Origin of the sequence: Nonomuraea solani (genome assembly GCF_900108335.1) — a bacterium.
In the GTDB taxonomy this organism is placed as follows: domain Bacteria; phylum Actinomycetota; class Actinomycetes; order Streptosporangiales; family Streptosporangiaceae; genus Nonomuraea; species Nonomuraea solani.
In genome coordinates, this window is record NZ_FNVT01000003.1 from 172,133 (window position 1) to 283,303 (window position 111,171).

Sequence of the window (111,171 nt, forward strand, 5' to 3'; positions counted from 1 at the left end):
CCCGCCGCGCCCGTCCTTGAGGTCGGGTTCGAGGAGGAAGGCCAGCTCACCGCTGACCTGGGCGCGCTTGTCGGCCGCGTCACGCAGCTCGCCGAGCCTGCGCCGGGAGTCGGCGCGCCACTCGGCCAGCACCGCCTCCCTGGCCTTCCTGGTCAGCTCGGGGTCGCCGGCCACGTGCCTGGCCTGGATGAGGCCGAGCACGGCCTTCAGATCCTGCCTGGCGACCGACACCGCCTCGTCCACCGTGCGGACGGAGTGGTCGAGGTTGACCGCCGAATCCCAGATCGGATACCAGATCCGGTCGGCGATCCTGGCCACGTCGGCCCGGCCGTTGTGCAGCAGCACCAGGTCGAGGTCGCTGCCGGGGGCCAGCTCGCCCCTGCCGAGACTTCCGACGGCCACCAGCGAGACGTGGTCGCCGTCACTCGCCGTACGGAAGAGATCCTTGAGCCAGCGGTCGGTGTCGGCCGCGCGCTCCTTGCGGGCCGCGGCGTACGAACGGGCCTCTCCCCTCACTGCTGCGCCCCCTTGCCGAGCTCCGCCCGGACCCCGTTGTCCGGGCTTCGCCGCGGATCCGTCGTGAGAACCCTGTAGTGCTCCACCCGGACGCCGTTGTCCGGGTTTCGCCGCGAAGACCTCCAGCGTCTGATGGCCTCGCTCCGCGAGGCGGTCCTGCGATGGAGGTCCTCGCTTCGCCGCGGATCCATCACAGGGCTTCCGGACCCCGTTCTCCTGTGCGCACCCGGATGACGGTGTCGACGGGCACGGACCAGACCTTGCCGTCGCCGATCTTGCCGGTGTGCGCCGCCTTGACGATGACGTCGATCACGTCCTCGGAGTCGTCCTCTTCGGCGAGAACTTCGAGCCGGACCTTGGGCACCAGGTCCACCTGGTATTCGGCGCCGCGGTAGACCTCGGTGTGACCGCGCTGCCGGCCGTAGCCGCTGGCCTCGCTGACGGTCATGCCCTTGATGCCGAACTGTTCGAGCGCGGCCTTCACGTCATCCAGCTTGAAGGGCTTGATGATCGCCGTAATGAGCCTCATGCGTCCACCTTCTTGGGAGCGGGAGCGGCGGGACCGTTGGCGGAGTTCACGCCGGAGGCGTAAACGGTGCCGAGGTCGTAACCGGTCTCGGCGTGCGTGGAGACGTCGATGCCGGTGACCTCGGACTCCTCGGCGATCCGGAAGCCCATCGTCTTGTCGATGATCTTACCGATGACCCAGGAGAGCACGAAGGAGTAGCCGCCGACCGCGACCGGGCCGAGCACCTGGAGGCCGAGCTGGCTGAGCTGCCCGCCCTCGATCAGGATGCCCTTGTTCTGGCCGGGCAGGAACGGGTAGGCCGCCACGAAGCCCAGCGCGATGGCGCCGATCACGCCGCCGACGAGGTGTACGCCGACCACGTCGAGAGAGTCGTCGTAGCCCAGCTTGTACTTCAGGCCCACGGCGTAGGCGCAGCCCACACCGGCGAGCAGGCCGATGACCACGGCCGCCCACGGGTCGACGAAACCACAGGCGGGCGTGATGGCGACCAGACCGGCCACCGCGCCGGAGGCGACGCCGAGCGTGGTCGCGTGACCGTCGCGCAGCTTCTCCACGATGAGCCAGGCGCCCGCGGCCACGGCGGTGGCGACCTGGGTGTTCATGAACGCCAGGCCGGCGGTCTGGTCGGGGGCGAGCTCGGAGCCGGCGTTGAAACCGAACCAGCCGAACCACAGCAGACCGGTGCCGAGCAGGACCAGGGTCAGGTTGTGCGGCCGCATGGGCTCCTTGCGCCAGCCCTGGCGCTTGCCCAGGACGAGTGCGAGCGCGAGCGCCGCGGCACCGGCGTTGATGTGCACGACCGTACCGCCGGCGAAGTCCTCAATGCCGAGCTGGGTGAGCCAGCCACCGCCCCAGACCCAGTGGGCGACGGGGAAATAGACCACCGTGGCCCACACCAAGGAGAAGACCACCCAGGCGCCGAACTTGGCCCGGTCGGCGATCGCGCCGCTGATCAGCGCCACCGTGATGATGGCGAAGGTCAGCTGGAAGGCGGAGAACACCATCAGCGGGAAGTTGTCCGCCGCGGCCGCCTCGGGCGTCACGTTGCCGCCCGCGACGATGAGGTTCTCGTAGACCGCGTTGAAGACCCCGCTCAGGCCGACGAAGTCAAGTCCTCCGACGATCTTGTTAATGAAGCCGGTTCCGTCACCGGCGGTGTCGAACGCCAGGGAGTAGCCGTACAGCACCCAGGCGACCGTCACGACGATGATGCTCACGAACGACATCATCATCATGTTCAGGACGCTCTTGGCCCTGGTCATGCCCCCGTAGAAGAACGCGAGGCCCGGAGTCATCAACAGCACCAGGGCGGTGCATACGAGCATCCAGGCGGTAGTGCCGCTGTCGATCATCGAAGCGACCCTCCTTACATGTGACGTGTGGCCACAGCGTGTTCTCCTGGGGTTTCATGGCTCGACCAGGTGTGTTTCACATTCGTGAATCTCGCCGCGCTGGTGTTTCACCGGCGTTTCGGGCTTCTCACACGTACGATTTCGGCAACGCTATATCGGGCATGAGATAATTTAGGGTTGCCTTACCTAAGAGATCAAGGAATGCCCATGCGCCTCCGCCTGGCCACTGCCGCCATGCTCCCCGTTCTCGCCCTCGCCGCCTGTGGCACCTCCACCACCTCACAGGACACGGGCCCCACCCGTACCGTGAAGCACGCCATGGGTGAGACCAAGGTGCCGATGACCCCGAAACGGGTCGTCGTGCTCGACACGGACAAGCTCGACACGATGGTCTCGCTCGGCCTCTCGCCCGTCGGCGCGGCGCAGGCCCAGGGCAACCAGGCCTGGCCGAAATACCTGGGCTCCGCCCTGTCCGGCACCAAGGCCGTCGGGACACTGCAGCAGCTCAACATCGAGGCGATCATGGCGCTCAAGCCGGACCTGATCCTCGGCACCAAGTTCCGGCAGCAGGCCTTCTACGACAAGCTCAGCAAGATCGCCCCGACCGTGTTCACGGAGAAGGTCGGCGTCACCTGGAAGGAGAACTTCCTGCTCGACGCCGAGGCCCTGGGCAAGAAGGACCAGGCCCAGCAGCTCCTGACCGGCTACGAGACGCGGGCCAAGGAGGTGGGCGCCAAGTTCTCGAAGGTGCAGGTCAGCATCGTGCGCTTCATGCCGACCGAGATCCGCATGTACGGTCCCGAGTCGTTCAGCGGCATCGTGGTGGGCGACGCGGGCATCCCCAGGCCCGAGGTGCAGCAACTGGCCGCCCAGGCCGACAAGCGCTTCGGCAAGCTGAGCCAGGAGAACATCGCCCAGGCCGACGCGGACGCCGTCTTCTACACCGCGTACGGGGAGGCGGCCGCCAAGTCGCAGGCCACGGTGACCGGCGGGCCGCTGTGGAAGAACCTGAAGGCGGTCGAGTCGGGCAACGCGCACAACGTGGACGACGAGATCTGGATGCTCGGCATCGGCGTGACGGCCGCCGGCAAGATCCTCGACGACCTGGACAAGTACCTCACCCCACTAGCGTGACCTGATCGCCCTTTCTGATCCGGCCGGGCCGCAGGACTCGCGCGTAGACCCCCGCGCACGCCTGCGGCCCCATGTCGAACACCGGCACCCGGTTGTGCCGGGCCACCGTGCGCAGCGCCTCGGTGTCGCGCTCCAGCGCACCGTGCGCCAGCGTCGGCACCGCGCAGCGCGGGCTGGCCACGATGACGTGCAGCGCCACCTCGTCGCCGACGCGCAGCTCACGCCCTGCCCAGTCGTTCTCCGCGAAGCCTTCCGTCTCGGTCGCGATCACCAGGTTCGGCCGGTAGCGGAGGGCTTCGACCCGCCCGCGCGGGCTGAGCGCGCCGATCCGCTCGATGGTGGAGGTGGAGATCAGGTGGAGCGGCGCGAAGTCGAAGAACGTACCCGCCGGGGAGCCCGTGCCGATGGTGGTCATGGTGTGCGGAACCTCGGCCTCGATCCCCTCGGCCAGCACCCGCTCCGGCACCGACCGTTCCAGCTGGGCGCCCTCCGGCGGCACGTCGATCAGCCGGACCTCGCGCCCGAACAGCTCCGACAGCTCCGCGTCACCGGGCGGCGCGGCGCCCTCGATGGTCAGCAGGTCGCGCCACAGCCGGGGGTTCTTCGCGCTGGCGATCCTGCCGGTCGCGACGTCGAGCACCGCCCGCGCCCGGTCTCCGCCGAGCCCGCGTTCGGTCACCTCGCTCTCGGCGACCTCCTCCCCCAGCATCGACTTGACGGGGTAGCGGCGAAGAACATCGAGACGCATGAAACGAATCTTAGGACTGTGCCGTCTCTTGGGCCCAGAAGCGGCGTAGGTGCGGCACCAGCTCGGCCGCCCGCTCGTCCGGGAAGAACAACCGCCCACCTTCGATCTCCACGATCTCCTTCACGCCCGGGATCGTGTCGCGCAGCCAGCGGGCCCAGCTCAGGTCGAAGAACGGGTCGTCCGTGCCCCACACCACGAGCGTCGGCACCGTCAGCACGGTGAGCAGCGGCTCGATGGCGATCAGGTCCTTGGCGTCGATGGAGGTCAGCAGGCGCTCGAAGGCGCACCCCCCGTCCGGCTTGGCGAAGATCGGCCGCAGGTACGCCTCCACCAGCGCCGCCGGATCGTCGATCCGCTGGTAGCCGTCGCCGTAGGCGGTCCTGGCCACCAGCTCGGGCTGGTCGAGCACCGAGGCGATGAGCGGCGCCAGCTCGCCCCTGGCCGCGAGGTCGACGGTGGGCTTGAACGCCTCGGGCGGCGTGTTGGTGTGCACGTCGCAGTTGGTCAGGGTGAGCGTACGCAGGCGGTCGCGATGACGTACCGCGAAGACCTGGGCCACCGCGCCGCCGGTGTCGTTGGCGACGAGGTCCACGTCGCTGAGACCGAGGTGCTCGCAGAGCTCCTCGACGGCCTCGGCGAGCGCGGGGATCGACAGGTCGTCGCGTACGGCGCTGCCGCCGTGCAGCGGCAGGTCGATGGCCACGCAGCGGCGCTCGCCGCGGAGCTCGGCGACGACGTCGCGCCACAGGTACGAGCTGGTGCCGACGCCGTGCACGAACAGGGCCACCGGGCCTTGTCCCACGTCCACGTAGCTGATGCCGTCCATGGTGATCCCCCCGGATTACAAACCGACTGTCGGTCTACGAAATTACCGACTGACAGTCGGTTTGTCTATGGTGGGTCCATGAACCTCAAGGCGGAGCGCGGCGCGGCCACTCGTGACAAGGTCCTGGCGATCGCCACGCGGCTGTTCGCCGAGCGCGGCTACGACGACACCTCGATCGAGACGGTGCTCCAGGAGTCGGGGCTGAGCAGGGGCGCGCTCTACCACCATTACGCGGGCAAGGAGGCGCTGTTCGAGGCGGTGCTGGAGGCCACGGAGTCGGCCGTCGGCGTCAAGCTCGTGCAGGCGGTCAGGGGCATCAAGGACCCGGCGACGGCGCTGCGGACGGGCGTACTGACCTGGATCAGGCTCGCGGGCGATCCGGTGGTCAAGCGCATCGTGCTCATCGACGCGCCCTCGGTGCTGGGGTGGGAACGGTGGCGCGCGCTGGAGGAGCGCCACTCGTTCGGCATGCTGAAAACAGCGCTGGGGGCGACGGGCGCGGTGCCGGCCGAACACCTCGACCTGCACGCGCACATGCTGCTGGCCGCCGTCAACGAGAGCGCCCTGCTGGTGGCCAGAGGCGGCGACCACGCCGGCGCGGAGGCGGCCGTAGAGGAATTCCTCCGCCGCCTCCTACGCCAGGACTGACCCACCAGGCCGCGCCACGCGGCGCCCGGCCACCGCAGTGGTCAAGCGCCGGGCGCGGGTCAGGCGGCGGCGGTGGCCATTTTGCGGAGGCGGGCCAGGGCGTCGCGTTCGATGCGGCGGGCGCGGTCGCGGCCGATGCCGTAGCGCTCGCCGACCTCGGTCAGCGTGTGCTCGCGGCCGTCCACCAGCCCGTAGCGCCAGCGCAGCATCTCGCTGGTGTCGCCCTCAAGCCCGGTCAGCCACTGATCCAGCCGCTCGCGCTCCAGGATGTCGATGGCCTGCTGCTCGGGGTCGGCCCAGGTCTCGTCGGCGATCATGTCGCCGAGCTCGGTCTCGTCCTCGTCGCCCACGCCGAGCTGGAGCGACACGGGGTCGGAGGCCCACCGTCGCAGCTCGCGCACCCGCTCGATCGGCAGGTCGAGGATGCCGGCGAGATCGTGGTCGGTCGGCTCGGCGTCGAACTCCGCCAGCATGTCGCGCCGGACCCGCATCAACCGGGTCATCTGCTCTCCGGCGTGCGTCGGCAGACGCACCGGCCGGGCCTGCTCGTGAATGGCCCGCCCCACCGACTGCCGGATCCACCACGTCGCGTAGGTGGAGAACTTGTATCCCCGCCGGTAGTCGAACTTCTCCACCGCTCGGACCAGGCCCAGGTTCCCCTCCTGCACCAGGTCGATCAGCGGCATCCCCCGCCCGGAGTATTTCCGGGCCACCGCCACCACCAGGCGCAGGTTGGCCTGGATGAACTCGTCTTTGGCCCGCTGACCCGAAATGGCCAGCCGCTCCAGCTCCTCGTCGGCCGCGTCCCCGATGCGCGGCTCCGAGCCCCCGCTGTCGAGCAGCTGCTCGGCGAAAAGCCCCGCCTCGATCCGCTTGGCGAGCTCCACCTCTTCCTCCGCCGTGAGCAGCGGGACCCGGCCGATTTCGGCCAGATAGGTCCCGAGCAGATCGCGCTCGGCGACCTGCTGCTCCTGCGTGCGACTCCCCGTAGGCCTTGCCATCCCCAGGCACCTCGTTCCGCAGCTGCGTTCTATACCCGGCCAACGTCCGGCCAGGAGCAAAGATTCCCTAAAGCACTACGTCCGAGGGAGGGTTCTGGATGTCCTCCTAAAGGAGGAGACCACCCTGAAACACCTGGTGAACAAGGGGAACGCCGGGACGGTAGGCCAGGTGAACGTATGAGGGGGCGTCGAGGACGACGAGGTCGGCGCGGGCTCCGCGCCGCAGCCAGCCTACGTCCGTACGGCGCAGCGCGCGCGCCCCTCCGTACGTCGCCGCCCTGATCGCCTCCAGCGGCGTCATCCGCATCTCGCGTACGGCCAGCGCCACGCAGAACGCCATCGACGACGTGAACGACGAGCCCGGGTTGCAGTCGGTCGCCAGCGCCACCGTCGCGCCCGCGTCGATCAGCCGCCGCGCGTCCGGGTACGGCGACCGCGTCGAGAACTCCGCCCCCGGCAGCAGCGTCGCCACCGTCTCCGACGAGGCCAGCGCGTCCACGTCGGCCGCCGTCAGGTGCGTGCAGTGGTCGGCCGAGGCGGCGCCCAGCTCGCACGCGATCCGCACGCCGGGCCCTTCGGTGAGCTGGTTGGCGTGCACCCGCACACCGAGCCCGGCCTTCTGCCCGGCCGTCAGGATCTCCCTGGTCTGGTCTCCGTCGAACGCGCCCCGCTCGCAGAACACGTCCACCCACTTGGCGAACGGCGCGCACTCCTGGAGCATCTCGCCGGCGACCAGCCGCACGTAGGAGTCGGTGTCCACGCCGGCGGGCACGACGTGGGCGCCCAGGAACGTGGTCTCGTCGGTCAGGGCGGTGGCGATCTCCAGTGAGCGGCGCTCGTCCTCGGCGGACAGGCCGTAGCCGCTCTTGATCTCCACGGTGGTGGTGCCCTGGGCCAGCATCTCGTTCACCAGGGAGAGCGCGTGGGTGGCCAGCTCGGCGTCGCCGGCCTCGCGGGTGGCGGCGACCGTGGTCCTGATGCCGCCGCCGGTGTAGGGCTCGCCGGACATGCGGGCCTGGAACTCGGCCGTCCGGTCGCCCGCGAAGATCAGGTGGGCGTGGCTGTCCACGAAGCCGGGGATGACGGCGCGGCCTCCCGCGTCCATCCGCTCGTCGGCGTCGGGCGCCGCCCCGGCGGGACCGGCCCAGGCCACCAGCCCGTCCTCCAGGACGAGCGCCGCGTCCGCGATCTCCTCCCGCTCCGGATCACCGGTGTAGAGCAGGCCGATGTGGTCGATCAAGGTCGTGGTCATCGCAGAGGATCTCCCGTCGTCATCCCAGCTCCCCAATCGCCTCTGCCAGCAGGCGGCCGATGTCGCCGAGGTGGTGGTGGCCGTCGGTGACGACGCGGCGGCCGCCGGAGACGACCGAGTGGACGTCGGCGGCGGTGGCCGCGTAAACGATGGCCTCCGGCCCGTTCGTGCCCGCCGTGCGCACCGAGTCGAGCCGTACCGACACCAGGTCCGCCCAGGCGCCGGGCGCCAGCAGGCCCGCGTCGGGGAAGCCGAGCGAGGTGTGGCCCGCGCCCGTGGCGGCGGTGAGCAGGTCGGCGGCGCGCCAGTGGCCGCGCTCCTGGCTGGCCAGGCGCTCGTTCAGCTCCACCGCCCTGGCCTCCTCGAACAGGTCGATCACGGCATGGCTGTCGGAGCCGAGCGTGATCTGCGCGCCCTTGTCGGCCACCGTCCTGGCCGGGCCGATGCCGTCGGCCAGGTCGCGTTCGGTGGTGGGGCACATGCAGACGTACGTGCCGGAGTGCCCGAGCAGTTCGACGTCCACGTCGGTCAGGTGCGTGGCGTGCACCGCGGTCGAGCGCGGCCCGAGGACCCCGCGTTCGTGCAGGACCTGGACGGGCGTGGCGGCGTACATCTCCACACAGGCCGCGTTCTCCGCCCGCTGCTCGGAGACGTGCGCGTGCAGCGGCGCCGCGTGGCGGTGGGAGAACTCGGCCACGACCGGCATCTGCTCGGGCGGCACCGCGCGCACCGAGTGGATGGCGGCGCCGATCTCGACGTCGTGCCGTCCCTCGTAGGCCGCCGCCAGGTCCTCGGCGCGGACGGCCCAGCGTTCGGCGGTCCCGTCGCCGAAGCGCACCTGCGTGCCGGACAGGGGCGCGTCGACGCCGCCCGCCAGGTAGCAGGTGTCGAGCAGCGCGATGCGCAGGCCGGCGTCCCTGGCGGCCTGGATGAGGGCGTGGCCCATCGTGTTGGGGTCGGCGTAGGGCCGGCCGTCGCGGTCGTGGTGCAGGTAGTGGAACTCGCCCACGCAGGTCACCCCGGCCAGCGCCATCTCGGCGTAGACGGCCGTGGCCAGGCGCAGGTAGGTGTCGGGGTCGAGGCGGGCGGCGATCTCGTACATGCGCTCTCGCCACGTCCAGAAGTCGCCCTTGCCCTCCTGCGCGACGCCGCGCAGCGCGCGGTGGAAGGCGTGGGAGTGGGCGTTGGCCAGGCCGGGGATCGTCAGCCCCGGGAGCCGTTCGGCCGCGCCGGGCGGGCCCTGCTCGATCCGGGTGATCCGGGGGCCGTCGATCTCGACGAGCACGTCGCGGGCCACCCCGTCGGGCAGCCAGGCCTGCTCGCACCAGTAGGTCAGCGACACAGATCCTCCAGCACGTCCGCCAGTGCCACGACTCCCGCCTCGCAGTCTGCCCGTTCGGCGTGCTCGTCGGGGGAATGGGACACGCCGGTGGGGTTCCTGACGAACAGCATGGCGCTCGGTATGCCCGCCGTGGCCAGGATTCCCGCGTCGTGGCCCGCTCCCGTGGGCAGGATCGGCGCGGGCGTGTCGCCGCCGGCCACCCGGGCCAGCCGGTCGCGCAGCCCGGCGTCGAAGCCGACCACCGGTGTCCAGGACTCCTCGCTCGTCTCGGTCGCCAGGCCCGCGAGCTCGGCGACCAGCTCGCGGACGGCCCGCTCCGAGGCCCCGCGCACGTCGAGCCAGGCCGACACCAGGCCCGGAATGGCGTTGGCGTTGCCCGGCGAGACGCGCGTCTTGCCCACCGTGGCGACCACGCCGAGCCGCTCGGCGGCCTGCCTGGCGGCCAGGGTCATGCGGGCGAACGGCAGCATCGGGTCGTCCCGGTCGGCCAGCCGCGTGGTGCCCGCGTGGTCGGCCCGGCCGCGGAAGTCGAGCCGCCAGCGCCCGTGCGGCCAGATCGCGCTCGCCACGCCCACCGCCCGGTCCTCGGTCACGAGGCCGCGGCCCTGTTCGACGTGGAGCTCCACGAACGTGCCGACGGCGGCCAGCGTCTCGTCGTCGCGCCCGATGGCGGCCGGGTCGCGGCCCGTCCTCTTCATGACGTCGGCCAGGGTGTCGCCGGAGTCGTCGGTCAGCCCGCGCGCCCTGTCCGGGGACAGCGCGCCGGTGAGCAGCCGCGATCCCATGCAGGGGACGCCGAACCTGGCGCCCTCCTCGTCGGTGAAGCAGGCGACACCGATCGGGACAGATGGCGATATGTCACGATCTTTGAGGAGGTCGAGGGCGGCGAAGGCCGACACCACCCCGAGCGGCCCGTCGTACGCCCCGCCCTGCCGCACCGAGTCGAGATGGCTGCCCGTCACCACCCCGGGACGGCCCGGCGACGGGTCGCCCCACCACGCCCAGAGGTTGCCGTTGCGGTCTTCGCGCAGGCCGAGACCCCGCCGCCCGGCCTCGCCCGCGAACCACTCGCGCAGCTCCAGATCGGCGGCCGACCAGGCGTCCCGCAGATATCCACCGGTCTTCGGATCTCGGCCTATGTGCGCGAGTGGCTCAAGCATTCCCCCACTGTAGTGAATGGGTCCATTCAGTTGACCGGGCCACCCCGGGGCCGGACGGTCAGCTCGGTCAGGTGGGCGTCGGGCCCGGCGGTGAGAGCGGCCACCAGGGCCCGCGCCACGGTCTCCGGCTTGAGGTATTTGTCGGGCTCGAACGCACCCCCCTCGTACGCGCGCACCCCCCGCTGCATGTCGGTCGCCGTCCGCCCCGGGTAGACGGTCGTGACCCGGAGCGCGGGCTCCTCCAGCCGCAGCGCGTCCGCGAACGCCTTCAGCGCGAACTTGCTGGCCGCGTACGAGCCCCAGTCGGGGTTGGCCCGCTGCCCAGAACCCGAGTTGACGCAGAAGACATGCCCACCGGCGGCCCTGAGCGCGGGCAGCAGCAGCCTGGTCAGCTCCGCGACCGCGACGACGTTGACCTCCATGGTGCGGCGCCACACCTCGGCGGGCTGGTCGGCGATCCGGCCGAGCTCGCCGATCCCGGCGCTGTGCACCAGCACGTCGAGCCGGTCGACGCCCTCGACGTCGGCCGGCGTGACCCGCGTCAGCTCCACCGGCCAGGGCCGCGCGCCGGGCAGCCGGGCGGCGAGAGCGGCCAGCGCCTCCTCGTCCCGGCCACCGAGAAGGACGTCGTGCGTCGGCGCCAGCGCCTGGGCGACGGCCGCGCCGACACCCCGGGAAGCGCCCGTGACCAGCGCCAAAGGTCGTTCACTCATGAGGGGCAGCTTATTGAGCTTGACGGTTATACAAATTTGCATACAAACTTGAACACATGTCTTCGACACGCATCCTGATCCTCGGCGCCCTGCTCGACGGCCCCATGAACGGCTACGGCGTCCGCCGGCGCCTGGAGGTCATGGGCATCGAAAGCTGGACCAACGTGGCCTTCGGCTCGATCTACCACGGCCTCGGCAAGATGGCCGACGAGGGCCTGCTGGAGGTCGTCGAGGCGGGCAAGGGCGGCAAGGTCGTCTACGGGCTCACCGAGCTCGGCCGGGCCGAGTTCCACCGGCTGCTGCTGGGCGCCTGGCACGAGCTCAAGCCCATCGTGGACCCGTTCCAGGTGGCGATGACGTTCATGGACCGGCTGGAAAAGCAGGAGATATTGGACGCCCTGCGTGGCAGGATGGCCCAGCTCAGAATGTGCGTCGAGACCATGGGGCACATCACCGGCGTCAAGCACGCCCACGGCGCCCCCCAGCACGTCAACGAGAATCTCGGCCTGCAGCGGGCCATGTTCCAGGCCCAGCTCGACTGGGTGGAGCAGGCGATACCGCGCTTCGAGGCCGACCAGTTGCCGTAAGGAGCTGAACCCCCCGATGATCATCCAGGCACATGGCCTGCGCAAGACGTTCACCACCAGGAGCAGGAAGGGCACCCAGACCGTCGAGGCCGTGCGCGGCGTGGATCTCGAGGTCGAGAAGGGCGAGATCTTCGGCGTCCTGGGGCCGAACGGCGCGGGCAAGACGACCACCATCAGAATGCTCGCCACGCTGATCGTCCCCGACGCGGGCACGGCCACCATCGCGGGCCACGACCTGCGCAAGGAGGCCGCCGGCGTCCGCCGCAACCTCGGCTATGTCAGCCAGGCCGGCGGGGTGGAGGACACCACGAGCGCCAGGGCCCAGATCATGATGGCCGCCAAGATCCACGCCGTCGCCGACCCGAAGCGGGCGACCGCCGACGTGCTCGAACGGTTCGACCTCACCGAGATCGCCGACCGCCCAGGCCGTACGCTGTCGGGCGGCCAGAAGCGGCGCGTGGCCATCGCGATCGGGCTGGTGCACAACCCGCCGCTGCTCTTCCTCGACGAGCCCACCACCGGCCTCGACCCACAGAACCGGGCCAACCTGTGGGACCGCATCAGGCAGTTACGCGAGGCGGGCACGAGCGTGCTGCTCAGCACCCACTACCTCGACGAGGCCGACGTGCTGTGCGACCGGCTGATGATCGTGGACCACGGTCTCGTCGTGGCCGAGGGCACCCCCGGCGACCTCAAGCGGGAGGTCTCCGGCGACGTGATCTCGCTGCGGGTCGACGATCCCGAGCGGGCGGCCGACACGCTCAAGCCGCTGGCCCGCGAGACCCGCGTGGACGACGACCTGCTGCGCGTCTACGCCGACGACGGCGAGCACACCCTGCCCGCCCTGCTGCGGGCGCTGGAGGAGCAGAAGCTGCACCTCAGCTCGATCGCGCTCGACCGTTCCACGCTCGACGACGTCTTCCTGGCCAAGACCGGCCGCACCCTCCGCGACGCGGGAGCCGACGCATGATCCGCCACACCGCCCTGTTCACCGGCTACGAGCTGAAGAAGCAGTTCAGCAACCCGATCTGGCCGCTGTTCGGCATCCTGCAGCCGGTTCTCTACCTGGTGATGTTCGCGCCGCTGCTGAAGTCGATGACGCCGGGCGGCACCACGGTGGACGCCCTGCGCATGTTCACGCCCGCGGCGATGATGATGATCGCGGTGTTCGGGTCGATGTTCTCGGGGTTCGGCCTGATCGCCGAGCTGCGCAACGGCTCGCTCGAACGCTACGCCGTCAGCCCCGCCTGGCGCCCCGCCATCGTGCTCGGCCGGGTGGCCAGGGACATGGTCACGCTGGTCGTCCAGGCGGTCCTGGTGCTGGTCGTGGCCATCGCCATGGGCGTGCGGATCGGGGCGCTCGAACTGCTGCTGGTGCTGCTGCTCATGGCCGCGACCGGCCTGTTCGCCTCCGGGCTCTCCCAGGGGCTGGCGCTGACCATTCGCGACGAGAACGGCATGTCGCAGACGCTCAACCTGTTCCTGCTGCCGATCATGTTGCTGGCCGGGCTCTTCGTGCCGATCTCGTTCGCGCCCGACTGGATGAAGCTCCTGGCGCCGTTCAACCCGCTCTACCACGCGGTCGAGGCGGGGCGGGCGTTGTTCCACGGGCAACTGACGGACTCGTCGATCCCGATCGCGTTCGCCGTGTTCGTCGTGCTGGCGCTGCTCACGACCTTCTGGTCGATGCGGTCGCTAAGGAAGATCGCCGGCTAGGAACGTACCGGTCTCGTCGGTCATCCGCTCATATTCCTCCAGCCGGGCCTGAGTGCGCAGCGGCGCCGCGTCGGCCATGGCCTCCACCAGGGCCATGGCCAGCGCGAGCGGCGCCGCGTGCGAGTCGAACACCAGCCGGTCGCCCACCGGCGCGTCGAGCACCACCTCGGCGGGAAAGTCGGCCTTGTCGGTGATGGCGGCGACCCGCAGGCCGATCTTCTCCGCGTATTCGAGGGCGTGCACGACCTCCGCGGGATAGCGGGGCAGCACCACGGCCACCACCCACTCGGCCCCGGCCCGGCGCGCCGCGTGCAGCCCGTCGGCCAGCTCGGAGCCGCCGTGCGTGAGCAGCCGCACGTCGGGATGGATGCGCCGGGCGTAGTAGGCGAAGGTGGTGGCCAGGCCGCAGGACACGCGCAGCCCGAGCACGCACAGCGGCTCGGTCGCGGCCAGTTGCTCGCCGAGCTCCTTCAGCGGGAACACCGCCAGCCGCTCCCTGACCAGGCCCAGGTTGCGGATCTCGCAGTCGATGGCCCCGCGCAGCAGGTCTTCCGCCGGCGCCTCGGCCTGACCGCCCAGCACGAGCGGCCGCAGCGCCTGCCGCAGCTCGGGATAGCCGGCGAAGCCCAGCACCATCGCGAACCTGGTCACCGACGGCTGGCTCACCCCCGCCCGCTCGGCCAGCTCCACGCTCGACAGGAAGATCGCCTCGTCCAGGTGCTCACCGAGATAGTGCGCGATCCGCCGCTGTACGGGCGACAGCCTGCGGCCGTCGAGCAGTGCGTCGAGTCCACCGTGATATCCGTCCGCCACGCCACCTCCAACACCGCCCACCCGGCATTCTCATCCCTCTCATACGTAACAAAGGAGGTCAGGACTCCCGCATCGGTACGCGTACCCCCCGGGCGGCGGCCACCTCGGCGGCCTCGTCGTAGCCCGCGTCGACGTGCCGCATCACCCCGGTGCCCGGGTCGTTGGTGAGCACCCGGTTGAGCTTCTCCCGCGCCAGCGCGGTGCCGTCGGCCACCGTCACCTGGCCGGCGTGGATGGAGCGCCCGATGCCGACCCCACCGCCGTGGTGGATGGAGACCCAGGCGGCCCCCGAGGCCGTGTTGAGCATGGCGTTGAGCAGCGGCCAGTCGGCGATCGCGTCGGAGCCGTCGGCCATGGCCTCCGTCTCGCGGTAGGGAGAGGCGACCGAGCCGCTGTCGAGGTGGTCGCGGCCGATGACGACGGGCGCCTGGAGCTCACCGGAGGCCACCATGTCGTTGAAGCGCTCGCCCGCGACGTCGCGCTCCCCGTAGCCCAGCCAGCAGATGCGCGCGGGCAGCCCCTGGAAGTGCACCTTCTCCCCGGCCTTCCTGATCCACCTGGCCAGGGCCTCGTTCTCGGGGAACAGCTCCAGGATGGCCCGGTCGGTGGCGGCGATGTCAGCGGGGTCGCCGCTCAGCGCGGCCCACCGGAACGGGCCCTTGCCCTCGCAGAACAGCGGCCTGATGTAGGCCGGCACGAACCCGGGGAAGTCGAAGGCCCGCGCGTAGCCGGCCAGCTTGGCCTCGCCCCTGATGGAGTTGCCGTAGTCGAACACCTCCGCCCCGGCGTCCTTGAAGCCCACCATGGCCTCGACGTGCCGGGCCATCGACGTGCGCGCCCGCTCGGTGAACCCGGCCGGGTCCTTGTCGCGCTCGGTGGCCATGTCGTCGAAGGCGACGCCCAGCGGCAGGTACATCAGCGGGTCGTGGGCCGAGGTCTGGTCGGTGACGATGTCGATCTCGGCGCCGCGGGCCAGCAGGTCGGGCACGGCCTCGGCGGCGTTGCCGACGACGCCGATCGACAGCGGCCTGCGGGCGTCGCGCGCCTCGTAGGCCAGCCGCAGCGCCTCGTCGAGCGAGCCGGCCGCCACGTCGAGGTAGCGGTGCTCGATGCGGCGGGTGACCGAGCGCGGGTCGCAGTCGACGCAGATGGCCACGCCGCCGTTCATGGTGATGGCCAGGGGCTGGGCGCCGCCCATGCCGCCGAGCCCGGCGGTGAGCGTGATCGTGCCGGCCAGCGAGCCGCCGAACCTCTTGTCGGCCACGGCGGCGAACGTCTCGTAGGTGCCCTGCAGGATGCCCTGGGTGCCGATGTAGATCCACGAGCCCGCGGTCATCTGCCCGTACATGGTGAGCCCGGCCGCCTCCAGCCGCCGGAACTCCTCCCAGTTGGCCCAGTCGGGCACCAGGTTGGAGTTGGCGATCAGCACGCGGGGCGCCCACTCGTGGGTGCGGAACACACCCACGGGGCGCCCCGACTGCACCAGGAGGGTCTCGTCGCCCTCCAGCGTGGTCAGCGTCCTGACCAGCGCGTCGAAGGAGGGCCAGTCACGCGCCGCCCGGCCCGAGCCGCCGTAGACGACCAGGTGCTCGGGATGCTCGGCGACCTCCGGGTCCAGGTTGTTCTGGAGCATGCGGAGCGCGGCCTCCTGCGGCCACCCCTTGGCGGTGATCGTCGTGCCTCGCGGCGCGCGGACAGTCCTGCTCATGGCGCTCCCTTCGTGAATGGACCCATTCACAAAGAGACTAGCCGTTGATCAGCTCACCAGGAACTGGGTGGCGGCCAACTCCCGGTAGAGCTCGTCCGCCCCGACCAGCTCGGCGTGCGTGCCCACCGCCCGCACGCCGCCCCCTTCCATGACCACGATCCGGTCGGCGTTGGTCACGGTGGACAGGCGGTGCGCGATGACCAGCACGGTCGTCTCGGCGGCGACCTCGGCGATGACCTCGCGCAGCCGCAGCTCGTTGACCGCGTCGAGCTGCGAGGTGGCCTCGTCGAGCAGCAGCAGCCTGGGCTTGCGCAGCAGCGCCCTGGCGATGGCGACGCGCTGCCGCTCACCGCCCGACAGCAGCACGCCGCGGTGCCCGACCGCCGTGTCCAGCCCTTCGGGCAGCCTGGCCACCAGGTCGTCCAGCCGGGTACGGGCGATCGCCCGGTTCAGCTCGTCCTCCGTGGCCTCCTGGGCGGCGAAGAGCAGGTTCTCCCGCAGCGTGCCGGCCAGCACGGGAGCGTCCTGCTCGACGTACCCGAGGGTGGAGCGCAGCTCGGACAGCGGCCAGTCGCGGATGTCCCGCCCGCCGATCGTGATCAGCCCGGCCTGGTGCTCGTAGAAGCGTTCGAGCAGCGCGAACACCGTCGACTTGCCCGCCCCCGAAGGCCCCACCAGCGCGGTCAGCCCGCCCGGCGGCACCTCGAAGCTCACGCCGTCGTGCACGACCGGGCGGTCGTCGCCGTACCGGAAGACCACGTCGTCGAACGTGACCCCGACCGGCTCGTCGCTCCCGGCGGGCGCGGCGCCGACCGGCTCGGCGGGCAGGTCCTCGATCTCCTTGATGCGCTTCATCGCGGCCAGCCCCTGCTGGAGCTGCACGCCGCCCTGGATGAGCTGCCCGATGGGCATGACCAGGTAGAACAGGTAGAGCAGGAACGCGATCAGCGACGAGATCTCCAGCGTGCCCGCCGCGACCCGGGCGCCGCCCACGCCCAGCACGGCCAGGAACGCGATCTGCACCGCCACCGACGTCGCCACTCCCGCGAGCGACGTCCATCCGGCGACCTGCAGCCCGCGGTCGCGGGCCTGCACCGCGGCCTCGCCGACCACGGCGATCTCCCGCTCCTCGGCGCCGCTGGCCTTGACGGTCCTGTACGCCTGCAGCGCCCGGTCCAGCACCGCGCCCATCTCGCCCACGGACTCCTGGGCCTGCGTCTGCGCCCGCTGGATCTTCGGCATGACCGAGGCGACCAGCCCGCCGATCACCACCAGCACGAGCAGGGTGACCAGCAGCAGCACGCCGTCCATGGCCACCATCATGACGATGGCCCCCACCAGCATGAACGTCGCGCTGATCGACTCCACGATCCCGTTGGTGAGCACGGCCCGCAGCAACGTGGTGTCACCGGTCACCCGCGACAGCAGGTCGCCGGGCTTGAGCCGGTCCACGTCGGCCACCTTCAGCCGCAGCATGCGGTCCACGAGCCGGCGCCGGGCGCCGAGCACGATGCCCTCGCCCGTGCGTTCCATCAGGTAGTTGCCCACGGCCGCGACGACCGCGCCGACCACCACCACCAGGGTCAGCCATAACAGCGGCCCGGCCATCGACCGATCCTGGCCGAACGCGTCCACGACGAACTTGGCCAGCAACGGCATCGCGAGACCCGCGGCCGAGCCGACCAGGCCCAGCAGACCGCCCAGGACCAGGACCTTCCGGTGCGGGCGGACGTAAGCGAGCAGCTCTTTGAGCACCGCATCTCCTTTCACGACATTTCTCAACTTGCTCCAACGAACGGGGTCGCGCGTTCCGCACCACCCGACAGGGTCAACCTAAATTGACGACCTAAGTATGTCAACTTTGGTTGACCCTCATTCTCAAGGAGGAGACGACATCCGGAAGCGGCCCACGGACGAATAGGCCGTCGAGGAATCCGGCCGGAACCCTCGAACGTCACGATCAGCCCTTCCGAAAGGACCGAACATGGAGCTCCGGATCAACCGGCGCGCTCTAGTCGGGCTTGGCCTCGCCGCTGCGGTCGCCGCGTCGTCCCTGGCCGTGCTCCGCACAGACTCCGGCATCGCTTCCTCACACCGCGAGGCCCCCGCGATCTCGAACGACCCGCAGCATGACAACACCGACGTGTACGCGTTCGTCAGCCCTGACAAGCCAGACACCGTGACCCTGCTGTCGAACTGGATCCCGTTCGAGGAGCCCAATGGAGGCCCGAACTTCTACCCGTTCGCCACCAAGTCGCGGCACAACATAAAGATCGACAACGACGGTGACAGCAAGACCGACATCACGTACGAGTGGACGTTCCGCAACGAGGACAAGCGCGGCAACACCACGTTCCTGTACAACAACGGCCCCGTCACCTCGCTGGACGACCCGAACCTGCTGTTCCGCCAGCGCTACACGCTCAAGCGGATCACGCCCGGCGGCTCGAAGACCCTGGTCAGCGACGGCATCGTCGCGCCCAGCAACGTCGGCGCCGCCTCCATGCCCAACTACGCGACCCTGCGCAACCAGGCCATCAAGAGCCTTCCCGGCGGCGGCAAGACCTACTCCGGGCAGGCGGACGAGGCCTTCTTCCTCGACCTGCGCGTGTTCGACCTGCTCTACGGCGGCGACCTGTCCGAGGTCGGCCAGGACACCCTCAAGGGCTACAACGTCAACACCGTGGCCATCCAGGTGCCCCAGTCCGACCTGGCGCTCAAGGGCGACGCCAAGCGCAACCCCGTGATCGGCGTCTGCTCCACCACCGACAAGTTCAACGGCAGCAAGTTCGTGCAGGTCTCCCGCCTGTGCAACCCGCTGGTGAACGAGCTGGTGGCGGCCGCCGGGATGAAGGACGCGTTCAACGCCCTCGACCCGTCGCAGGACGCGGACATCAAGGCGCTGGTCAACCGGGTCACCGACCCCGAGGTGGCCAGGCTCCTCGAAGCCCTCTACGGCATCAAGGCGCCCGCGACCCCGCGCAACGACCTGGTCCAGATCTTCCTGACCGGTGTCGCCAAGAACAACGGCCCCATCAAGGCCGACCTGAACTCGCAGTCGCTCAACAAGGACGCCGGCAAGCAGCGCGGCTCCGAGCAACTGCGGCTCAACATGTCGATCCCGCCCACCAAGGACCCGAACAGGCTCGGCGTCCTGGGCGGTGACCTGCAGGGCTTCCCGAACGGCCGCCGGCTCGCCGACGACGTCGTGGACATCGAGCTGCAGGCCGTGGCCGGTGCCGCGCAGAGCGGCAAGCTCATCCCCGGGCTGACCGACAAGGTGGACGCGAACGACAAGACCTTCGACAACACGTTCCCGTACATCCCGCTGCCGAGCAACGTGGCAGTGAACCAGCGCTAACCCACCTGGCCGGCCGGTTCCCTCTCCAAACCGGCCGGTCCACCCCGGCGGCAGACTCCCGTCTCCCATCGTCTGCCGCCAAAGAGAGGGCCGGCCGGCCGTGCTCCCCGTAGCGGCCGGCCGGCCCCGCAACCAGCTCTGGAACCTTGGACGGACATGCGTGCCTTCGCGATATTCGCCGGAGTGGCCCTCATCGGGGCCATGCTCTTCACCATCTTCTCCTTCACGGCGACGCCCGCGGCGCCCTCGCCCGCGGCGGAGCAGCCGTCGCGCGAGACGCTGCAGGAACGGCTCAAGCGGGTGCCCGGCGACCACCGCGGCTGGGCCGAGCTCGCCTCCCAATATGTGGACCAGGCCCGCGTCACCGGCGACCCGTCGTTCTATGGCAAGGCCGAGGGCGCGCTCGCCACGGCGGCCAAGCTGAACGCCGGTGACGACGCGGTCCTCACCAGCCAGGCGGCGCTCGCCGCCGGCCGGCACGAGTTCACCGAGGCGGCGCGGCTGGCCGGCCGCGCCATCGACGCCAACCCGTACGGCGCCGCCGCCTACGGCGTGCTCGCCGACGCCAAGACGCAGCTCGGCGACCTGCGCGGGGCGCAGCGGGCCGTGGACGAGATGCTGGGCCTGCGCCCGGGGGTCGCGGCCTTCGCCCGCGCCTCGTACGCGGCCGAGCTGCGCGGCGACACGGACAAGGCCCGCGAATACCTTGAGTACGCCCACAACGACGCCTTCACCCCCGCCGACCAGGCCTATGCCCGCTACTACCTGGGCGAGCTGGCCCTGCACGCGGGCGACCTGAAGACGGCGGCCGACTGGTACGCCAAGGCGCTGCGGGCCTACCCCGCGTACACGCCCGCGCTGGCGGGCCAGGCCAGGACGGCCGCGCTCGGCGGCGACCTGAACGAGGCGCTCGACCTCTACGACACCGTGGTGAAGCGGCTCCCGCTCCCCCAATACCTCATCGAGCAGGGCGAGACCCGGATCAAGGCCGGTCAGCCCGCCGACTGGACGCTGCTCCAGGCGCAGCGCAAGCTGTTCGCGGCCGCCGGCGTACGCGACGACCTGACGTGGGCCGAGTTCGAGGCCGACCACGGCGACCCGGCGGCGGCCGTCCGGCACGCCAGGGCCGAGTACGACCGCAACCGGAGCCTCGTCGCCGCCGACGCCCTGGCCTGGGCGCTGCTGAAGGCGGGCAAGCCGGCCGAGGCGCTGCCCTACGCCAAGGAGGCCACCGCGACCGGCTGGCGCAACCCGCTGCTCTCCTACCACCGCGCCGTCATCGAGCAGGCACTCGGCCGCCCGGCGCGGGTGGATCCCACCTTCGACCCCACGCTCCCGGCTCTGGCGAGGTTCTCATGAGACTGGTGCGGCTCGCCCTGCTGTCCCTCGCGACGGGCCTGCTGCTGGCGCTGTGCGCGAGCGTCGCACCGGCCTCCGCCGCGCAGGCGGCTCACCCGCTGGGGCGGTTCACCGTCAACCACTACAACGGCCTGCGGGTCTCGGTCTCCGACGTGCGCAACCTCGCCGTCGTGGACCTGGCCGAGCTGCCGACCCTGCAGGCCGAGCCGGAGGTGAACCCCACGTACGCGGCCCGTCGCTGCACCGCCCTGGCCGCCGCCCAGCGGCTGAAGGTGGCGGGCCGTGCCGTGCCGTGGCGGGTGGCCGGCTCGGAGTTCGCCTACGCCCCCGGCGAGGGCGGTCTGCGGACCAGCCGGTTGACGTGCCGGCTCGTCGCCGAAATCCGCGCCTCGGGGGCCGTGGAGTTCACCGACGGGTTCGAGCAGGACCGGATCGGCTGGCGCGAGATCACCGCCGCCGGGGACGGGGTCCGGCTGACCCGCTCGTCCGTGCCCGCGACGAGCGCGAGCCGCGAGCTGCGAGCCTACCCCGACGACCTGCTGACCGACCCCCTCGACCAGCGCACCGCGACCTTCACCGTCGGCGGCCCAGCGCTCACCCGGCCGGCTCCCTCGGGCACCGGTGGCCCGATTCCCACCGGCCTCGACTTCGGCGGCCCGGTCGGCGACGCGCTGGCGGCCCTGGACCGGCTCTTCACCGGCCTGATCGGGGCGGACTCGCTGACGGTGCCGCTCGGTCTGCTGGCGGTCGGCCTGGCCGTGGTGCTGGGGGCGGGGCACGCGCTCATTCCCGGGCACGGCAAGACCATCATGGCCGCCTATCTGGCGGGCCGCCGCGGCCGTCCTCGCGACGCCCTCGTCGTGGGGGCGACGGTGACGGCCACGCACACGGCCGGCGTGCTGGTGGTCGGCCTGCTGCTGACCGTCTTCACGACGCTGGCCGGGGAGTCGGTGCTGGCCTGGCTGGGCATCGCCAGCGGCGCCCTGATCGCCCTCATCGGCCTCCGCCTCCTCCTGAACACCCGCCGCCCGGGCCACGGGCACGGTCACGGACATGGGCACGGACATGGGCACGGCCACGGGCATGGGCACGATCATGAGCACCCGACCAAGCGCTCGGGCCTCATCGGCCTCGGCGTGGCCGGTGGCCTGGTGCCCAGTCCTTCGGCCCTGATCGTCCTCCTCGGGGCGATCGCGCTCGGCCGTACCTGGTTCGGCGTGGCGCTGGTCACCGCCTACGGCATCGGCATGGCCGCCACCCTCACCGTCACGGGCCTGCTCCTGGTCAAGCTCGTGGACCGCCTGGAAGCGCGCGCGTCGGCCGGCCGCCGCCTGGCCGCCCGCCTGTCGAACCTGGCCCCCCTGGGCACGGCCGCCATGGTCGTCCTCCTGGGAGCCGGCCTGGCCCTCCGGTCGGTCGCGGCTCTATAGTCATCGTCATGACTAATAAGGTCCATGACTAACGAATGGCCCTCAAGCACGCGGTGCTGGCAGCGCTCCTGAACGGTGAATACAGCGGCTACCAGCTCACCAAGATCTTCGACGTCGGCGTCGCCGACTTCTGGTACGCCGCCCCCCAGCAGCTCTACGCCGAGCTCACCAAGCTGGAGGCGGAGGGCCTGGTGACGGGCCGCGAGGTGGTTCAGCGGGGCCGCCCCAACAAGCGCGTGTTCAAAGTCACCGACGACGGCCTCGACGAGCTGACGGCCTTCGCGGCGGCCCCCGCCAAGCCCCTGCTCCTCCGCGACGAGCTGACCGTCAAGGTGCACGCCGTGGACCTGCTCGACCCCGCCCCCGTGATCGAGCAGCTCCACGAGCGGGCGCGGGAGGCCGCCGCCAAGCTGGAGCTCTTCGAGCAGATGCTCGTGCGCCTGCGCGGCGACCAGGACGAGGAGACGTTCCTGCGCCAGAGCCCTCACGTGGGGCCCTACCTCTCCTGCCTCGCGGGATGCAGGCTGGAACGCGGGATGCGCGACTGGTGCCTGCACACCGCGCGGACGCTGACCGAGCGCTCCGCCAACCCCCGACGTGCTGGAAGGAAGACGACATGACGACCTACACCCGCTTCGTCGCCCTCGGCGACAGCCAGACCGAGGGACTCGGCGACGGCGACGACGTCATCGGCCTGCGCGGCTGGGCCGACCGGCTCGCCGAGCACCTGGCCAAGAACAGCCCGGAGCTGCGCTACGCCAACCTCGCGGTACGCGGCCGTCTGGCGGCCCAGATCCACGCCGAGCAGTTGCCCGTCGCGCTGGCGCTGCGCCCCGACCTGGCCACGGTCATGGCCGGGATGAACGACCTGATCCGGCCGAGCTTCGACGCCGCCCAGGTGGCGAGCGTCATCGAGGACATGATCGCCGAGCTGACGGCCGCCGGGGCGCGGGTGGTCACTGTGACATTTCCGGATATTGGCAAGATCGCGCCGCTGGCTCGCCGGCTCCGTCCCCGAGTGCTCGACCTCAACGCCCGCGTCCGCGAGGCCGCCGCCCGCCACGGAGCCCTGCTGGTGGACACGTTCCCGCTGGAATACGTCACCGACGCCCGGATGTGGAGCCACGACCGCCTGCACGCCAGCCCGGCGGGCCACGAACGTTTCGCCGCCGCCGTCGCCCACATCCTGGAGCTGCCCGGCAGCGACGACACCTGGATGGCGCCGCTCCCCCCGCTGCCGCCGGCGAAGGCCTGGCGGATGGCGACGACCGAGATGCGATGGATCGCCACGTTCGCGGGCCCCTGGATCGGCCGCCGCATCCGGGGCCGCTCCTCAGGGGACGGCCGCACCGCCAAACGCCCCGACCTCATCCCGTGGATCGGCTGACGGTCAGAGGTGGCGGCGGCCACGCCGGGTGGAGGGCAGGTCGTGACGTCCGGAGAGGAACTCCTGGAAGGCGATCTTGACCTTGATCACCGGTCGCCGCCACCGTTCCTCCCGGTGGATGGCCCTGGCCATCTTGCGCGGCGACCGCTTGGCGAAGAACAGGTGCGCCCACGGCGAGCCGGGCCTGGCCAGCCGGAGCGCGCCGACCACCAGCATCGGCGGCACGAACAGCCCGGCCATCCCCGTCCAGATCTTGCCCTTCAGCAGCGTGACGACGGCGAGCACCAGGTTGCCCACGATCAGCGCGGCCGGATTGACCGGCGTGCCGTAGTCCCAGGTGAGCGGCCGTAGCCCGATGAGGAGCAGCCCCGTCACGGCCACCGCGATGAAGACCGCGTCGACCGAGGTGCGCCCCTCCTCTTCCCAGTAGACGTCGTGCAGGTGCAGGATCAGCGCGAACTCGTCCAGCACCAGCGCAGACCCGACGCCGAACACCGACGCCGCGACGGCCATGCCGATCTGCGACCCGGGCGAGACGATGAGCCCGGCGACCCCGCCGACCAGCATCAGGATCACGCCGAACACGACGTGGTGGATGTGCATCTCGCCCACGTTGACGTTGCGGAACCACCCGATCTTCGCCCTGATCAGGCGCACGTTGATGCGGACCGCGATGAAGGCGGCGATGAGCATGACGAAGTAGCAGAACAGCGGCAGCCGTCCCGTGGCGATGATGCTCTGCTGAAACCAGTTCCCCATGACCCTGAATTCGATGGTACGAGCCGCCTGTACCTCTTATGCGCGCTCGCAAAGAAGATCACGATCTTCGGCGGTCAGGACAGGAACGCCCGCAGCAGCGCCGCCGTACCCTCCAGATGCTCCGCCACCGCCCGCCGGGCCGCGTCCGGGTCCTGGTCGAGGATGGCGTCCACGATGGCCCGGTGCTGCACGGCGGCGTGGTCGAGGTTGACCTGGAGCATCGGGATGGCGTTCAGCAGATCGCTCACCCGCGATCGCGCGTCCGCGCATGTCGTCGCGAGCAGGGTCGAGCCGGTCAGCTCCGCGATGGACAGGTGGAAGGCCGTGTCGAGGCGGCGGTAGTCCTCCAGGCCGGCGCCGTTGAGGTCGGACAGGCGGCGGACGAGCACCGCCCGCTTGTCCTGCGGCAGCTCGGTGCCGGCCAGGATCTGCGCCGCGCCGCACTCCACCGCCAGCCGGAACGTCAGCGCGTCCGACAGCTCGGCCATGCCCATCTCCTTGACGGCCTGGCGCAGCTCGCCGGCGTCGGGCTTGGGCGGGACATAGGTGACGAACGCGCCTCCGTAGCGGCCACGGCGCACGTCGAGGTAGCCCGCGTCCGACAGCGCGCGGATCGCCTCACGCAACGTCACCCGGCTGATGCCGAGCCGGACCGCTAACTCGCGCTCGGGAGGGAGCTTGTCACCCGGCGCGACCACGCCCAGTTTGATGGCCTGGAGCAGCCGCTCCACGGTCTCCTCGAAGGCGTTACCCGCCCTGACCGGGCGCAACACCGTCATCAAGCGCGCCGACTCGTCCAACGTGTCCTCAGGTCTTGACAATCGCTCCCGCCATGCACATCAATGGTCTGAGACTAGCCCAATTAACGGGAAAGCGCGTCAGGCCAGATCGGAGCGACGTAGCGTGAGCGAGCGAGCGGGCACCGGCTTCCTTTCCATCGGCGACCTGCGCGACGAGGTGGCGGCCGGCCGGATCGACACCGTGCTCCTCGCGATCGCCGACATGCAGGGCAGGCTGCAGGGCAAGAGACTGTCCGCGCGCTACTTCCTGGACGAGGTGCTGAGCCACGGCTCCGAGGGCTGCAACTACCTGCTCGCCGTCGACGTGGACATGAACACCGTGGCCGGATACGAGATGTCGTCCTGGGAGCGGGGTTACGGCGACTTCGTGATGAAGCCCGACCTCGAAACCCTGCGCAGGGTGCCGTGGCACGAGGGGACCGCGCTGCTGATGGCCGATCTGGCCTGGGAGGGCGGCGGCGACGTGACCGCCTCGCCCCGCCAGATCCTGCGCCGGCAGCTGGCCCGCCTGGCCGACCGGGGGCTGGCCGCGTACGTGGGCACCGAGCTGGAGTTCGTCGTCTACGACGACAGCTACGAGGACGCCTGGAAGCGCGCCTACCGCGACCTGTCGCCGGCCAACCTCTACAACGTCGACTACTCGCTGCTCGGCACCGCGCGCATCGAGCCGCTGCTGCGGCGGATCAGGCGCGAGATGGAGGGCGCCGGCCTGTACGTCGAGTCCGCCAAGGGCGAGTGCAACCTCGGCCAGCACGAGATCGCCTTCCGCTTCGACGAGGCGCTGCGGACCTGCGACAACCACTCCATCTACAAGACCGGCGCCAAGGAGATCGCCGCCCAGGAGGGCAAGTCGATCACCTTCATGGCCAAGCCGAACCAGCGCGAGGGCAACTCCTGCCACATCCACATCTCGCTGCGCAGCCAGGAGGGCGACCCGGTGATGGCGGGCGACGGCCCCTACGGCCTCTCGCCGCTCGGGGCGCGGTTCATCGCGGGCCAGCTCGCCCTCATGCGGGAGCTCACCCTCATGTACGCCCCCAACATCAACTCCTACAAACGCTACGTCCCCGGCAGCTTCGCGCCCACGGCCGTCAAGTGGGGCGTCGACAACCGCACCTGCTCGCTCAGGCTCGTCGGCCACGGCCTGTCGCTGCGGATCGAGAACCGGGTTCCGGGCGGCGACGTGAACCCCTACCTGGCGGTGTCGGCGCTGATCGCGGCCGGGCTGCACGGGATAGACGCCGAGCTGCCACTGGAGGACGCCTTCGAGGGCAACGCCTACGACTCCGGCGCCGAGACCGTGCCGCACACGCTGCGCGACGCGCTGGCGCTGTTCGAGGGGTCGAAACCGGCCCGCGAGACGTTCGGCGGCGACGTGGTCGAGCACTACGCGAACAACGCGCGGGTGGAGCTGGCCGCGTTCGACGCGGCGGTGACGGATTGGGAGCTGTTCCGTGGTTTCGAGCGGATGTGACGCATGAAGATCGTTAATCCGGCGACCGAAGACGTCCTGGCCGACGTCGAGCTCGCCGACGCGGCCGAGGTCGATCGGGCCGTGGAGCGTGCCAGGAAGGCCTACCAGGGGTGGCGCGACGTGGCCCCGGGCGACCGGGCGCGGCTGCTGCGCAGGTTCGCCGGCCTGGTGGACGCGCACGGCGACGAGCTGGCCCGGCTGGAGGTGGCGAACGCCGGGCACACCATCGGCAACGGGCGGTGGGAGGCCGGCAACGTACGCGACGTGCTGCACTTCTACGCCGGCGCCCCCGAGCGCAACCACGGCAAGCAGATCCCGGTGCCCGGCGGCGTGGACATCACGTTCCAGGAGCCCTTGGGCGTGGTCGGGATCATCGTCCCGTGGAACTTCCCGATGGTCATCATGACGTGGGGCCTCGCCCCGGCGCTGGCGGCCGGTAACACCGTGATCGTCAAGCCGGCCGAGTGGACTCCGCTGACCGCGCTGAGGCTGGCCGAGCTGGCCCTGGCGGCGGGCCTCCCCGAGGGGGTGCTCCAGGTCCTGCCTGGGGCAGGGGAGGTCGCGGGAGCCAGGCTGGTCGAGCATCCCGGCGTGGCCAAGATCGTGTTCACCGGATCGACCGAGGTGGGCAAGGAGATCGCGGCCAAGGCGGCGGCGCAGGTCAAGCGGGTCACGCTGGAGCTGGGCGGCAAGTCCGCAAATATCGTCTTCGCCGACGCCGATCTCGAAAAAGCGGCAAAAACCGCTCCTTATGCCGTCTTCGACAACGCCGGCCAGGACTGCTGCGCCCGCTCCAGGATCCTCGTCCAGTCCTCCGTGTACGACGACTTCATGGCCCGCCTCGCGGAGGCCGTACGCGGGGTCAAGGTCGGCGACCCGCTCGACGAGAGCACCGAGATGGGCCCGCTGATCAGCGCCGAGCACCTCGACCGGGTGCGGGGCTTCCTCACCGGCACCCCCTACCTCCAGGGCTCGTGCCCGGAGGGCAAGGGCTACTGGTTCCCGCCGACCGTGCTGACCCCCGGCGTCACGGACCGGGCGTTCACCGAGGAGATCTTCGGGCCGGTCGTGTCGGTGGCGCGGTTCGAGGACGAGGCGGAGGCCGTACAGATCGCCAATGACACCCCCTACGGTCTCAGCGGCTCCATCTGGACCCGCGACGTCGGGCGGGCGCTCCGCGTGGCCAGGGCGGTCGAGTCGGGGGCCCTGTCGGTGAACTCCCACTCCTCCGTCCGCTACTGGACCCCGTTCGGCGGCTTCAAGCAGTCCGGCCTCGGCCGGGAACTCGGCCCGGACGCCCTGGCGGCGTTCACCGAGACCAAGAACGTCTTCATCTCATCGGAGTGACACAGATGCAGCGGTTGCAGGATCGGGTGGCGGTCATCACCGGCGCGGGCAGCGGGATCGGGCTGGCCACGGCGCGCCGGTTCGCCGACGAGGGCGCCAAGGTGGTCTGCGCGGACGTCGACGAGGAGGCGGGCGTCAAGGCGGCGAACGAGGTGGGCGGCCTCTTCGTCCGGGCCGACGTCACCAGCGAGGACGACGTCGTCGCGATGTTCGAGACGGCGCACGAGACGTACGGCAGCGTGGACATCGCCTTCAACAACGCCGGCATCTCGCCTCCCGACGACGACTCGATCCTGGAGACCGGCATCGACGCCTGGCGGCGCGTCCAGGAGGTCAACCTGACCAGCGTCTACCTGTGCTGCAAGCACGTGATCCCCTACATGCGGCGCCAGGGCAAGGGCTCGATCATCAACACGGCGTCGTTCGTGGCGGTGATGGGGTCGGCGACCTCGCAGATCTCCTACACCGCGTCCAAGGGCGGGGTGCTGGCGATGTCGCGGGAGCTCGGCGTGCAGTTCGCCAGGGAGGGCATCCGGGTGAACGCGCTGTGCCCCGGCCCGGTGAACACGCCGCTGCTGCGGGAGCTGTTCGCCAAGGATCCGGAGCGGGCGCAGCGGCGGCTGGTGCACGTACCGATCGGGCGTTTCGCTGAGGCGACCGAGATCGCGGCGGCGGTGGCGTTCCTGGCCAGCGACGACGCCTCGTTCATCACGGGCAGCGAGTTCCTGGTGGACGGCGGCATCTCCGGCGCCTACGTGACGCCGTTCTAGATCATGGCGCCTCTCATCGGCATCACCTGCTACGTCGAGCCGGCCACGTTCACGGTGTGGCCGGACACTCGCGCGGCGCTGCTGCCCTATATGTACGTGGAACAGGTCGTCCGCGCCGGTGGCCAGCCCGTCCTGCTGCCACCGGCCGGCCGGCCCGCCGACGCGCTGCGTGGGCTCGACGGGCTCATCCTGGCCGGAGGCGGCGACATCGACCCGGCGCGGTACGGCCAGGATGCGGGTCAGCACACCGGCTATGTCCGTAAATTTCGGGATGAGGCCGAGTTCGAGCTGCTCACCGCCGCCCTCGACCGTGGCGTCCCGTACCTGGGCGTGTGCCGCGGCCTCCAGGTGCTCAACGTGGCCCTGGGCGGCAGCCTGCACCAGCACCTGCCCGACGTGGTCGGCCACGCCGGCCACGGCCCCGCGCCGGGACTCTTCGGGCACCTGCCGGTGCGCCCCACGCCCGGCAGCCGGCTGGCCAAGGTGCTCGGGTCGGACCCGGTGACGGTCCCGCACTACCACCACCAGGCCATCGACCGCCTCGCCGAGGGTCTCACGGTGACGGCCACGGCCGAGGACGGCACGATCGAGGCCGTGGAGCTGAACGCGAAGGCGTTCGCGGTGCAGTGGCACCCGGAGGCCGCCGACGACCACGCCCTCTTCGAGGCGCTGGTCAGGACCTGCTGACCGGTTCGAGGACGCCACTGACCAGCACGGCGTCCTTCCCGTACGTGTCCTCCAGCCTGCGGCGCAGGTCCTCGGTGGCCACCCACACGCCCACCCGCACCAGGCCCCGCATGGTGTCCGGCGAGGAGGAGATGAACTCGCCGCCCAGCTCTTCGTCGATCTCCCGCTGGATCGCGTGCAGCTCGGCCTCGGTGCGCTGGGCCCCGCTGACGCACAACGCCCCGCCCCAGACCTCGCGGATCCACGCCTCCCGGCCGGCCAGATCGCCGGTGAACTTGAGGTTGACCACGTATCGCAGCGCGTCTGTGTGCTCCTCCTTTTCCGGCTGAGGTCCGATCCGGTCGATCCAGGCCCCCGCGAACTCCTTGGCCGTCCTGGCCCGGTCCATCGCCTTCTGCATGGTCCGCTCGGTCGTCCTGCCCGGGTCGACGGGCCGCCAGCCGCCCTGAGGCTCGGGGCACGCGCTCGCGAACTGGTCCGCGTCGTCGGGGTCGGCCGGCTTGACGGGCTCGCCCGGCGGCTCGGTGAGGGTCAGCCTGGCGCCGTCCCATGTGCCCACCACCCGATAGGAGCCCCATTTCACGCCGTTCAGCGACTCGTGATCCACCTTGTCCCAGTCCCAGCCCACGACGTCGGGCCCGCCGCACTGCGGCGGGAGCGACTCCTGGACCATGTCGCACAACTGCGGCCCATGCCCGCCACCTTCGAGCACGGTGAGACTGGCCTGGTAGCGCGTGGGCGTGGGCGCCGCAGCCTGCTGGGAACCGCAGGAGACCAGTGCCAGGATCGCGATGAGACCAATGAGCCGCTGCACGCCCTATAGACGTCACCGGCCCCAGGGCGGTTCACGGAATATCAGAACGCGACAACACCCCCATGACGGCACTAGGCTGACGAACATCACCGGCGAAACCGTGCGGGAGAGCACCCTGACAGCCGGTCAGGGTCCCTGAAGGAGCAAGCCCTCCCCGCAAACCTCTCAAGGCAAAGGACCGCACGGCCGCCTAGTAAGAAACCTGCAAGAAGGGGCCGCCGCCCACTCTCGTGCCCAGCACGACCGTAGCGGCGGTCAACACGGCAGATTTCTCACTAGGAGGTGTCCTCTGGAAAGCAGGCCTGCGTGGCCTCGCCGAAGGTGAAAGTCCGGCAAAGGTCGGGCGAAGCTCTCAGGCATCGATGACAGAGGGGGAGGATGCTGGCATCCAACCCTGTCCTGAGGTGCGACAAATGTCCCGACCGACACCGCTACGAGACGTTCACGAGAGCCTCGGCGCCACGCTCACCGACTTCGCCGGGTGGCTCATGCCGCTCCGGTACGGGAGCGAGTCCGCGGAGCACAAGGCCGTACGCGAGGCGGCCGGGCTGTTCGACCTCTCGCACATGGGTGAGATCTTCCTGACCGGCCCGCAGGCCGGGCAGGCGCTGGACTACGCGCTGGTCGGCCACCTGTCGGCGCTGGCGCCCGGGCGAGCCAGATACACCATGATCGTCAACGAGCGCGGCGGGGTGCTGGACGACCTCATCGTCTACCGGCTGGCGGACGAGGAGTTCATGGTCGTGGCGAACGCCTCGAACTACGAAAAAGTCGCCGGTGAGCTGAAAAATCGTGCGAAGGCGTACGACGTGGTGGTCGAGGATCGCTCCGACCAGTACGCCCTGATCGCCGTCCAGGGCCCCCGCTCCCAGGAGATCCTGGCCACGCTCACCGACGCCGACCTCGACGGCCTCAAGTATTACGCCGGCCTGCCCGGCCTGGTCGACGGTCGTCAGGCGCTGATCGCCCGTACCGGCTACACCGGCGAGGACGGGTTCGAGCTGTTCGTCGCCAACCAGGACGCGGTGCCGCTCTGGCACGCCCTCATGGCGGCGGGCGAGCCGCACGGTCTCAAGCCCGCCGGTCTGTCCAGCCGCGACACGCTCAGGCTGGAGGCCGGCATGCCGCTGTACGGCAACGAACTGGGCGTGGAGCTCACCCCGTTCGACGCGGGGCTGGGCAGGGTGGTGAAATTCGACAAGCCGGGCGACTTCGTCGGCAGGTCTGCGCTGGAGGCGGTCAAGGACGACCCGCCCAGGCGCCGGCTCGTCGGCCTGGTCGCGCGGACCCGCCGGGTGCCGCGCCACGGTTACCCGGTCACCAAGGACGGCGTGGTCGTCGGCGAGGTCACCAGCGGTGCGCCCTCCCAGACTCTGGGAAAACCCATCGCGATGGCCTACGTGGACACCGATGCCGAAACAGGCCTGGCCGTGGACATCCGGGGCAGCCATGAACCTATGGACCTGGTCGAGCTGCCCTTTTACAGGAGGAAAAAGTGAGCAACATCCCTGACGAGCTGAGCTACACCAAGGAGCACGAGTGGGTGGCCGGCCTCGACGACGGTCTCACCGTGACCGTCGGCATCACGGCCTTCGCCGCCGAGGCCCTTGGTGATGTCGTCTTCGTGCAGCTTCCCGAGGTCGGAGCGACCGTCGAAGCGGGCGACTCGGTCGGCGAGGTGGAGTCCACCAAGTCGGTTAACGAGATCTACTCCCCCGTCAACGGTGAGATCACCGAGGTGAACCAGGCCATCGTGGACGACCCGAGCCTGGCCAACAGCGACCCGTACGGCGAGGGCTGGATGTTCAAGGTGCGCCGCGAGGGTGACCCTGAGGACCTGCTGTCGGCCGAGGAGTACACCGCGCTCACAGCGAGCGGCGACTCCTGACCCACTCGCCGGGGCCCGCGCGGGCCCCGGCCCTCCATGAAGGGCGCACATCAATGGCGATCAGCGTCTTCGACCTTTTCAAGATCGGCATCGGCCCGTCCAGCTCCCACACGGGAGGCCCGATGGCGGCCGCTCACAAGTTCGCCCGCGGCCTGCACGACGACGACCTGCTCACGCGGGTGGCGCGGGTCGAGGTCATCCTGTACGGCTCGCTCGGCCTGACCGGCAAGGGCCACGGCAGCGACAAGGCGGTCCTGCTCGGCCTGTCCGGCGAGAAGCCCGAGCTGGTGGACGTGGACAGTATCGACGGCCGGCTGGCCGAGATGCGCGAGTCGGGCAAGGTCCGGCTCTACGGTACGCACGAGATCGACTTCGTCGTGGGCGAGCACCTCGTCTTCGAACGCAAGATCTCGCTCCCCGAGCACCCGAACGGCATGCGCTTCACCGCGTACACGGACTCAGGCGACCCGCTCAGGGAGAAGGTCTACTTCTCGGTCGGCGGCGGCTTCGTCGTGGACGAGAACGCCGCCGGCGCCGACCGCATCAAGCCGGACGACACTGTCCTGCCCTACCCCTTCACCACCGGCGAAGAGCTGCTCAAGCACTGCTCGAACACCGGCCTGTCGATCTCCGCCCTCATGCTGGAGAACGAGCGGGCCTTCGGCCGTACCGAGGCGGAGATCCGCTCGGGCCTGCTGCGGCTGTGGCAGGTCATGTCGGAGTGCGTGACCCGCGGCATCGCGAAGGAGGGCGTGCTGCCCGGCGGCCTCAAGGTCAGGCGCCGCGCCAACCAGCTCCACCGCCGCCTGCAGGCGGAGTGGGGCGAGAAGGACCCGCTGCAGGCCATGGACTGGGTGGCGCTGTTCGCGCTGGCGGTCAACGAGGAGAACGCCGCCGGCGGTCGCATCGTCACCGCCCCCACCAACGGCGCCGCCGGCATCATCCCGGCCGTTCTGACCTACTACACCCGCTTCGTCCCGCACGCCGACGACGAGGGCGTGGTCCGCTTCCTGCTGACGGCCGGGGCGATCGGCGTGCTGTTCAAGGAGAACGCCTCGATCTCGGGCGCCGAGGTGGGTTGCCAGGGCGAGGTCGGCTCGGCCTGCTCCATGGCCTCCGCGGGCCTGACCGAGGTCATGGGCGGCACCCCTGAGCAGGTGGAGAACGCGGCGGAGATCGGCATCGAACACAACCTGGGCCTGACCTGCGACCCGATCGGCGGCCTGGTCCAGATCCCGTGCATCGAACGCAACGCGGTGGCCTCCAACAAGGCCATCACCGCCGCCAGAATCGCCCTGCGCGGCGACGGCCGCCACTACGTGGCCCTCGACAAGGCCATCAAGACGATGCGGGACACGGGCCGGGACATGTTGGACAAGTACAAGGAGACCTCACGCGGCGGCCTGGCCGTCAACGTGATCGAGTGCTGACCGGCCTTTCGAGTGGTACCATAATGTTGTACCACTCGAAAGGAGTTGGTCGTGTCCATCACCGCCAGCGAGGCTCGCCGTCGTCTGTTCCCGCTCATCGAAGAGGTCAACAACGACCACATCGCCGTGGAAATCGTCTCCAAGAGCGGTAATGCCTACCTCGTGGCCGCGGAGGAATACGAAGCCCTCCTGGAGACGGCCTATCTGCTCCGCTCCCCCGTCAACGCACGCCGGTTGATCGAGTCCTACCAGGAGGCGGTCGAAGGGCGTCATGAGCGGCACGAGTTGCAGGGCGACGAGGATGCTCGATGAAAGTCGCGTTCACCAGTCAGGGCTGGGAGGACTACGTCCACTGGCAGACAGCCGACCGGCAGATCCTCAAGCGCGTCAACCGGCTCATCGAGGAAACCCTGCGTGATCCTTACGAGGGCATCGGCAAGCCCGAGCCGCTCAAATACGCATTGGCGGGTGCGTGGTCGCGGCGCATCACTGATGAGCATCGCCTGGTGTACCTTGCCGTGAACGACGAGATCATCATCTTGCAGGCCCGCTACCACTACGAGTAGACAGCGGACCTCAGTGTGAGCCGCATGGTCAACGTGATCTAGTGCTGATCGGGCGGCGTACGTGCAGGTGGACGACGGCCGGGGTCTCGTCGTCGCGGACCTCGCGGCGGATCCGGCCCACGATGTCACCGTCCAGTTTCGTCACCACCGCCCCCACGTCCGCCGCCGCCGGGCACGTCAGGCCGATGTGCAGCCCGTCCTCCGCCACCCGGACCCCCGTCCTGCTGAGCCCGTCCACGCCCTTGAGGCCCACGAAGAGCATCGCGGTGCCCGTGCCGGTGTGGGTGCCGCGGCGGCCCCAGCCCAGGCCGAGCAGGAGCCAGCGCAGGGCGACCAGGGCCAGCAGCATCAGCCCCAGGGCCAGGAACCACAGCGGCCAGGGCTCGTCGGCCAGGGTGCGATGGGTCTGCGCGGGCAGGACCTTGGCCTGCGGCGGGAGGTCGAAGTAGCGGTCGTGGGCGCGGAGCCACGCGTACGTGCCGAGGCCCAGCAGGATCGCGCCGACGACGGCCAGCCCGACGCGGTTGCCCGTGTACTGGCGCATCAGACGGCCTTCCTGCGCAGCCGGACCACGACCTCGCAGGTGCTCAGCGTGCCGACGCCCGCCAGGCGGTCGCCCACGCCGGTCCCGACCTGTCTGAGCATCGTGCCCGAGCTCTCCGCCCTCGTCACGACGGTGACCTCGATGGTACGGCGGCGCAGGCGCACCCGGGCCTTGTCCACGCCCGCCACCTGCTGGGCGGCCGCGCACAGCGTACGGCGCAGGCCCGAACGGGTGATGCCGATGACGATCAGCGGGTCGGACGTCTCGACCGGCACCAGCCGGGAGCGGCCCGGCACGATCGCCAGCAGCAGCATGACCGCGCCCGCCGCCGCCATGAGGAGGGCCAGGGTGGACGTCTCCGGCCACGCGGTCGTGCTCGCCAGTTCCACCAGCTCGTTCACGGGGATCCAGCCGAGCGGCTTGCCGAGCAGCCCCGACACCACCTCTGCCGAGGTCGCCCCCAGCCCGGCGGCGAGCGTGGTCGCGACGATGACGCCCGGGACGGTACGCGCCGGCCTGAGCGCCAGGTTCGCCCTGCGCAGCCCCGTGTGCCGCGGGGTGACGGCGGCGCCGGGCAGTTTCTGCTGAAGCGTGGTCATCACAACGTCAGACGTACAGGGCGCCCGCATCGCCTGAACCGCGCCCTCGCCGCCGATTTGCCCGAACATTACGGGGGCGGCAACTAATGTGAACCTGGCTCATATTCATTCGCCCGATATGCCGTTACCCTGCTGGTATGGATGACCGGCAGCGGTACGACCGCGTCACAGCGGCCCTCGAACCGCCGTTCGCGATCCTCGATCTGGCAGCCATGCGCGCCAACGCGGCAGACCTCGTACGACGGGCGGCGGGCAAACCGATCCGGGTCGCCAGCAAGTCCGTCCGCAGCCGCCCGCTGCTCGAACGCGTCCTGGCCATGGACGGTTTCCAGGGCATCATGTCCTTCACCCTGCCCGAGGCCCTGTGGCTGGCCGGGCACGGTTTCACCGACCTCCTCGTGGCCTATCCCACGGCCGACCGGCAGGCGCTCGCCGCCCTGGCCGCCGACGCGCGAGCCGCCAGGGAGATCACGCTCACCGTCGACTCGACCGCCCACCTGGACTTCATCGAGGCGGCCGTCTCCGGAGTGCACCCGCGCGCCGAGATCAGGACCTGCATCGAGATGGACACCGCCTACGTCACCCTCGGCGGCCGGTTCAGGGCGGGAGTGCTCCGCTCCCCCATCCGCGAGCCGGCGGAGGCCGCCGACCTGGCCGCCGCGATCGCCAAGCGGCCGGGGTTCCGGGTGGCGGGGCTGCTGGCGTACGAGGCCCAGATCGCCGGAGTCGCCGACGCCCCGCGGGGCAACGCCCTCTACACCCGCGCCATCCGCGTCATGCAGGCCCGGTCGGCCAGGGACCTCATCGTCCGCCGCGGCCGCGTCGTGAACGCCGTCAGCCAGGTCGCCGACCTCGAATTCGTCAACGGCGGCGGCACCGGCTCCGTCGAGCGCACCGTACGCGAGAAGGCCATCACCGAGGTGGCCGCGGGCTCCGGGCTGTTCCATCCCCGGCTGTTCGACTTCTACCGCGGCTTCACCGGCCACCCGGCCGCCCTGTTCGCCCTGCCCGTGGTGCGCCGCCCGGCCCTCGGCACGGTGACGGTGCTCGGCGGCGGCTACCCGGCCTCGGGCGCCGCCGGACCGGGCCGCCTACCCCAGCCGTATCTCCCGGCCGGGCTGAGCTACGCCCCCGACGAGGGCGCGGGCGAGGTGCAGACCCCGCTGCGCGGCCAGGCGGCCGAAGACCTGCGGATCGGCGACCGGGTGTGGTTCAGGCACGCCAAGGCGGGCGAGATGTGCGAACGCTTCGACGCGCTGCACCTCATCGACGGCGACACCCTGGTGGAGTCGATCCCCACGTACCGCGGCGAGGGCCGCACCTTCCTGTAAGGCGCGGGCCGCGCCTCACCTGTAAACGATCAGCGGCGCCGGCGGCGACGCCAGAGCACGATGGCCGCCCCCACGACCAGCACCGCCCCGACCCCGATCAGCAACGGCCCCAGGTCGGGCCGCTCCTCGTCCCACACCCAATCGGGATCGTCACCGATCTCGACCGGTCTCGGGGTCACCCCCAGGGCATCGCCCACGGACGCCACCAGATGCCCGGCCCTGCTCTTGACGTCGGCCACCGTGCGCTCGGCGACCCGCTTGGGGCTCACCCGGTCGGCAATGGCGTCGACCGTGTGCGCCAACTCCTTGCGCGTCTGCGCGATCCGCCGCTCCAACTCGTCGGGATCGGTGTCAGCCATGGCTCTCCTTTCGACCGTACGCGTGGCCGCGCCCGCTCCGCGTGCCGTGCGGGCTCCGTCCGTTCTGGTCGTGATCAGTCTGTCAGGTCGGCACGCCGTACGGCACGGCGGCCAGGCCGGTAGGTTGGCGGGAGGAACTCAGGAGGGCCCTTTGACCGAAACCAAGCTCGCGCCCGGCGACGCCGCGCCCGAGTTCACGCTACCGACCGCCGACGGCGGCACCGTCTCCCTTGACACCTACCGCGGCAAGCGGGTGATCCTCTATTTCTACCCTGCCGCGATGACCCCTGGCTGCACCAAGCAGGCGTGCGATTTCCGCGACAACCTCGCCCAGCTCACCGCCGAAGGGTTCGTCGTCCTCGGCGTGTCGAAGGACAAGCCGGAGAAGCTGGCCAAGTTCGTCGAGCGCGACTCCCTGACCTTCCCCCTCCTCTCAGACCCCGACCTGGCCGTCCACCAGGCTTTCGGCGCCTACGGCCCCAAGAAGCTGTACGGCAAGGAGGTCGTGGGCGTGATCCGCTCGACGTTCGTCATCGACGGAGACGGAAAGGTGGAGCAGGCGCTCTACAACGTGAAGGCGACGGGCCACGTGGCCTCACTCAAGAAGAAGCTCGGCCTGGCCTGAGGAGCGAAGCGGGCTTCTCCATCGGAGGGCCCGCTCCTCGAAAGCGGCGATTAAAGCAGCGCGCCTCGCTAATCAACCACAAATGGCGCGGCGTTTTCCCGGGCTCACGTCATGGCGGCCCGCATCGGATATTCACCGGAGCCGCTCGCTCCGTCTCGAAGCGTCACCGTTCTGCCGGCCCGGCCGGGGTTCATGCGCGCCGACGTCCGCACCATCCTCCCTACCAGGGAGTTCTCGCGCCGACGGCGCCAGGCCCTGGGCCGCGCTTTGTGGGAGACGGGGTCCCGGACACGTGTGCAGGCTGTAAGATTGGCCGCACGTGGCAGGGAAGGCCGCTGGATAATCTTCCCGTGTCCAAATTGCCATTCCCGGGCCGAGCAACTCAGGGAATAGCAAAAGGGGTCGTAGCCCAATGGCAGAGGCGCAGTCTTTAGGTGGCTGTTAGTGTGGGTTCGAATCCCACCGGCCCTACAATCCAGCCGGTCATTCCGGCGTCGGCTCGTCCTCCTGGACCGGTGCTTCGGGAGCCTGGACCGGCTCGTCGGGGGCCGGGACCAGCACGTGCATCCCGGGCGCGCAGTAGGCGCCGTCCTCCGTCCGATAGCAGGCCGGCTCTCCCAGCTCCGGGCCCCCGTGCCTGTGCTCCATCCACATCCCGTGCCGCTCGTGGCGATCACCGAGACCGTCGAAGGCGGCGACCACGGTGCCGCCGAGCATGGCGCCGATGACGAGGCCGAGCACGCCGGCCGTGGTCACCTGGGTGCGTCTGCGGTGCAGGAAGTCCCTGAAGGTGGAGTCGTGGCCCGAATCGGCCGGCAGCGGGGTGGTGGGAGGGATCCGCGCGTAGGGCTGATCCGCCTGTTCCCCGTACTTCAGGCCGGGCTCGTGGAGTTCCTGGGTCGGGTCGCGCGGCGCTTCCTCTTCGCCGCGCGACCCGTCGTCGCGATCATGATCCGCCATCACGATCTCCCTTTACTCGCCCCGCTTGGGGGCGCTCCCAATAAAGATGATGCCCAACCCACCGTAAGCCTGGCGTAAGGCACACGCCATGTCAGACCTGGGTCGTAGGCGGACTTCCGCCTCCAGGCGGACCTATGTCTCTCTGGCCGTACATATCGTGATGATGTGTTCGGCAAGGTACGGGCGTGGTCCAGACACCACGAGAAGCTGGCGGGCGCCCTCCGGGTGTCCCCCCTGGCGGCGGTGTGCGCGCTGCTGGCGATCCCCTATGCGACGATCACGCCGCCCTCCGGCGCCCACTACCCCAGCGTGGCCGGCTATCTGGCTCTGTCGGCGCTGCTGCTGGCGCCGCTGGTGTGGCGCGATCGGCCGCTGGCCGTGTTCGCCGCGGTCTCGCTGGTCAGCTTCGGGCAGTGGCTGGCGAACATCGATCCGCTGCCGGCCAACCTCGCCGTGCTGATCGCGCTCTGGGCGGTGGTCTACCAGTGCTCGATCGGCTGGGCGCTGGCGGCGGGGCTGGTGGCGGAGCTGGGCGTGCTGCTGGCGCTGGTCGACTGGTCCGTGCTCACGTACGGCATGTTCTTCAGCGGCTCGATCTTCGTGATCGCCATCTGGCTGTCCGGCCTGTACGCCAACACGCGCAGACGCTACCTGGAGAGCCTTGAGGAACGCGCCGAGCGGGCGGAACGCGAGCGCGACCAGCAGGCCAGGATGGCGGCCGCGGCCGAGCGGGCCAGGATCGCCAGGGAGCTGCACGACGTCGTGGCCCACAACGTCAGCGTCATGGTGGTGCAGGCCGACGGCGCCGGCTATGCCCTGGACAGCGATCTCGACCAGGCCCGCCTGGCCGTCAAGAACATCTCCAAGACCGGCCGCGCCGCCCTCGCCGAGATGCGCCGGCTGGTCGGCGTCCTGCGCGAGAACGAGGCCGAGGGCACCGACTACACCCCACAGCCCGGTCTGGGCCAGTTGGAGGATCTGGTGCGCGGCTCGGCCGTGCCCGCCCGGTTGCGGGTCGGCGGCCTGCCGGCCGAGCTGCCGGAGGGCCAGCAGCTCGCGATCTACCGCATCGTCCAGGAGGCCCTGACGAACGCGCTCAAACACGGCGGCCCCGGCGTCCGGGCGACCGTGGAGATCGACTACGGCGACCCTGAGCTGGTCGTGCGCGTGACCGACGACGGCCGGGGCGCGCAGGCTCCGAAGAGCGACGACGGCCACGGCCTGATCGGGATGCGCGAGCGGGTCGGCATGTACGGCGGCGCCGTGTCGGCCGGCCCGAAGCAGGGCGGCGGCTTCGAGGTGCTGGCCAGGTTGCCCGTGGTCAGAGCGGCGTAGAGGAGGCTGCCGGGTGATTCGCGTGATGCTGGTCGATGACCAGGAGTTGTTGCGGGCCGGGTTCAAGATGGTGCTCGGGGCGCAGCCGGACATCGAGGTGGTGGCCGAGGCCGCCGACGGGGCCGCCGCGCTGGAGATCCTGAACACGACGGACGTGGAGGTGGACGTCGTGCTCATGGACGTGCGCATGCCCCGCATGGACGGCGTGGAGGCCACCCGGCGCATCGAGGGGCCGAAGGTGCTCATCCTGACCACGTTCGACCTCGACGAGTACGCGTTCTCGGCGATCAAGGCGGGCGCGGCCGGGTTCCTGCTGAAGGACGTGCCGCCGGCCGACCTGGTGCAGGCCATCAGGGTCGTGCACGAGGGCGAGGCCGTGGTGTCGCCGAGCACGCTGCGGCGCATGCTGGACCGCTTCGCCGCGCAGCTCCCGTCCCAGGAGCCGCCGCCCGCCGACGAGCTGACGCCGCGCGAGCGCGAGGTGCTGCTCATGGTGGCGCGCGGCCTGTCCAACATGGAGATCGCCGCCGGGCTGGAGGTGGCGGAGGCGACGGTCAAGACGCATCTGGGGCGGGTTCTGGCCAAACTGGGGCTGCGGGATCGTGCTCAGGTGGTGGTGTACGCGTACGAGGCCGGTCTGATCGTGCCCTCCCATCGACCGAAAGTCTGACGCGGGTCAGCTGCGGGCGCAGAACAAGTCCATCCTCAAGACCCACGAATCCCGAAAAATCCACTCCTAGCGTTGGTCGCGTTGAAATTTCGTGACCCATGAGGAGTGAACGTGACGCTCACCGAGACCCGGCGTCAAGCCCCGCCCGCCGTGGTGGCCACCGACCTGACCAAGGTGTACGGCCAGGGCGACGCCCAGGTCCACGCCCTTCGCGGGGTGAACGTGTCCTTCGCCACCGGCGCGTTCACCGCCATCATGGGCCCGTCGGGCTCCGGCAAGTCCACGCTGATGCACTGCCTGGCCGGCCTCGACGCCGCCACCTCCGGCACCGTGCACATCGGCGACGTGGAGCTGACCGGCCTGAGCGACAAGCGCCTCACGATGCTGCGCCGCGAGCGGATCGGCTTCGTCTTCCAGGCGTTCAACCTGCTGCCCACGCTGACCGCCGAGCAGAACATCCGCCTGCCGCTGGAGATCTCCGCCCGCCAGGCCGACCAGCCGCTGTTCGACCGGGTCATCGACACCGTCGGGCTCAGGGACCGGCTCTCGCACCGGCCCACGGAGCTGTCCGGCGGCCAGCAGCAGCGGGTGGCGGTGGCCAGGGCGCTGATCAGCAAGCCGCAGGTCATCTTCGCCGACGAGCCGACCGGGAACCTGGACTCCCGCAGCGGCGCCGAGGTCCTGTCCTTTCTGCGCACCTCGGTACGCGAGCTCGGCCAGACCATCGTCATGGTCACGCACGACCCGGTGGCGGCCTCGTACGCCGACCGCGTGGTGTTCCTGCGCGACGGTGAGCTGGTCACCGAGATCACCGCGCCGACGCCGCAGTCCGTGCTGGACACCCTCGTCCGGCTGGAGGCGTGAAGTGCTGAAGACCGCACTGGCCGGGCTGCGCGCGCACCGGCTGCGACTCCTGCTGACCTCACTGGCGATCATGCTGGGCGTGGGCTTCATCGCGGGCACGTTCGTCCTGAACGACACCATCGACGCGGGTTTCTCCCAGCGGGTCACGGCCGACGCGGGCAAGGTGGACGTGGCCGTCCTGACCAAGAAGGCCGGCGACGAGCTGCCCGAGGAGGTGCTCGAACGCATCCGCGCGCTCCCCGGCGTGACCGAGGCCCAGGGCCTGATCAGGGGTCCCGCGCCGGTGCTCGGCAAGGACGGCAAGACCATCGGGTACGCCCCCACGACCGCCCTGTCGATCACCCCGGGCCCGCTGGACCGTGCCGACATCGTCTCGGGCACCGGCCCCGGCACCGACGACCAGGCCGCCGTGCTCGACAAGAACACCGCCAAGGCCGAGGGCTTCCGGCTCGGCGACACGATCACCGTGCTCGACGCCGAGCAGGCGCGGCACCGGTTCAGGCTCGTCGGCCTCCTCGACCCCGGCGTGGACCAGGAGCTCTCCTTCACCGGCGCGGTCGGCTTCACCTCGGCCACGGCGCGGCGGATGACCGGCGAGAAGGGCTACCGCGAGATCGACGTCGCCGGTCCGGCCGCCGGGCTGAAGCAGGCCGTCGCGGCGGCCGCCGGCGGCGCGTACACGGTCAAGACCGGCGACGAGCTGGCCGGCGACCTGGCCAAGGCGGCCGGGGCCGACACTCAGATGCTGACGCTGGGCCTGCTCCTGTTCGGCGTCGTGGCGATGATGGTCGCCGCGCTCGTCATCTACAACACCTTCAACATCCTGGTCGCCCAGCGCACGAGGGAGATGGCGCTGCTGCGCTGCATCGGCGCCACGCGCGGGCAGGTGTTCGGCTCGATCCTGCTGGAGTCCGCCGTCGTCGGCCTGCTGGCCTCCGCGCTCGGCCTGGTCATCGGGTACGGCCTGGCATCGCTCACCCTGACGGTCCTCGGCGCGGTCGAAGCCCCGCTGCCCACGGACGCGACCGTCGCGCTCACGCCGGTCACCATCGCGATCGGCCTGGCCGTCGGCCTGGTGGTCACCGTGTGCGCCGCCCTGCTGCCGGCCAGGTCGGCCACCCGCGTCCCGCCGATCGCGGCCCTGCGCAGCCAGGTCGAGGAGCAGACGTTCCGCACGGGCCTGGTGCGGATCGGCTTCACCACGCTCTTCCTGGTGGCGGGGATCGCGACGACCTGCGTGGGCGTGTTCGCCCTGACGCCGGGCCAGGAGATCTCGCTGTTCGTCGTGATGGCCGGGGGCGTGCTGACGTTCCTGGCGGTGCTGATCCTGGGCCCGGTGCTGGTCAAGCCGCTGAGCGCGCTGGCCGGCTGGATCCCGCGCCGGCTGTTCGGGGTGCCGGGGCGCCTGGCGGTGGACAACTCGGGACGCAACCCGAAGCGGGCCGCGACCACCACGGTGGCGCTGACGATCGGGGTGACGCTGATGACGCTGATCTCCGTGGTTACCGCCTCCACGCGGCTGACGATGACGTCCAAGCTGGACGACCAGTTCCCGATCGACTACATGCTCTCCAGCCAGGAACGCGACTCCGTCATCCCCAGGTCCGTGGCCGAGGAGCTGCGCGGACGTCCTGAGCTGGCCTCCGTAGCGCAGATGCGCGAGGTCAAGGCCAAGGTCGGGGACGAGCGTCTGGACGTCGGCACGTACAGCGGCGCCATCGAGCCGTACATCTCCACCGGCTCCATGACCGCCTTCGGTCCCGGCCAGGTCGCGCTGGACGAGTTCGTGGCCGCACGACTCGGCGTGCGGGTCGGCGACACGGTGCCGCTCGCCACGAAGCGCGAGGGGACCGTTTCGCTGAAGGTGGTGGCGCTGCTCGACGGCACGCAGTCGTCGCTGCCGCCGGTCACGATCGCCGAGCAGCCGTTCGAGAGCTACTTCGGCGCGGTGCCGGACTCCCGCGTGCTGGTCAACATCAAGGACGGCGTGCCGCCGGAGCGGGCCAGGAAGGTGGTGGACGCGGCCGCGGCGCCGTACCCGGTCGTGCAGGTGGCCAGTTCGACCGATGTACGCGGGCAGTTCGACGAGACGCTCGACATGGTGCTGATGATCATCACTGGGCTGCTCGGGCTGGCGATCCTGATCTCGCTGCTGGGCATCGCGAACACGCTCTCCCTGTCGGTCCACGAGCGGACCAGGGAGTCGGCCCTGCTGCGGGCCCTGGGCCTGACCCGGCCGCAGCTACGCCGGATGTTGTCCCTCGAAGCGCTGGTCCTCGGGCTGATCGGGGCGCTGGTGGGGGTGGTGCTCGGCGTGGTCTTCGGATGGGCGGCGATGATGGCGATGCTGGACGGGGCGATCTTCGTGGCGCCCGTGTGGCAGATCGCGCTGTTCGTGGTGCTTTCGGGGGTGGCGGGCGTGGTGGCCGCCGTGCTTCCGGCCCGCCGCGCGGCGCGCGCCTCGATCGTCGGGTCTCTCGCCGCCGGTTGACCCGGACGAATAGCCCCTAAATCGCATAAATCCGAAAAAGTAGGATAGAGGGAATGGGCAGGTCGGGCGTCTTATGGGGGCGGCGCCCGGCCTTCACTGTTCCGGTTCAGCGCGGTGTACGGCCCGGCCAGAGCTCGGCCACCGTCTCGGGATCGAGCAGCGGCCGGGCCACCACCTCACCCGTCGCCCGGTCGATCACGACACACCCACCTCCGACCGTCTCCGGCAACTCGGCCGGGTCATCGGGATCCAGCTCGCGCACCCAGCCGACATAACCCCCGTCGAACCCGAACACCCCCACCGGCACCGCCTCCTCCGGCGGCCTGACCCCGTTGAAGTACTCCTCCGCCAGCGCCCTGGCCTGGTTCAGGTTCATCGGGGCCGCCCCTGACGGTCGAGTATCACGCAGAACACCCCGGTCACCGTCCGGTACGGCGGCTCGACGGACATGTGCCCCCGCTGGGCGTCGATCCAGATCACCTCACCGTTCGCGTTGACCGCGTTCCAGGCGTGGGAGCCGCCGCCCGGCCAGCGCACCACGATGACGGCGCCCGCCCCGTGACCGGCGTCGAGCAGCCGCCGCGCGATCAGCGGGTAGGCGTGCCGTCCCTGGCCCGCGTACTGCAGGCGCTGCCCCACCCACCCCTCGATCCTGGCCACACTCCCCTGCTCCCCGGTCAGCACGGGCCGGCCGATCCGGTCGTATTCGGGCATCCTCGGCGCGGCCGCCGCCGGCTCGCCGTGCCAGGTGGACATCACGGCCAGGGCGCAGTCGGCGGCGTTCGTGGCCCGGAACGGGTCGTCGGCGGGCCCGCCACCGTTCACCAGCCGCACCCAGGTGCCGCGCGGATCGGGAAAACGCACCCCGGGCCGCAGCGCCTCGGCGAGATCCCGCTCCACCTGCGGATCCGGCTTGGCCAGCCCGCCCGGCACGCCGTACGGACGGCTGTCGGCGAGCCTGGGCGGCCGCTGCTCCCGGTCGAACCAGTCGGCCCGCTCTAAAGCGACCGCCGCACCCACCAACCCATCGAACAGGCCACCCCCCAGCTCACGGTACGAGTCGTCGCGCGGATCATCCCGCGAGCCCTCACGGGAATCGCCGTGCGGCTCACCCTTTGAGCCCTCGCGGGAATCGCCCTGCGGCTCACCCTGTGGGCCCTCGTGGGAGTCGTCGTGTGGTTCGGTCTGCGTGTCCTCGCGCGTGGGGTCGGCGGCCCGCTCGTAGTCGAGCCACCGCACCCCGTCCGCCACCACGGGGTTGTACTGCCCCTCTGGAAGCACCCATCGGACACTCGGCTTGCGCTCGTGGAACACGGCCTGCCTCCTGTCATACCTGACAATCGATCGTAGAGGCGGCACCGTGACCTGGAGGCGAAGTCGGCGAGATTCTCCGCCACAACTACCCGCCTTACCTGCACAAACAGGTCGAACTCAGGCGACCTTCACCGTGATCGAGTGCCAGCCGGTGGCACCGTCGGGCGCGGGCGGCGCGGCCTGCTCGGTCTGGGTACGCCCGGCCGCGTCGGTGGCCCGTACCTCGATCGTGTGCTCGCCCGGCGTGAGATCCCAGTCGATCGACCACTGCCGCCAGGTGTCAGGACCGGGCACGGTGGCGAGCGTCACCTCCCGCCACTGCCCGCGATCCACGCGCACCTCCACGGCGTCCACCCCAGTGTGCTGCGCCCACGCCACGCCCGCGATCGTGGTCCGCCCGGCCTTGAGCGAGTCGCCCGCCTTGGGCAGGTCGATGCGTGACTGGGTCTTGATGGGGCCCTTGGCCGACCAGCCGCGCGGCGTCCAGTACGCCTCGTCCGTGTCGAACCTGGTCACCTTGAGGTCCACCACCCACTTGGTGGCCGACACGTACCCGTAGAGGCCCGGCACCACCTGGCGCACGGGGAAACCGTGGTCGACCGGGAGTGCCTCGCCGTTCATGGCGACGGCGAACAGCGCGTCCCTGCCGTCCATGACCACGTCGACCGGGGTGCCGCAGGTGAAGCCGTCGGCGGAGGTGGACAGGAGCATGTCGGCGTTCGACCGCAGCCCTGCCTGGCGCAGCACGTCGGCCATGCGCACGCCGAGCCAGCGGGCGTTGCCGGCGTACGGGCCGCCGACCTCGTTGGAGACGCAGGTGAGCGTGATGTCGGCCTCGGTGAGGGGCATCTTCAGCAGGTCGGCGTAGGTGAACTCGACGGGCCGGTCGACCAGGCCGTGGATGCGCAGCGTCCAGTCGGTCGGATCGACCTGGGGGACGACGATGGCGGTGTCGACGCGGTAGAAGTCGTTGTTCGGCGTGATGAACGGCGACAGGCCCTTGAGACGCAGGTCGGCGCCCGCCGGGATGGGCTTGGCCGGCGTCGCGGGCTTGGGCAGGGCCACCCCGACCCGCGCCGCGTCCACCGCCTGCCGCCCGCCGAGCTGCCGCCCGAGCACGGTGGCCACCCCGGCGACCACCACCCCACCGGCCACCCCGGTCAGCAACCGCCGCCGATCGAACGCCCGCAACTCCTCCCCGGCCCGCATCACCCCCGGCCGCTCGGCCCCGTCCGCCACGTTGTCGCCGGTGGTGCCGAACGTCCCGGGGGTCCCGATCGAGCCCTCAGCGGAGTCGCCGGCGGTGCCGGAGGCGCCGGACACGGTCGTGGGCGCCGCGGTCGTCGCTGTGGTCGCGGGCGCCGCAGTGGTCGCGGGCGCCGCAGTGGTCGCGGGCGCCGCAGTGGTCGCTGTGTTCGAAGGGGTCGCTGTGTTCGAAGGGGTCGCGGTCGGCGGGGCATGGTCCGTCGCGGCCGGGGCGCTACCCGTGCCGCCCGCTCGTCGTACCAGCCAGGACAGCACCCAGGCCCCGGCGCCCACTCCGAGCACGGTCGGGAGCACGTTCAGGGGCCCTGCGTCCGGCCGGGTCAGCACCGCGAGCGCGCCGACCGCCCCGAACGCCGCCAGCCCCGCGAAGCCGTAGGCGAGCCGGTGGCGGGACAGCACGCCGATCAGCGCCGCCACCCCGGCGAGCACCACCAGCACGCCCCCGATGAGAACGGCCTTGTCGTTCTCGCCGAACGTCGCGATCGCGAAGTCCTTCACCGGGGCGGGCGTCAGATCGACGGTGGCGTCGCCGACGGCCACCACGGGAAACGCCCCGGGCCCGACGACACCGGCCGCGAGCTGCGCGATCCCGAGGGCCACGGCCCCGGACACCAATCCCGCCAAGGCCCCCGCCCAAGCGGGCACCACATATTTCCTGCGCACAATCCGAAGGTACGCCGCCCCGCCCACGGCGGTTCTTACGCGGTGGTTACGAGATCACGCACGATCGGCGCCAGCGCCCGGAAGGCCCGACCCCGGTGGCTGATCGCGTCTTTCTCCTCGGGCGTCATCTCGGCCGTCGTGCGATCCTCGCCGTCGGGCACGAGGATCGGGTCGTAGCCGAACCCGTTGCTCCCCCGCGGCGTCGTCACCAGGCGCCCCGGCAGCGTGCCCTCGACCACCCGGTATTCACCGGACGGCAGCGCCAGCGCGGCGGCGCAGGCGAAGTGGGCGGTCAGCTTGTCGGCGGGCACGTCGGAGATCTGGGCCAGCAGCAGGCTGAGGTTGGCACCGTCGTCGCCGTGCCGCCCCGACCAGCGGGCCGAGAAAACACCCGGCATGCCGTTGAGCACGTCGACGCAGAGCCCGGAGTCGTCGGCCACCGCGGGCAGGCCGGAGCCCTGGGCCACGGCGTGCGCCTTGAGCAGGGCGTTCTCCTCGAAGGTGACGCCGGTCTCGGCGACCTCGCCGATCGAGGGGAACTCCTCCAGCCCGACGATGTCGAACCCGGACAGGATGCGCCGCAGCTCCGCGATCTTGCCCGCGTTGCGGGTGGCCAGCACGATCTTCATGACGCCAGGGCCTCCTGCTGGATCAGGGTGAGCTCTTCGCAGCCGGCCACGGCCAGGCCGAGCAGCCGGTCGAGCGCGGCGCGGTCGAACGGCGCGCCCTCGGCGGTGCCCTGCACCTCGACGAAGCTGCCCTCGCCGGTCATCACGACGTTCATGTCGGTCTCGGCGGCGACGTCTTCGGTGTAGCAGAGGTCGAGCATCGGCACGGTGCCGACCACGCCGACGGACACGGCGGAGACGGAGCCGATGAGCGGGTCGCCCGGGCACATCCGGCGCTCGCGCATCCAGGCGACCGCGTCGGCCAGCGCCACGTAGGCGCCGGTGATCGCGGCGGTCCTGGTGCCGCCGTCGGCCTGCAGGACGTCGCAGTCGAGCACAATGGAGTTTTCGCCCAACGCTTTGTAATCGACGCAAGCGCGTAGAGAACGCCCGATCAAGCGTGAAATCTCATGAGTCCGGCCACCGATTTTGCCGCGGACCGATTCACGATCGTTACGCGTATTGGTCGCCCGCGGCAACATCGCGTATTCGGCCGTAACCCAGCCCTGCCCGCTGCCTCTGCGCCAGCGCGGCACGCTGTCCTGGACCGAAGCCGCGCACAACACCCGGGTGCCGCCGAATTCGACCAGGACCGATCCTTCGGCATGAGAGAGCCATTGCCTGGTGATGGTAATGGGACGGAGCTGGTCAGGGTTGCGGCCATCCTGTCGGGACATGCAGATCACCCTATCTCCGCGCCACAACACTCTTGACCAAATGTGTCCGACACATGGATCCTTACGCAATGACAACGGGGGTGTTGCGAAACCCTGACTTCCTCCGGTTCCTCAGTTCGCATGTCGCGAACGAGCTCGGGGCGAATATCTCGCGCGTGGCCCTCCCGCTCGTAGCCGTACTCGTGCTGAACGCCGGGCCCGCGGAGGTCGGGCTGCTTTCGGCGTTACAGACGACCGCGTTCCTGCTCATCGGCCTTCCCGCGGGGGTGTGGGTCGACAGGATGCGCAAGCGCCGCGTGATGATGGTCTCCGACCTGGCCAGATTCGCGCTGCTCGGGAGCATTCCGGTCGCGGCCGAGCTGGGGCTGCTGTCGATCGGGATGCTGTTCGCGGTCGCGCTACTGGCGGGGGCGACGCAGGTGTTCAACGACGTGGCCGATCAGACGTACCTGCCCGACCTGGTCAACACCAAGCAGCTCAGCGACGGCAACTCCAAGCTGGAGGTCGTGCGCTCGGGAGCCTTCCTGGCCGGTCCCGGCCTGGGTGGCGTGCTGGTGCAACTGCTGGGGGCGCCGCGCACGCTGGTCGCCACCGCGGCCGGCGCGCTGGCCTCGGTGCTCTTCCTGAGGTCGGTGAAGGTGCCCGACAGACCGCCCGCCGACACCGAGCGGGGGCCGCTGCTGCGCGGCATTCGCGAGGGGCTGGCGTACGTGCTACGGGACCGGCTGATGCGCATGTTCGTGGCCTCGTCCGCGACCGTGAACCTGTCCGTCAGCGCCGTGGTCGGCCTGTCGGTGCTGTTCCTGGCGGAGGAGGTCAAGCTGGCGCCTGGCATCATCGGGCTGCTGCTGATGTCCGGTGGGATCGGCGGCGTGCTCGGCAGCCTGAGCAGCGCCCGGCTGGCCAAGAGGTTCGGCACCGCCAGGATGACCTGGCTGGCCACCGCGGTGGGCGCCCCGTTCGGCCTGCTGATGCCGCTGACGCAGGCCGACTGGCGGGTGGCGTTCTTCGCGATCACCTCGATGGCGCTCTCGTGGAGCGCCGCGGTGGCGAACGTGGGCCAGATCACCTACCGCCAGACCGTGGCGCCCGAGCACATGCTCGGCCGGATCACCGCGTCGGTCCGCTTCATGGTGTGGGGGATGATGCCGCTGGGCGCGCTCCTCGGCGGCCTCGTCGCCCAGCAGATCGGGGTGCGGCAGGCGTTGTGGCTGTTCATGTCGGTCAGGTTGCTGGCGGTCGTCCCGCTGCTGTTCTCGCCGCTGCCGCGCATGCGGGAGTTCACCGAGGTTCAGGCCAGGTCGTAGACCGCTCCACTGCGGGCCAGCTCGACCGGGCCGTCGTAGCCGCCGCCCGAGGCCTCGTCGAGGACGGTGGCCTGGTCGTTCCACGGCACGAGGTGGGTGAGCACGAGCCGGCCCACGTCGGCCTTGGCCGCGTGCTCGGCCGCCTGGCGGCCGGTCAGGTGCAGGTCGGGCGGCAGGTCGGGGCCCTCCACGAACGACGCCTCGCACAGCAGCAGGTCGGCGCCCGCGGCCAGCTTGACCAGCTCGTCGCACTGGCCGGTGTCGCCGGAGTAGGCGACGGAGGCGGTGCCGTCGGTGACGCGGAAGCCGTACGCCTCGACGGGGTGGTTGACCAGGCCGGCGGTGAGGACGAAGGGCCCGATCTCGTACGAGCCCGCCGTCAGGGGCACGAACTCGAACGCCGTCTCCAGGCCCGGCTCCTCCGGCATGCCGTACGCGGCCGCCAGCCGGGCGGGGGCGTCGGCGGGGGCGTAGACGGGCACGGTGGGGTAGGGCGCCTCCGGGCCGTAGGTGCGGGCCACGTGGTAGCCGCAGATGTCGAGGCAATGGTCGGCGTGCAGATGCGACAGGCAGATCGCGTCCACGTCGTACAGGCCGATATGGCGTTGCAGCGCGCCCAGCGAGCCGCTGCCGAAGTCGAGCAGCATCCTGAATCCGTCCGCTTCGACGAGGTAGCAGGACGCGGGGCTGTCAGGCCCGGGATAGCTGCCCGAGCATCCGACGATGGTCACCTTCATGTGGGCCTCCCGTTAAAGGTAGTACCCCCCACTGGTGCGACTTCGACCACATCGATCTCCGGGCCCAGGAAACGTCGCCCGAGCCGGGCGAAGAGCAGGGAATCGCCGGTGGCCAGGAAGCGATGCCGGGGGGTGACCTCGCCTCCCGCCGCCAGACCGCGGTCGTGCAGGATCCGATAGACGTCCTTGGCCGTCTCGTCGGCGCTGGAAACCAGCGTGACCCCGTCACCGGTGACGTAGGAAAGGGCGCCGGTGAGCAGCGGGTAGTGGGTGCAGCCGAGGATGAGAGTGTCGCACCCGGCGGCCCTGATGGGCGCCAGGTAGTCGCGCACGACCTCGATGAGCTGGTCGCTCATCGTCTCTCCTCGTTCGACGTACTCCACCAGGCGTGGGGCGGCCACGCCGGTGAGCTCTACGTCGGGTGCCGCGGTGAAGGCGTCGTGATAGGCCATGGAGTCGATCGTGGCCCTGGTCGCGATCACGCCCACTCTGCCGTTGCGGGTGGCCCGTACCGCGCGCCTGGTGGCCGGCTGGATCACCTCGACGACCGGGACGTCGTAACGCTCACGCGCGTCGCGCAGCACGGCGGAGCTGGCGCTGTTGCACGCGATCACGAGCATCTTGACGTCCTGCTCGACGAGGTGGTCCATCACCTCCAGGGCGTAGGCGCGAAGCTCCGCGATGCGCTTCGGCCCGTACGGCTGATGGGCCGTGTCGGCCACGTAAGTGATCGATTCGTGGGGTAGCTGGTCGATGATCGCCCGGGCGACCGTCAAACCGCCGACCCCGCTGTCGAAGATCCCAATACTCGCGTCCGGCACGCTCTAGAGGGTAGGCGACCTGCGCGATCAACACTGCGTAAGAATGCTCACAGGTGCGACACGTGAGCTTGATGCGATGTTGTCTTGGTCACACCCGGCCCTGTCAGCCCCTCCCGACGCGCGCCAGCTGGCGTGCCTGGGCCACCAGCCGGCCGGTCGAGTCGCGCACCTCGACCTCCTCGTCGAACCAGCCGTCGGAGACCAGGCGGCCGCTGCCGAGCAGCGTGAGCCAGCCGGGCGCGGGCAGGGCGCGCAGGTGCCAGGTGAGGTCCACGGTGGGCGCCCAGCCGCGCGCGCCGGCCGAGAACACCACGGGCGGCAGCGCGTCCACGGCCAGGGCCAGCACGTACGGGTCGGGGTCCTGGGGCTCGGTCATCCTGAAGTACGCCCGCGACTCGGGCCGGCCGGTGGGCTCGCCCTTCAGCCAGCCGATCGTGGGCGGGTCGAAGCGCAGGTCCATCTGGGCGTTCAGGGTCATGCCGGACTCGGGCTTGGGGTCGGGCAGCTTGACGCAGTCGTCGAGCCCCGGCATCTCATAAGCCGATTTTTCGGCATAAATTGGCTCGACCTCCTGCAGCGTGGCGGTCGTCACCAGCCCCTCGATCTTCGCCACACCGTCCTGCACCAGCGTGACCCTCGCGAACGCGGCCGTCCTGCCCGCCTTCAGCGGCTCCACCCGCACCTGCGCGGGCCCGGCCACCGGCGCCTTCAGGAACTGCGAGGTCTGGCTCACCGGGTGCTCGAACGGCGACGCGTCCACCGCCGCGCGCAGGATCACGGCCATCAGATAGCCGCCGTTGAGCGGCCCGCCGATCGCGTAACCGGGATCGAGACAAACGTCATAGGTGTGCTCATCGACCCTGATCGCCTGCGTCGCCTCGTCGAACTTCGTCATCCGTGCCTATCCCATCTCCGGAACCATATTCTAGAGGCACTCTAGAGCATTCGCCCATCAGCGTGCCTACCTGCGAAAACGTGATTCGCCTGAGAAAGTTCGATCATGGCAAGTGTCACCGAACTCATCGGTCAGTCCCTTTGGGACTCCAACGGGGTGTGGGTCGGTTTCGTGGTGGACATCCGGGTAGTCAGGCACCGGGGCGAGCTCCAGCAGAGCCACACCGTCTACGGGCTGGTCGTCTCCAGCCGGCGCGCCCCGCTCCTGCTGGGCCTCCTGCGCGACGCTCAGGGCCGCTCGACGTGGCTCTCGCGGGCGCTGGCGCGCCTGGTCTACGCAGGGTGCACATTCGTGCCGTGGGAGAACGTCGCCGACTACGGCGATGGCGAGGTCCACATCGATGTGCTCAGGAAGGAGCTCAATAGGGTCTGAAACCGACTTCAGCACATTGCAAGCGCTCGTCTAGCAACATCAGCTACCTTCTCTGTGGTCAAAAGTCCACATTGTGAGTTGAGTGATGTCTGCGAATAATCCCCCCTATGGCCAGGATCCAGACCGGACCACGGCGTACAACTGGAACCAGGGGCAGCAGCCGGAGAACCCGCCGACGGCGCAGTATCCGGGGCAGCCCTATCCGCCGCAGCAGCAGCCGTACCAGCAGCAGCAGCCTTACGGCCAGCAGTCGTACGACCAGCAGTCCGCGTACGGGCAGGGAGGGCAGCAGGCGTCCTACGGCGGCCAGCAGCCCAATTACGGTGCCCAGCCTGGACAGCAGCCTTCTTATGACCCCCAGTACGGCCAGCAGAGCCAGCAGAATTGGCAGCAGGCCCAGGGCGGCTGGCAACAGCAACAGCAGCCCCAGCAAGGTTGGCAGCAGCAGGACCAGTACGCCCAAGGCGGCGGCTGGCAGCAGCAGGGCCCCGAGGGTTTCGGCCCGGCCGAGCCCGCCAAGAAGGGCCGCAAGAACTGGGTGATCGCCATCGCGGCGGCGCTCGCCGTGGTCGTCCTCGGCGGCGGCGCGGTGTGGGCCGTGGGCGCCTTCGGCGGCGGCGGCACGCAGCCGAACGACGTCCTGCCCGCCAACTCGATCGCCTACGCCCGGATCGACCTCGACCCGGCCGCGAACCAGAAGCTGGCGCTGTTCCAGCTCGCCAGGAAGTTCACGGTCACCAAGGACTCCTTCTCCGGCGAGGACCCGCGCCAGGCGCTGTTCAACCAGCTCAACGATGGCGACGACAAGGTCGACTTCGCCAAGGACGTCGACCCGTGGCTGGGCAGCCGCATCGGCTTCGCCGCCGTTCCCTCCGGCAAGGAGGAGCCCGACTTCGCGGTGGCCGTCCAGGTCAAGGACCAGGAGCTGGCCAAGGCCGGTCTCGCCAAGCTCATGAAGGGCGAGAAGTACGGCGTCGCCTTCCGTGAGGACTACGCGCTGCTGAGCTCCACGCAGGAGCTGGCGACTAAGTTCGCGCAGGGCGAGGGCAGCCTGTCCGACAACAGTGAGTTCAGCGACGACATGGGCGCCGTCGGCGAGCAGGGCGTGCTGTCGTTCTGGGCTGACATGGGCGGTCTGCTCGACCTGGCCAAGAAGACCGTCTCCACCGAGCAGCAGGCGGCCCTCGACAAGGTCAAGGACGCCCGGTTCGCCGGCGCGCTGCGCTTCGACAGCGCGTACGTGGAGCTGGCCGGTGTCGTGAGGGGCGCCCAGGGCATGGCTCCCGAGGGCGACCTGCCCGTCGCCAACCTCGGCACCCTGCCGGCCAGCACGGCCGGCGCCCTGTCGGTCTCGGGCCTCGACCAGGTCGTCACCAAGCAGTGGGCCGAGATCGAGAAGCAGGCCAAGGCCTCCGGCAGCACCGAGATCACGCAGCTCTTCGAGCAGGCCAAGACCCAGTTCGGCCTGAACCTGCCGGGTGACCTGGCCACGTTCCTCGGCCAGAACTTCACGGTCGCCGTGGACAGCGAGGGCCTGGACAGCGACCAGGTCAAGGGTGGCGTGCGTATCGCGACCGACCCGGCCAAGGCGCAGGCCATCCTCGACAAGGTCACCAAGGCGCTGAGCCAGGGTGGCGCCGCCCCGCAGATCGCCAAGCAGTCCGGCGACGGCGTCTTCACGGTGGCGACGACCGACGAGTACGCCAAGAAGCTGGCCGAGGAGGGCACGCTCGGCGACTCGGAGACGTTCCAGACGGCGATCCCCAACGCGGGTGAGGCCAACTACGCGCTCTTCGTGGACCTGGACAAGGTCGAGAAGCTCTACCTGCAGTCCATGCAGGGCGACGACAAGGCCAACGCCCAGGTGCTGCGGGCCGTCGGGCTCAGCGGCACGCAGAGCGACACCGAGGCGGCGTTCTCACTCCGCCTGCTGTTCAACTAGTAGCTCACGCAAAAGGGGCGGCCGGTCGCATCGACCGGCCGCCCCTTTCGTGGCTCAGGCCCAGAGCTGGCCTTCGAGACGCTCTTCCGCCTCTTCCAGGGTGCCCTCGTAGGCGCCCGTGGACAGGTATTTCCAGCCGCCGTCGGCCACCACGAACGCGACGTCGGCCCGCTCGCCCGCCTTGGCCGCCTTCCTGGCCACGCCCAGCGCGGCGTGCAGCGCGGCCCCGGTCGAGACCCCGGCGAAGATGCCCTCGGTCTCCAGCAGCTCGCGGGTGCGCCGCAGCGCGTCGGCAGAGCCCACCGAGAAGCGGGTGGTCAGCACCGACTCGTCGTAGAGCTCGGGGATGAACCCCTCGTCCACGTTGCGCAGCCCGTAGACCAGCTCGCCGTAGCGCGGCTCGGCCGCGACGATCTGGATGCCCGGCACCCGCTCGCGCAGGAACCGCCCGACCCCCATCAGCGTGCCCGTCGTGCCGAGCCCGGCCACGAAGTGGGTGACGGTGGGCAGGTCTTCCAGGATCTCCGGACCGGTGGTCTCGTAGTGGGAGCGCCAGTTGGCCGGGTTGCCGTACTGGTAGAGCATCACCCACGACGGGTTCTGCGCGGCCAGTTCCTTGGCCACCCGCACGGCCTCGTTGGAGCCGCCCGCGGCGGGCGAGGAGATGATCTCCGCGCCCCACATGCGCAGGAGCTGGCGGCGCTCCTCCGAGGTGTTCTCCGGCATCACGCAGATCAGCTTGTAGCCCTTGAGCTTGGCCGACATCGCGAGTGAGATGCCGGTGTTGCCGCTGGTGGGCTCCAGGATCGTGCAGCCCGGCGTGAGCCGCCCGTCCTTCTCGGCCTCCTGGATCATCCAGAGCGCCGGTCTGTCCTTGATCGACCCGGTCGGGTTACGGTCCTCCAGCTTGGCCCACACCCGCACGTCGGCGGAGGGCGACAACCTCGGGAGCCCGACCAGGGGCGTGCGGCCGACCGAGTCGATCAGCGAGTCGAAACGCATGTCACCCGCCGGCGACGGCGGGGAGCACGGTCACCGTGTCACCGTCGGACAGCGGCGTGCCAAGGCCGCCCAGGAAGCGCACGTCCTCGTCGTTGAGGTAGACGTTGACGAATCGGCGCAGGGCTCCCTGGTCGACCAGGCGGTCCTTGATGCCGGGGTGGCTGGACTCGAGATCGCTGATCAGCTCTTCGAGGGTGGCGCCCTCGGCGCTGACGGCCTTGGCGCCGTCGGTGTAGTTACGCAGGATGGTCGGAATGCGAACCTCGATGGCCATCGCGCTCAGTCTCCTCAGTCAGGTCGTCGTCCCATCGGGGGCAACACCGATGGGTTGATACGGATTCCGAGTCACGGACAGTCGTACACGACGACAGCCGGAGTATGCGCAAAGAGATAGCTCTGCACCGGCCTGACCATCATGGGAGAAACCTTACCTCTTCCTCGGTGATCTCCCCATCGAGGATCCGGTACGAGCGGAACTCCACCTCGGCCTCGTCCCGCGTGGAGACCAGGACGTAGTGGGCCTCGGGCTCGGAGGCGTAGGACACGTCGGTGCGCGACGGGTACGCCTCGGTGGCCGTGTGGGAGTGGTAGATCACGACGGGCTCCTCGTCGCGGTCGTCCATCTCACGCCAGACCCGGAACTGCTCCATCGAGTCGAAGCGGTAGAAGGTCGGGGAACGCTCGGCGTTCTCCATCGGGACGAACCGCTCGGGAACCCCGTTCTTACCCGCGATAACGCCGCACGCCTCATCGGGGTGATCCGCCCGGGCATGGGCGACGATCTTGTCCACCAGTTCCTGCGAGATCGACAGCATGCCCGGAAATTACCAGAGGGCGCGAACCAGGCTGTCCTGCAGGTAGGTCAGCCAGTCGTAGGTGACGTAGGCCGGGTATCGCGGGTCGTCCTCGGACATCATCGCGATCTCGTCGTGGATCTCCTCGGTCACGTCGAGCTTGGTGCCGAGCGTGAGCCGCAGGTCGTTGAACGCGCGCAGCCACGCCTGCGCCTGCTCGGCCGTCAGCTCCGCGCGCCCCGACCTGGCGGTGTCGTGGACGGTCTGCGCGTCGGCCCTCTTGCCGTCGCGCAGCGTGGCCTCGGTGTAGCGGCGGAACTCGGCCGCCTCCTTCTCGTCCTGGTAGGCCGACGGGAACAACCTGGCCAGCACCGGATCCGACGGCACCACGCTGTCGCCGATGCCCAGCGCCCGCTCCAGCGGGTCGTCGCTGGTCTGCCCAGGGGACACCAGGCCGAGCATCATGGAGACGAGCGAGCGCAGCAGCGAGACCTCCGCGGCCTCGAACTCCGCGATGACGCCGCCGTTCTTGCCCCGCGAGAACCCCGAACTCACCGGCGCCGCCTCACTCGTCTGCTCGACCTTCTCGATCTGCTCATTTGACTGAATCCGGTTGTACCGTCGCCCACAAGCCGTAGGAGTGGAGAATCTGCACATCGCGTTCCATCTCTTCGCGCGTGCCACTGGACACGACCGCTTTGCCCTTGTGATGTACGTCCATCATGAGCTTCTCGGCCTTCTCTTTCGTGTAACCGAAGACCGTTTGGAAGACATAGGTCACGTAGGACATGAGGTTGACCGGGTCGTTCCAGACGATGGTCACCCACGGCAGATCGGGCCGGACGTCCGATGACGGACGCTCAACGGCGATTGGAGCGGTGCTACCCACATCCCCGAGTCTGCCCTATCTGGGCCGTAGTCTTCGAGTCGTGAGAATGACCATGAGCACTGCGTTGCTCACAGATCACTATGAGCTGACGATGCTGCAGGCCGCTCTCCGGAGCGGCGCGGCGCACCGGCGCGCGGTCTTCGAGGTGTTCGCCAGGCACCTTCCTGGGGGTCGCCGATACGGTGTCGTCGCTGGTACGGGACGTGTCCTGGACGCCGTCGAACGCTTCCGGTTCGGTGACGAGGAACTCACCTTTCTGCGCGAGCACCACGTCGTGGACGAGGCCACTCTGGCGTTTCTGGCCGATTACCGGTTTTCCGGAAACATCTGCGGCTATCGCGAGGGCGACGTCTACTTCCCCGCCTCCCCGATCATGGTGGTGGAGGGCACGTTCGCGGAGGCCGTCCTGCTGGAGACGGTCGTGCTGTCGATCCTGAACCACGACTGCGCCATCGCCTCGGCGGCCTCGCGGATGACGAACGCGGCGGGTAAACGGCCGCTCATCGAGATGGGCTCGCGCCGGACGCACGAGAGCTCCGCCGTGGCCGCCGCGCGGGCCGCGTACATCGCGGGGTTCGCCTCGACCTCCAACCTCATGGCCGGGCACGCGTACGGGGTGCCCACGGCCGGCACGGCGGCGCACGCGTTCACGCTGCTGCACGACTCGGAGCGGGAGGCGTTCGAGACCCAGATCGCCTCGTTCGGGCCGGAGACGACGTTGCTGGTGGACACGTACGACGTGGCCGAGGCGGTCCGCACGGCCGTGGAGCTGGCCGGGCCCAAGCTGGGCGCGGTCCGCATCGACTCGGGCGACCTGGCGGCGGCCGCCCAGGAGGTGCGCGAGCAGCTCGACGCGCTCGGCGCCTTCAACACCCGCATCCTGGTCACCTCCGATCTCGACGAGTACGCCATCGCCGCGCTCGCCGCCGCCCCCGTGGACGGTTACGGCGTGGGCACGTCCCTGGTGACCGGTTCCGGCGTGCCGACGGCGGCCCTGGTGTACAAGCTGGTGGCGCGGGAGACGGCGACCGGCAAGCTGGAGCCCGTGGCCAAGCGCTCGGTGGGCAAGCCGTCGCGCGGGGGCCGTAAGGAGGCGTACCGGCTGCTGGACGAGACGGGCCACTATGACACCGAGCTGATCACCACCGGCGGCCTCGCGCCCGAGGGCGGCGTCCCGCTGCTGCACGAGCTGGTGCGCGACGGCGAGGTGGTCGGCCGGGAGCCCCTCACCGCCGCCCGCGACCGCCACGCCGCCACCATCGCCACCCTCCCTCAGGACGCCCTCCACCTGGGCAGGGGGTACGCGGCGATCCCCACCGAATTCGCCTGACGTATCGTGCTGTCTATGGGCACCGCGTTGATCATCGTCGATGTGCAGAACGACTTCTGCGAGGGCGGCAGCCTGGCCGTGGCCGGGGGCTCGGAGGTGGCGGCCGCGATCACCCGGCACATCACCGACCACGGCTATGACCACGTGGTGGCCACCCGCGACTACCACGTCTCCCCCGGAGCCCACTTCTCCGACGCCCCCGACTACGTCTCCACCTGGCCCGCCCACTGCGTGGCGGGCACGCCGGGCGCCGACTTCCATCCGTCGCTGGACGTGGCGGAGGTGGCGGAGGTGTTCAGCAAGGGGGCCTACGAGGCGGCCTACAGCGGCTTCGAGGGCACCTCTGGCGACGGGGTCACGCTGGCCGACTGGCTCAACGAGCGCGGGGTGCGCGAGGTCGACGTGGTGGGCATCGCCACCGACCACTGCGTCCGCGCCACGGCCCTCGACGCGGTCGAGCACGGCCTGGCGGTGCGGGTTTTGCTCGACCTGACGGCCGGCGTGGCGCGCACGACCACGGAGGCGGCCCTGGCTGAGATGGAGCAGGCCGGCGCCGTCATGCGCGGCGCACCCGCCGTGGGCTGATCGATCCCGCACCCTGGGCAACGCTCAGGCCATGTGATATCGAAGAGGGCGAACCCTCTCCGAAGTTGAACAACTACGGAGAGCAACAGATTCTTGGAGGTTTCTCCATGCTGGCCCTCTCCCTCGGTCTGGCCTGGCTGCTCCTCGCCCCCCTCAGCCTGTGGTTGCTGGTCAAGGGCACCAACGCCGAGCGAGCGGGCGCGCTCGTCACGTTAGCCCTGCTGGAGGCCGGGACGATCGCGATGCACGCCGCCCCGCACGCCTAGGCTCTAGCCGGGTTGCGCCACCGCCGTCCGCAGGGCGTCGTCGAGCTGGGCGAAGACCTCGAACGCGTGGCGCAGCCCGGTGATCGACAACACCCGCGCCATGACCCCCTGCACCCCGCCGAGCAGCAGCCTGGTGCCTCTGGCCTCGCAGCGCTGCATGATGTCGACCAGCTCGTTCATGCCCATCGAGTCGCAGAACGAGAGCTCACCGAGGTCCAGGATCAGGAAGGGCTTGGGCGGCAGATCCCAGATGCGCTGCAGATGCTCCCTGAGCACCTGCAGCGCGGTGACATCGAGCTCACCTTCGAGCCTGATGATGATGGCGTTTCGAGAGAGGCCGGAAGTGACGATCAGCGTCGACTTTCCGGGGGCCTCAGACGACATGGGCAAGGTCCTTCTGCGTATCCAAGACAAGCCAAGAGTGGTTGTTGCCGATTACGTCGAGCTTCTAACAGGAGGCCACTGCTCTGTGGCCAAACGCGCAGAGTCGCGCGAGGTAGTCGCCGTCGATCCGCGCGCAGCGCTGGGGGGACGCGCCGCGCGCGACCGCGTTCAGCCCACTCCGAGCGTGATCACGTAGGCGATGGCCAGGACGGCGAGGACGACGAGCAGGACGCTGGTGCCGCTGACCACCATGACGACGCGCGCCCGTCTGACGAGTCCGCGGATCGCGGCCAGCGTCAGCGTGATCAGGGCCGCCAGGATGAACAGGGACAGGTGTCGGCTGTCGGTCGTAGTGGGCATTGCCACCATGAGGTGGAGGGCTACTGTTGGCATAGGGTTTTCCCTGGTGCGGAGACGCGCTCTGACAGAAACCTTGCGGTGCGGGCACCTCTGCTTTTGGCGGGTCAGGGGTGTCCGCGGTCTTTTCCGCGTGGGGATGCCGCTCCTGGTCCGGGACTCATCCGGCGTTCATCGAACCACCTCCACCTCTATTCAGTAGACTTCAGTTATCTTCACTGAACTTCTATTCTCTTTACTACCCAGAAAGGACGCGGGCTATTCGCACGCGAAACTTGGGGGTAAGTGGCTAGACTGGTGGCTTCTGTCGGTCCTCAACTGCGCGTTTACCCGCCAATCCAGAGTTCGGCCCGACTGGATATTTACTAGATATCGCTGAAGTTCACACGAGTGAGGCTAGGCATGAGCCGCGACGATGACGCGCGGACCGCGCTGGCGCGGCGACTGCGCGAGCTCCGCGACAGCCACTGGGCCGACCTGCGGGTCACCCAGGCACAGTTGCGCGACGCGTTCGGGGTCAGCGTCCCGCTGATCTCGTCGTGGGAGTCCACTCACGCCGTGAAGATCCCGCCCCTGCACCGGCTCGACAAGTACGCCGCGTTCTTCGCGAGCAGGCGCTCGGTCGCCAACGGCACCACCCGCGTGCTCACCCCGGCCGAGATGACGGCGGAGGAGCGCGACCGGCATCACGAGCTCTACACCGAGCTGACCCGGCTGCGCCAGGCGGCGCTCAGGTCTCAGAGCGACTTCGACAACGCCGACTCGGTACGCCTGCCGGACGCCTTCAGCGAGGGCCCCTGGCACTTCGCCACCGGGGAGCCGATCACGATCATCTGCTCCCAGGTGCCCGACGAGGACCGTGCGAAGATCCCGTACGCGTCTCCGTTGAGCGGCGACTACATCGAGCTCTACAAATACTCCGACCTGGACTCCCTGTTCGAGTTGTGGGGGCACCTCAGGGCCGCCAACCCGCACAGTCCCGTGACCTTGCGCGCCACCGAGGACCTGCGCTCCGACGACCTGACGACCCACATCGTGCTGCTGGGCGGCGTCGACTACAACGAGGTCACCGCCTCCGTGCTCGATCGCATCGATCTCCCGGTGCGGCAGGTGCCCGACTGGGAGGGCGAGAAAGGACCTTATTTCGAGGTCACGGAAGGCGGCGACACGCGGCGGCACCATCCCCGTTACGGGGCCGACCGGCGGCTGCTGCGCGACGTCGCGTTCTTCTACCGGGGCGTCAACCCCGACAACGAGCAGAGCACCTTGACCATCTGCAACGGCATGTACGCCCGGGGCGTCTACGGCGTGGTGCGCGCGCTCACCGACTCACGCTTCCGCGACCGGAACGCCGCCTATCTGCGGTCGCGTTTCGGCGCCGCGCAGTCCTACGGCATTCTCACCCAGGTCAGGGTCGAGGGCCGGGTGGTGGTCACCCCCGACTGGACCCTGGAAAAGTTCCGGCTCCACGAATGGCCGGAGCTCACTCATGGAGACTGAAATAGCACACGTCAGCGTGGAGCATCACCACGGCTCCCACAGAAAGCTGGTGGACGCGCCCGGCGACGCGTTCGTACCGGCCACGCCGGGCAGGGTCGACGCCATCGTGGTGCCGACCATCCGGCATCCCAGGTGGTTGAAGTACGCGATCTGCCTGGCGTCCGAGCTGAACTGCCGGCTCGTGTCGCTGCACAGCGGCAACTACAGCAGCGCCGGGGAGGCCGCCGCCCGGATGCCCGACGACGTGGACTTCCTCGCCGTCGACCTCGGGCAGGCGAAGCTGCTCAACCTGCCCGACTTCCGCACCACCGCGCTGTTGAAGGGCACGTCGTTCGCCCGTAAGACCGACCTGAGCGCGAAACGCAACCTGGGCCTGATGCTCGCCCGCCTCATGAAGTGGGAGCGCATCGTCTTCCTGGACGACGACATCGAGGTCGGCGGGCACGAGGAGGTCGTCAGGGCGGCCGCGCTGCTCGACGACTACGACGCCGTGGGGATGCACATCGGCGGCTTTCCCGACAACTCGGTCGTCTGCCACGCGCACCGGCTGGCCGGTGGCCGCCAGGACTCCTTCGTGGGCGGCGGGGCCATGGCGATCGAGACGACCCGCCGCCGCTCCTTCTTCCCGAACGTCTACAACGAGGACTGGTTCTACCTGCTGGGCGAGACGTCGCTGAGCCGGCTGGCGGTCACCGGGATGGTGCGGCAGCGCCCGTACGACCCTTTCGACCGGCCCCTGCGTGCTCGTGACCAGGAGCTCGGCGACGTGCTGGCCGAGGGCGTCTACTGGCTGCTCGACGAGCGGGCGAGCGGCGGCTGGCAGGCCGCGACCGAGCCGGCGCACTGGGCCGGCTTCCTCGCCAAGCGCAAGGAGTTCATCCAGGACGTGCTCGACCGCGTCAGGGAGCTTCCGCCGTCCTATGGGGCGCGTACCCGGATGGAGGAGTCCCTGATCGCCGCGCGCGGCCGCCACGACCTCATCACGCCGGCCCTGTGCGTCGCCTTCCTCGACGCCTGGACGCGCGACCGCGACGTGTGGGCCCGCCACTTCGAAACACTGCCGGAGCTCGGGGCCGCCACGGCGGACGCGATGAAGTGGCTGACCAAGGACGGCGTGCGGCCGTTGCGCTACTGGACCCCCGGGAACACGCCGCGTTGATTCACGCGAGCGCCGGACGGGAAACTCTCGGTCCGTGGGGGCACTTGATATTCGCCAAGCCGTCCATGCCGATCTTCCTGCCCTGATCCGTTCGCTCGGCCAGGAGACCTATTTCACCGACCGCCTGGCCAGGCAGGACGCCGGGCACGGCTTCCTCCTCATCGCCTGGGACGAGGAGGTTGCCGTGGGGGACGTCTACGTCTGGCTCGCTCCCGCCGAGGAGCCGGAACTGCGCGCCCTCTTACCCGGGGTCGCGCTCCTCACCCACCTCGAGGTCGCCGCCGGGCGGCGTAACGAGGGCATCGGGACCGAGCTGTTACGGGCGGCCGAGCAGCGGCTCGCCGCCATCAACCACACCAAGGTGGCGCTCGGGGTGGGATTGGACAACCCGGGCGCGCAGCGGCTGTACCAGCGTCGTGGGTACGTGGAGTGGCGGTACGGGCCGGTGGCTACGACGGACGTCGTGTACCACCCGAACGGCCGGCACGAACTCCGGCCAGAGCTGTGCCGCATCCTGATCAAGCCCCTGAACCGAACCCACCACCCCTGACCCGGCACAGGTCCTTGAGGAGGGATTGGACGCTCGGACAGGCCGGTCTCCCCCCACAGGACGGCGACGCCCAGGCGGCAGCCTCCCCGTGCCCCGCACTCCGGCCCGGCCCTCCGCACGACCGGCAGAGGCGACGAGCCGGGTCGCCCTCACCACCCCGGGCGACGGAAGTGACGGGCACCTCACCGCCCCTCGCCGGGCCCGGCCCTTCGCCGACCGGCAGAGGCGATGAGCCGGGTCGACCTCACCGCCCGGCCCCTTCACCCGAGGGGGCCGGTGCGCCGGCACGCGTCCTGGCCGCGAACCGGCCCCCAGCACCCAAGTCTCCAGAGGGACCTCAGCCGAAGTGCGGCGGGGAACGGGTCAGCGGCGCTGGGTGGCCCAGCGGCGGATGGTGTCGATGCGCTCCTGGATCTGCTCGGCCGTGGCCTGGGCGATAGGCGGCCCACCGCAAGCCCGGCGCAGGTCCGAGTGGATCACCCCGTGCGGCTGCCCCGTGCGATGGTTCCAGGCACCGACCAGCCCGTTGAGCTCACGCCGCAGCTCCGCGATCTGCTCGTGCGGAGCCAGCACCGGCTCGGCCTCCTGGGCGGGCTGCTTGCGCTTGGCGGCCTGCTGGTCAGACTGGCGCTTGCGGAGGAGCGTGGCCACCTGGTCGGGCTCCAGCAGCCCTGGCAGGCCGATGAAGTCTTCCTCCTCGGCCGAGCCGATCTCCGCGCCCGTGCCGAACTCGCCGCCGTCGAACAGCACCCGATCGAACGTGGCCGACGTCTCCATCGTCTCGAACGGAAGCTCGTCGCCCAGGACGTCGGGATTGTCCTTCTGGCGGTTGGCGTCGTCGAGGAGCGAGTCGTCGAGGCCGTCTTCAAGAGGCCGCTTGTTGAGCACGTGGTCGCGCTCCACCTCCATCTCGTTGGCCAGCCCCATGAGCGTGGGCACCGAGGGAAGGAAGACCGAGGCCATCTCACCGCGCTTGCGGGCACGCACGAAACGGCCCACGGCCTGGGCGAAGAAGAGCGGGGTCGAGGTCGAGGTGGCGTAGACGCCCACGCACAGGCGCGGGATGTCGACGCCCTCCGAGACCATGCGCACGGCGACCAGCCAGCGCTCCTCGGAGGCGGCGAACTGCTTGATCTTCTTGGAAGCGCCCGGGTCGTCCGACAGGACCACGGTGGCGCCCTCGCCGGTGATGTTGCGCAGGTGACGAGCGTAGGCGCGGGCCGTCTCGTGGTCGGTGGCGATGACCAGGCCACCCGCGTCGGGCACGCCTCTGCGCACCTCGGTGAGGCGGCGGTCGGCGGCCTGCATGACCTGGCGGATCCAGTCGCCCTTCGGGTCGAGCGCCGCCCGCCACGCCTGGGAGAGCTGGTCCTTGGTGAGCGGGGTGCCCAGCGTCGCGGCGATCTCGTCGCCGGCGCGGGTGCGCCACTTCATCTCACCGGAGTAGGCCAGGAAGATCACCGGCCGGACGACCCCGTCGTCGAGGGCCGGCCCGTAGCCGTAGGAGTAGTCGGCGACACTGCGCTTGAGGCCCTCAGCGTCCTCCTCGTAGCCCACGAACGGGATCGGGTTGTCGTCGGACCGGAACGGCGTCCCGGTGAGCTGGAGCCGGCGGGTGGCGGGCTCGAACGCCTCGCGCACGCCGTCGCCCCACGACTTGGCGTCGCCCGCGTGGTGGATCTCGTCGAAGATGACGAGCGTCTTGCGGTTTTCCGTACGGGCTCTGTGCAGGGCCGGATGCATGGCGACCTGCGCGTACGTCACCGCCACGCCGGTGTAGTCGCGCGAGGTGGCACCCTGGCTGTTCTTGAACTCCGGGTCGATGCCGATGCCGACCTTGCCGGCGGCGTCGGCCCACTGGCGCTTGAGGTGCTCGGTGGGCGTGACGATGGTGATCGCCCTGATCACCCCGTTGGCGAGCAGCTCGCTGGCGATGCGCAGGGCGTAGGTCGTCTTGCCCGCGCCCGGCGTCGCCACGGTGAGGAAGTCACGCGGCTCGCGCCTGAAGTAGAGGTCGAACGCCTGCTGCTGCCAGGCGCGCAACTTGGGGGCGGTGCCCCACGCGGCCCGGTCAGGGTATGAAGGCGACAGGTGGGACGCGGCGAAGGTGCTCACCGCATCACCTCTGGGGTTCGTGTGCTTCGCTCTCTCACAGTGACCCAAGAGTAATCGGGCCCACCGACAAGACGTGCCGTGAGTTGAGGATTCTGGCCAAGGTCTTTCTCACGTGCTATGTGGCTTATCTGAGGCTGGTCATCACTGCGTCGAGCGCCTGTCTCCTGCTGTTTTCCTCGGGCTGGAGCAGTCCGACGAGCAGTACGGCAGTGTCCTGGCGAGTGAGAAGCATCACTCTGAGGAACGCGGGCCGGTTGACCACATCCTGATATTCCGCCCGTAGGGCGCGTGTGTACCCATCGGGCATCGGCCGGTCCTCGACGATGGTCACGCGGTCGCCTTTGAGCAGGAGCCTGGAGTACAGCTCCGCCGCCTCCGCCGTGGCCTTCTTGGCGTCCTTCACCGCCCCCGGCACCGGTCTGGCCATGATCAACCCGCCGTCCCCGTCCCTGACGACCGAGGTGAACCCCGTGACCGGCGCCACCGCCCCCTCGGTCCACCCTTGTGGCAACGTCGCCGTCACCCCGGCCAGCGAGTCGCTCAGCCGCCCCGTCTCGACCTGTGGCGCGGTGAACCGCAGCACCACCACCGTCGCCCCCGCCACCAGCCCCGTCCCGGCCACCAGCGCCACCAGCACGCCCGCCCAGCGCCGCCACACCCCGCCGCCGTGCTGCCCCGGGTCCGCCGGAGTGCCGTAGAGACGGGCGGAAGGGGGCAGCGCGTCCCGGGGGCCCACGTCGTGGTCCAGACGGCGGATCCGGGGGCTCCAGGGCTCCTCCGGTTCGAGATCCAGAGGGTGCGGGCGCCGATCGGATTCCGTGAAGGCCCAGCCGGGCGCCAACGGGTCGGGCTCCGAGAAGCCCCGGCCCGGCGCTCGCGGAGCAGGGCCGGGCTCGGGTTCGGGTTCGGTGAAGGGCCGGCTCGCCGATCGGCGGCCGGGTTCGGGTTCGCTGAGGGGCCGCCCCGCTGCTCGCGGACCGGGACCGGGCTCTGTGGAGGGCCGGCCCCATGCTGACGGGCCACGGTCGCGTTCCAGGGCGCTCGCGCGGTCCCGCCATCCCCGGTACGGCTCCCCGCCACGACGCGCGGGCATCGTGTCATCGGGGGCCGGGCCGTCCGGGGCGTCCGGGGCGGCGTCGGCTGTGGCTGGAGCCGTGGGCCCAGGGGCTGTACCGTCCGAGCCCCGACTGCCCGAGCCCCAGCCGTCCGGGGCCCGGCCGCCTGAGGCCGTACCGTCCGAGCCCCGGCTGCCCGAGCCCCGGCCGTCCGGGGCCAGGCGGCCGCTGGGGGACGGGTCGGGCGGACGGCGGTGCCTGGGTCCCGGTTGAGGGGGCCAGACACGGTGATCACCCTCCATGGCACCTCCTTGCCCGCTGTCCTATCACTCCTCGCGACAAGGATCAGGCGATTCGTGATCGCTGTGGCAGGAGGGACGGAATTCAGCGGGTGCGCCCGGCGAGCAGCGTGGCGGACAGCCCGATGGCCGCCATGACGGCGGAGATGACCATGAACCCGGTGGCGATCTCGGCGGGCGCGTGCCCGATCACGTTCACCAGCGCGCCGGCGACCCCGATGGCCACCGCCGCCCCGAGCTGGTCGGTCACCGACAGCGCCGCCGAGTTCGCCCCCTGCTCGTGTACGGGCGACTGCTGCAGGGCCGTGACGCTGACCGTGGTCATGCCGAAGCCCATCCCGAAGCCCGCCAGGATCCACGCCGGTACGGAGATCCACCCGGTCACCCCGGGCAGGACGGCGAGCGAGCCGATCAGGATCGCGACCGTGATGCACCCGGCGCCCAGCCGGATCCGCCTGTGGGCCCCGGCCGCGCGCCTGCTCTGCAGGAACGACCCGCCGGACCAGCCCAGCGCCCCCGTCGTCAGCGCGATCCCCGCCGCCGTCATCTCGAAGGACTTCACCTCCTGCAGCGCCAGCGGGATGAAGGCGTTCACCCCGAAGAAGGACGCCGAGAAGAACCCGCGCATCATGACGGTCGTGGGCAGCCCTTGAGCGAACCGCAGCGCGCCGGGAGGCAGCAGCCGGTACAGGCCGTAGAGCAGCAACGCCAGCCCCGCCACCGTCTCCACGACCGCGGACGGGAAGTGGGTGTGCAGCCGGTCCACGCCGTGCAGCAGCAGACCGGCCCCGCCGGCCGTGGCGGTGGCGGCCAGCGTCATCGCCACCGGCCTGGACCGCGGCCCGCTGCCGGGCGCCGCCTTTTCGCCGGATCCCATGCGCAGAGCGGGTACGAGCATCGCCAGCGCCGGTACGACCAGCGGGATGATCCCGTAGAAGACGAAGCGCCACCCCCAGTGGCCCGCGACGAACCCGGCCACCGCCGGGCCGACCATGGCGGGCACCACCCAGGCCGCGGAGACGGCGGCGAACGCCTTAGGGCGTACCTCCAGGGGGTAGACGCGGACGATCATCACGTACAGGGCCACGATGGCGGCGCCGGCCCCCAGCCCCTGCACGGCCCGCGCCACCAGGAACATCCCCGAGGACGTCGCCGCCCCCGCCAGCGCCATTCCCGCCACGAACAGCACCACCCCGGCCAGGAACGGCACCGGATAGCCGCGCCGGTCCGACCAGAGCCCGGCCACCACGTTCATGAACAGGCTGGCGATGAGGAAGGCGGAGAAGCTCAGCCCGTAGAGGTCGAGCGCGTCCAGGTCGTCGGCGACGTCCGGCATCACGACGCCGACCGACATGCCCTCGAAGGCGATCAGCGTGATCACCAGGAGGATGCCTAAGGTGGCCGTGCGGTATTCGGGACCGAGGAGGCCAGGGGGTCGGTGTGGAGTGTCGAGTGCCTTTGGTGCTGTCACCCACGTATCGTAATTTGTCGGAAATCTAGGTGACAGTCGCGTCCCGGTACGCCACCCACATCCCCCGCATGCGCTCCGCCTGCCCGGCCGTGAACTCCGACATGCACCGGTCGTGGGCGTAGTCCATGAAGTTGTGCATCGGGTCCTGGCCCTCGTGCGCGGTGCAGGTGTCCTTGCCCTCGGGGCACTCCTCGGTCGGCTTGGCCTCGGCCGGGGTATCGCCGATGCCGTCGCCGGGCTCCGCGCAGCCGTTCTCGAACGTGTGGAAGAGCCCGAGCCAGTGCCCGATCTCGTGCACGCCGGTGAAGCCGCGGTTGTAGTTGGTCATCGCGCCCCCGGGCAGGCTGCGCCAGTCGATCACGACGCCGTCGAGTGCGGGCGCGTCGGCGTACCAGTAGGGGTAGCCGGCGAAGCCCAGCATGAGTTCGCTGAGCTGGGCGATGTACAGGTTGAGGGTGTTCGCCCCGCCCTGGTGCAGCGCCTGCTTCATGGCCTTCTCGGAGCCGACGGGGTCGGCGAACCAGGCGCCGTTCTCCTTGACGGAGATGCCGTCGAGGCGGAAGCGCACGCCGGTGTCGACGCCGCCGTACCGGCCGCCGTACGCGGCGTTGAGCGTGTCGATCTGGGTCCTGATCGCCTCGTCGGAGACCTGCCGCTGCCCCCTGGCGATGACGTGCACGCGCGTGGGCACGGTGATCTGCGCGGGCGGGGCCGCCCCGGCGAGCCGCCGTTCGAGCTCGGCCATGACCTTGGCCACGTCTTCCGGCTTGGGCGAACGCGGCCCGGGCGGCCCAGGCGTCCCCGGCCTTCCGGCCGCTTCCAGCACTCGCGGCGCTCGCGGCGTCACCGTCGCATTCCGGGCGCACCCGGCCGCCACCGCGGCGCCGGGCCGGAGCGGCGGTGTGAACCCGGCCGCGAGCAGGCATGCCAACGAGACGGCGGTCACGCGCCGGGCCATGCAATCCCCCCATTACGGTTTGAGCTGGTCTGGCTACCGACCGTAGCTCTACGCGCGGGGATTACCGCTCAGCAACACTCACTGCTTGTCGTCGCCGCCCTCGCCGCCACCGGGAGGCAGGCCCTCGTAGATCTCCTTGCACTCCGGGCAGACCGGATATTTCTTGGGATCGCGGCTGGGCACCCAAATCTTGCCGCACAGGGCGCGGATGGGCGTGCCCGTCACCATGCTCTCGGTGATCTTGTGCTTGTCCGCGTAGTGGGCGAACCGCTCGTGGTCGCCGTCGCCGTGCGACGTCTGCGGAGTGGTCTCCTGCTTGGGGAGGATCTTCGTGCTCACCCCATGAAGTTTATGCCCGGACGCGACCGGCCCCGGCACAGCGGTACGGCCCCCGCCAGGCGTGGCGAGGGCCGTACCGAAAAACCGGAAAGCGGGGATCAGCCCATGTGAACCGGCGCGCCCTCGGTCTTGCGACCGGCCTTGACGAACAACGTCAGCGCGGCCGTGAGCAGCGCGATGCCGGTGCTCACCAGGAAGGCGAGGTGCATGCCGTCCATGAAGGAGCTGTGCACGGCCGTCCTGACCACCTCGGGCAGGCCGGGAGGCGCCGAACCGAAGGCGGCGGCCTTCTCCAGCCCCGCCAGTTGCTCGGGCGTCATCGCCTGCGCCGCCGGGCCCAGGTAGCCGGGCAGCTTGGCGGAGATCTCGGCGGCCATCACGGCGCCCAGGATCGCGGTGCCGAGCGCGCCGCCGACCTGCATGGCCGACTGCTGCAGACCACCCGCGACCCCGCTCAACCGCACCGGCGCGTTGCCCACGATGATCTCCGTGGCGCCCACGAAGACCGGCGAGAGGCCGAAGGCCAGCAGGACGAACGGGATGGCGCTCTCGATGAACGTGGCGTCGATGCTGAGCTGCGACATGAGGAACATCGAGATCGCGGTGATCACCAGACCGGCCGCCATCGTGATCTTCGCGCCCAGCCTGCCGATCGCCATGCCGGCCAGCGGCGAGGCGAAGATCATGCCCGCGCTCATGGGCAGCATGCGCAGACCGGCCTCCAGCGGCGACAGCCCGTGCACGCCCTGGAAGAAGAAGCCCAGGAAGAACATCGCGCCGAACATCGCGAACGCGACCATCATCATCAGGACGGTGCCGATGGAGATGGAGGGGTTCGCGAACAGCGAGAGCGGCACCAGCGGCTGGCGGGCCCTGGCCTGCCAGAAGATGAACGCGCCGATCAGCACCACGAACGCGGCCACGAAGGTCAGCGTCGTGCTGTCGCCCCAGCCCCACTCGGGGGCCTTGATGATCGTCCAGACCAGCGAGAACATCGCGCCGGACAGCAGCACCACGCCGAGCCAGTCGATGCGCGCCAGCGTCTTCGCGCGGTTGTCCTTGATCAGGAAGATGCCCATGACGAGGGCGATGATGCCCACGGGGGCGTTGATGAAGAAGACCGACTCCCAGGTGGCCCGCTCGACCAGCACGCCGCCCACGATCGGGCCGGCCGCGCTGGACAGGCCGATGATCGCGCCCCAGGCCCCCATCGCCTGGTTCAGCTTGTCACCGGGGAACGCGCTGCGCAGCAGCGCCAGGGCGGCCGGCTGCAGCAACGCGCCGAACAGGCCCTGCAGCACGCGCAGGCCGATCAGCGCGCCGATCGGCGAGAGGCCGGGAATGATGTCCGCGAGCTCGGCGCTGAGACCGATGCCCACCGAGGAGACCGCGAAGCCCGCCACACCGATCAGGAAGACCCGCTTGTGCCCGAACAGGTCGCCCAGCTTGCCCGCGGTGATCAGGAAGACCGCCAGCGCGAGCAGATAACCGCTGGTCACCCACTGCAGATCCGACAGTGACGCCTTCAGGTCCACCTGGATCGACGGGTTGGCGATGCCCACGACCGTGCCGTCCAGCATCACCATGATGACGCCCAGGCTGACCGCCAGCAGCACGAGCCACGGATTGCTCGCCGCCCCCGTCTTCACCGGGCTGGGCGGTGGCGGCGCTTCGACCGCCTTCGCGTTAGCCATATCGTCCCCCTCAGTACACAACGCATGGATCTCGTAAGTCTCCGGCAATGTATGACAGTGACTGACATATGACAAACGACTTTTAAAAGTCGTCCTATGACTTATGGCACACTGTGACAGAAGCGTTTCGAGGGAGTGACCGCAGTGGGTCTGAGGGAACACAAGAAGGAGAAGACGCGCCTGGCGATCCTTGACGCCGCGCTCGACCTGTTCCTCGAACAAGGATACGAGGCGACCACCGTCGAGCAGATCGCGGGGGCGGTCGAAATCTCCCCCCGCACGTTCTTCCGCTACTTCACCAGCAAGGATCACCTGGCGTTGTGGTTCCACGATCACGGCGAGGGGATCATGCTGGAGACCTTGGAGGGCCGGCCCGCCGACGAGCCCCCGTTCACCTCGCTCATGCACGCGCTGCGCGCGGTGCTGGCCGACGTGCAGGCTTCAACACCCGAGGAGGCCGCCCGGTTCCTGAAGCTGCGGCGGCTGATGGACGGTCATCCGCACCTGATCGGCCGGTCGGTGGCCAGGGGGGCGAAGACCGAGCGCCACCTGGCCGAGCTGATCGCCGCCCGCAGGGGCGTGAACGCCGACGAGGACCAGCTCTCGCACCTGATCGTGGCGTTCGCCATGTCCACGATGCGGGTCGGCTTCGAGTGCCCGCACCACGACGGCACCCTGCCGGAGATCGCGCGGCGGATGACCGAGAGCATCGACCTGGCCGAGCGCTCCCTGCGCCCCGGCTGGGACCTCCGGCACTAGTTTTGAGTCGGGTCGTCCGGGCAGGTCGCCACGAAGGCCAGCTCGCCCGGCTGGCGGCGCAGCACGTGGCGCCACAGCGAGCCGGGGTTGGCGTGGAAGGTGTCACCGGCCTCGGAGTCGACGACGTACCAGGCGCCTTCGGCGATCTCGCTCTCCAACTGCCCCGTCGTCCAGCCCGCGTATCCCGCGAAGATGCGCATCTGCGCGATCTCCCCCTGCAGGATCTCGGGCGGCGCGTCCAGGTCCACCGTGCCCAGCCGTGAGACGGCCTCGGTGCCCGAGTGCAGCCGGCGCCAGCCGAGTGGTTCTTCACCGCTCGGCACCGCCGCCAGCGCGAGCGCGCTGTCCGTTTGCACGGGCCCGCCCTCGAAGAGCACGGAAGGCCCTGTCACCAGCGGATCCCACACCGGGAGCACCTGCGTCACGGAGATGTCGCTCGGCCTGTTGAGCACCACTCCCAGGGTGCCGCCGTCGTGGTCGTGTTCGAGGATGAGCACGACGCTACGCCGGAAGTTGGGGTCGTCGAGAAGCGGCGTCGCCACCAACAACCCGCCGACGTAGATCGCTTCCGCCATACCTCCATCATGAAGGCTCCCGGGGGGTCCGCGCTCCCCCAGGCCCCCGATGTTACTTTTCGCGGTCAGATGGGCACTTTAGGTAGCAAAGATCACGCTCGGGGGAGCTCATGCGCATCGGTACCCGTCTCGTCCTGGCCGCCCTGCCGGCGAGCGCCGCACTGCTCCTTCCGGCCGCCGCGCAGGCGTGGCCGAAACCGGACCCGGGCGACCCGTTCACGATGACGGTCGACGAGGCGGGCTGCCGTTCCGGCGAGGCGGCCGTCACGCTGCACAACCAGACCCGCCGGCTCGTACGCTTCGACCTCAGATCAGATGGTACGAGCATGGCGAGCGGCTCGATCCCGGCCCTCAAGACCATCGTCAGGCACGTGCCGGTGCACAAGGGCCGGCACGCCGAGCTGGAGGCGTACGAGGTCACCGACGACCACCCCGAGACGCTCATCGACTCCACCCGCGTCAAGAACGACTGTCCCTGGAGCCGCCGCCACGGCCACCTCCCCTACACCGGCCCGCCCGCCGACCTCATGGGCAGGCTGGCCACCGCCGGCGGCCTCGTGGTGATGGGCGGCATCCTGTGGTGGTACGGCTCCATCTGGCCGCGCTCGACCATGTGAGCTCAGTCGGGCGTGGTCACGAAGGCTCCGGCCCTGGCGGCGGCCAGCGTGCGCGCCACCGACGCCTCGGCGACCGCCAGCGTCACCGGCTCCCGCGTGACCACGAAACGGTAGTAGAGCGGGGCCGAGATCGCCCGGATCACCTCGTTGGCGTTGGTCCCCTCGGGCAGCTCACCCCGCTTGACGGCCAAATCCACGACGATGGCCCACTCCTCGATGCGGCGCAGGTAGAAGGCGCGCAGCGCCTGCTCGGCCTGCTCGTCGCAGGTCGCGGCGGCGATCACCGCCTGGAACGTGGCGCCGAGCCGGTCGTCGTTGAGCGCCTCCATCACGGAGAGGGCGTTGGCCAGCAGGTCGGCCTCGACGCCACCCGTGTCGGCATGCGGCATGGACTGGTTGGCCAGCTCGTTCATGAGGTCGGCGACCAGCCCGGCGGTGCTCTTCCAGCGCCGGTAGACCGTGGTCTTGCCGACCCCCGCCTTGGCCGCCACCTGGTCCATGGTCAGGCCGTGGAAACCGTGCTCGACCAGCTCGTCCTGTGTGGCGTCCAGTACGGACGCGCGCACCCGCGCGGTACGGCCCCCCGGCCGCACGGTTCCCGCCAAACGGGAAAGTTGTTCCATTAAGGCTCCTCATCGTGCTACCGTCATGCTCATCTTAACGGAACTCTTATCCCATTAGGGAGATGACATGACCATCCTGACCGAACGGGCCCGGCCCGATCGGATGACCACCAGGCAACGCCTGGTGCTGGTGCTGCTGCTCGGCTCGCAGTTCATGCTCGCCGTCGACTTCTCCATCCTGAACGTGGCCCTGCCCGTCATAGGTACGGGTCTCGGGTTCGCCCTGGCCGACCTGCAGTGGGTGGCGACGGCGTTCGCGCTCGCGGCGGCCGGGTTCACGCTGCTGTTCGGCCGGATCGCCGACCTGTTCGGGCGGCGCAGGATGTTCTTGCTGGGCATGACGCTGCTCGGGCTCTCCTCGCTCGCGGGAGGGCTGGCGACCTCGCCGGGGGTGTTGCTGGTGGCCAGGGTGGCCCAGGGACTCGCCACCGCCATCGTCACACCGGCCGGGCTGTCGCTGCTGACGACGTCGTTCGCGGAGGGGCCGCTGCGGGCTCGGGCGCTGGGGCTGAACGGGGCGTTGATGTCGGCCGGGTTCACCTCTGGCGCCATTCTAGGCGGACTCCTCACGGAACTGCTGAGCTGGCGGTGGGCGTTTCTCGTCAATGTGCCCGTCGCGCTGGCCGTGCTGGTCGCGGCACCGGCGCTGCTCCAGGAGAGCCGCCCGCCCGACCGGCCGAAGATGGACGTACCGGGCGCGGTGACCGTGACGGCCGGCCTGCTGGCGCTCGTCTTCGGGCTGACGCGGGTCGGGGAGCACCCTCCGCAGGGGGTCGTCGCGCTGGGCCTGGGGGCGGTGCTACTGGTGGCGTTCTGGTTCGCGGAGCGGCGCTCGGCGGCGCCGCTGGTGCCGGTGGCCATCATGGCCAGGGCGAACGTGAAGTGGGGCAATCTGGCGGGGCTGATCGCGTTCGCCACCGAGACCTCGCTCGTGTTCGTGCTGACGCTCTATTTGCAGGAAGTGCTCCGCTATTCGGCGCTGGCCACCGGGCTGACGTTCGGCGTGCTGGGGCTCGGCACCGTGCTGGGCGGCGTGGTGGCGCCGCGCGTGCTCGGCGCGCTCGGCACCGGCAGGGCGCTGTCGGCCGGGTTCGCGGTGCAGGCCGCCGCCACCGCCTCGCTGGCGCTGCTGGGCGCCGGGACCGGGTGGATCTGGCTGCTGCTCGTGGCCACGTTCGTCGGCGGTGTGGGGAACATGGTCGCCATCGTGGCCTTCATGGTGACGGCCACCTCCGGCCTGCCCGACTCCGAGCAGGGACTGGCCACCGGGCTCGCCACGATGACCCAGCAGATCGGCATCACGATGGGCATCCCGATCATGAGCGCGGTGGTCACGGCCGCCATGGGCACGGTGCTGCAGGGCGTGATCGTGGCGGTGCTCGTGAACGCCGCCCTCGCTTTCGCGGGGCTTCTGCGACCGCGTTCGGCAATACCGAACCAACGGCGGTAGGGTCCGGGGTGTGGGAGAGACGATTCAGTCGGTCGAGCGGGCCGCCGCGATCCTGCGGCTGCTCGCCTCCGGCCCCCGCCAGCTCGGGGTGGCCGAGCTGGCCAGGGCGCTGGGCCTGCCGAAGGGCACGCTGCACGGCATCCTGCGCACCCTGGTCCGCGTCGGGTTCGTCGAGCAGGACGACACCACGGGGAAATACCGCCTCGGCGCCACGCTGCTCCACCTCGGCAGCAGCTACCTCGACGTCAACGAGCTGCGCACCCGCTCGATCAACTGGGCCGACGCGCTGGCCGGGCGCAGCAGGGAGAGCGCCTGGATCGGCACCCTGCACGAGGGCCACGTGCTGGTGATCCACCACGTGTTCCGGCCCGACGACAGCATGCAGACGCTGCAGGTGGGTACCTATCTGCCGACCCACGCCAGCGCATTGGGCAAGGTCCTGCTGGCCTACGACCCCTACGGCGAGTCGCTCGCCCCGCCACTGACGGCCCACACCAAGCACACGCTCGTCGATCCGACGGCGCTGGAGGCCGAGCTCGGCCAGGTCAGGGCGCGCGGATGGGCGGCCGAGATGGAGGAGCTGACTGAAGGTGAGGTGGCCATCGCCGCGCCCATCAAGGATCCGCGCGGCCTCGTGGTGGGCGCCATCGGCATCCGGGGCGCCGTCGAACGGCTCGCCCCCGGCGGTGACCTGCACATGGAGTTCGTCTCGTACGTCCGCGACGCCGCCCGCGCCATCACCCGCGACCTCGCCCGATGAGACTTGAACCCGGTCGAGCGAGCAAATACCATTCGTTCGACATTGTCGAACCATTCAGCCGAACCACCTCTACCCGAGTGCTAGTGAGGAACCCGTGCCGCACTACGTCGCAGCCATCGACCAGGGCACCACGTCCAGCCGGTGCATCGTCTTCGACCAGGCCGGGCACATCATCTCGGTCGCCCAGCGCGAGCACCGCCAGATCTTCCCCAAGCCGGGCTGGGTGGAGCACGACGCGGACGAGATCTGGCAGGCCGTGCAGGGCGTGCTCGCCGAGGCCGCGACCGGCCTCGACATAGCCGCCCTGGGCATCACCAACCAGCGCGAGACCACCGTGCTGTGGGATCGCGCGACCGGCCGCCCGGTCTGCCCGGCCGTCGTCTGGCAGGACACCAGGACCGACGCGCTCACCCGCGCGCTGGCCGAGCACGAGGGATTGTTCAAGGAGAAGGCCGGGCTGCCGCTGGCGACCTACTTCTCCGGGCCCAAGATCCGCTGGCTGCTCGACGAATACGACCTGCGCGACCGGGCCGAGCGCGGCGAGGTGCTGTTCGGCACGATGGACTCCTGGCTGCTGTGGAACCTCACCGGCCGCCACATCACCGACGTCACCAACGCCAGCCGTACGATGCTGATGAACATCCACACGCTGGCCTGGGACGACGAACTGCTGGCCGCCATGGGCGTGCCGCGCGCGATGCTGCCGGAGATCCGGCCCTCCGCCGAGGTCTACGGCCACACCGCGGACGGCGTCCCGGTGGCCTCGGCGCTCGGCGACCAGCAGGCGGCGCTGTTCGGGCAGACGTGCTTCGCGCCCGGCGAGACCAAGAGCACCTACGGCTCGGGTAGCTTCCTGCTGATGAACACCGGCCAGGAGCCGGTCGTCTCCAAGCACGGCCTGCTGACCACCGTCGGCTACCAGATCGGCGACGGCCCGGCCACCTACGCGCTGGAGGGCGCGATCGCGGTCACCGGCTCGCTGGTGCAGTGGCTGCGCGACAACCTGGGGCTCATCTCCAGCGCGGCCGAGATCGAGACGCTGGCCAAGACGGTGGACGACAATGGCGGCTGCTACTTCGTACCGGCGTTCTCGGGGCTGTTCGCGCCGCACTGGCGATCCGACGCGCGCGGGGTGATCGCGGGGCTGACCGGGTTCGTCAACAAGGGGCACATCGCGCGGGCGGTGCTGGAGGCCACGGCCTGGCAGACCCGCGAGGTGGTCGACGCGATGAACGCCGACTCGGGCCTCGACCTGACGACGCTGCGCGCCGACGGCGGCATGACCGCCGACAACCTGCTCATGCAGACGCTCGCCGACGTGCTGAACGTGCCGGTGATCCGGCCGATGGTGGCCGAGACGACCGCGCTCGGCGCCGCGTACGCCGCGGGCCTGGCCACCGGCTACTGGCCCGATCTCGATACCCTGCGCGCCAACTGGCACAAGGCCGCCGAGTGGCGCCCGGCGATCGACGAGCCGGCGCGCGAGCGCGAATACCGCAACTGGAAGAAGGCCGTGGCCCGGACCCTCGACTGGGTCGAGCAAGAGGTCGAGCACTAGGGAGTATGGCAATGACGACCGTGATCGGCACCGACCGGGCAGAGATCCGCCACGAGCTGGCCGCCACCACCTATGACCTGCTCGTGATCGGCGGCGGCATCCTGGGCACCTCGGTGACCTGGATGGCCGCGCAGGCCGGGCTGCGGGTGGCGATGGTCGACGCGGGCGACTTCGCCGGCGCCACGTCCAGCGCTTCCTCCAAGCTCGTTCACGGCGGTCTGCGCTACCTGCAGACCGGCAACGTCAAGCTGGTGGCCGAGAACCACCGCGAGCGGCGCGCCCTGGCCGCCGACATCGCGCCGCACCTGGTCAAGCCGCTGACGTTCCTGGTGCCGATCTACAAGGGCGGGCCGCACGGGGCCGCCAAGCTGGGCGCCGGCGTGTTCCTTTATTCGGCGCTGTCGGTGTTCGGCGACGGCGTGGGCAAGGTGATCACGCCGCACCAGGCGCTGGCCAAGGTGCCCGCGTTGCGTACCGAGGGGCTGCGCGCCGCCGCCGTCTACGGCGACCACCAGATGAACGACAGCCGGGTCGCGGTCATGACCGTGCGGGCCGCCGTGGACGCGGGCGCCACCGTGCTCAACCACGCCGAGGTCGTCGGGCTGCGCAAGACGTCCGGCAGCGTGACCGGCGCCGAGCTGCGCGACCGGCTCGACGGCACCGAGTTCGGCGTCTCCGCCCGCCTCGTCCTGAACGCCACCGGCCCCTGGGTCGACCACCTGCGGCGCATGGAAGACCCGGACGCGGCGCCGAGCATCCGGCTGTCCAAGGGCGCCCACCTGGTCCTGCGCCGGCACGAGCCGTGGAAGGCGGCGCTGACCACGCCGATCGACAAATACCGGGTGTCGTTCGCCATCCCGTGGGAGGACCACCTGCTGCTGGGCACCACCGACGAGGCGTACGAGGGCGATCCGGGCGCGGTGCGCGCCACCGACGCCGACATCGCGCAGATCCTCGACGAGGCCGGGCACGCGGTGCGCGACTCGCAGGTCAGGCGCGAGGACATCACGTACGCGTTCGCGGGCCTGCGGGTGCTGCCCGGCGGTCCCGGGCAGGTGACGGCGGCCAAGCGGGAGACGGTCCTGACGCGGGGCACGGGCGGCATGTTGTCGGTGGCCGGCGGAAAGTGGACGACATATCGCCACATCGGCAAATACGTCCTCGACATCCTCGCCCACCTGCCCGGCCGCCCGCTGGGCGACGACCTGGCCGACATCCTGCCGGCCGTGCCGCTGCCCGGCCTGGCCAGCCCCGACGCCGTGGCCATGCGGCTGTGGACGGACCGCGACCCGGGCACGCGCATGGACCCGCTGGTGGCCAGGCACCTGGCCGGGCACTACGGATCGATCGCGTTCGACCTGTCCCGCCTCATCCGCGAGGATCCCGCGCTCGGGGAGCGCATCCATCCGGACGGGCCGGACATCTGGGCCCAGGCGGTCTTCGCCCGTGACCACGAGTGGGCGGCCACGGTCGACGACGTCGTACGCCGCCGCACCACGCTCACGGTCCGTGGCCTGGACACGCCCGAGGTCAGGGCCCGGATAGCCGGCCTGCTCAGCTGACGTACACGGGGTAGGGGGTAGGCATGTCTACTCCAATCAACGAAGCCCTCCTCCGTCACTTCCGCGACCTGCGCGACGGCGGCCACGGCCAGGCCGTCTCCCGGGAGGACAAGGAAGGCGTGTTCGCCACCGCGGTCCGGCTGCTGGACCCGGTGGCGCGCGCCGCCCTCGACGAGGTCAACGCCGACCTGCTGCTGGGCACCGGTGAGGTGGTGGCCAGCGGGGTCACCAGGTCGCAGGAGGGCGGCCTGAACGCGATGTGGTCGCTGACGTGGTCGCGGCAGCGCAAGTGCGGCGTCCAGCCGATCGCCCTGGTCGCCCATTACGGCTGCGACTTCCACCATCCGCACCTGCGGGGCAACACGGTCGGTGACTGGCCGCTGAACGTCTTCGACGAGACGGACGCGGCCGGCCAGCTCGGCACGCTCCGGGTGATCGCCGCGGCCGACGCCCACAACCTGGTCTTCCAGGAGAGCTATCGCCTGATGCCCGCCCTCACGATGCCGGCCGTGCATTGAGGAGGGCCAGCAGCCGCCCCGGCGCGTCCTCCTGCAGCAGGTGACCGGCGCCCTCGATCCAGGACAGTTCGGCCCCCGGCACTCGGGCGTGCAGCCACTTGGCGAACTCCGGCGGGAGAATGCGGTCTTCTGTTCCCCAGATCAGGCGCGTCGGCACCGGTATGTCCCCCAGCAGGTGCTCGAACTCCGCGGTGGCCGTCTGGTCGATCTGGCTGTACTGGCGGTAGAAGGCCGCCTGCCCTCCGGCCCCGCGCCAAGGGGCCAGGAACGCGTCGAGGACGCCCGGCCGGAAACCGGTGTGCGTGGCGTGCCGCAGATGGCTGGCCACCAGGGCCTCGTGCGCATAGCCGGGAAGCCGCGCGAACACGTCGGCGTTCTTCAGGATGAGCTGAAAAAGACCGCCTTCCCACTCGCCGCCGCTCACCGCGTCCATGAGGGTGAGATCGCGGTATCGCGCGCCTTCGAGGAGCAGCGCCCGCAGCACGACGGCCCCGCCGATGTCGTGGGCGACGACGCTCGGCCGGTCCAGCCTCCAATGGTCGAGCAGCCGGGTGAAGATCTTCGCCTGGGCCGCCGGGCTGACGTCCTGGCCGTCGCGCTGCTCGGACTGGCCGTAACCGAGCAGGTCGAAGACGTAGACCTTGCGGGTGAGGGCGAGCGCCGGCGCGATGTCCCGCCAGAGATACGACGAGTACGGCGTGCCGTGGACGAGCACGATCGGGTCACCTTGCCCGAAGGCCGTCCATCGCACCGTCCCGCCGGGGGTCTCGAACCTCTCGCCGAGCGTCCAGTCCATGCCCTTCTCTCCGTCCGTCTCCGATGAGCAGCGTTGATCTGGAAACGCTGCCCGTGAACTGCGGAGACGAACCTGAGAACCACGTGGCGGGTCAAGCGGGCGCCGTCGCGGCGGCCGAGCACGTGCGGGTCAGAGAGCGTTCCCCTGGAGGCCCTCAGCCCCGGTCGGCGCTCGGCGTGCCGCCGGCCCGCCGTAAAAGATCAGGCTTCTGTGAAGCCCCGGGCGCGGCCCCCGGCGGCCTCACGGACGGCCGCCGCGACGGCGGTGGCCACGTCGGGGTGGAAGACGCTCGGGACGATGTAGTTGGGCCCCAGCTCCTCCGGCGTCACGACCGCCGCCAGGGCGTCGGCGGCGGCCAGCAGCATCTCCTGCGTCACCCCGCCCGCCTGCGCGTCCAGCAGCCCCCTGAACACCCCCGGGAACGCCAGCACGTTGTTGATCTGGTTGGGGTAGTCGGAGCGGCCCGTCGCCACCACCGCGGCATACTGCGCGGCCTCGTCGGGCGACACCTCCGGCTCCGGGTTGGCCAGCGCGAACACCACCGCGTCCGCGGCCATCGTGCCGATGTCGTCGGCGGTCAGGATGCCCGGCGCGGACACCCCGACGAACACGTCGGCGTCCTTGACGGCACCGCGCAGGTCGCCCGAGTAGCCCTCGGCGTTGGTGTGGTCGGCGATCCACCGCAGCGACTCGTCGAGGTCGTCGCGGCCCTTGTGCACCGCGCCCAGGTAGTCGCACACGACCACGTTGCGCGCCCCGGCCGCCAGCAGCAGCCGCAGCACGGCGTTGCCGGCCGCGCCCGCGCCCGCCATCGTGATCTTGACGTTCTCGATGTTCTTGTTCACGACCCGCAGCGCGTTCTTCAGCGCCGCGAGCACGCAGATGGCGGTGCCGTGCTGGTCGTCGTGGAAGACGGGGATGTCGAGCAGCTCGCGCAGCCGGCGCTCCACCTCGAAGCAGCGCGGCGCGCCGATGTCCTCCAGGTTGATCCCGCCGAACCCCGGCGCGATCACCTGCACCGTGCGCACGATCTCGTCGACGTCCTGCGTGTCCAGGCAGATCGGCCAGGCGTCGATGCCCGCGAACCGCTTGAACAGCGCCGCCTTGCCCTCCATGACCGGCAGCGCCGCCTCCGGCCCGATGTTGCCCAGGCCCAGCACGGCCGAGCCGTCGGTGACGACGGCCACGGTGTTGCGTTTGATGGTCAGGCGCCGCGCGTCCTCCTTGTTGCGCGCGATCGCCATCGAGACGCGCGCCACACCCGGCGTGTACGCCATCGACAGCTCGTCGCGGTTGCGCAGCGGCACCTTCGACTTCATCTCGATCTTGCCACCGAGGTGCATGAGGAACGTGCGGTCGGACACCTTGTGGATGACGACGGCGTCGAGGGCCTCGAGCTGGTCGACGATGGCCTGGGCGTGGTCGGTGTCCCTGGCGGCACACGTCACGTCGATTCGCAGCTTCTCATGGCCCGCGTTGGTGACGTCGAGAGCGGTCACCACACCGCCCGCCGACTCGACGGCATGGGTGAGCTGGCTGACGGCCTTGCCGCCGGCGGGCACCTCAAGTCGCACGGTGATGGAGTAGGACACACTCGGGACGGTCGCCACGTCAATCGCTCCTTCGGGACTGACCAAGAAGTGCTCCCATGTTAGGGGGCTTTCGGTCAATCTCGTGACTCGGCCGCCTGGACGATCAGCTCCACGCACGTCGGCACCGGGATCGTGGTGCTGTCGATGACCAGGTGATATTGACACGGGTCGGTCGGATCGGCCCGGTAGAAGTGGCGTACGTAGGCGATCCTGGCCCGGTCGTTGTCCTCGATGATGCGGCGGGCCTCGCGCTCGCTCAGCTCGCCCAGCGTGGCCGTCTGGCGGACCCTGCGCTGGATCGGGGCGTCGAGCCGGACGTGCAGCGCCCCCGGATGGTCGGCCAGCACCGTCGCGCCCGCCCGGCCGAGGAACACGCCGCCCTGGTTGCGGGCCATGTCCTTGAGCATGCGTTCGGTACGGCGGACGAACTCCTCTGGCGCGTGCGGCATGACGCCGGGCACGTACATGTCGACGCCCCCGAACGTGACCGTGGGCAGCCGCATCGCTCCGGACAGCAGCCGGCCGAGACCGTGCTCGGCCCGGTCATCGTGGGCCAGGGCCTCCTCCAGCGTGCAGCCCAGCTCCTGGGCGACGGCACTGGGGATGGCCCGGTCGACGAAGGGCACGCCGAGCCTCTCGGCCACGGCCGGGCCGATCTGGCTCCCGGCCGTGCCGTAGGTCGCCGAAATTGTGACGACTCGCATATTCCCAGGTTAGAACAGCGCGCTCGCCAAAGCTCTACGTGCTTTCACCAAAGATGGATCGTCGGAGGGCAACGCGTCGAACAGGCCGAGCAGATGACGCCTGGCCTTGTCGCGATCGTCGCCCGAGGTGCGCTTGATCACGCCGATGACCCGGCTGAACGCCTCGTCGACCGAGCCCGACAGCATCTCCAGGTCGGCCGCGACCAACTGCGCGTCGAGGTCGGCCGGGTCCTGCAGGCGGCGCTGCACGTCGGCGGGGTCGACGTCGGCCGTGCGCTTGATCAGGCCGACGCCCGCCAGCCCCATCTTGGCGTCCTCGTTGCCCGGCGAGCGCGCCAGCAACCGCTCGTAGGCGGCGGCCGCCGCGTCCATGTCGCCGCTGTCGATGGCCTGCTCGGCCGCCACCATGTCGGGGTCGGCGGGCGGGCCCTCGGGGGCCTCGGGCTCGCCGGGCTCCGCCGACGGCCGGGCGCCGGGGTTGGCCTCGTAGAACTGCTCGACCGCGCCCATCAGCTCGTCGAGCCAGCGGCGCACCTCCTGCTCGGGCAGCACCTGCTGGAAGCCGGTGACGGCCTGGCCCTGGAAGATCGCCAGCACGGTCGGGACCGCCTGCACGCGCAGCGCCTGGGCGATCTGCGGGCTGGCGTCGACGTTGACCTTGGCCAGGACCGCCCTGCCGCCGAGGTCGCCGACGACCTTCTCCAGCACCGGGCTGAGCTGGGCGCTGCCCGGCGCCCTGGGCGACCAGAGGTCGAGGACGACGGGCAGGGTCATGGACCGGTCGATGACGTCGGTCGTGAACGTCTCCTCGTTCACGTCGACGATGGAGGCCGACGAGGCCGCCTGGGGACCTGCCGCCTCCCGCCGGGCCTGCGACTCCAGTGCCTGCTTGCGCGCGCCGAGATCAACCGCTCCGTAGAGCGACCCGGGCCTAGAGAAGTCCGCCATGCCCTTCATCTTGCCGCATGGACGAGACCGAGAAGTCACCCGCCGCCACCCGAAGCGTGCGCAACTGGTCGAACATCTGCTGGAGTTCGTTCTCGGCGTACATCGTCAGGCCGAATTCGGCCCCCATCAGATCGTTCGTGGCCCTCCGCACGACGTCCCGGCCCGCCTCGGTGATCTCGGCGAGCACGCCGCGCCCGTCGCGGGGGTTGGGCAACCGGCAGACGAAACCGGACTTCTCCAGCCTGTCCACCGTGTTCGTGACGCTGGTGGGGTGGACCATGAGCCGCTCGCCGATCTTCGACAGCGGCAGCGCCCCCGTCTTGCTGAAGGTCAACAGGACCAAAGCCTCGTATCTGGCAAAGGTCAAGTCATATGGCTTCAGGAGCGAGTCAAGTTGCGACAGCAGGATCTGATGGGCTCTCATGATCGAGGTAACGGCGGCCATGGCGGAGGACGGCCCGAAGTGAGCGCGCCAGCTCTCCGCGGCGCGGTCGATCGGGTCGAACGGCAGGTTGAGCGGCTTGGGCTGCGGCACAGCGCTACGGTAGCGCGCCGGTCGTCCCGGTTCGTCTGATTACTCTCGGCGACAGGCGTCTTCGCTTGACCAAGAATCCGGACATCAATCATCACGCTCAGTTATGGTTCTCGTACGCATGGTGACGCGGAAGCCAAGTCCACCAGCCGCGGGGAACCGGCCTGGACCCATTTCGTTTTCCGTCTCGCCGAAGGCACGGGGGGTGCTTGATGGACGACATCGGGGAGAAGCGTGCGTGAGCACGCGGGCGTTTCACGGGAGGAGCTGAAGCAGAGCGCGGCCGTCACGGTGGCCGTGCTCCTGGCTGTCGGCCTGGTCGCGGCGTGGAACGTCCTTATACCCGGCGTGGACGCGTGGGAGAACATCGTGGCCGCGGTCATCGGCTCGCTCCGGCTGACCGGGCCCGTCGCCGCGGCCTTCGCCGCCTGGGTGGCGCTGCGCAAACGCCGGGCGCTGCGCGGCCGGTCGCTCACGACGTGGCGGGCGCTCAAGGCGCCGCTGGCGATCGTGATGGTGGTGCTGGGGTCGTTCGGGGCGACGGTGCTGGTGCTGGCCGTCAAGACGGTGCTCACCGACCAGGCCGGTCGGCTGAGCCTGTCGGGGCTGGGCATGGGCATGGCGGGGCTGGCGCTCTACTCGGTGATCGGGTGGGTGGCCGGCTGGGTGCTGCCGAAGCCGTACACGCCGCCGCTGGCGGGGCTGGCCTGCTACGTGGTGTTCTCGTGGCTGGCCGACGACCGCGGGTGGGCCGACAAGCTGGCGCCGGGCACCGGGGAGCCGTACGACCTGTTCCAGGGTCTGAGCGGGGCGCCGTTCTTCGACCAGACGATCTGGCTGCTCGGCATCACGGCGGCGCTGCTGCTCGGCTGGGCGGCGCTGGTGACCCGGCAGGCCCTGGTCCTGGCGTGCGCGCTGCTGGCGGTGCTGGCTGCGGGGATGGGCGTGTCCAGGGTGCTGACCCAGTCGAAGCCGGCCGCGGCCGAGGACATCGCCTACAGCTGCCAGGAGTGGCCGATCACGGTGTGCGTGCATCCGGGCATGCGGGCGGCGCTGACCGAGCTGGGCGGGGCGTTCACGCAGATCGCCTCGCGGCTGGCGGGCACGCCCGCCGCGTTCACGCGGGTGGAGCAGCGGCCGCTCGGCGACGAGCTGCGGCCGTCCAACGGGCTGGCGCCGGTGCACGTACCGGATCTGTCGGCGGGGTTCGCGGAGGACGCGGCCTACGAGTACATCGAGGCCCTGGCGCCCCGGTGCACCAGCGCGGTCGCGGAGGGTTACCGGCAGATCGTGGTGGCCTGGCTGCGCGGCGAGCCGCTGCCGGGGGCGCCGCTGCCGGAGCACCAGTACGCGACGTCGTGGTTCTCGGCGCTGAGCGAGCACCAGCGGCGGGAGTGGCTGCGCATGTTCTACAGCGACTTCCAGGGCTGCCGGCTGTCGAGTACGCACTTCGGCGGCGGCCCCGGGCACACCCGGATGTCGCCGTCCGCGCGGCCGTCCTCCGAGTCGGCCCACGTCTACCCGGTGTTCCCGGACCCGGGCGGCGCGCCGGCGGGCGATCCGGCGCCGGCCACGCCCGGGACGGGCTCCGCGCCGCCGCCCTCGGCGGGCTGGGCCCCTGACGCGCCGGCCGGCGGCTGGGCGCCCGAGGAGTCCGACACCCGCTGGGCACCCGACACGTCGGGGACGAGCTGGCCGGTGATCGGCACGGTGTCGTCGGACGCGGTGTCATCGGACGCCGCGCCGTCTGAGGCACCGGCCAACGCGGCGTCCGAGGGCACGGCGGAGGAGACGGCGGCCCTGCAGGAGCGGGAGCCGGCGCCGGACGAGGCGCCGGCTCCGCCCTCCCACCAGCAGCAGTCCGGGCAGGACTCCGACTGGGGACCGAAGATGTCACCATACGGCTGGCAATGATGATCGCGAACCGGGTAGTCATGCACCCATGACTACTTCGCATACGACGCTGCCCGAGGCGAGCCCCGGGCGGCGCCGCAGGTGGCGATATGTGGCCGGATTACTGGTCCTGGCGGTTCTGCTCGTCGTGGGCGGCCGCCTGGCCTGGTCCTGGCTCAACCCGCTCGGCGAGCAGACCATCGACCGCAGCCAGCCGGTGCTCCTGCAGTCCATCAAGGACCTCAGCCGGTTCGAGGCGGCGACGGGCAACTTCCAGGTGGTGGTGGACCTGGAGAAGGACGCCAACTTCCTGCCCGACGCGATCAAGGGCACCCGCACGCTGTTCGTGGGGGCGGGCGGGGTGGACGCGTACGTCGACTTCGGCGCCATGGCGACGAACGCGGTGACGGTCTCGCAGGACCGTACGGAGGCGACCATCCGCCTGCCGCGCGCCCAGTTGGAGAAGCCCAACCTGGACAACAATCGCTCCTATGTGTTCGCGCAGCAGCGGGGGTTGTTCGACCGGGTGAGCGATTTTCTGTCGGGTTCGCCGGGTGACCAGCGGGAGCTCTATCTGCTGGCCGAGAAGAAGATCTCCGAGGCGGCCGTGGCGAGCGACCTGCGCACCCGGGCCGACGCCAACACCAAGGCGATGTTGTCGGGGATGCTCAAGTCGCTCGGCTTCAAGAAGGTCACGGTGAAGTTCACCGACGAGCCCTGACCTCCGTCCGGCGGGGCGGCGTAGGCGTGCCCGCGCCGCGCCACGCCTCCGAACTCGGCGTTGTACCGGGTGCGCCGCTCCTTGGAGAGGCCGTTGAAGGAGGAGTCGTTGGGATCCTTCGCGGCGCAGCTTTCCTCCGTAGCCGTGCTCGCGGGCCCAGGCGACGTCGCTGAGCACGTACCCGGAGCCCGTGTGCTCCCCGGCGGCCAGTGGCGGAAGCCCTGCCGCGCCGTGCATCGCTGGACGAGCAGCCCTTCGGCGCGCCGCGGCTCCGAGCAGCTCCGCCACCGCCGGGGCAGGGACGCCACCCGCCAAGGCCGTGCACAGGGTGGTGATCGGACACGGCACTGTTCCCCCTCGCTGACGTCGGTGATCTCAGCTTCGGCGGCCGTGCGGTTGTCCGGCGGCCCGCCCTAGGTACCGCCTTAGGGCCTCCCTAGGCGCGCCTACGTCCGGAGATAAGGCATACGCCCGATGTGTCGGGAGGGGCCTTAGGACGAGTCTTAAGCATGCAGGGAACAAGACACACCTAAGAGGAGCATTCGGATGAACGCCGAACTCGAATACACCGTCATGCAGCACCACGCCTCCGAGCTCCGGCAGGCCGCCGCCGAGCAGCGGCGCGTACGGGAGGCGCAGAAGAGCCGGCGGGGCGAGCGCCGTCACCGCTCGGTCTTCGCCAAGTTCCTGGCCTCATGACCGTCCACAAGCAGCCCGGCCGCAACCTCCCTCGCGGCCGGGCTGAGATGCCCCCTTAGGGGGCTACCGTTCGGGCCCGCATTCCTGGTCGGGCCAGAGCACCGCGTGACGAAGCCCCGGTCCATTCCTGGTTGGACCGGGGCATCGCACTGTCCGCGTTCAGACCACTTTGATCACGGTTTTTCCGGTCATGTGCCCCTCCGCCAGCAGACGCATCGCCTTCGGCACCTCCTCCAGCGGGTACGTGCCGCCGACGGCCGGGGTGAGCCGGCCGGATTCCAGGAGCTCCGCCAGGCGGCGCAGGTCCTCCTGCTTCGGCAGGGCGAACAGCATGCGCGGTTTGCGGCGCGTGAACGGCCCGATGAGAGCGGCCCTGAGCACCCGATCCATCCCCGACAGCCAGGGACCACCCTTGCCGCCGACGAGGACCGCCGTCCCACGCGGGGTGAGGACGCGCCGCAGGTGCGACAGCGGACGGTTGCCGGCCGTGTCGACGATGAGGTCGTAGCGGCCCGGCCCGGCCGTGAAGTCCTCGCTCGTGTAGTCGATGACGTGGTCGGCGCCGAGCGACCGTACGAGATCGGCCTTCGACGCCCCGCACACGCCGGTCACCTCCGCCCCGGACATCTTGGCGAGCTGCACCGCGAACGTCCCCACTCCCCCGCCCGCCCCGGTGACCAGCACCTTCCGCCCCTGACGAACCTCGCCCACGGTGCGCAGCGCCTGCAGCGCCGTGCCCGCCGAGGTGGGGACGGCGGCCGCCTGCTCGAAGGTGACGTTGGCGGGCATCGGCAGGATCCGGTCGTGGCGGGCGCAGGCGTATTCGGCGAAAGAGCCGTCGCAGGTGCCGAACACCTGGTCTCCCTGCTTGTACGCGGTCACGTCGGCGCCGACCGCCTCGACGCGCCCCGCGACGTCACCGCCGAGCCTGACCTTGGGGGCGCGCAGGCCGGTGGCCACCCGCATCACGTAGGGGATGCCGGCCATGATGTGCCACACGCCCTTGTCGAGGCCGGCCGCGTGCACGCGTAACAGCACTTCATTCTTCTTTGGCTCAGGTCTCTCGATGTCCCGATATTTCAAGACATCGGCGTTGCCGTACGTGTCCTGCACGATCGCCTTCATCAGACGCCTCCCAGCCCGGAAACTGGACACGTCTCCATTCTCTACACGCGGCCCCGGAACGTGCGCCGCAGGTCGTCGACCCATTCGCCGGGAATCTCCCACGGGATGAAGTGGCCGCCGCGATCGTGGGCGGTGAGGTTGACGAGGTTGTACCAGGCGCCGCGGTCGCTGCCGCGGAAGTGCTCGACGCGCCGGTCGGTGGTGACGCCGGGCGGGTTCTCGTAGCCGACGAAGGTGATGCCGGTGGGCGCCTCGATGGGCGGCAGGCGGTCGTGGGAGGGGGTCCAGGGGTAACGGTTGTTGTTGGCGTACGTGCGGACGGAGGTCCCGATCGTGTTGCCCACCCAGAAGATCATGGCGTGGGTGAGCAGGTCGTCCTTGCTGAAGACGGTCTCGATGTCGCCGCCGTTGTCACTCCAGTTGACCCAGCGTTCGAGGATCCAGGCGAGCATCCCGGCGGGCGAGTCGGACAGGCCGTAGGCGAGCGTGCTGGGGGCGAGCACGTGCGCGGCGAGGTGCACGGCGAACCGCCTGTCGAGGGCGACGATCCGATCGTGTACGTCGGCCGGCAGACCCTCGGGGATGGGCTGACCACCGCTGAGGTCCCAGGCCCGGTCGCCGTTGAACAGGGTGAGCTTCTGGCCCGAGCCGATGTGGATGCCGTGCAGTTCGGCCGCGTACTTGTGCCCGAGCTGCCCCGTGACCATGGCGCCGACGTCACACCCCGCGGCGGCGTACTTCGCGTGGCCGAGGACCTGGGTCATGAGCACGTGCCAGAGGTCGGCGACCTTCCAGAAGTTCATGTCGGGGTGGTCGTGCAGCGGCGCGGAGAACCCGAACCCGGGAAAGGAGGGCACGATCACGTCGAACGCCTCGGCCGGGTCGCCACCGTGCGCGGCCGGGTCGGCGAGCGGGTCGACGACCTTGGACCAGTGCCAGAACGTCCACGGCCAGCCATGGGTCAGGATCAGCGGCGTCGGGTCGGGCCCTGCCCCCGGCCTGCGCATGAAGTGCACCGGCACGCCCTCGACCTCGACGCGGTAGTGCTCATAGGCGTTGATCGCGGCCTCGGCCTTACGCCAGTCGTAGCGGGTGCGCCAGTGCTCGACGAGCTCCCGCAGATAGGCGCCGTTGACGCCGTAGCGCCAGTCCTCGTTGCCCACGTCGTCCGGCCAGCGCGTCAGCTCCAGCCGCCGCCGCAGGTCGTCGAGCACGTCGTCGGGCACGTGGATCGGCTCCGGCTTCAGAAGGTCTCTCATCGTCAACTCCCGCTTCGGTTGAGCTCGACCAGGCGCGCCAGGGCCGGGACCGCCACCGCGATGGCCGCCCGTTCCTCCGGCGTGAGCCCTTCGGCCAGCGCGGTCAGATGCGCCACCCGCTCGGCCCGCCGCCCGCTCACGATCGCCGCCCCGGCCTCGGTGACGTGCACGAGCACCGCCCGGCCGTCGGACGGGTCCGGCCTGCGTTCCACCAGGCCCTCGCGCTCCAGGTTCGTCACGATCTGGGTGATGGCCGGCTGGGTGACCTGCTCGCTGGCGGTCAGCTCGGTGAGCCGCATGGGGCCGTGGCCCGCCAGGGTGTGGAGCACGGACAACGTCGTGAAGCTCAACCGCTGCGCCTGGGGCAGGCGGATGTGCATCCGGGTGAAGTCCTCCAGCACGAAGGTCAGCTCGGCGATGTTCAACTCGGTGGACACGTCCGAAAGCGTATTAGAGATTTATATAAATATCTAATCCAATCCGGCGACCCTGCGCGCGAGCCGAGCGGTCGACAGAAGTGGCCCCACGCGACCGGCCGCGATCGACTGCCCGGCTTGTGGGGAAAGCTTCCTTTCCGACGGAGCGATCATCGGCGATCACGTTGTGTGATCGCGGGATGAGGGTTGATGATGCCGGTATGCGCAAGCGGGTGCTGGTGTGGAGCGGGGCCGTGGTCGCGGTGGCGGCCCTGGCGGGGCTGGGTGTCTACTTCGTACGAGTAGGGCTGGAGGAGGCCGACAGGCTGGCGAGCGTGATCGGGGTGTTCGTCGCGCTGGCCGGGCTGGCGGTGGCGATCTACGGGCTGGCCGGTGGCCGCACGCCCGAGGACACGCCGCAGGAACCGGAGACCCCCAGGCCGGACGTGTCGGCGTCGGGGCCGAGGTCGGTCGCGATCGGGGGCGACAACTCGGGCGTCGTCTCGACCGGGGACGGGGCGACCAACGTACAGATGCGGGCCGAGGCGTCGGGGCAGGGGCGGATCTACCAGGCCGGCGGCGACCAGACGATCAACGAGAAATAGCGGGTCGGCTCTCGTTCACGTACTCGACGACGGTACGCACGAAGGCCTGGACGGCGGCCGTGTCCCGGCTGGGGGGCCACATCAGCGCCCACTCGACGGGCGGAGCGTCGCGGAAGGGGACGAAGACGACGTCGGAGCGGCTGTAGAAGTCGGCCACCGTGATGGCGGCCAGAGTGGCCCCCTTGCCGGCGCCGATGAGCGTGAGCATCTCCTGCCAGCCATAGGCGGAGGGACCGACCGGGACGGGCCGTCCCGACGGGGTGCGGCGCGGGAATTCACGGTCGAGAAACTCCGGGGAGAACCCGGCGGGCCTGATCAGCGACGCGAGCGCGAGGTCCTCCAGCGAGACCGTCTCCTGCGCGGCCAGGACCGCGTCGAGATCCGGACCTCCAAAACCGATCAGCCACCGGCCGACGCCCTGCTGATCCGCCCGGACGCCCACATCGCCTGGGCCGCGACCCCCGGCGGACCCGCCGCACCCGCGCTGCGACAAGGCCCTCACCGACTGGTTCGGCACACCCTGAGACCGTGCATGGCATCCCATTGCAATGTTCGCCATTGCGTTTAGCCCCAGAGCCATTGCAAAGCTGGTTAATTCTGCAGCTTTATACGTTGACGAATCTATAAACGCAATGTACTGTCGCAGACGTTCAGCGATTACCGAATGATCTGCGCTAGGAGATGGACAGTGGAAACCTTCACCAAAACAGGCCTGAACCGGCTGCACGACGTGCTGGCCCGTCATGTCGAGACCGGGAAGATCCCCGGCCTGGTCGCCCTGGTCAGCCGCGGCGGCCAGACCCACGTCGAAACGATCGGCACCATGCGCCACGAAGGCGGCGCGCCGATGCGCCGCGACACCATCTTCCGGATGGCCTCCACCACCAAGCCGGTCGCGATGGCCGGGGCGATGGTCCTGCTGGACGAGTGCCGCCTGCGGCTGGACGACCCGGTGCAGGAGTGGCTGCCCGAGCTGGCCGACCGGCAGGTGCTCGCCCGCATCGACGGCCCCCTGGACGACACCGTGCCCGCCCGCCGGCCGATCACCGTACGCGACCTGCTGACCTCGACCTTCGGCCTCGGCATGGACATGACCGCGCTCGGCAGCCCGATCATGAACGCCATCATCGAGCAGGGCCTCACCCCCGACCTGCCCACCCCGATGCCCGGCCCCGACGAATGGATCCGCCGCGTCGGCACGCTGCCGCTGATGTACCAGCCCGGCGACCGCTGGCAGTACCAGATCAGCCACGACGTCCTCAGCGTGCTCATCGCCCGCGTCACCGGCCAGACCCTGGAGACGTTCCTGCGCGAGCGCCTCTTCGACCCGCTCGGCATGAAGGACACCGCCTTCCACGTTCCCACCGACCAGATCGACCGGTTCCCCGCCCTGTACGCCCCCGACCCGCAGACCGGCGAGTTCCACGTCTGGGACGAAGCCGCCGGCGGCCGCTGGAGCAGCCCCCCGGCCTTCCAGGGCAGCGGCGGCGGCCTGGTCTCCACCGCCGACGACTACCACGCCTACTTCCAGATGCTGCTCAACGGCGGCACGCGCAAGGGCAAGCGGATCCTGTCCCAGGCCGCCGTCGACCTGATGACCACCAACCGCCTCACCCCTGAGCAGCAGGCCGTCCGCCACGCCATGGCCGTCAACAACGTCCACCTGTCCTACGGCCAGGGCCAGCACGGCGGCTGGGGCTTCGGCATGGCGGTGCGCACGTACCGCGGCGACTACGCCCCCCTCGGCCAGTTCGGCTGGGACGGCGGCAGCGGCACCTCCACCTACGCCGACCCCGCCAATCAGCTCACCGGCATCCTGCTCACCCAGGTCGGCATGTCCGCCCCGAACTCGGCGCACCTCATCCACGACTTCTGGACCACGCTCTACCAGGCCCTCGACAACTAGGGAGCACCTGGCCCCGGCCACATCGGGCACGTGCTCGCTGCCAAGACCAAGAACATCGACCTGTACGGCGAACTCGCCGACCGCGCGTTCCCGGCCCCGGCCGAAGCGCTCGACGCCGCTTGAGACACAACCCCAAAGGTAGGCACATGTCAGGGTTACTCCCCGCGGTCGCCCTCGCGACCGCGCTCGTGGTCGCCGGCGCTCCCGCCGCCGCCGCGACGGCGAGACCGGCGATCGAAGTCTCCGGCGGGCTGACGCGGCCCGTCTTCTCCTACGCAGACGCCGTACGCGAGCACGTCCGGGTGCAGTCGCCGGCCGACAGCGACGGCGACGGCAAGAAGGACCTGGTCCGGGTGGACATCATCCGGCCGAAGGAGAGCGACGCCGGGCTCAAGGTCCCGGTGATCATGCACCAGAGCCCGTACTTCGACGAGCCGGGTGTCGGCTTCGAGCTGGACCACAAGCAGTATGACGCGGAGGGGAACCTGACGAAGTTCCCGCTGTTCTACGACAACTACTTCGTGCCGCGCGGGTACGCGTTCGTGTCCGTCGACATGATCGGCACCCGGTTGTCGGACGGCTGCCCGACCGTGGGCGGTCCGTCCGACGTGCTGGGCGGCAAGGCGGTCATCGACTGGCTGAACGGCCGGGCGGTCGCCTACGACGACAAGGGCGCGCCGGTCAAGGCCACCTGGACCACCGGGCGTACCGGGATGATCGGCCACTCGTACGAAGGCTCCCTCGCCATCGGCGTCGCCGGCACCGGCGTACGGGGGCTGGAGACGATCGTGCCGCTCGCCGGCCCCAGCAGTTGGTACGAGATGTGGCGCTCGAACGGCACCCTCACCGACATCAAGGGCGGCCAGCAGTGGATGGCCCAGCGGATCGACACCGACCCGGACGAGAAATGCGCGGCGGCGCACCGGCGCATGACCGAGGGCTCGGACGACGCCACCGGCGACTACAACGCCTACTGGCACGAACTCGACTACCGCACCGGGCCGGTCTCGAACGTGCGCAACGTCCGCGCCAGCGTCTTCTCCGTGGTGGGGCTGCACGACCGCAACGTCATGGCCGACCAGTTCTCCACCTGGTGGGCCGGGCTGCCGCGCGAGGTGCAGCGCAAGGCGTGGGTGACCCAGTATGGGCACCTCGACCCGTTCTGGGCCCGCCGCGACGTGTGGGTCGGCACCCTGCACCAGTGGTTCGACCACGAACTGATGGGCGTCGCCAACGACATCATGCGGCAGCCCCGCGCCGACGTACAGCTCGGCCCGGACCGCTGGATCACCCAGGCCGACTGGCCCGCACCGACGCAGAAGGTGACCTTCAGGCCGCAGCAGGACGGCTCCCTGGGCGCCCGGCCCTCGACCGGAACCGGCGCCTACCTCGACACCAGGCAGACCGAGACCGCGATGGCCGGCGACCCCGCCACCGCCGACCCCAACCGGCTGGCCTTCCTGACCCCGCCGCTGAAGACCGCGACGCGGCTGTCCGGAACGCCGACGGTGAGCCTGCGGGTGACGCTCGACAAGCCGACCGCCAACCTGGGCGTCCTGCTCGTCGACTACGGCACCGACACCCGCATCGACGGCGTCGCCGCCGACCAGGGACAGGGTCTCAAGTGGGCCGACGGCGAAGACTGCGTCGGCGAGAGCACGGCCGATGACGACGCCTGCTACCGCAGGATGGCCGACAACACGGTGACCTCCGGCTTCCAGGTGGTCTCCCGGGGCATCATGGACGCGCAGAACCACAGGTCGCTGAGCCGCCGGACGCCGCTGACGCCGGGCCGGCCGTACCAGATCACCTGGCGGCTGCTGGCGCAGGACTACGAGTTCAAGGCGGGGCACCGGCTCGGCCTGGTGCTGACCGGAACCAACGCCGACCTCACCTTCGACGCCGACGTCGAACCCGCCACCGGGGCCAAGGTCACCGTCGACCTGGCCGGCACGTCGGTGTCACTGCCGCTGGTCACCGGAAGATAGAGCGCAGCCCGGCGGTGTCGATGACGTGGGCCATCCTCGGGAAAACGCCGCTCATCAGGGTCTGGTGGATCTTCGGGTCCGGGTCGGCGACGCAGTCGGACAGGATGTAGAGCCGGTAGTCACGGTCGGCGGCGTCGGTGACGGTGGACAGGACGACGCCGCTGGTGGTGAGCCCGGCGATGACCAGGGTGGTGACTCCGCGATCCCGCAGCCGCCGGTCGAGGTCGGTGGTGGACAACGCGCCGTAACGGGTCTTGCGGACGGTGATGTCGCCGGGCTCGGGGGCGAGCCGTTCGTGAAAGGCGGTGTCGGGCTCCTCGTGGTGCAGGAGGTGCTGCCGGCCGATGACGGAGAACGTCCTGTTGGCCGGCGGAATCGCCGCCCAGTCCGCTTCGGTGAAGCCGGCCCGCACGTACGCGATGACGGCACCGTACGCTCGCATGCCGGCGATGGCGCCGGCCACCCGCGACAGCAGCGCTTCGGCGTCGGCCGGCTCGGGGAGCGAGGCCAGGATTCCGCGCTGGTAGTCCATGACGAGCAGCGCGGTCGTCCGAGGGTCCATGACGGCGTGACCGCCGCGATCATCAGGAGCGGGCAGGGTCACTTATACTCCATGCGGTTGTCGGAGGCGCTGGGCGCCGCCCATCGAACCAGAGCCCCTGGCGTACGGTCCAACAGCCGGCACGTCACGGTAAACAACCGGGAGTTGTTCATGGACCTTGACCTCGGTGCCGTCAGGACCTTCCTCGCCGTCGTCGACGACGCGCACTTCACCGACGCGGCCGCCCGCGTGGGGATGTCGCAGCAGGCCGTGTCCAAGCGCATCGCCAGGCTGGAGTCCGATCTGGGCGTCTCTCTGCTGATCCGCTCCCGCGCCGGAGTCAGGCCGACCAAGGACGGCGAAGCCTTTCTCCCGCACGCCCGGGCACTGATCAGCCTGGCCGACCAGGCCGCCGCGATGCTCCGCACCCGGCGCCGCCCGCTGCGCGTCGACATACTCGGGCGCGATTCGGCGTCCACGGACATGGTCCGGGCCTTCTACGAGACCGCCGACGTCGACGTGGAAATCGTCGTCTCCCGGGGCGTCGGCTCGCGGGAGTCGGTGCTCACCGACGGCTCGGTCGACGCGGCGTTCGGCCGCACCACGGGGAGCCTGCCACCGGGGATCGAGCGCGTCCCGGCGTGCCTGGAGCCGATCTCCATCCTGGTCGGCCGCCGGCATCGGCTCGCCAGGCGCAGGCGCGTACCGATGGCAGAGCTGTCGGGCCTGACGGCGTGGATGCCGGGCAACGCCGGGGACAGCGAGTGGGCGGAGTACTACCGTTTCCTCAGCGCCGAGTTCGGCGTCCGGATCGACAGCTCCGGCCCGTTCTTCGGCCGTGACCACATCATGGAGAAGATCGCGGCCTCACCGGACCTCATCACGTTCGGCAACAAGAGGCAGTATCCGGTGTCTCCCGGCGTCGCCGAGATCGCCGTCACCGACCCCACGCCGGTGTATCCGTGGTCTCTCATGTGGCACGAGGCCAACCGCCACCCGTCGCTGCCGCCGCTCATCGCCCACGTGAAGGACCACTACCGCCCGCCGGCCACCCGGAGCCAGTGGCTGCCCGCCGCCGACCACCCCTTCTTCCCGGCCTTCTAGCAGGCCGGCTACATCCGGGTCCGCGCGTACACCCGCAGCGCGTCGCGGACGAACCTCGCCCCCGCCGCGTCGTCGTACATGCCGGCGAAGCGGGGGTCGTCGACGTACATGTCTCCCAGGCATTCCACCATCTCGATCGAGCGCTCCCGGTCGCCCTCGGCCGTGGGGGTGCCCGGGATCTGACTCAGCCACCGGACGTGGCGGTCGGCCAGTGACTGAGCGGGTTCCGAGGCCGGAGAGATCCCGGCCTTCGCCGCGGCGACCCATGAGGCGACGAGGTCCTCGGTGTCACGCTTCCAGGCTTGCTGCTGGTCAAGGCTCTTGCCGTGCCACCAGTCATTGCTCGCTTGGAACGCGCGCTCGCCCCATTGCGAGATCACCTCGTCCTTGTAGCGGTCGTTGAACCCCGCCAGCATGACGTCCATCCGCGGTTCCGCCCCTGCCCGCAGGGCTTCGAGCGTGTGACGTACGGACCGGATCTGCCGTTCGACGCGGTCGCGTTCCTCTTCCAGCGCGGCGATGTGGGCACGGAGCCCGTCGCACGTGTCCACCTCCTCGGCCAGGACCTCGGCGATGGCCGGCAGGCCCATCCCGAGCCGGCGCATGAGCAGGATCCGCTGCAGCCGGGCGACCGCGGCGGGGTCGTAGTAGCGGTAGCCGTTCTCACCGACGCGGGACGGGGCCAGGAGCCCGACGCTGTCGTAGTGACGCAGGGTGCGGCTGCTGATGCCGGCCCTCGTCGCGAGTTCCTGGATCGTCCATTCCATCGTTCCAGTGTTACGCGCGGCGGAGAGTGGTCGCGATGATCTCCGAGCTGTCGGCGTGCAGGGCCTGCGCCGCCGTCCGCCCGGTCTCCGCCAGGTAGGCGTCGACGAGCCGGTTGCCCGCGGCGTACCCGGCGCCCATCGGCAGCCCCACCGGGGGGACACCGAGGTGCTCGGCGCCGGGGTCGCCGTGCACCCAGGCGGTGAAGTTCTGCATGCCCGTCACGTCGAGCCCGGTGAGCACCTTGGCGAAGACCTCGTCGTCGTGCAGGTGCGGCACGCCGATGCGGGCGGGGCCGAGCTCGTCACCGTAGAGCTGCCGCGCGAAGGCGTCGGCCAGGCCCTCACCGACGATGTGCTCGCCGACCGTGACGGTCATCGGGTCCCACACGACCCCGCCCGGCGCCCACCGCAGGTTGTGGTGCAGCTCGTGCACGGCGGTGGCCTCCAGCCGCGCCACGTTCTCGGGGAAGGGCCAGAGCGTGATGGCGATGTGGCCCGAGATGCCGCCGAACCCGGTCAACCCTTTACAGGGACCCATGAAGTGCTCGTCACCCGGATCGCCGAGGACGAACAGCACGGTGATGTCCGGAGCCTCCAGCCCCGGCGTCGCCTCCAGCAGCACGGCGAGAGCGTCGTCGAGGGCACGCCGCATCCGCTCCCAGGCTCCGGCCGCCGCCAGGGTTTCCAGCGCGTCGAGACAACGCTCCTCGTCGCGGTCGATGGGGAACCCGGACGACTGGAGGTGCAGGGCCACCAGGTCGACCTCGCCTGGGTTGTAGCGGTACATGCCCCTGTTGGCCTCCAGCATCGAACGCAGCAGGTCGACGCGGTTCGTCGCTGGTGCTCGCAGGATTTGCTTCATGGCGGAGTAGGTGTCAAGAACGGTGATCGACATGGCCCCGATGCTAGAAGTTGACGCAGCGTCAAGGTCAAACCGCTCGGGGACCGGATCCGCCGGGTACTTATGCTGAGCCGCCATCCAGCACCCTGGACTTGTCACCGGTCGCGGCCAACCGCACGCATTCTGGGCAGGCACACGCCAGCGTCGCCACAAACGACACATGCCAGTCCCCCACGATCACCGACCGCACCGGCTCAGCACACAACGCCACATCGTCGTCGGCCTCCATGGCGTGCTGAATCATGCTTCTACCGCTTCCTGAAGTTCCCGCCTTGTACCGTCCCGGAGACCGCGCCGGCTCACGTGAGACTCTTGGAGCGCACAGTCCGATTCGGTCGGAAAGGCGGTCCCGTGGCCACGAACCGGCTCGTACTCTGGGACATCGATCACACCCTGATCGAAACCGGGGGTGTGGGGCGGGAGGTCTTCGCCGACGCCTTCGCCCAGGTGACCAGCACGCCCATGAAGGCCATGGCTGCGGTCAGCGGGCGAACCGAACTCGTGATCTTCGGCGAGACCCTCGACCTCCACGGGATCCCGCATTCTGACGAGCACTTCGAGCGCTTCATCGAAATCCAGGCTCAAGGCTATGAGGAACGGGCGCATGAACTCCACCAACGTGGTCGTGCCCTGCCAGGAGCGCACAGCGCGCTCCAGGCGCTGAACCGTCTTGCCGGTGTCGCTCAATCCGTGCTCACCGGGAACACAAGGGCGTCAGCCCGGGCCAAACTCAAGATCTTCGGGCTGGAGCAGTACGTCGACCTGGATATCGGCGCATACGGCGAAGACAATCCCATTCGCGCCCATCTTGTAGCCATCGCGCGTGACCGGGCGCGTCTCAAGAGCGGGCTGGTCTACTCACCGAAGACGACCGTGCTGATCGGGGACACTCCTCAAGACGTCAGAGCGGGCAGAGACGGAGGGGCGCACGTGATCGGCATTGCTTCCGGCAACAGCAGCACCACTGATCTCAAGGCGGCCGGCGCGGACATCGTCTTCCCCGACCTCACCGACAGCGCTGCCCTCATCAGGGCGGTCACCGCGTGAGCTTGCCGGTTTGCTCCTCGATTCATTTGAGGTCATCGGCATCGCCGTCCACGATCGGCGTCACGATCATCTCGGCTACAACCTGAGCGACGGCCATCGGCGGGCAACGGCGCCGGTGCAGGTACCGGGCTCCTCGTCCGGCTCCTTCAGACATGGTCAGACCCTCTTCCCTCTTTGGGGTCGTCGGTCTGCCAGGGGTAGAGCAGTTGTTCGGGGCGCAGCTTCCATACTTGGAGCCAGAACATGGGCGTCCAGGGAGACCGTGCGGCTCGCGGTTTCACAGGCCCCTTGTGGCTCAGTTCGGTGGGCAAGGTATTGCCGGATGAATGCCACCAGGGGTCTCGAGGTGGTCATCCCCGGCTCAGGTCCTACGCCGGCCAAGGCTCGGGGGAGCGCGAGGGGGCTGGAAGCCCACTCGCCCAGGGATTCGGGGCGAAGCCGCGAATCCCAGGAAGGACGCCCGAGCGATCAGCGAGGACCGCTCGGGGTGGGTATCAGCCAGCCCACCGCGTAACCAGGCAACGGGTGGGCGAAGCGCGGTTTAGAGAGGGTTTTGGGTTTTGGGGACCGTGAGGAGGAGGGCGTCGCCCTGGCCGCCTCCGCCGCACAGCCCCGCCGCGCCGAAGCCGCCGCCTCTGCGCTTCAGCTCGTACGCCAGCGTCAACACGATTCTCGCCCCCGAGGCGCCGATCGGGTGACCCAGGGCTATGCCGCCGCCGTTGACGTTGATCTTGTCCAGCGGGAGGTCCAGGTCCTTGGCCGACTGCAGGACGACGCTGGCGAAGGCTTCGTTGATCTCCACCAGGTCCAGGTCGGCGGTCGTGCGGCCCTGCTTGGTCAAGGCGTGCTTGATGGCGTTGGCCGGCTGTGACTGCAGGGACGCGTCAGGGCCGGCGACGTTGCCGTGGCGGCCGATCTCGGCCAGCCATTCGAGGCCCAGCTCCTCGGCCTTCGTCTTCGACATGACGACCACCGCGCAGGCGCCGTCGGAGAGCTGGGAGGCCGAGCCGGCCGTGATCGTGCCGTCGGCGGCGAAGGAGGGGCGGAGTTTGGCCAGGATCTCGGCCGTGGTGTCACCGCGTACGCCCTCGTCGTCCTTGACGACCACCGGCTCGCCGCGCCGCTGCGGGATCTCGACCGGGACGATCTCGTCCTCGAAGAGGCCGTTCTTGATGGCGGCGGCGGCGAGCTGGTGGGAGCGGGCGGCCAGGGAGTCCTGTTCCTCGCGGCCGATGCCGAGCCTGGTGTTGTAGCGTTCCGTCGACTCCCCCATGGCGCACTGGTCGAAGGCGCAGTAGAGGCCGTCGTGGGCCATCGAGTCGACCACCTCGGACGGACCGTACTTGACCCCCTTGCGCAGGCCGGGCAGCAGGTGCGGGGCGTTGGTCATCGACTCCATGCCGCCCGCCACCACGATGTCGAACTCGCCGGCCCTGATGAGCTGGTCGGCCAGGGCGATGGCGTCGAGGCCGGACAGGCACACCTTGTTGATGGTGATGGAGGGGACGGTCATCGGGATGCCGGCCTTGACGGCGGCCTGGCGGGAGGGGATCTGGCCGGCGCCGGCCTGGAGGACCTGGCCCATGATGACGTACTCGACCGCCTCGGGCGCCACGCCCGCGCGGTCCAGGGCCGCCTTGATCGCGATGCCCCCGAGCTCGACGGCCGGGAGGCCGGACAAGGCTCCGAGGAGCTTGCCGATGGGGGTGCGAGCTCCGGCCACGATGACGGAACTGGACATGACAACGGCCTCCTGTGCTCACGTCGGGTTCTTTGACACCATACCCACGAGTAGAACGACGACCGCCATGGAGGTAGGCCACACATGTTCCTGCGTATCGACCACATAGGGATCGCCTGCCACGACCTCGAAAAGCAGATCGAGCTCTTCTCGCGCACGTTCGAGCTGACGGTCGTGGTCCGCGAGGTGAACGAGGAGCAGGGCGTCAAGGAGGCCATGCTGCACATCGCGGACGGCGAAGGCGGGGGCTCCTACATTCAGCTCCTGGAGCCTCTCTCCGAGGACTCCCCTGTGGGAAAATTCCTGGCTAAGCGGGGCGAGGGCGTCCATCATGTGGCATTCGGCGTCCCCGACGTCGCGGACGCCATGGCGAAAATCGGTGAGAAGGGTGTGAGGCTCCTGGACGAGCGTCCCCGGCATGGGTCGATGGACTCGCTAATCGCATTCCTGCACCCCAAGGACGTGGGAGGGATGCTGACAGAATTGGTCCAATCGGCCAAACCATCCCAAAACGGATAAAACGTTCATATGTAACTAGTCACGCAGAAAGTTGGACGGGGCTTCGCAGGTGGCACCAGCGGAGTACGCTTGACCTTCCACCGGACATGGGGCCTGCCGCGAGGCACAGGCTCCTGGCTCGGATGCCCCGAACCCCCCGTCCGGCCCGTGTAGCCGTCTCGACAACCCAGGATCGAGCCTCCATGCAGTCCGACATCGACGCACAGCTCAATAACTTCTTCGAGGACGCCCCAGCCCGCGAGTTCGACGTGGTGCTCCGCGGTTACGACCGGCATCAGGTCCACGATCATCTCAAGCAGCTCGACCAAGAGCTCCGCCAGGCCCGCGAGCAGGCTGTCGGTCTGCAGCGTGATCTGTCCGACTCGCAGCGCCAGCTCCAGGAGCAGGAACGTCCCACCTACTCCGGTCTCGGCGCTCGCATCGAGCAGTTGCTCCGCCTTGCGGAGGAGCAGGCGACCGAGCTCGTCCAGGCCGCCAGGTCCGAGGCCAACGAGATCAAGGCCGCCGCCAAGGTCGAGGCCGCCGATCTGCGAGCCGCCGCCGAGGCGGAGGCCGCCGAGAAGCGGGCCCAGGCCACGCGCGAGAGCGACGAGATGCGCACCTCGGCGGAACGGGACGCCGAGGACATCCGCTCCACCGCTCGCCGTGAGGCCGACGAGCTGACCAACACCACCGAGCGCGAGGCCGCCAAGCTGCGGGCCACGGCCGACCACGAGGTCGCGGAGAAGCGGGCCGACGCCGAGCGGGAGATCGCCAAGCTCCGCACCACGACCGAGCGCGAGGTCGCCCAGCTGCGGGCCTCGACCAAGCGTGAGCGCGACGAGGTGCTGACCACCGCCAAGCGGCAGGCCGACGAGATGCGCGCGCAGGCTCAGCGGGTGCTGGAGGAGTCGGAGGCCAAGCGGGCGCAGGACGAGGCCGAGTTCGAGATCCAGCTCGCCTCCCGCCGCGAGGAGGCCGAGCGCCAGGAGGCCGAGCGCCACGCCACCGCGCAGGCCGCCACGCAGAAGCTGGTCGCCGAGGCCGAGCAGCGCGCCGCCACGGCCGAGTCGAGGGCCACGAAGGCGACCCAGCAGGCCGAGCAGACCCGCCGCGAGGCCGATCTGCACGCCAAGCAGCTCGTCGCGAACGCCCGTAAGAGCTCCGAGACCATCGTGGCCGAGGCCAAGTCGAGCGCCGACACGATCGTCACCGAGGCGAAGAACGAGGCCGAGCGCACGCGTACGGCGATGCAGCGCCAGGTCGACGAGCTCACCCGCCAGCGCGACAGCATCACCAGCCACCTGGCCCAGCTTCGCCAGCTCCTCGGCGGCGCCGCGCTGCCGGGCATGGAGCCGGAGCCCGCGGTCACCGCGGCCCCGCCGAAGCCCGCGCTCGCGGCGCCCGTGGCGGAGCCGCCGGCTCCGGCCGCGGCCCCCGCGGCCAGGTCGGAGGCCAAGTCCGAGGACGACGCCGAATGGTGGCAGGAGTAGGGGCGGAACACCGTTTATCTGCATACACGGGGGCGGAATAGACGGCTGGAGAGAGCCTGGCGATTCGATGGTCGCTAGGCTCTCTCTTTGTTGTCAGGTGTGTACGGACTGACGCCGGTCCGTCATGCTCAGTTGCCAGACCCCCGGGAGTCCGCTTTGTCCGCAGAAGTCGAGCCCCCCAAAGTCGAGCCCCCCACAACAGAACCCGAGGCCCGGCGGGAGAGCGACCCCGTCGAGGAGGCCGCGCAGCCGTACGGGCTGCCGGGCAAGCCGCTGGCAAGGGGCCCGTTCCTGTTCGGGCTGGTCGGCGGCCTGGGTGTGCTGACGGCGATCGCGATCGCCCAGATGGTCGTCAAGTCGCTGAGCACGATCGTCCTGGTCGTCGTGGCGATGTTCCTGGCCGTCGGGCTCAACCCGGCCGTCGAGGCATTACAGCGCCGCGGCCTGGCCAGGCGTGGCGCGATCACGATCGTGTTCGTCGGGGTCATCGTGGCGTTCGGGCTGTTCGGGGTGGCCATCGTGCCGCCGGTCAGCCAGCAGTTCACCGAGTTCGTCAACGCGGTGCCCGGCTACTTCACCGAGCTGAGCAACAATCCGACGGTGCAACGGCTCGACGCCGAGTACAAGATCCTCGATCAGATCCGAACGTTCGTGATGAGCACCCTGGGGCCGTCGCTGGCGTCCGGGATCATGGGCGCGGGGCTGGTGGTGCTGAACGGCGTGTTCACCACGGTGACGCTGCTGGTGCTCATGCTCTACTTCCTCGGCTCGCTGCACACGATCAAGGGCTACCTGCTCACCCTCGTACCGTCGTCGCGCAGGACGCGAACGGGCGCGATCGCGGAGGAGATCCTGTCCGGCATCGGCGGCTACGTGGCGGGCAACGTGCTGATCTCGGTCATCGCGGGCGTGCTGACCTGGATCTTCCTGTCGATCGCCGGCGTCCAGTACGCGCTCGCCCTCGCCCTCGTCGTAGCCCTGACGGACCTGATCCCGCTGGTGGGCGCCACGATCGGCGCGGCGGTCGTGACCCTCGTGGCGCTGCTGCAGTCGGTGCCCGCCGGAATCGCCTGCCTGATCTTCTTCCTGATCTACCAGCAGGTCGAAAACTACTTCATCTACCCCAAGGTGATGAAACGCTCGGTGGACGTGACCCCGGCCGTGACGGTGATCGCCGCGCTGTTCGGCGGCGCGCTGCTCGGCATCGTCGGCGCGCTGCTGGCCATCCCGGTGGCCGCGGCGATCTCCCTGATCATCCGCGAGGTGGTGCTGCCCAGGCAGGAGCATGCCTAGCGCTAGCGCCGCCCCGCGCCGAGTTCGGTCTTCAGGAATTCGGTCACCGCCGCGTTGAACGCCTCCGGTTGCTCGACCGCGCTCAGGTGCCCGGCCTTGGGAATGATCTCCAGCTTGCCCTCGGGCACGGCGCTCGCCATGGCCTCGGCGTCGGCGGGCGGTGAGAGCTCGTCCTCCTCTCCCACGAGGATCAGCAGCGGCACCTTCAGGGCGCCGAGCGTGTCGAACGAGTCGCGCCGCGCCGCCATGGCCCGTTGCGCCCAGGCGACGGCGCCCGGCGGAGCGGACTGCACGAGCCCCTTGACCCGGCCGAACACCATGGCCCGCCGCTCTTTGGTGGTCGGCCCGATGAGCGTCGGCAGCACCTCGCTGACCAGCACCTCGCTGCCGCCGGACAGCACGGCCTGCGCGATGCGTTCCCTGTTCTCCCTCGCCGGGGGTGGGTCCGGGCCGGCCTTGGTGTCGGCCAGTATCACGCCGAGCACCCGGTCGGCGTGTCGCCGGCAGAACGCCATGGTCACGTAGCCGCCCATCGACAGCCCGCCGACCACCGCCCTGTCCGTGCCCTCCTCGTCGAGCAGCCTGGCGACGTCGTCGGCCATCAGGTCGAGGGACGGTTCGTCCTCGCCCAGGCGCGACCCGCCGAATCCGCGCAGGTCAGGTGTGATGACCCGGCAGACCTTGGCCAGCCCCTCCCGCTGCGCCAGCCACATGGCCGACGACAGCGGGAACGCGTGAAGCAGCACAACCGGGATCCCGGTCCCGGCAGATCTCGTGTAGAGCTGCACGGACCACACGGTAGCCCGGTTCCCGGCGACAGGCACTCAATGAGGTAGGTCGATATCCCTTAGCGACTTTGATAAAAGCCGCACTCCACCAATGTCCGCCATAAATCTGACATTGCCCCTCGAATAATTCCCGCGCACAATCCAGGCACGACCACCTGACACCCGAGGTGACGCCGATGCCAGGAACCCGCCCCGCGCTCCCCGACGCCACCAACGGCGACTTCCTCCTGGAGGCGCTCAAGGAGGCGAACGCCCGCCGGGCCCAGCACCACGTGCCGCCCCTGGTCATGGACGCGCTGCTGGTCGACTACGCCAAGGCGCGAGCGGCCGCCCTCTCCCGGCGTGAGGGGCACGACGGCCCGCGCGCGGGCACGGGCGAGAACCTGTTCTGGTACGAGGGCGAGGTCATGAGCGCCGCCGCCGACGCGGTGGCCTCCTGGTACGCCGAACCCTACGACTGGGACGACCCCCGCCCCGGCCCCTTCAGCCGGCTCCTCTGGAAGGCCACCACGAGCATGGGCGCCGCCCGCGTCGCGGGTCAGGGCTCGACGGCGTACGAGACGTACATCGTCTTCGTGTTCGAGCCCCCGGACAACGACGGCGAGCACCGCGAGAACGTCCTACGCGCCTGAGGCGGTGGCACGGGAGAACAGCGCCTGAGGCGGTGGTGCCGGCGAACCGCGCCTGCCTACGCGCCTGAGGCGGTGGCCGTGGCGCCGCCGTCGACGAACAGCACCTGCCCCGTCATGTACGCCGACGCCCGAGACGCCAGGAACACCGCCGGCTGAGCCATCTCCTCGGCCGTCCCCCACCGCCGCATCGGCACGGTGGCGACCGTCGCCGCCCCGGTCGCCGGGTCCTCCCAGAGGTTGCGGTTGAGCTCGGTGGCCGTCCACCCAGGGCACAGGGCGTTGACCCGGACCCCGGAACCGGCCCACTCCACGGCCAGCGTCTTGGTCAGCGCCACGAGCCCGGCCTTCGCGGCGGCATAGGGCGCGAGCAGGGGCGCGCCGAGCGCCGCCACCGAGGCCACGTTGATGACCACGCCCTCGCCCCGGCCGAGCAGGTGCGGCGCGACCGTGTGGCAGACGGCCATGGCGGAGTCGAGGTTGAGCCGCATCAGCTTGTCCCAGCCGCTCAGCCGCAGGTCCTTGAACTCGACCAGGAAGTTGGACCCGCCGGCGTTGTTGACCACGATGTCGAGGTGCCCGAGCCCGTCGATCGCCGCCGCGACGGCGCCCGCGGCGGCGTCGCGGTCGGTGAGGTCGGCCGGGATGACGACGGCGCGCCGGCCCAGGGCCTCGACCTCCTTGGCCACCTCGGCGAGCGTCTCGGCCGATCGGGACACGAGCGCCACGTCGGCCCCCGCCGTCGCGTACGCGAGCGCGATGGCCCGCCCGATCCCCTTCGACGCCCCGGTGACCAGAGCCTGCTTCCCACTGAGATCGAACGCGTCCACGCCGCCTCCTCGCCTCGGAACCGAACAAGATTCTATAAGAAGGAACCGGCGCGGGACCAGGAAGGTCCCGCGCCGGTCGGCCTCTCAGAAGATCAGCCCAGCCCGCCGAGCAGGGCGTCGAAGAAGTCGGCGATGTCGTCACCGAGCTTCCCGCCGCGCATGCCCAGGTTCGCGACCGCTCCCTTCCTGGTGTTGACCTCTATTTCCAGCTTCTCCGGCCGGAAGATCTGCTTCTGTCCCTGGCCGGAGCCGTTGCCGTTCGGGAGGTTCGACGGCGGCCTGCCCTGCGGGTACATCCGGCCGTTGCCGTAGACGGTGTAGGACTGCGTCGGCTGCGTGCTGCCGTCGTTCCGGTAGACCTGGCTCGGTCTCGGCTGTGCCGGCTTCCTGCTCACCTTCGGCGGTGACTGCCGCTGCGTCGACCTGTGGCTGGTCGGACGCCGTACCGGACGTGAGCGAGCGTGCTGGATGCCCTGCGGAAGGCGACCGGCCTGCCGGTTGCGCTCCCGCGCCCGCTGCGTGGCGCGCCTCTTGGCGGCCGCCTCGCGAGCCTCCTTGCGCGCCTCCCTGCGGGCCCGCGCCGCGGCCCGCCGTCTGGCCGCCGCCTCACGAGCCTTTCTGGCCTGCTCGCGAGCCTTCTTCCGCGCCGCCGCCAGGGCCCGCTTCTTCGCCGCGGCCAGGGCCCGCTTCTTGGCCTCTTCCCGGGCCCGCTTCTTGGCCTCCTCCAGCGCTCTCTTCCTGGCCGCCTCCAGCGCCCTCTTCCTGGCCTCCTCTCTGGCGCGCTTGAGGGCCAGGCGCCTGGCGGCCTGCTGGGCCGCCCTCTTGGCGAGGTAGCGGGCACCGACCCGCACGCCGATGCCGACCACGATCCACACCCACTGCCCGTCGGGGTCGCTCATGGAGACGGGGCTGTTGCTGGCGTAGGAGTAGCCGTTGAGCTGCTGCGGATCCACATCGTCGATGATCGGGTCCACCGACAGGAAGCGGCCGAACTTGGGGTCGTACTCGCGGGCGCCCAGGTGGACGAGCCCGGTCGTGGCGTCCTTGGTGCCGCCGACGAATCCGCGCTGGCCAGGCCACCACGGTGGTGCCGTGCCTCGGTCCTCACCGAACGGCGTCGACCTCCGTACGGCCAGGTCGCCGTTGGTGGCGTTCACCGCGGCCTGCGAGGTGCCCTGGTGGTCGGCGGCCAGGAAGAAGACCTGGTTGTCGTTCGTCCGTACGGCGACCGCCTGGTCGTTGATCGTGTAGTAACGGGTCTGCTCGACGGCGTCCTTGGCGAAGTCGAAGCGCAGCTCCATGTCGTCGATGTAGAGCGTGGAGTCCGTCGCCGTCTTGCGGATCAGCCGGTCGCCCTCGGCGTCGTAGACGAACGAGGTAGTCTTGCCCGCCTCCGTCACCGACTCCAGGTTGCCCTCGGCGTCCCAGACCAGCGCCTGGTCGGAGGTGCCGACCTTGCGCCGGGTGGTGTTGCCGGCGGCGTCGTACTCGAAGAGGTCGGCGCCGACGCTCTTCAGCGCGTGCGGCTGCTTGCCGCCGGCCGCCGGGTAGGTGTAGTCGCGGACCGTCTCGGCCGCGCCGCCCCAGGCGTGCTTGGTCTCCTTGGTCCGGTTTCCGGTGCTGTCATAGGCGTAGCTGACCGCGTACGGGGCCACGCCGCCGATCTTGCCCGAGGTGGGGCTGCCGGAGGCGCACTCGTCGGTGCCCGTCCAGGCCGAGGTCAGGCGCCGCAGGTGGTCGTAGGTGAAGCACTGCGTGTCCTGGCCGGCCGCGCCCTTGTCAGCGATCTTGGTGATGTTGCCGACCGCGTCGTAGGTGTAGCCGAGGTCCAGGTCGGTCGCGGTGGCGCCCTCCCTGTCCAGCCGCATGCCGGTCATTCTGCGGGTGGCCTCGTCGTGGGTGTAGGTGAGCCAGGACTTCTTGCCTCCCGTGCTCAGCTCGTACTGCAGGGTCTCACCGAACTTGGAGTAGCGGGCCGCGGTCACGTACGACGACAGGCCGGAGACCTTGGTGGGCTGGCCCAGCCCGTCGTAGGTGTAGACGACCGACTCCTCCGCCAGCCCGCCGGCGGCCGGGAAGCTGACCGACTGGACCTGGTTGTCGAGCGTGTAGCGGGTGTTGAGGACGTACGAGCCCGCCAGCTTGCCCTCCCGCTCGGGGATGGTGACGGTCTCGCGCAGCGCGCGGTAGTCGGAGTCGATCGCGTTGATCTCGGCCTTGTACTCCTGGCCGCCCGCGTACCGGATGCTGGCGTTCATGTGGCCCTTGGCCAGCGCGTCGTACTTCCACTCGGCGAGCAGCGGGCCGCTGGCGGAGCCGTCGCGCAGCTCCTTCTTGCGGCCGATGGCGTCGTAGCCGTACCAGAGCGTCTTGCCGCGCGCGTCAGTGGTGGTGACGAGCTCGTCGGCGTCGTTGTACGTCATCGTCGTGACGCCCTTGTCGGGGTCCTCGCTCTTGATCTCCCGGCCGCGCAGGTCGTAGTGGTGGCGCCACACGTTGCCCGCCGAGTCGGTCACGGTGGACAGGCGTCCCGCGTGGTCGTAGGTGTACTTGGTGGCCTCGTAGTCGCCGGTCGGGGTCGCGCCCTTGTACTGGCGCAGCTCGATCAGGCGGTCCTCGGCGTCACCGATGCGGGTGACCGCGGTGCCGCCCGCCGGCGGCGTCACGTGGATCCTGTCGCCCTCCTGCTTGGAGGTGACCCGGTACTTCTCCTGGCCCTTCGCCTTCAGGACCTGGGAGATCACGTCGCCGACGCCGTCGAAGACCGACACGACCTGCGTGGGCACGTCGGCGTCGGCCACCGCCAGCAGGTCGGTGCCCGGCGTCCCGGTGGCGAAGTAGCCGGTGTTGGCCTTGGACTGCTCGCCCAGGGAGTTGTAGAAGGTGTCGGTGATCGTGCGGCCGTCACGCAGCGCGGGGTCCTGCGTCTGCTCGTCCTTGGGTGCGGGCTCCTGGGTCTGGCGCTCGCGGGACAGGCCGTCGAACAGCTCGTGGCTGGCGGTGTAGTTGCCGTCGGCGCCCAGCGTCTTCGTGGTGACGATGCTGGGGCCGTCGGCCCGCATGGTGTAGGTGTACTCGGTGCTGGGCGACTGGTTCGCCGCCTTGCTGCGGTCGGGCTGCCAGACCTTGGTCAGGCGGCCGAGCGCGTCGTACTCCAGGTCGGTGCGCCGGTTGTTCGCGTCGATCTCGGTGACCGGCGAGCCCCAGGCCGGCTGGACCAGCGTGCGGTCCACGTGGCCGAGCTGGTTGGTCTCGACGATCTCGGTCGGCAGGGCGCCCGCCGCCGGGCTGTAGGCGGTCACGGACTTGGTGCCGACGGGGTCGGTCTCGCTCGTCTCGCGGCCGTAGGCGTCGTACGTGCGGGTGCTGTCGGTGATCGTCGTGCCGTCGCCGGAGACGACCTCCAGCACCGCGGTCACGTCGCCCTTGGTCGGGGCCTGACCGTGCGCCTTGCCGTCGTACTGCATCTTCTCGTCGGAGATGACCTCCTCGGCGGCCAGCGTGGAGACCGAGGTGCCGCAGGTCGCGGCCACCTTCTGGATCCGGCTGGGGTAGTCGAGCATCCACGAGGTGTCGTTGCGGGCGTAGGTGTAGCGGGTGCACTGGTCGTCGTCCGCGGTGGCCAGGTCGCCCTTCTCCTCGACCTGGAGGAGCAGGCCCTTGTCGTCGTACGAGCGCTCCTCCCCGGTACGCCGCCACTTGCCGCCCGCCACGGCGGTGCGGGTGACCATCGACTTCGCCTCGACCAGGTAGGCGGTCTTGGTGACGCCGCCCTGCGTGGACTCGGCGGTCTTCAGCGACCACGGGGTCTCGACGGCCGCCTTCTGGAGGGCGCCGCCGTCGCCGTCGTACAGGATCTCCTCGCGCTCGAAGCCGGAGTACTGGTCGAGGTCGTCGACCTTGACGCCCTCGGTGTCCTCCACCTGGGCGACCCGCTTCGAGCCGTCGGCCTGCTTGTCGCCGTGCATGCCACGGAAGTAGCGGAACTCCGTGAGCGTGCGCTTGGTGTCCTGGCCGTCGCCCTCACGGACGCGGACCCGGCCGAAGCCCCGGAAGTCGGCCCAGGTGCGGTGCTCGGGCTTGACCAGGATGTTGTCGGCGTAGTGCCAGGCGGCGCCGTCGAGATACTCGTAGCTGGTGACCACGCTCGGCGAGCCGGCGACGCGGTCGACCTCGACCGTCTGCGACACCACGTACTTGTGGAACCAGTCGTTGACCTCGGTCTCGTTCGGCGGCGCCCAGCGCTGCGGGAAGCACCGCTTGGTGTTCTTGTCGGCCGCCGGCAGCTCACCGGGCTTGCACTCGGTGGCCGAGTAGTTGACCCGCAGCTCGCCGCCGGTCCCGTTGTCGACCGCCTGGACGCGCCACTTGACCAGCGGGGCGCGGCCTTCCTGGCCGTCGACCCGGTTGGCGAGCTGGATGCCCATGAAGGTGGTCTTGGGCAGCGTGATGGTGCCGCCCACGTGGCCGGTCTGCTGCACCGACGCCAGCCAGAGCGCCGGGCTCATGCCGTCACCCGAGGCCGGGAACTGGTGTGCCAGCGCCCAGGAGTCCACCGCCGCGTACTGG

General features: G+C 70.0%; 114 protein-coding genes, 1 tRNA gene and 2 riboswitches (2 of these 117 only partly in view). Of the genes, 55 read left to right on the forward strand and 60 right to left on the reverse strand.

The genetic code is table 11. The features are described 5' to 3' along the window. The 3 genes from C4V41_RS11825 to C4V41_RS11840 all read right to left on the reverse strand — a co-directional run. A protein-coding gene (locus C4V41_RS11825; protein ID WP_103955874.1) for a [protein-PII] uridylyltransferase crosses the window boundary here: on the reverse strand, nt 1-516 show its 5' end (the start). 1,710 nt of this gene lie to the left of the window's left edge; only the first 516 of its 2,226 coding nucleotides appear in the window; its start codon is at nt 514-516; its stop codon lies beyond the left edge, outside the window. Between the two features lie 190 nt (nt 517-706). Further along, on the reverse strand, nt 707-1,045 hold the full coding sequence (locus C4V41_RS11835) for a P-II family nitrogen regulator (RefSeq protein WP_103955876.1): 339 nt from the start codon (nt 1,043-1,045) through the stop codon (nt 707-709). Next, nucleotides 1,042-2,397: an ammonium transporter gene (locus C4V41_RS11840; protein WP_103955877.1), complete on the reverse strand. Its 1,356-nt coding sequence runs from the start codon at nt 2,395-2,397 to the stop codon at nt 1,042-1,044. The genes C4V41_RS11835 and C4V41_RS11840 overlap by 4 nt, the downstream gene beginning before the upstream one ends. A gap of 207 nt (nt 2,398-2,604) precedes the next feature. On the opposite strand from C4V41_RS11840, the gene C4V41_RS11845 reads away from it, so the two are divergent. Next, entirely contained in the window at nt 2,605-3,531 is a 927-nt protein-coding gene (locus tag C4V41_RS11845) for an ABC transporter substrate-binding protein (RefSeq protein WP_103955878.1), read from the forward strand. Here the strand turns inward: C4V41_RS11845 and C4V41_RS11850 are convergent. Both C4V41_RS11850 and C4V41_RS11855 read right to left on the reverse strand, forming a co-directional pair. Beyond that, nucleotides 3,515-4,279: an MOSC domain-containing protein gene (locus C4V41_RS11850; RefSeq protein WP_103955879.1), complete on the reverse strand. Its 765-nt coding sequence runs from the start codon at nt 4,277-4,279 to the stop codon at nt 3,515-3,517. The genes C4V41_RS11845 and C4V41_RS11850 overlap by 17 nt on opposite strands. A 10-nt stretch (nt 4,280-4,289) precedes the next feature. Further along, nucleotides 4,290-5,105, reverse strand: coding sequence for an alpha/beta fold hydrolase (locus C4V41_RS11855; protein ID WP_103955880.1), 816 nt, complete (start codon nt 5,103-5,105; stop codon nt 4,290-4,292). 78 nt (nt 5,106-5,183) lie between these two features. On the opposite strand from C4V41_RS11855, the gene C4V41_RS11860 reads away from it, so the two are divergent. Continuing rightward, the gene (locus C4V41_RS11860) at nt 5,184-5,753 is read left to right on the forward strand and encodes a TetR/AcrR family transcriptional regulator (RefSeq protein WP_103955881.1); all 570 of its coding nucleotides are present in this window, start codon (nt 5,184-5,186) and stop codon (nt 5,751-5,753) included. Nucleotides 5,754-5,812: 59 nt separating this feature from the next. Here C4V41_RS11860 and C4V41_RS11865 read toward each other — a convergent pair whose 3' ends face one another. From C4V41_RS11865 to C4V41_RS11885, 5 genes are all read right to left on the reverse strand, one after another. Further along, a complete protein-coding gene (locus C4V41_RS11865) occupies nt 5,813-6,754 on the reverse strand; it encodes a sigma-70 family RNA polymerase sigma factor (RefSeq protein WP_103955882.1) in 942 nt (313 codons plus the stop codon). A 106-nt stretch (nt 6,755-6,860) separates the two neighbouring features. Next, the gene (gene hutI / locus C4V41_RS11870; protein WP_103955883.1) at nt 6,861-8,006 is read right to left on the reverse strand and encodes an imidazolonepropionase; all 1,146 of its coding nucleotides are present in this window, start codon (nt 8,004-8,006) and stop codon (nt 6,861-6,863) included. Between the two features lie 19 nt (nt 8,007-8,025). Further along, nucleotides 8,026-9,348 (reverse strand): formimidoylglutamate deiminase, encoded by a 1,323-nt coding sequence (locus C4V41_RS11875; protein WP_103955884.1) that lies wholly within the window; start codon nt 9,346-9,348, stop codon nt 8,026-8,028. Further along, complete coding sequence (locus C4V41_RS11880) at nt 9,339-10,508, reverse strand: allantoate amidohydrolase (protein ID WP_103955885.1); 1,170 nt, start codon at nt 10,506-10,508, stop codon at nt 9,339-9,341. The genes C4V41_RS11875 and C4V41_RS11880 overlap by 10 nt, the downstream gene beginning before the upstream one ends. Nucleotides 10,509-10,534: 26 nt before the next feature. Beyond that, entirely contained in the window at nt 10,535-11,221 is a 687-nt protein-coding gene (locus C4V41_RS11885; RefSeq protein WP_103955886.1) for an SDR family oxidoreductase, read from the reverse strand. A gap of 56 nt (nt 11,222-11,277) precedes the next feature. On the opposite strand from C4V41_RS11885, the gene C4V41_RS11890 reads away from it, so the two are divergent. The 3 genes from C4V41_RS11890 to C4V41_RS11900 are packed head-to-tail and all read left to right on the forward strand — an operon-like array spanning nt 11,278 to nt 13,524. Then, nucleotides 11,278-11,808 carry a PadR family transcriptional regulator gene (locus C4V41_RS11890; protein WP_103955887.1) on the forward strand — a complete coding sequence of 177 codons (531 nt, stop codon included), beginning with the start codon at nt 11,278-11,280 and terminating at the stop codon, nt 11,806-11,808. A gap of 16 nt (nt 11,809-11,824) precedes the next feature. Beyond that, the gene (locus C4V41_RS11895; RefSeq protein ID WP_200823916.1) at nt 11,825-12,778 is read left to right on the forward strand and encodes an ATP-binding cassette domain-containing protein; all 954 of its coding nucleotides are present in this window, start codon (nt 11,825-11,827) and stop codon (nt 12,776-12,778) included. Further along, complete coding sequence (locus tag C4V41_RS11900; protein ID WP_103955888.1) at nt 12,775-13,524, forward strand: ABC transporter permease; 750 nt, start codon at nt 12,775-12,777, stop codon at nt 13,522-13,524. Before C4V41_RS11895 ends, C4V41_RS11900 begins: the two co-directional genes overlap by 4 nt. Here the strand turns inward: C4V41_RS11900 and C4V41_RS11905 are convergent. From C4V41_RS11905 to C4V41_RS11915, 3 genes are read right to left on the reverse strand one after another with little or no spacing between them, the layout of a single operon-like run. Further along, on the reverse strand, nt 13,504-14,337 hold the full coding sequence (locus tag C4V41_RS11905; RefSeq protein ID WP_103955889.1) for a MurR/RpiR family transcriptional regulator: 834 nt from the start codon (nt 14,335-14,337) through the stop codon (nt 13,504-13,506). The genes C4V41_RS11900 and C4V41_RS11905 overlap by 21 nt on opposite strands. A 58-nt stretch (nt 14,338-14,395) precedes the next feature. Next, on the reverse strand, nt 14,396-16,045 hold the full coding sequence (hutU, locus tag C4V41_RS11910) for a urocanate hydratase (RefSeq protein WP_103955890.1): 1,650 nt from the start codon (nt 16,043-16,045) through the stop codon (nt 14,396-14,398). Nucleotides 16,046-16,093: 48 nt separating this feature from the next. Further along, nucleotides 16,094-17,800, reverse strand: a complete 1,707-nt coding sequence (locus tag C4V41_RS11915) for an ABC transporter ATP-binding protein (protein WP_235030071.1) — start codon at nt 17,798-17,800, stop codon at nt 16,094-16,096. 229 nt (nt 17,801-18,029) lie between these two features. On the opposite strand from C4V41_RS11915, the gene C4V41_RS11920 reads away from it, so the two are divergent. The 5 genes from C4V41_RS11920 to C4V41_RS11940 all read left to right on the forward strand — a co-directional run bounded on the left by C4V41_RS11920 (nt 18,030) and on the right by C4V41_RS11940 (nt 23,582). Continuing rightward, the gene (locus C4V41_RS11920; RefSeq protein WP_103955892.1) at nt 18,030-19,406 is read left to right on the forward strand and encodes a DUF4331 domain-containing protein; all 1,377 of its coding nucleotides are present in this window, start codon (nt 18,030-18,032) and stop codon (nt 19,404-19,406) included. A 156-nt stretch (nt 19,407-19,562) separates the two neighbouring features. Further along, entirely contained in the window at nt 19,563-20,765 is a 1,203-nt protein-coding gene (locus C4V41_RS11925; RefSeq protein ID WP_103955893.1) for a tetratricopeptide repeat protein, read from the forward strand. After that, complete coding sequence (locus C4V41_RS11930) at nt 20,762-22,195, forward strand: nickel/cobalt transporter (RefSeq protein WP_146103628.1); 1,434 nt, start codon at nt 20,762-20,764, stop codon at nt 22,193-22,195. Before C4V41_RS11925 ends, C4V41_RS11930 begins: the two co-directional genes overlap by 4 nt. Before the next feature lie 35 nt (nt 22,196-22,230). Then, a complete protein-coding gene (locus tag C4V41_RS11935; RefSeq protein ID WP_103955895.1) occupies nt 22,231-22,815 on the forward strand; it encodes a PadR family transcriptional regulator in 585 nt (194 codons plus the stop codon). Continuing rightward, nucleotides 22,812-23,582, forward strand: coding sequence for an SGNH/GDSL hydrolase family protein (locus C4V41_RS11940; RefSeq protein ID WP_103955896.1), 771 nt, complete (start codon nt 22,812-22,814; stop codon nt 23,580-23,582). Before C4V41_RS11935 ends, C4V41_RS11940 begins: the two co-directional genes overlap by 4 nt. 3 nt (nt 23,583-23,585) lie before the next feature. Here the strand turns inward: C4V41_RS11940 and C4V41_RS11945 are convergent, their stop codons facing one another. Both C4V41_RS11945 and C4V41_RS11950 read right to left on the reverse strand, forming a co-directional pair. Next, nucleotides 23,586-24,341: a hypothetical protein gene (locus tag C4V41_RS11945; protein WP_103955897.1), complete on the reverse strand. Its 756-nt coding sequence runs from the start codon at nt 24,339-24,341 to the stop codon at nt 23,586-23,588. A gap of 74 nt (nt 24,342-24,415) precedes the next feature. Further along, nucleotides 24,416-25,120: a FadR/GntR family transcriptional regulator gene (locus C4V41_RS11950; RefSeq protein WP_103956518.1), complete on the reverse strand. Its 705-nt coding sequence runs from the start codon at nt 25,118-25,120 to the stop codon at nt 24,416-24,418. Nucleotides 25,121-25,244: 124 nt separating this feature from the next. Here C4V41_RS11950 and C4V41_RS11955 point away from each other — a divergent pair, with 124 nt between their 5' ends. The 4 genes from C4V41_RS11955 to C4V41_RS11970 are packed head-to-tail and all read left to right on the forward strand — an operon-like array spanning nt 25,245 to nt 29,419. Next, entirely contained in the window at nt 25,245-26,615 is a 1,371-nt protein-coding gene (locus tag C4V41_RS11955) for a glutamine synthetase family protein (protein WP_200823918.1), read from the forward strand. 3 nt (nt 26,616-26,618) lie between these two features. Then, nucleotides 26,619-27,962 carry an aldehyde dehydrogenase family protein gene (locus C4V41_RS11960; RefSeq protein ID WP_103955898.1) on the forward strand — a complete coding sequence of 448 codons (1,344 nt, stop codon included), beginning with the start codon at nt 26,619-26,621 and terminating at the stop codon, nt 27,960-27,962. Between the two features lie 5 nt (nt 27,963-27,967). Next, nucleotides 27,968-28,732: a 3-oxoacyl-ACP reductase gene (locus C4V41_RS11965; protein WP_103955899.1), complete on the forward strand. Its 765-nt coding sequence runs from the start codon at nt 27,968-27,970 to the stop codon at nt 28,730-28,732. Between the two features lie 3 nt (nt 28,733-28,735). Beyond that, the gene (locus C4V41_RS11970) at nt 28,736-29,419 is read left to right on the forward strand and encodes a gamma-glutamyl-gamma-aminobutyrate hydrolase family protein (RefSeq protein WP_103955900.1); all 684 of its coding nucleotides are present in this window, start codon (nt 28,736-28,738) and stop codon (nt 29,417-29,419) included. Here C4V41_RS11970 and C4V41_RS11975 read toward each other — a convergent pair. After that, nucleotides 29,406-30,233: a hypothetical protein gene (locus tag C4V41_RS11975; RefSeq protein WP_103955901.1), complete on the reverse strand. Its 828-nt coding sequence runs from the start codon at nt 30,231-30,233 to the stop codon at nt 29,406-29,408. The two genes, C4V41_RS11970 and C4V41_RS11975, sit on opposite strands and share 14 nt — an antisense overlap. A gap of 93 nt (nt 30,234-30,326) precedes the next feature. After that, a riboswitch (glycine riboswitch) is annotated at nt 30,327-30,424 on the forward strand. A gap of 88 nt (nt 30,425-30,512) precedes the next feature. After that, nucleotides 30,513-30,612, forward strand: a riboswitch (glycine riboswitch). Nucleotides 30,613-30,646: 34 nt separating this feature from the next. Here C4V41_RS11975 and gcvT point away from each other — a divergent pair. From gcvT to C4V41_RS12000, 5 genes are read left to right on the forward strand one after another with little or no spacing between them, the layout of a single operon-like run. Next, on the forward strand, nt 30,647-31,732 hold the full coding sequence (gene gcvT / locus C4V41_RS11980) for a glycine cleavage system aminomethyltransferase GcvT (protein ID WP_103955902.1): 1,086 nt from the start codon (nt 30,647-30,649) through the stop codon (nt 31,730-31,732). Next, the gene (gcvH, locus tag C4V41_RS11985) at nt 31,729-32,121 is read left to right on the forward strand and encodes a glycine cleavage system protein GcvH (RefSeq protein WP_103955903.1); all 393 of its coding nucleotides are present in this window, start codon (nt 31,729-31,731) and stop codon (nt 32,119-32,121) included. Before gcvT ends, gcvH begins: the two co-directional genes overlap by 4 nt. A 53-nt stretch (nt 32,122-32,174) precedes the next feature. After that, on the forward strand, nt 32,175-33,551 hold the full coding sequence (locus C4V41_RS11990) for an L-serine ammonia-lyase (protein WP_103955904.1): 1,377 nt from the start codon (nt 32,175-32,177) through the stop codon (nt 33,549-33,551). 51 nt (nt 33,552-33,602) lie between these two features. Continuing rightward, nucleotides 33,603-33,863 carry a type II toxin-antitoxin system Phd/YefM family antitoxin gene (locus C4V41_RS11995; protein WP_103955905.1) on the forward strand — a complete coding sequence of 87 codons (261 nt, stop codon included), beginning with the start codon at nt 33,603-33,605 and terminating at the stop codon, nt 33,861-33,863. After that, nucleotides 33,860-34,117 carry a Txe/YoeB family addiction module toxin gene (locus tag C4V41_RS12000; RefSeq protein ID WP_103955906.1) on the forward strand — a complete coding sequence of 86 codons (258 nt, stop codon included), beginning with the start codon at nt 33,860-33,862 and terminating at the stop codon, nt 34,115-34,117. Before C4V41_RS11995 ends, C4V41_RS12000 begins: the two co-directional genes overlap by 4 nt. A gap of 28 nt (nt 34,118-34,145) precedes the next feature. Here the strand turns inward: C4V41_RS12000 and C4V41_RS12005 are convergent, their stop codons facing one another. Together C4V41_RS12005 and C4V41_RS12010 are read right to left on the reverse strand one after the other, a co-directional pair. Further along, nucleotides 34,146-34,661 carry a hypothetical protein gene (locus C4V41_RS12005; RefSeq protein ID WP_103955907.1) on the reverse strand — a complete coding sequence of 172 codons (516 nt, stop codon included), beginning with the start codon at nt 34,659-34,661 and terminating at the stop codon, nt 34,146-34,148. Beyond that, nucleotides 34,661-35,260, reverse strand: coding sequence for a DUF6286 domain-containing protein (locus C4V41_RS12010; RefSeq protein ID WP_146103629.1), 600 nt, complete (start codon nt 35,258-35,260; stop codon nt 34,661-34,663). Before C4V41_RS12010 ends, C4V41_RS12005 begins: the two co-directional genes overlap by 1 nt. A gap of 137 nt (nt 35,261-35,397) precedes the next feature. Here C4V41_RS12010 and C4V41_RS12015 point away from each other — a divergent pair, with 137 nt between their 5' ends. Continuing rightward, nucleotides 35,398-36,591 (forward strand): amino acid deaminase/aldolase, encoded by a 1,194-nt coding sequence (locus tag C4V41_RS12015; protein WP_103955909.1) that lies wholly within the window; start codon nt 35,398-35,400, stop codon nt 36,589-36,591. A gap of 29 nt (nt 36,592-36,620) precedes the next feature. Here the strand turns inward: C4V41_RS12015 and C4V41_RS12020 are convergent, their stop codons facing one another. Next, complete coding sequence (locus C4V41_RS12020; protein WP_103955910.1) at nt 36,621-36,950, reverse strand: DUF3618 domain-containing protein; 330 nt, start codon at nt 36,948-36,950, stop codon at nt 36,621-36,623. Nucleotides 36,951-37,101: 151 nt separating this feature from the next. Between C4V41_RS12020 and bcp the strand changes: the two genes are divergently transcribed. Both bcp and C4V41_RS12030 read left to right on the forward strand, forming a co-directional pair. Continuing rightward, a complete protein-coding gene (gene bcp / locus C4V41_RS12025) occupies nt 37,102-37,575 on the forward strand; it encodes a thioredoxin-dependent thiol peroxidase (RefSeq protein ID WP_103955911.1) in 474 nt (157 codons plus the stop codon). Nucleotides 37,576-37,973: 398 nt separating this feature from the next. Beyond that, nucleotides 37,974-38,046: transfer RNA gene (locus tag C4V41_RS12030), tRNA-Leu, on the forward strand. Between the two features lie 12 nt (nt 38,047-38,058). Here C4V41_RS12030 and C4V41_RS12035 read toward each other — a convergent pair. Then, entirely contained in the window at nt 38,059-38,535 is a 477-nt protein-coding gene (locus tag C4V41_RS12035) for a hypothetical protein (protein ID WP_103955912.1), read from the reverse strand. A 165-nt stretch (nt 38,536-38,700) separates the two neighbouring features. Here C4V41_RS12035 and C4V41_RS12040 point away from each other — a divergent pair, with 165 nt between their 5' ends. The 4 genes from C4V41_RS12040 (at nt 38,701) to C4V41_RS12055 (ending at nt 43,895) form a co-directional block, all read left to right on the forward strand. Continuing rightward, nucleotides 38,701-39,870 (forward strand): sensor histidine kinase, encoded by a 1,170-nt coding sequence (locus C4V41_RS12040; RefSeq protein ID WP_103955913.1) that lies wholly within the window; start codon nt 38,701-38,703, stop codon nt 39,868-39,870. A gap of 13 nt (nt 39,871-39,883) precedes the next feature. Then, nucleotides 39,884-40,540: a response regulator gene (locus C4V41_RS12045; RefSeq protein ID WP_235030072.1), complete on the forward strand. Its 657-nt coding sequence runs from the start codon at nt 39,884-39,886 to the stop codon at nt 40,538-40,540. A gap of 111 nt (nt 40,541-40,651) precedes the next feature. Continuing rightward, the gene (locus C4V41_RS12050) at nt 40,652-41,404 is read left to right on the forward strand and encodes an ABC transporter ATP-binding protein (protein WP_235030073.1); all 753 of its coding nucleotides are present in this window, start codon (nt 40,652-40,654) and stop codon (nt 41,402-41,404) included. 1 nt (nt 41,405) lies between these two features. Next, nucleotides 41,406-43,895: an ABC transporter permease gene (locus C4V41_RS12055; protein ID WP_103955915.1), complete on the forward strand. Its 2,490-nt coding sequence runs from the start codon at nt 41,406-41,408 to the stop codon at nt 43,893-43,895. 106 nt (nt 43,896-44,001) lie between these two features. Here C4V41_RS12055 and C4V41_RS12060 read toward each other — a convergent pair whose 3' ends face one another. From C4V41_RS12060 to rph, 5 genes are all read right to left on the reverse strand, one after another. Further along, complete coding sequence (locus tag C4V41_RS12060) at nt 44,002-44,271, reverse strand: hypothetical protein (RefSeq protein ID WP_103955916.1); 270 nt, start codon at nt 44,269-44,271, stop codon at nt 44,002-44,004. After that, nucleotides 44,268-45,209 (reverse strand): toxin glutamine deamidase domain-containing protein, encoded by a 942-nt coding sequence (locus tag C4V41_RS12065; RefSeq protein WP_103955917.1) that lies wholly within the window; start codon nt 45,207-45,209, stop codon nt 44,268-44,270. Before C4V41_RS12065 ends, C4V41_RS12060 begins: the two co-directional genes overlap by 4 nt. Before the next feature lie 117 nt (nt 45,210-45,326). Then, nucleotides 45,327-47,138 (reverse strand): molybdopterin-dependent oxidoreductase, encoded by a 1,812-nt coding sequence (locus C4V41_RS12070; RefSeq protein WP_235030074.1) that lies wholly within the window; start codon nt 47,136-47,138, stop codon nt 45,327-45,329. Between the two features lie 35 nt (nt 47,139-47,173). After that, nucleotides 47,174-47,767: an RdgB/HAM1 family non-canonical purine NTP pyrophosphatase gene (gene rdgB, locus C4V41_RS12075; RefSeq protein WP_103955919.1), complete on the reverse strand. Its 594-nt coding sequence runs from the start codon at nt 47,765-47,767 to the stop codon at nt 47,174-47,176. Next, complete coding sequence (gene rph, locus C4V41_RS12080) at nt 47,764-48,483, reverse strand: ribonuclease PH (protein WP_103956521.1); 720 nt, start codon at nt 48,481-48,483, stop codon at nt 47,764-47,766. Before rph ends, rdgB begins: the two co-directional genes overlap by 4 nt. 68 nt (nt 48,484-48,551) lie before the next feature. Here rph and C4V41_RS12085 point away from each other — a divergent pair, with 68 nt between their 5' ends. Beyond that, a complete protein-coding gene (locus tag C4V41_RS12085; protein ID WP_235030075.1) occupies nt 48,552-49,790 on the forward strand; it encodes an MFS transporter in 1,239 nt (412 codons plus the stop codon). On the opposite strand, the gene C4V41_RS12090 is transcribed toward C4V41_RS12085, so the two are convergent. The 3 genes from C4V41_RS12090 to C4V41_RS12100 form a co-directional block, all read right to left on the reverse strand. After that, complete coding sequence (locus tag C4V41_RS12090; protein WP_103955921.1) at nt 49,775-50,527, reverse strand: MBL fold metallo-hydrolase; 753 nt, start codon at nt 50,525-50,527, stop codon at nt 49,775-49,777. The genes C4V41_RS12085 and C4V41_RS12090 overlap by 16 nt on opposite strands. After that, entirely contained in the window at nt 50,524-51,348 is an 825-nt protein-coding gene (gene murI / locus C4V41_RS12095) for a glutamate racemase (protein ID WP_103955922.1), read from the reverse strand. The genes C4V41_RS12090 and murI overlap by 4 nt, the downstream gene beginning before the upstream one ends. A gap of 103 nt (nt 51,349-51,451) precedes the next feature. Further along, nucleotides 51,452-52,243, reverse strand: coding sequence for a thioesterase family protein (locus C4V41_RS12100; RefSeq protein ID WP_103955923.1), 792 nt, complete (start codon nt 52,241-52,243; stop codon nt 51,452-51,454). A 105-nt stretch (nt 52,244-52,348) separates the two neighbouring features. Here C4V41_RS12100 and C4V41_RS12105 point away from each other — a divergent pair, with 105 nt between their 5' ends. Next, nucleotides 52,349-52,675, forward strand: coding sequence for a hypothetical protein (locus tag C4V41_RS12105; RefSeq protein WP_103955924.1), 327 nt, complete (start codon nt 52,349-52,351; stop codon nt 52,673-52,675). Nucleotides 52,676-52,760: 85 nt separating this feature from the next. Next, complete coding sequence (locus C4V41_RS12110) at nt 52,761-54,617, forward strand: DUF3352 domain-containing protein (protein ID WP_103955925.1); 1,857 nt, start codon at nt 52,761-52,763, stop codon at nt 54,615-54,617. A gap of 54 nt (nt 54,618-54,671) precedes the next feature. Here the strand turns inward: C4V41_RS12110 and C4V41_RS12115 are convergent, their stop codons facing one another. The 5 genes from C4V41_RS12115 to clpS form a co-directional block, all read right to left on the reverse strand. Next, nucleotides 54,672-55,619: a PLP-dependent cysteine synthase family protein gene (locus tag C4V41_RS12115; protein WP_103955926.1), complete on the reverse strand. Its 948-nt coding sequence runs from the start codon at nt 55,617-55,619 to the stop codon at nt 54,672-54,674. Between the two features lies 1 nt (nt 55,620). Beyond that, complete coding sequence (locus C4V41_RS12120) at nt 55,621-55,893, reverse strand: MoaD/ThiS family protein (RefSeq protein ID WP_103955927.1); 273 nt, start codon at nt 55,891-55,893, stop codon at nt 55,621-55,623. A gap of 139 nt (nt 55,894-56,032) precedes the next feature. After that, a complete protein-coding gene (locus C4V41_RS12125; protein WP_103955928.1) occupies nt 56,033-56,434 on the reverse strand; it encodes a Mov34/MPN/PAD-1 family protein in 402 nt (133 codons plus the stop codon). A gap of 9 nt (nt 56,435-56,443) precedes the next feature. Further along, nucleotides 56,444-56,968 carry a DUF2017 domain-containing protein gene (locus tag C4V41_RS12130; protein ID WP_103955929.1) on the reverse strand — a complete coding sequence of 175 codons (525 nt, stop codon included), beginning with the start codon at nt 56,966-56,968 and terminating at the stop codon, nt 56,444-56,446. A 40-nt stretch (nt 56,969-57,008) separates the two neighbouring features. Next, nucleotides 57,009-57,302 carry an ATP-dependent Clp protease adapter ClpS gene (gene clpS / locus C4V41_RS12135; protein WP_103955930.1) on the reverse strand — a complete coding sequence of 98 codons (294 nt, stop codon included), beginning with the start codon at nt 57,300-57,302 and terminating at the stop codon, nt 57,009-57,011. A gap of 46 nt (nt 57,303-57,348) precedes the next feature. On the opposite strand from clpS, the gene C4V41_RS12140 reads away from it, so the two are divergent. The 3 genes from C4V41_RS12140 (at nt 57,349) to C4V41_RS61775 (ending at nt 59,483) form a co-directional block, all read left to right on the forward strand. Further along, nucleotides 57,349-58,632: a nicotinate phosphoribosyltransferase gene (locus tag C4V41_RS12140; protein WP_103955931.1), complete on the forward strand. Its 1,284-nt coding sequence runs from the start codon at nt 57,349-57,351 to the stop codon at nt 58,630-58,632. Nucleotides 58,633-58,647: 15 nt separating this feature from the next. Further along, nucleotides 58,648-59,217: a nicotinamidase gene (locus C4V41_RS12145; RefSeq protein ID WP_103955932.1), complete on the forward strand. Its 570-nt coding sequence runs from the start codon at nt 58,648-58,650 to the stop codon at nt 59,215-59,217. A 107-nt stretch (nt 59,218-59,324) separates the two neighbouring features. Continuing rightward, on the forward strand, nt 59,325-59,483 hold the full coding sequence (locus C4V41_RS61775) for a hypothetical protein (protein ID WP_160150254.1): 159 nt from the start codon (nt 59,325-59,327) through the stop codon (nt 59,481-59,483). 3 nt (nt 59,484-59,486) lie between these two features. On the opposite strand, the gene C4V41_RS12150 is transcribed toward C4V41_RS61775, so the two are convergent. Beyond that, nucleotides 59,487-59,867 (reverse strand): STAS domain-containing protein, encoded by a 381-nt coding sequence (locus C4V41_RS12150; protein ID WP_103955933.1) that lies wholly within the window; start codon nt 59,865-59,867, stop codon nt 59,487-59,489. A 168-nt stretch (nt 59,868-60,035) separates the two neighbouring features. Further along, nucleotides 60,036-60,227, reverse strand: coding sequence for a hypothetical protein (locus C4V41_RS12155; protein WP_146103630.1), 192 nt, complete (start codon nt 60,225-60,227; stop codon nt 60,036-60,038). Between the two features lie 399 nt (nt 60,228-60,626). Between C4V41_RS12155 and C4V41_RS12160 the strand changes: the two genes are divergently transcribed. From C4V41_RS12160 to C4V41_RS12170, 3 genes are read left to right on the forward strand one after another with little or no spacing between them, the layout of a single operon-like run. After that, on the forward strand, nt 60,627-61,724 hold the full coding sequence (locus C4V41_RS12160) for a helix-turn-helix domain-containing protein (protein WP_103955935.1): 1,098 nt from the start codon (nt 60,627-60,629) through the stop codon (nt 61,722-61,724). After that, complete coding sequence (locus tag C4V41_RS12165; RefSeq protein WP_146103631.1) at nt 61,714-62,883, forward strand: hypothetical protein; 1,170 nt, start codon at nt 61,714-61,716, stop codon at nt 62,881-62,883. The genes C4V41_RS12160 and C4V41_RS12165 overlap by 11 nt, the downstream gene beginning before the upstream one ends. A 34-nt stretch (nt 62,884-62,917) precedes the next feature. After that, entirely contained in the window at nt 62,918-63,433 is a 516-nt protein-coding gene (locus C4V41_RS12170) for a GNAT family N-acetyltransferase (RefSeq protein ID WP_103955937.1), read from the forward strand. A 363-nt stretch (nt 63,434-63,796) separates the two neighbouring features. Here the strand turns inward: C4V41_RS12170 and C4V41_RS12175 are convergent, their stop codons facing one another. From C4V41_RS12175 to C4V41_RS12200, 6 genes are all read right to left on the reverse strand, one after another. Then, nucleotides 63,797-65,548 carry a DEAD/DEAH box helicase gene (locus C4V41_RS12175; RefSeq protein ID WP_200823920.1) on the reverse strand — a complete coding sequence of 584 codons (1,752 nt, stop codon included), beginning with the start codon at nt 65,546-65,548 and terminating at the stop codon, nt 63,797-63,799. A 124-nt stretch (nt 65,549-65,672) separates the two neighbouring features. Further along, complete coding sequence (locus tag C4V41_RS12180; protein ID WP_146103632.1) at nt 65,673-66,284, reverse strand: hypothetical protein; 612 nt, start codon at nt 66,282-66,284, stop codon at nt 65,673-65,675. Nucleotides 66,285-66,987: 703 nt separating this feature from the next. After that, nucleotides 66,988-68,283 carry an MFS transporter gene (locus tag C4V41_RS12185; protein ID WP_235030076.1) on the reverse strand — a complete coding sequence of 432 codons (1,296 nt, stop codon included), beginning with the start codon at nt 68,281-68,283 and terminating at the stop codon, nt 66,988-66,990. 115 nt (nt 68,284-68,398) lie between these two features. Next, on the reverse strand, nt 68,399-69,331 hold the full coding sequence (locus C4V41_RS12190; protein WP_103955940.1) for a zinc metalloprotease: 933 nt from the start codon (nt 69,329-69,331) through the stop codon (nt 68,399-68,401). 78 nt (nt 69,332-69,409) lie between these two features. Continuing rightward, complete coding sequence (locus C4V41_RS12195; protein ID WP_103955941.1) at nt 69,410-69,670, reverse strand: DUF3039 domain-containing protein; 261 nt, start codon at nt 69,668-69,670, stop codon at nt 69,410-69,412. 98 nt (nt 69,671-69,768) lie between these two features. Then, on the reverse strand, nt 69,769-71,364 hold the full coding sequence (locus C4V41_RS12200) for an MFS transporter (protein ID WP_103955942.1): 1,596 nt from the start codon (nt 71,362-71,364) through the stop codon (nt 69,769-69,771). Nucleotides 71,365-71,508: 144 nt separating this feature from the next. Between C4V41_RS12200 and C4V41_RS12205 the strand changes: the two genes are divergently transcribed. Continuing rightward, complete coding sequence (locus C4V41_RS12205) at nt 71,509-72,123, forward strand: TetR family transcriptional regulator (protein WP_160150255.1); 615 nt, start codon at nt 71,509-71,511, stop codon at nt 72,121-72,123. On the opposite strand, the gene C4V41_RS12210 is transcribed toward C4V41_RS12205, so the two are convergent. Beyond that, a complete protein-coding gene (locus C4V41_RS12210) occupies nt 72,120-72,698 on the reverse strand; it encodes a YqgE/AlgH family protein (protein ID WP_103955944.1) in 579 nt (192 codons plus the stop codon). The genes C4V41_RS12205 and C4V41_RS12210 overlap by 4 nt on opposite strands. A 110-nt stretch (nt 72,699-72,808) precedes the next feature. Here C4V41_RS12210 and C4V41_RS12215 point away from each other — a divergent pair, with 110 nt between their 5' ends. Further along, on the forward strand, nt 72,809-73,315 hold the full coding sequence (locus C4V41_RS12215) for a hypothetical protein (protein ID WP_103955945.1): 507 nt from the start codon (nt 72,809-72,811) through the stop codon (nt 73,313-73,315). 2 nt (nt 73,316-73,317) lie between these two features. Here C4V41_RS12215 and C4V41_RS12220 read toward each other — a convergent pair whose 3' ends face one another. Continuing rightward, nucleotides 73,318-73,938, reverse strand: a complete 621-nt coding sequence (locus C4V41_RS12220) for a TetR/AcrR family transcriptional regulator (protein ID WP_103955946.1) — start codon at nt 73,936-73,938, stop codon at nt 73,318-73,320. A gap of 67 nt (nt 73,939-74,005) precedes the next feature. Between C4V41_RS12220 and C4V41_RS12225 the strand changes: the two genes are divergently transcribed. The 5 genes from C4V41_RS12225 to C4V41_RS12245 all read left to right on the forward strand — a co-directional run bounded on the left by C4V41_RS12225 (nt 74,006) and on the right by C4V41_RS12245 (nt 79,786). Next, complete coding sequence (locus tag C4V41_RS12225) at nt 74,006-75,388, forward strand: MFS transporter (RefSeq protein WP_200823921.1); 1,383 nt, start codon at nt 74,006-74,008, stop codon at nt 75,386-75,388. Nucleotides 75,389-75,398: 10 nt separating this feature from the next. Then, nucleotides 75,399-76,148: an IclR family transcriptional regulator gene (locus C4V41_RS12230; RefSeq protein WP_103955947.1), complete on the forward strand. Its 750-nt coding sequence runs from the start codon at nt 75,399-75,401 to the stop codon at nt 76,146-76,148. A 94-nt stretch (nt 76,149-76,242) separates the two neighbouring features. Continuing rightward, entirely contained in the window at nt 76,243-77,706 is a 1,464-nt protein-coding gene (glpK, locus tag C4V41_RS12235; protein WP_103955948.1) for a glycerol kinase GlpK, read from the forward strand. 11 nt (nt 77,707-77,717) lie between these two features. After that, nucleotides 77,718-79,268 carry a glycerol-3-phosphate dehydrogenase/oxidase gene (locus tag C4V41_RS12240; protein ID WP_103955949.1) on the forward strand — a complete coding sequence of 517 codons (1,551 nt, stop codon included), beginning with the start codon at nt 77,718-77,720 and terminating at the stop codon, nt 79,266-79,268. 23 nt (nt 79,269-79,291) lie between these two features. After that, entirely contained in the window at nt 79,292-79,786 is a 495-nt protein-coding gene (locus C4V41_RS12245; protein WP_103955950.1) for a hypothetical protein, read from the forward strand. Here the strand turns inward: C4V41_RS12245 and C4V41_RS12250 are convergent. From C4V41_RS12250 to C4V41_RS12270, 5 genes are all read right to left on the reverse strand, one after another. Then, nucleotides 79,764-80,582 (reverse strand): alpha/beta fold hydrolase, encoded by an 819-nt coding sequence (locus C4V41_RS12250; protein WP_103955951.1) that lies wholly within the window; start codon nt 80,580-80,582, stop codon nt 79,764-79,766. The two genes, C4V41_RS12245 and C4V41_RS12250, sit on opposite strands and share 23 nt — an antisense overlap. Nucleotides 80,583-80,782: 200 nt before the next feature. Further along, a complete protein-coding gene (locus C4V41_RS12255) occupies nt 80,783-82,192 on the reverse strand; it encodes an NAD-dependent malic enzyme (RefSeq protein ID WP_103955952.1) in 1,410 nt (469 codons plus the stop codon). A 56-nt stretch (nt 82,193-82,248) separates the two neighbouring features. Then, nucleotides 82,249-82,878 (reverse strand): cytidylate kinase-like family protein, encoded by a 630-nt coding sequence (locus C4V41_RS12260; RefSeq protein WP_103955953.1) that lies wholly within the window; start codon nt 82,876-82,878, stop codon nt 82,249-82,251. A 9-nt stretch (nt 82,879-82,887) separates the two neighbouring features. Next, nucleotides 82,888-83,826: a tetratricopeptide repeat protein gene (locus C4V41_RS12265; RefSeq protein ID WP_103955954.1), complete on the reverse strand. Its 939-nt coding sequence runs from the start codon at nt 83,824-83,826 to the stop codon at nt 82,888-82,890. Continuing rightward, the gene (locus tag C4V41_RS12270; RefSeq protein ID WP_103955955.1) at nt 83,810-84,361 is read right to left on the reverse strand and encodes a MarR family winged helix-turn-helix transcriptional regulator; all 552 of its coding nucleotides are present in this window, start codon (nt 84,359-84,361) and stop codon (nt 83,810-83,812) included. The genes C4V41_RS12265 and C4V41_RS12270 overlap by 17 nt, the downstream gene beginning before the upstream one ends. 231 nt (nt 84,362-84,592) lie before the next feature. On the opposite strand from C4V41_RS12270, the gene C4V41_RS12275 reads away from it, so the two are divergent. The 3 genes from C4V41_RS12275 to C4V41_RS62855 all read left to right on the forward strand — a co-directional run bounded on the left by C4V41_RS12275 (nt 84,593) and on the right by C4V41_RS62855 (nt 87,671). After that, nucleotides 84,593-86,272, forward strand: coding sequence for a hypothetical protein (locus C4V41_RS12275; RefSeq protein WP_200823922.1), 1,680 nt, complete (start codon nt 84,593-84,595; stop codon nt 86,270-86,272). A 28-nt stretch (nt 86,273-86,300) separates the two neighbouring features. Beyond that, nucleotides 86,301-86,972 (forward strand): DUF4230 domain-containing protein, encoded by a 672-nt coding sequence (locus C4V41_RS12280; protein WP_103955956.1) that lies wholly within the window; start codon nt 86,301-86,303, stop codon nt 86,970-86,972. Nucleotides 86,973-87,518: 546 nt separating this feature from the next. Continuing rightward, the gene (locus tag C4V41_RS62855) at nt 87,519-87,671 is read left to right on the forward strand and encodes a hypothetical protein (protein ID WP_200823923.1); all 153 of its coding nucleotides are present in this window, start codon (nt 87,519-87,521) and stop codon (nt 87,669-87,671) included. 159 nt (nt 87,672-87,830) lie between these two features. Here the strand turns inward: C4V41_RS62855 and C4V41_RS12285 are convergent, their stop codons facing one another. From C4V41_RS12285 to C4V41_RS12295, 3 genes are read right to left on the reverse strand one after another with little or no spacing between them, the layout of a single operon-like run. Next, nucleotides 87,831-88,796: an NAD(P)-dependent alcohol dehydrogenase gene (locus C4V41_RS12285; RefSeq protein ID WP_103955957.1), complete on the reverse strand. Its 966-nt coding sequence runs from the start codon at nt 88,794-88,796 to the stop codon at nt 87,831-87,833. Nucleotides 88,797-88,837: 41 nt separating this feature from the next. Further along, a complete protein-coding gene (locus C4V41_RS12290) occupies nt 88,838-90,055 on the reverse strand; it encodes an epoxide hydrolase family protein (protein ID WP_103955958.1) in 1,218 nt (405 codons plus the stop codon). A gap of 2 nt (nt 90,056-90,057) precedes the next feature. Then, nucleotides 90,058-90,492, reverse strand: a complete 435-nt coding sequence (locus C4V41_RS12295; protein ID WP_235030077.1) for a MarR family winged helix-turn-helix transcriptional regulator — start codon at nt 90,490-90,492, stop codon at nt 90,058-90,060. Between the two features lie 179 nt (nt 90,493-90,671). Between C4V41_RS12295 and C4V41_RS12300 the strand changes: the two genes are divergently transcribed. Next, nucleotides 90,672-91,076, forward strand: a complete 405-nt coding sequence (locus C4V41_RS12300; RefSeq protein ID WP_146103633.1) for a hypothetical protein — start codon at nt 90,672-90,674, stop codon at nt 91,074-91,076. Here C4V41_RS12300 and C4V41_RS12305 read toward each other — a convergent pair. Then, nucleotides 91,063-91,518 (reverse strand): LysR substrate-binding domain-containing protein, encoded by a 456-nt coding sequence (locus C4V41_RS12305; protein WP_103955960.1) that lies wholly within the window; start codon nt 91,516-91,518, stop codon nt 91,063-91,065. The genes C4V41_RS12300 and C4V41_RS12305 overlap by 14 nt on opposite strands. On the opposite strand from C4V41_RS12305, the gene C4V41_RS66060 reads away from it, so the two are divergent. From C4V41_RS66060 to C4V41_RS12320, 3 genes are all read left to right on the forward strand, one after another. Then, nucleotides 91,501-91,644, forward strand: a complete 144-nt coding sequence (locus tag C4V41_RS66060; protein ID WP_407669994.1) for a hypothetical protein — start codon at nt 91,501-91,503, stop codon at nt 91,642-91,644. The genes C4V41_RS12305 and C4V41_RS66060 overlap by 18 nt on opposite strands. A gap of 120 nt (nt 91,645-91,764) precedes the next feature. Then, nucleotides 91,765-92,982 carry a serine hydrolase domain-containing protein gene (locus C4V41_RS12315; protein ID WP_235030078.1) on the forward strand — a complete coding sequence of 406 codons (1,218 nt, stop codon included), beginning with the start codon at nt 91,765-91,767 and terminating at the stop codon, nt 92,980-92,982. 146 nt (nt 92,983-93,128) lie between these two features. Then, nucleotides 93,129-94,970: a CocE/NonD family hydrolase gene (locus C4V41_RS12320; RefSeq protein WP_103955962.1), complete on the forward strand. Its 1,842-nt coding sequence runs from the start codon at nt 93,129-93,131 to the stop codon at nt 94,968-94,970. Here C4V41_RS12320 and C4V41_RS12325 read toward each other — a convergent pair. After that, a complete protein-coding gene (locus C4V41_RS12325; RefSeq protein ID WP_235030079.1) occupies nt 94,957-95,574 on the reverse strand; it encodes a cysteine hydrolase family protein in 618 nt (205 codons plus the stop codon). The two genes, C4V41_RS12320 and C4V41_RS12325, sit on opposite strands and share 14 nt — an antisense overlap. A 108-nt stretch (nt 95,575-95,682) precedes the next feature. On the opposite strand from C4V41_RS12325, the gene C4V41_RS12330 reads away from it, so the two are divergent. Then, nucleotides 95,683-96,615, forward strand: coding sequence for a LysR family transcriptional regulator (locus C4V41_RS12330; protein ID WP_103955964.1), 933 nt, complete (start codon nt 95,683-95,685; stop codon nt 96,613-96,615). Between the two features lie 8 nt (nt 96,616-96,623). Here the strand turns inward: C4V41_RS12330 and C4V41_RS12335 are convergent, their stop codons facing one another. The 3 genes from C4V41_RS12335 to C4V41_RS62860 all read right to left on the reverse strand — a co-directional run bounded on the left by C4V41_RS12335 (nt 96,624) and on the right by C4V41_RS62860 (nt 98,527). Next, entirely contained in the window at nt 96,624-97,382 is a 759-nt protein-coding gene (locus C4V41_RS12335) for a MerR family transcriptional regulator (protein ID WP_103955965.1), read from the reverse strand. A 10-nt stretch (nt 97,383-97,392) separates the two neighbouring features. Continuing rightward, nucleotides 97,393-98,277, reverse strand: coding sequence for a DUF2268 domain-containing protein (locus tag C4V41_RS12340; RefSeq protein WP_103955966.1), 885 nt, complete (start codon nt 98,275-98,277; stop codon nt 97,393-97,395). 67 nt (nt 98,278-98,344) lie between these two features. Next, the gene (locus C4V41_RS62860; RefSeq protein ID WP_200823924.1) at nt 98,345-98,527 is read right to left on the reverse strand and encodes a hypothetical protein; all 183 of its coding nucleotides are present in this window, start codon (nt 98,525-98,527) and stop codon (nt 98,345-98,347) included. Between the two features lie 107 nt (nt 98,528-98,634). Between C4V41_RS62860 and C4V41_RS12345 the strand changes: the two genes are divergently transcribed. Continuing rightward, a complete protein-coding gene (locus C4V41_RS12345; protein ID WP_200823925.1) occupies nt 98,635-99,330 on the forward strand; it encodes an HAD family hydrolase in 696 nt (231 codons plus the stop codon). Nucleotides 99,331-99,871: 541 nt separating this feature from the next. Here C4V41_RS12345 and C4V41_RS12350 read toward each other — a convergent pair. After that, nucleotides 99,872-101,071, reverse strand: a complete 1,200-nt coding sequence (locus tag C4V41_RS12350) for an acetyl-CoA C-acetyltransferase (RefSeq protein WP_103955968.1) — start codon at nt 101,069-101,071, stop codon at nt 99,872-99,874. Nucleotides 101,072-101,155: 84 nt separating this feature from the next. Between C4V41_RS12350 and mce the strand changes: the two genes are divergently transcribed. From mce to C4V41_RS12365, 3 genes are all read left to right on the forward strand, one after another. Then, on the forward strand, nt 101,156-101,590 hold the full coding sequence (mce, locus tag C4V41_RS12355; RefSeq protein ID WP_103955969.1) for a methylmalonyl-CoA epimerase: 435 nt from the start codon (nt 101,156-101,158) through the stop codon (nt 101,588-101,590). 182 nt (nt 101,591-101,772) lie between these two features. Then, nucleotides 101,773-103,062: a DivIVA domain-containing protein gene (locus tag C4V41_RS12360; protein WP_103955970.1), complete on the forward strand. Its 1,290-nt coding sequence runs from the start codon at nt 101,773-101,775 to the stop codon at nt 103,060-103,062. 156 nt (nt 103,063-103,218) lie between these two features. Then, entirely contained in the window at nt 103,219-104,355 is a 1,137-nt protein-coding gene (locus C4V41_RS12365) for an AI-2E family transporter (RefSeq protein WP_103955971.1), read from the forward strand. Between the two features lie 2 nt (nt 104,356-104,357). Here C4V41_RS12365 and C4V41_RS12370 read toward each other — a convergent pair whose 3' ends face one another. After that, nucleotides 104,358-105,143 carry an alpha/beta fold hydrolase gene (locus C4V41_RS12370; RefSeq protein WP_103956525.1) on the reverse strand — a complete coding sequence of 262 codons (786 nt, stop codon included), beginning with the start codon at nt 105,141-105,143 and terminating at the stop codon, nt 104,358-104,360. 176 nt (nt 105,144-105,319) lie between these two features. Here C4V41_RS12370 and C4V41_RS12375 point away from each other — a divergent pair, with 176 nt between their 5' ends. Continuing rightward, a complete protein-coding gene (locus C4V41_RS12375; RefSeq protein ID WP_103955972.1) occupies nt 105,320-105,775 on the forward strand; it encodes a CAP domain-containing protein in 456 nt (151 codons plus the stop codon). A 56-nt stretch (nt 105,776-105,831) separates the two neighbouring features. Here C4V41_RS12375 and C4V41_RS12380 read toward each other — a convergent pair whose 3' ends face one another. Next, nucleotides 105,832-106,602, reverse strand: coding sequence for an SDR family NAD(P)-dependent oxidoreductase (locus C4V41_RS12380; RefSeq protein WP_103955973.1), 771 nt, complete (start codon nt 106,600-106,602; stop codon nt 105,832-105,834). A 92-nt stretch (nt 106,603-106,694) separates the two neighbouring features. Beyond that, a protein-coding gene (locus tag C4V41_RS12385) for an RHS repeat-associated core domain-containing protein (protein WP_146103634.1) crosses the window boundary here: on the reverse strand, nt 106,695-111,171 show its 3' portion. 1,772 nt of this gene lie beyond the right edge of the window; 4,477 of the gene's 6,249 nt are visible here — the last part of the coding sequence; its start codon lies off the right edge, out of view; it ends in the stop codon at nt 106,695-106,697.

Bases quoted from the DNA above. Each gene is read 5' to 3' on its own strand.
- C4V41_RS11835 (WP_103955876.1), bottom strand. From the start codon at position 1,045: ATGAGGCTCATTACGGCGATCATCAAGCCCTTCAAGCTGGATGACGTG.
- C4V41_RS11840 (WP_103955877.1), bottom strand. From the start codon at position 2,397: ATGATCGACAGCGGCACTACCGCCTGGATGCTCGTATGCACCGCCCTG.
- C4V41_RS11845 (WP_103955878.1), top strand. From the start codon at position 2,605: ATGCGCCTCCGCCTGGCCACTGCCGCCATGCTCCCCGTTCTCGCCCTC.
- C4V41_RS11850 (WP_103955879.1), bottom strand. From the start codon at position 4,279: ATGCGTCTCGATGTTCTTCGCCGCTACCCCGTCAAGTCGATGCTGGGG.
- C4V41_RS11855 (WP_103955880.1), bottom strand. From the start codon at position 5,105: ATGGACGGCATCAGCTACGTGGACGTGGGACAAGGCCCGGTGGCCCTG.
- C4V41_RS11860 (WP_103955881.1), top strand. From the start codon at position 5,184: ATGAACCTCAAGGCGGAGCGCGGCGCGGCCACTCGTGACAAGGTCCTG.
- C4V41_RS11865 (WP_103955882.1), bottom strand. From the start codon at position 6,754: ATGGCAAGGCCTACGGGGAGTCGCACGCAGGAGCAGCAGGTCGCCGAG.
- hutI (WP_103955883.1), bottom strand. From the start codon at position 8,006: ATGACCACGACCTTGATCGACCACATCGGCCTGCTCTACACCGGTGAT.
- C4V41_RS11880 (WP_103955885.1), bottom strand. From the start codon at position 10,508: ATGCTTGAGCCACTCGCGCACATAGGCCGAGATCCGAAGACCGGTGGA.
- C4V41_RS11885 (WP_103955886.1), bottom strand. From the start codon at position 11,221: ATGAGTGAACGACCTTTGGCGCTGGTCACGGGCGCTTCCCGGGGTGTC.
- C4V41_RS11890 (WP_103955887.1), top strand. From the start codon at position 11,278: ATGTCTTCGACACGCATCCTGATCCTCGGCGCCCTGCTCGACGGCCCC.
- C4V41_RS11895 (WP_200823916.1), top strand. From the start codon at position 11,825: ATGATCATCCAGGCACATGGCCTGCGCAAGACGTTCACCACCAGGAGC.
- C4V41_RS11900 (WP_103955888.1), top strand. From the start codon at position 12,775: ATGATCCGCCACACCGCCCTGTTCACCGGCTACGAGCTGAAGAAGCAG.
- hutU (WP_103955890.1), bottom strand. From the start codon at position 16,045: ATGAGCAGGACTGTCCGCGCGCCGCGAGGCACGACGATCACCGCCAAG.
- C4V41_RS11920 (WP_103955892.1), top strand. From the start codon at position 18,030: ATGGAGCTCCGGATCAACCGGCGCGCTCTAGTCGGGCTTGGCCTCGCC.
- C4V41_RS11925 (WP_103955893.1), top strand. From the start codon at position 19,563: ATGCGTGCCTTCGCGATATTCGCCGGAGTGGCCCTCATCGGGGCCATG.
- C4V41_RS11930 (WP_146103628.1), top strand. From the start codon at position 20,762: ATGAGACTGGTGCGGCTCGCCCTGCTGTCCCTCGCGACGGGCCTGCTG.
- C4V41_RS11935 (WP_103955895.1), top strand. From the start codon at position 22,231: ATGGCCCTCAAGCACGCGGTGCTGGCAGCGCTCCTGAACGGTGAATAC.
- C4V41_RS11940 (WP_103955896.1), top strand. From the start codon at position 22,812: ATGACGACCTACACCCGCTTCGTCGCCCTCGGCGACAGCCAGACCGAG.
- C4V41_RS11945 (WP_103955897.1), bottom strand. From the start codon at position 24,341: ATGGGGAACTGGTTTCAGCAGAGCATCATCGCCACGGGACGGCTGCCG.
- C4V41_RS11950 (WP_103956518.1), bottom strand. From the start codon at position 25,120: ATGACGGTGTTGCGCCCGGTCAGGGCGGGTAACGCCTTCGAGGAGACC.
- C4V41_RS11960 (WP_103955898.1), top strand. From the start codon at position 26,619: ATGAAGATCGTTAATCCGGCGACCGAAGACGTCCTGGCCGACGTCGAG.
- C4V41_RS11965 (WP_103955899.1), top strand. From the start codon at position 27,968: ATGCAGCGGTTGCAGGATCGGGTGGCGGTCATCACCGGCGCGGGCAGC.
- C4V41_RS11970 (WP_103955900.1), top strand. From the start codon at position 28,736: ATGGCGCCTCTCATCGGCATCACCTGCTACGTCGAGCCGGCCACGTTC.
- gcvT (WP_103955902.1), top strand. From the start codon at position 30,647: ATGTCCCGACCGACACCGCTACGAGACGTTCACGAGAGCCTCGGCGCC.
- C4V41_RS11990 (WP_103955904.1), top strand. From the start codon at position 32,175: ATGGCGATCAGCGTCTTCGACCTTTTCAAGATCGGCATCGGCCCGTCC.
- C4V41_RS12000 (WP_103955906.1), top strand. From the start codon at position 33,860: ATGAAAGTCGCGTTCACCAGTCAGGGCTGGGAGGACTACGTCCACTGG.
- C4V41_RS12005 (WP_103955907.1), bottom strand. From the start codon at position 34,661: ATGCGCCAGTACACGGGCAACCGCGTCGGGCTGGCCGTCGTCGGCGCG.
- C4V41_RS12010 (WP_146103629.1), bottom strand. From the start codon at position 35,260: ATGACCACGCTTCAGCAGAAACTGCCCGGCGCCGCCGTCACCCCGCGG.
- C4V41_RS12015 (WP_103955909.1), top strand. From the start codon at position 35,398: ATGGATGACCGGCAGCGGTACGACCGCGTCACAGCGGCCCTCGAACCG.
- C4V41_RS12020 (WP_103955910.1), bottom strand. From the start codon at position 36,950: ATGGCTGACACCGATCCCGACGAGTTGGAGCGGCGGATCGCGCAGACG.
- C4V41_RS12035 (WP_103955912.1), bottom strand. From the start codon at position 38,535: ATGGCGGATCATGATCGCGACGACGGGTCGCGCGGCGAAGAGGAAGCG.
- C4V41_RS12060 (WP_103955916.1), bottom strand. From the start codon at position 44,271: ATGAACCTGAACCAGGCCAGGGCGCTGGCGGAGGAGTACTTCAACGGG.
- rdgB (WP_103955919.1), bottom strand. From the start codon at position 47,767: ATGAAGATCGTGCTGGCCACCCGCAACGCGGGCAAGATCGCGGAGCTG.
- rph (WP_103956521.1), bottom strand. From the start codon at position 48,483: ATGTCCCGACAGGATGGCCGCAACCCTGACCAGCTCCGTCCCATTACC.
- C4V41_RS12085 (WP_235030075.1), top strand. From the start codon at position 48,552: ATGACAACGGGGGTGTTGCGAAACCCTGACTTCCTCCGGTTCCTCAGT.
- C4V41_RS12090 (WP_103955921.1), bottom strand. From the start codon at position 50,527: ATGAAGGTGACCATCGTCGGATGCTCGGGCAGCTATCCCGGGCCTGAC.
- C4V41_RS12100 (WP_103955923.1), bottom strand. From the start codon at position 52,243: ATGACGAAGTTCGACGAGGCGACGCAGGCGATCAGGGTCGATGAGCAC.
- C4V41_RS12105 (WP_103955924.1), top strand. From the start codon at position 52,349: ATGGCAAGTGTCACCGAACTCATCGGTCAGTCCCTTTGGGACTCCAAC.
- C4V41_RS12110 (WP_103955925.1), top strand. From the start codon at position 52,761: ATGTCTGCGAATAATCCCCCCTATGGCCAGGATCCAGACCGGACCACG.
- C4V41_RS12115 (WP_103955926.1), bottom strand. From the start codon at position 55,619: ATGCGTTTCGACTCGCTGATCGACTCGGTCGGCCGCACGCCCCTGGTC.
- C4V41_RS12120 (WP_103955927.1), bottom strand. From the start codon at position 55,893: ATGGCCATCGAGGTTCGCATTCCGACCATCCTGCGTAACTACACCGAC.
- C4V41_RS12125 (WP_103955928.1), bottom strand. From the start codon at position 56,434: ATGCTGTCGATCTCGCAGGAACTGGTGGACAAGATCGTCGCCCATGCC.
- C4V41_RS12140 (WP_103955931.1), top strand. From the start codon at position 57,349: ATGACCATGAGCACTGCGTTGCTCACAGATCACTATGAGCTGACGATG.
- C4V41_RS12145 (WP_103955932.1), top strand. From the start codon at position 58,648: ATGGGCACCGCGTTGATCATCGTCGATGTGCAGAACGACTTCTGCGAG.
- C4V41_RS61775 (WP_160150254.1), top strand. From the start codon at position 59,325: ATGCTGGCCCTCTCCCTCGGTCTGGCCTGGCTGCTCCTCGCCCCCCTC.
- C4V41_RS12150 (WP_103955933.1), bottom strand. From the start codon at position 59,867: ATGTCGTCTGAGGCCCCCGGAAAGTCGACGCTGATCGTCACTTCCGGC.
- C4V41_RS12155 (WP_146103630.1), bottom strand. From the start codon at position 60,227: ATGCCCACTACGACCGACAGCCGACACCTGTCCCTGTTCATCCTGGCG.
- C4V41_RS12160 (WP_103955935.1), top strand. From the start codon at position 60,627: ATGAGCCGCGACGATGACGCGCGGACCGCGCTGGCGCGGCGACTGCGC.
- C4V41_RS12165 (WP_146103631.1), top strand. From the start codon at position 61,714: ATGGAGACTGAAATAGCACACGTCAGCGTGGAGCATCACCACGGCTCC.
- C4V41_RS12190 (WP_103955940.1), bottom strand. From the start codon at position 69,331: ATGGCCCGGCGCGTGACCGCCGTCTCGTTGGCATGCCTGCTCGCGGCC.
- C4V41_RS12200 (WP_103955942.1), bottom strand. From the start codon at position 71,364: ATGGCTAACGCGAAGGCGGTCGAAGCGCCGCCACCGCCCAGCCCGGTG.
- C4V41_RS12210 (WP_103955944.1), bottom strand. From the start codon at position 72,698: ATGGCGGAAGCGATCTACGTCGGCGGGTTGTTGGTGGCGACGCCGCTT.
- C4V41_RS12215 (WP_103955945.1), top strand. From the start codon at position 72,809: ATGCGCATCGGTACCCGTCTCGTCCTGGCCGCCCTGCCGGCGAGCGCC.
- C4V41_RS12220 (WP_103955946.1), bottom strand. From the start codon at position 73,938: ATGGAACAACTTTCCCGTTTGGCGGGAACCGTGCGGCCGGGGGGCCGT.
- C4V41_RS12225 (WP_200823921.1), top strand. From the start codon at position 74,006: ATGACCATCCTGACCGAACGGGCCCGGCCCGATCGGATGACCACCAGG.
- C4V41_RS12240 (WP_103955949.1), top strand. From the start codon at position 77,718: ATGACGACCGTGATCGGCACCGACCGGGCAGAGATCCGCCACGAGCTG.
- C4V41_RS12245 (WP_103955950.1), top strand. From the start codon at position 79,292: ATGTCTACTCCAATCAACGAAGCCCTCCTCCGTCACTTCCGCGACCTG.
- C4V41_RS12250 (WP_103955951.1), bottom strand. From the start codon at position 80,582: ATGGACTGGACGCTCGGCGAGAGGTTCGAGACCCCCGGCGGGACGGTG.
- C4V41_RS12260 (WP_103955953.1), bottom strand. From the start codon at position 82,878: ATGCGAGTCGTCACAATTTCGGCGACCTACGGCACGGCCGGGAGCCAG.
- C4V41_RS12265 (WP_103955954.1), bottom strand. From the start codon at position 83,826: ATGGCGGACTTCTCTAGGCCCGGGTCGCTCTACGGAGCGGTTGATCTC.
- C4V41_RS12280 (WP_103955956.1), top strand. From the start codon at position 86,301: ATGACTACTTCGCATACGACGCTGCCCGAGGCGAGCCCCGGGCGGCGC.
- C4V41_RS62855 (WP_200823923.1), top strand. From the start codon at position 87,519: ATGAACGCCGAACTCGAATACACCGTCATGCAGCACCACGCCTCCGAG.
- C4V41_RS12285 (WP_103955957.1), bottom strand. From the start codon at position 88,796: ATGAAGGCGATCGTGCAGGACACGTACGGCAACGCCGATGTCTTGAAA.
- C4V41_RS12290 (WP_103955958.1), bottom strand. From the start codon at position 90,055: ATGAGAGACCTTCTGAAGCCGGAGCCGATCCACGTGCCCGACGACGTG.
- C4V41_RS12300 (WP_146103633.1), top strand. From the start codon at position 90,672: ATGAGGGTTGATGATGCCGGTATGCGCAAGCGGGTGCTGGTGTGGAGC.
- C4V41_RS12320 (WP_103955962.1), top strand. From the start codon at position 93,129: ATGTCAGGGTTACTCCCCGCGGTCGCCCTCGCGACCGCGCTCGTGGTC.
- C4V41_RS12330 (WP_103955964.1), top strand. From the start codon at position 95,683: ATGGACCTTGACCTCGGTGCCGTCAGGACCTTCCTCGCCGTCGTCGAC.
- C4V41_RS12335 (WP_103955965.1), bottom strand. From the start codon at position 97,382: ATGGAATGGACGATCCAGGAACTCGCGACGAGGGCCGGCATCAGCAGC.
- C4V41_RS12340 (WP_103955966.1), bottom strand. From the start codon at position 98,277: ATGTCGATCACCGTTCTTGACACCTACTCCGCCATGAAGCAAATCCTG.
- C4V41_RS62860 (WP_200823924.1), bottom strand. From the start codon at position 98,527: ATGATTCAGCACGCCATGGAGGCCGACGACGATGTGGCGTTGTGTGCT.
- C4V41_RS12350 (WP_103955968.1), bottom strand. From the start codon at position 101,071: ATGTCCAGTTCCGTCATCGTGGCCGGAGCTCGCACCCCCATCGGCAAG.
- mce (WP_103955969.1), top strand. From the start codon at position 101,156: ATGTTCCTGCGTATCGACCACATAGGGATCGCCTGCCACGACCTCGAA.
- C4V41_RS12360 (WP_103955970.1), top strand. From the start codon at position 101,773: ATGCAGTCCGACATCGACGCACAGCTCAATAACTTCTTCGAGGACGCC.
- C4V41_RS12375 (WP_103955972.1), top strand. From the start codon at position 105,320: ATGCCAGGAACCCGCCCCGCGCTCCCCGACGCCACCAACGGCGACTTC.